Origin of the sequence: Winogradskyella sp. UBA3174 (assembly GCF_002364335.1) — a bacterium.
Lineage (GTDB): Bacteria > Bacteroidota > Bacteroidia > Flavobacteriales > Flavobacteriaceae > Winogradskyella.
In genome coordinates this window covers 118,030-222,809 of record NZ_DEXW01000025.1, presented here as the reverse complement: position 1 = coordinate 222,809, position 104,780 = coordinate 118,030, and the positions used below count along the sequence as shown (strand labels likewise).

The 104,780-nt window shown below is 32.1% G+C and carries 113 protein-coding genes, 1 tRNA gene and 1 pseudogene; 68 read left to right on the top strand and 47 right to left on the bottom strand.

The annotated features are described in order from the left end of the window. The 5 genes from B2U95_RS03535 to B2U95_RS03515 form a co-directional block, all read right to left on the bottom strand. The coding region (locus tag B2U95_RS03535; protein WP_296312901.1) for an extracellular solute-binding protein at positions 1-756 on the bottom strand (756 nt) is incomplete at its 3' end. 67 nt (positions 757-823) lie between these two features. Beyond that, positions 824-3,304, bottom strand: coding sequence for a TonB-dependent receptor domain-containing protein (locus tag B2U95_RS03530; RefSeq protein ID WP_296312900.1), 2,481 nt, complete (start codon positions 3,302-3,304; stop codon positions 824-826). Continuing rightward, entirely contained in the window at positions 3,294-4,655 is a 1,362-nt protein-coding gene (locus B2U95_RS03525; protein ID WP_296312897.1) for an HTTM domain-containing protein, read from the bottom strand. The genes B2U95_RS03530 and B2U95_RS03525 overlap by 11 nt, the downstream gene beginning before the upstream one ends. 3 nt (positions 4,656-4,658) lie before the next feature. Beyond that, entirely contained in the window at positions 4,659-5,786 is a 1,128-nt protein-coding gene (locus tag B2U95_RS03520; RefSeq protein ID WP_296312895.1) for an imelysin family protein, read from the bottom strand. Positions 5,787-5,857: 71 nt separating this feature from the next. Further along, the gene (locus B2U95_RS03515) at positions 5,858-7,021 is read right to left on the bottom strand and encodes a hypothetical protein (RefSeq protein WP_296312892.1); all 1,164 of its coding nucleotides are present in this window, start codon (positions 7,019-7,021) and stop codon (positions 5,858-5,860) included. Positions 7,022-7,473: 452 nt separating this feature from the next. Here B2U95_RS03515 and B2U95_RS03510 point away from each other — a divergent pair, with 452 nt between their 5' ends. The 3 genes from B2U95_RS03510 to B2U95_RS03500 all read left to right on the top strand — a co-directional run bounded on the left by B2U95_RS03510 (position 7,474) and on the right by B2U95_RS03500 (position 8,710). After that, complete coding sequence (locus tag B2U95_RS03510; RefSeq protein WP_296312889.1) at positions 7,474-7,824, top strand: T9SS type A sorting domain-containing protein; 351 nt, start codon at positions 7,474-7,476, stop codon at positions 7,822-7,824. A gap of 130 nt (positions 7,825-7,954) precedes the next feature. Further along, positions 7,955-8,332, top strand: a complete 378-nt coding sequence (locus tag B2U95_RS03505) for a hypothetical protein (RefSeq protein WP_296312887.1) — start codon at positions 7,955-7,957, stop codon at positions 8,330-8,332. 93 nt (positions 8,333-8,425) lie between these two features. Next, on the top strand, positions 8,426-8,710 hold the full coding sequence (locus B2U95_RS03500) for a T9SS type A sorting domain-containing protein (RefSeq protein ID WP_296312885.1): 285 nt from the start codon (positions 8,426-8,428) through the stop codon (positions 8,708-8,710). Between the two features lie 54 nt (positions 8,711-8,764). On the opposite strand, the gene B2U95_RS03495 is transcribed toward B2U95_RS03500, so the two are convergent. The 3 genes from B2U95_RS03495 to B2U95_RS03485 are packed head-to-tail and all read right to left on the bottom strand — an operon-like array spanning position 8,765 to position 11,320. After that, positions 8,765-9,628 (bottom strand): hydroxymethylglutaryl-CoA lyase, encoded by an 864-nt coding sequence (locus B2U95_RS03495; RefSeq protein WP_296312882.1) that lies wholly within the window; start codon positions 9,626-9,628, stop codon positions 8,765-8,767. Between the two features lie 38 nt (positions 9,629-9,666). Next, positions 9,667-10,284, bottom strand: coding sequence for a LysE family translocator (locus B2U95_RS03490; protein ID WP_296312881.1), 618 nt, complete (start codon positions 10,282-10,284; stop codon positions 9,667-9,669). Between the two features lies 1 nt (position 10,285). Beyond that, positions 10,286-11,320 (bottom strand): quinone-dependent dihydroorotate dehydrogenase, encoded by a 1,035-nt coding sequence (locus B2U95_RS03485; protein ID WP_296312878.1) that lies wholly within the window; start codon positions 11,318-11,320, stop codon positions 10,286-10,288. A gap of 91 nt (positions 11,321-11,411) precedes the next feature. Here B2U95_RS03485 and pepT point away from each other — a divergent pair, with 91 nt between their 5' ends. Then, positions 11,412-12,650: a peptidase T gene (pepT, locus tag B2U95_RS03480; RefSeq protein ID WP_296312876.1), complete on the top strand. Its 1,239-nt coding sequence runs from the start codon at positions 11,412-11,414 to the stop codon at positions 12,648-12,650. 134 nt (positions 12,651-12,784) lie between these two features. On the opposite strand, the gene yajC is transcribed toward pepT, so the two are convergent. The 4 genes from yajC to B2U95_RS03460 form a co-directional block, all read right to left on the bottom strand. Further along, positions 12,785-13,075, bottom strand: a complete 291-nt coding sequence (gene yajC, locus B2U95_RS03475) for a preprotein translocase subunit YajC (RefSeq protein ID WP_296312873.1) — start codon at positions 13,073-13,075, stop codon at positions 12,785-12,787. 10 nt (positions 13,076-13,085) lie between these two features. Then, on the bottom strand, positions 13,086-13,646 hold the full coding sequence (locus B2U95_RS03470) for a DUF1573 domain-containing protein (RefSeq protein ID WP_296312871.1): 561 nt from the start codon (positions 13,644-13,646) through the stop codon (positions 13,086-13,088). A gap of 124 nt (positions 13,647-13,770) precedes the next feature. Further along, on the bottom strand, positions 13,771-14,715 hold the full coding sequence (gene nusB, locus B2U95_RS03465) for a transcription antitermination factor NusB (protein ID WP_296312868.1): 945 nt from the start codon (positions 14,713-14,715) through the stop codon (positions 13,771-13,773). Between the two features lie 107 nt (positions 14,716-14,822). Next, a complete protein-coding gene (locus B2U95_RS03460; protein ID WP_296312866.1) occupies positions 14,823-15,926 on the bottom strand; it encodes a Glu/Leu/Phe/Val family dehydrogenase in 1,104 nt (367 codons plus the stop codon). Positions 15,927-16,059: 133 nt separating this feature from the next. Between B2U95_RS03460 and B2U95_RS03455 the strand changes: the two genes are divergently transcribed. The 3 genes from B2U95_RS03455 to B2U95_RS03445 all read left to right on the top strand — a co-directional run bounded on the left by B2U95_RS03455 (position 16,060) and on the right by B2U95_RS03445 (position 20,876). Further along, entirely contained in the window at positions 16,060-17,814 is a 1,755-nt protein-coding gene (locus tag B2U95_RS03455; protein WP_296312864.1) for an ABC transporter ATP-binding protein, read from the top strand. Between the two features lie 68 nt (positions 17,815-17,882). Further along, entirely contained in the window at positions 17,883-18,275 is a 393-nt protein-coding gene (locus tag B2U95_RS03450; protein ID WP_296312859.1) for a PUR family DNA/RNA-binding protein, read from the top strand. Between the two features lie 87 nt (positions 18,276-18,362). Next, positions 18,363-20,876, top strand: a complete 2,514-nt coding sequence (locus tag B2U95_RS03445) for a M14 family zinc carboxypeptidase (RefSeq protein ID WP_296312857.1) — start codon at positions 18,363-18,365, stop codon at positions 20,874-20,876. 128 nt (positions 20,877-21,004) lie between these two features. Here the strand turns inward: B2U95_RS03445 and B2U95_RS03440 are convergent, their stop codons facing one another. From B2U95_RS03440 to B2U95_RS03430, 3 genes are all read right to left on the bottom strand, one after another. Further along, positions 21,005-21,655: a hypothetical protein gene (locus B2U95_RS03440; protein ID WP_296312854.1), complete on the bottom strand. Its 651-nt coding sequence runs from the start codon at positions 21,653-21,655 to the stop codon at positions 21,005-21,007. Next, a complete protein-coding gene (locus B2U95_RS03435; protein WP_296312851.1) occupies positions 21,631-22,122 on the bottom strand; it encodes an RNA polymerase sigma factor in 492 nt (163 codons plus the stop codon). Before B2U95_RS03435 ends, B2U95_RS03440 begins: the two co-directional genes overlap by 25 nt. A gap of 122 nt (positions 22,123-22,244) precedes the next feature. Beyond that, on the bottom strand, positions 22,245-22,580 hold the full coding sequence (locus tag B2U95_RS03430; RefSeq protein WP_296312848.1) for a tRNA-binding protein: 336 nt from the start codon (positions 22,578-22,580) through the stop codon (positions 22,245-22,247). A 57-nt stretch (positions 22,581-22,637) separates the two neighbouring features. On the opposite strand from B2U95_RS03430, the gene B2U95_RS03425 reads away from it, so the two are divergent. Both B2U95_RS03425 and B2U95_RS03420 read left to right on the top strand, forming a co-directional pair. Beyond that, complete coding sequence (locus B2U95_RS03425; protein WP_296312844.1) at positions 22,638-23,192, top strand: thioredoxin family protein; 555 nt, start codon at positions 22,638-22,640, stop codon at positions 23,190-23,192. Between the two features lie 204 nt (positions 23,193-23,396). Next, entirely contained in the window at positions 23,397-23,918 is a 522-nt protein-coding gene (locus B2U95_RS03420; protein WP_296312842.1) for a GNAT family N-acetyltransferase, read from the top strand. 74 nt (positions 23,919-23,992) lie between these two features. Here B2U95_RS03420 and B2U95_RS03415 read toward each other — a convergent pair whose 3' ends face one another. After that, positions 23,993-24,235: a hypothetical protein gene (locus tag B2U95_RS03415; protein WP_296312840.1), complete on the bottom strand. Its 243-nt coding sequence runs from the start codon at positions 24,233-24,235 to the stop codon at positions 23,993-23,995. A gap of 89 nt (positions 24,236-24,324) precedes the next feature. Further along, positions 24,325-26,475 carry a TonB-dependent receptor gene (locus B2U95_RS03410; protein WP_296312838.1) on the bottom strand — a complete coding sequence of 717 codons (2,151 nt, stop codon included), beginning with the start codon at positions 26,473-26,475 and terminating at the stop codon, positions 24,325-24,327. A 137-nt stretch (positions 26,476-26,612) separates the two neighbouring features. Here B2U95_RS03410 and B2U95_RS03405 point away from each other — a divergent pair, with 137 nt between their 5' ends. Genes B2U95_RS03405 through B2U95_RS03395 form a run of 3 tightly spaced genes read left to right on the top strand, consistent with a single transcriptional unit; the run spans position 26,613 to position 28,463 of the window. Next, positions 26,613-27,290: a lysoplasmalogenase gene (locus tag B2U95_RS03405; RefSeq protein WP_296312833.1), complete on the top strand. Its 678-nt coding sequence runs from the start codon at positions 26,613-26,615 to the stop codon at positions 27,288-27,290. Between the two features lie 41 nt (positions 27,291-27,331). After that, positions 27,332-27,826: an RNA polymerase sigma factor gene (locus B2U95_RS03400; protein ID WP_296312831.1), complete on the top strand. Its 495-nt coding sequence runs from the start codon at positions 27,332-27,334 to the stop codon at positions 27,824-27,826. 4 nt (positions 27,827-27,830) lie between these two features. After that, positions 27,831-28,463, top strand: coding sequence for a hypothetical protein (locus B2U95_RS03395; RefSeq protein ID WP_296312828.1), 633 nt, complete (start codon positions 27,831-27,833; stop codon positions 28,461-28,463). Between the two features lie 464 nt (positions 28,464-28,927). Here B2U95_RS03395 and B2U95_RS03390 read toward each other — a convergent pair whose 3' ends face one another. Next, positions 28,928-29,728: a lysophospholipid acyltransferase family protein gene (locus B2U95_RS03390; RefSeq protein ID WP_296312824.1), complete on the bottom strand. Its 801-nt coding sequence runs from the start codon at positions 29,726-29,728 to the stop codon at positions 28,928-28,930. A gap of 49 nt (positions 29,729-29,777) precedes the next feature. After that, on the bottom strand, positions 29,778-30,419 hold the full coding sequence (locus B2U95_RS03385) for an NUDIX hydrolase (RefSeq protein ID WP_296312821.1): 642 nt from the start codon (positions 30,417-30,419) through the stop codon (positions 29,778-29,780). Positions 30,420-30,421: 2 nt separating this feature from the next. On the opposite strand from B2U95_RS03385, the gene B2U95_RS03380 reads away from it, so the two are divergent. After that, entirely contained in the window at positions 30,422-31,126 is a 705-nt protein-coding gene (locus tag B2U95_RS03380; RefSeq protein WP_296312817.1) for a peptidylprolyl isomerase, read from the top strand. 481 nt (positions 31,127-31,607) lie between these two features. On the opposite strand, the gene B2U95_RS03375 is transcribed toward B2U95_RS03380, so the two are convergent. Continuing rightward, the gene (locus B2U95_RS03375; protein ID WP_296312814.1) at positions 31,608-32,036 is read right to left on the bottom strand and encodes an FKBP-type peptidyl-prolyl cis-trans isomerase; all 429 of its coding nucleotides are present in this window, start codon (positions 32,034-32,036) and stop codon (positions 31,608-31,610) included. Positions 32,037-32,503: 467 nt separating this feature from the next. Between B2U95_RS03375 and B2U95_RS03370 the strand changes: the two genes are divergently transcribed. From B2U95_RS03370 to B2U95_RS03330, 9 genes and pseudogenes are all read left to right on the top strand, one after another. Next, positions 32,504-32,986, top strand: a complete 483-nt coding sequence (locus tag B2U95_RS03370) for a MarR family winged helix-turn-helix transcriptional regulator (protein ID WP_296312811.1) — start codon at positions 32,504-32,506, stop codon at positions 32,984-32,986. A 206-nt stretch (positions 32,987-33,192) separates the two neighbouring features. After that, complete coding sequence (locus B2U95_RS03365; RefSeq protein WP_296312806.1) at positions 33,193-33,549, top strand: hypothetical protein; 357 nt, start codon at positions 33,193-33,195, stop codon at positions 33,547-33,549. A 217-nt stretch (positions 33,550-33,766) separates the two neighbouring features. Next, complete coding sequence (locus B2U95_RS03360; RefSeq protein ID WP_296312803.1) at positions 33,767-33,952, top strand: hypothetical protein; 186 nt, start codon at positions 33,767-33,769, stop codon at positions 33,950-33,952. Between the two features lie 46 nt (positions 33,953-33,998). After that, positions 33,999-34,814, top strand: a complete 816-nt coding sequence (gene proC / locus B2U95_RS03355; protein WP_296312799.1) for a pyrroline-5-carboxylate reductase — start codon at positions 33,999-34,001, stop codon at positions 34,812-34,814. Next, positions 34,807-34,950, top strand: a pseudogene (locus B2U95_RS03350) (glutamate 5-kinase); the annotation flags it as partial. The gene proC and the pseudogene B2U95_RS03350, both read left to right, overlap by 8 nt. Positions 34,951-35,327: 377 nt before the next feature. Next, on the top strand, positions 35,328-35,834 hold the full coding sequence (locus tag B2U95_RS03345) for an RNA polymerase sigma factor (RefSeq protein ID WP_296312794.1): 507 nt from the start codon (positions 35,328-35,330) through the stop codon (positions 35,832-35,834). Between the two features lies 1 nt (position 35,835). After that, positions 35,836-36,129 carry a hypothetical protein gene (locus B2U95_RS03340; protein WP_296312792.1) on the top strand — a complete coding sequence of 98 codons (294 nt, stop codon included), beginning with the start codon at positions 35,836-35,838 and terminating at the stop codon, positions 36,127-36,129. Between the two features lie 8 nt (positions 36,130-36,137). Then, on the top strand, positions 36,138-37,559 hold the full coding sequence (locus tag B2U95_RS03335) for a serine hydrolase (protein WP_296312789.1): 1,422 nt from the start codon (positions 36,138-36,140) through the stop codon (positions 37,557-37,559). 556 nt (positions 37,560-38,115) lie between these two features. Then, positions 38,116-38,628 carry a VOC family protein gene (locus B2U95_RS03330; RefSeq protein ID WP_296312785.1) on the top strand — a complete coding sequence of 171 codons (513 nt, stop codon included), beginning with the start codon at positions 38,116-38,118 and terminating at the stop codon, positions 38,626-38,628. A gap of 70 nt (positions 38,629-38,698) precedes the next feature. On the opposite strand, the gene B2U95_RS03325 is transcribed toward B2U95_RS03330, so the two are convergent. Both B2U95_RS03325 and B2U95_RS03320 read right to left on the bottom strand, forming a co-directional pair. After that, a complete protein-coding gene (locus B2U95_RS03325; RefSeq protein WP_296312780.1) occupies positions 38,699-39,316 on the bottom strand; it encodes a trimeric intracellular cation channel family protein in 618 nt (205 codons plus the stop codon). Between the two features lie 97 nt (positions 39,317-39,413). Continuing rightward, the gene (locus tag B2U95_RS03320) at positions 39,414-40,130 is read right to left on the bottom strand and encodes an RDD family protein (RefSeq protein WP_296312778.1); all 717 of its coding nucleotides are present in this window, start codon (positions 40,128-40,130) and stop codon (positions 39,414-39,416) included. 35 nt (positions 40,131-40,165) lie between these two features. Here B2U95_RS03320 and B2U95_RS03315 point away from each other — a divergent pair, with 35 nt between their 5' ends. The 7 genes from B2U95_RS03315 to B2U95_RS03285 all read left to right on the top strand — a co-directional run bounded on the left by B2U95_RS03315 (position 40,166) and on the right by B2U95_RS03285 (position 46,956). Next, positions 40,166-41,161, top strand: coding sequence for a stage II sporulation protein M (locus tag B2U95_RS03315; RefSeq protein WP_296312776.1), 996 nt, complete (start codon positions 40,166-40,168; stop codon positions 41,159-41,161). Positions 41,162-41,178: 17 nt separating this feature from the next. After that, on the top strand, positions 41,179-42,066 hold the full coding sequence (locus B2U95_RS03310) for a hypothetical protein (RefSeq protein ID WP_296312774.1): 888 nt from the start codon (positions 41,179-41,181) through the stop codon (positions 42,064-42,066). Beyond that, positions 42,067-42,801, top strand: coding sequence for a DUF4129 domain-containing protein (locus tag B2U95_RS03305; RefSeq protein ID WP_296312772.1), 735 nt, complete (start codon positions 42,067-42,069; stop codon positions 42,799-42,801). Next, positions 42,798-44,021: a DUF4350 domain-containing protein gene (locus B2U95_RS03300; RefSeq protein WP_296312770.1), complete on the top strand. Its 1,224-nt coding sequence runs from the start codon at positions 42,798-42,800 to the stop codon at positions 44,019-44,021. The genes B2U95_RS03305 and B2U95_RS03300 overlap by 4 nt, the downstream gene beginning before the upstream one ends. Continuing rightward, positions 44,003-44,998, top strand: a complete 996-nt coding sequence (locus B2U95_RS03295; RefSeq protein ID WP_296312768.1) for an AAA family ATPase — start codon at positions 44,003-44,005, stop codon at positions 44,996-44,998. The genes B2U95_RS03300 and B2U95_RS03295 overlap by 19 nt, the downstream gene beginning before the upstream one ends. Before the next feature lie 16 nt (positions 44,999-45,014). Continuing rightward, positions 45,015-46,346 (top strand): DUF58 domain-containing protein, encoded by a 1,332-nt coding sequence (locus B2U95_RS03290; RefSeq protein WP_296312766.1) that lies wholly within the window; start codon positions 45,015-45,017, stop codon positions 46,344-46,346. A gap of 193 nt (positions 46,347-46,539) precedes the next feature. After that, positions 46,540-46,956, top strand: a complete 417-nt coding sequence (locus tag B2U95_RS03285) for a DUF2141 domain-containing protein (RefSeq protein WP_296312763.1) — start codon at positions 46,540-46,542, stop codon at positions 46,954-46,956. Positions 46,957-47,037: 81 nt separating this feature from the next. Here B2U95_RS03285 and B2U95_RS03280 read toward each other — a convergent pair whose 3' ends face one another. The 3 genes from B2U95_RS03280 to B2U95_RS03270 are packed head-to-tail and all read right to left on the bottom strand — an operon-like array spanning position 47,038 to position 50,830. After that, positions 47,038-49,311 (bottom strand): TonB-dependent receptor domain-containing protein, encoded by a 2,274-nt coding sequence (locus B2U95_RS03280; protein ID WP_296312760.1) that lies wholly within the window; start codon positions 49,309-49,311, stop codon positions 47,038-47,040. Positions 49,312-49,340: 29 nt separating this feature from the next. Beyond that, positions 49,341-50,261, bottom strand: coding sequence for a FecR family protein (locus tag B2U95_RS03275; RefSeq protein WP_296312758.1), 921 nt, complete (start codon positions 50,259-50,261; stop codon positions 49,341-49,343). Positions 50,262-50,317: 56 nt separating this feature from the next. Beyond that, positions 50,318-50,830 (bottom strand): RNA polymerase sigma factor, encoded by a 513-nt coding sequence (locus tag B2U95_RS03270; protein ID WP_296312757.1) that lies wholly within the window; start codon positions 50,828-50,830, stop codon positions 50,318-50,320. Between the two features lie 133 nt (positions 50,831-50,963). Here B2U95_RS03270 and B2U95_RS03265 point away from each other — a divergent pair, with 133 nt between their 5' ends. Then, positions 50,964-52,277, top strand: coding sequence for a hypothetical protein (locus tag B2U95_RS03265; protein ID WP_296312755.1), 1,314 nt, complete (start codon positions 50,964-50,966; stop codon positions 52,275-52,277). A 120-nt stretch (positions 52,278-52,397) separates the two neighbouring features. Here the strand turns inward: B2U95_RS03265 and B2U95_RS03260 are convergent, their stop codons facing one another. Continuing rightward, complete coding sequence (locus tag B2U95_RS03260) at positions 52,398-52,877, bottom strand: Dps family protein (protein ID WP_296312752.1); 480 nt, start codon at positions 52,875-52,877, stop codon at positions 52,398-52,400. A gap of 103 nt (positions 52,878-52,980) precedes the next feature. Here B2U95_RS03260 and B2U95_RS03255 point away from each other — a divergent pair, with 103 nt between their 5' ends. Further along, positions 52,981-53,919 carry a LysR substrate-binding domain-containing protein gene (locus B2U95_RS03255; RefSeq protein ID WP_296312750.1) on the top strand — a complete coding sequence of 313 codons (939 nt, stop codon included), beginning with the start codon at positions 52,981-52,983 and terminating at the stop codon, positions 53,917-53,919. A gap of 29 nt (positions 53,920-53,948) precedes the next feature. Here the strand turns inward: B2U95_RS03255 and B2U95_RS03250 are convergent, their stop codons facing one another. From B2U95_RS03250 to B2U95_RS03240, 3 genes are all read right to left on the bottom strand, one after another. After that, on the bottom strand, positions 53,949-54,146 hold the full coding sequence (locus B2U95_RS03250; RefSeq protein WP_296312748.1) for a hypothetical protein: 198 nt from the start codon (positions 54,144-54,146) through the stop codon (positions 53,949-53,951). 215 nt (positions 54,147-54,361) lie between these two features. Then, positions 54,362-55,186 carry a TIGR00266 family protein gene (locus tag B2U95_RS03245; protein ID WP_296312746.1) on the bottom strand — a complete coding sequence of 275 codons (825 nt, stop codon included), beginning with the start codon at positions 55,184-55,186 and terminating at the stop codon, positions 54,362-54,364. 182 nt (positions 55,187-55,368) lie between these two features. Then, the gene (locus B2U95_RS03240; RefSeq protein WP_296312744.1) at positions 55,369-55,824 is read right to left on the bottom strand and encodes a DUF4442 domain-containing protein; all 456 of its coding nucleotides are present in this window, start codon (positions 55,822-55,824) and stop codon (positions 55,369-55,371) included. 145 nt (positions 55,825-55,969) lie between these two features. Between B2U95_RS03240 and B2U95_RS03235 the strand changes: the two genes are divergently transcribed. From B2U95_RS03235 to B2U95_RS03215, 5 genes are all read left to right on the top strand, one after another. After that, complete coding sequence (locus tag B2U95_RS03235; protein ID WP_296312742.1) at positions 55,970-56,416, top strand: DUF4870 domain-containing protein; 447 nt, start codon at positions 55,970-55,972, stop codon at positions 56,414-56,416. A 68-nt stretch (positions 56,417-56,484) separates the two neighbouring features. Next, positions 56,485-56,826 carry a PadR family transcriptional regulator gene (locus tag B2U95_RS03230; protein WP_296312740.1) on the top strand — a complete coding sequence of 114 codons (342 nt, stop codon included), beginning with the start codon at positions 56,485-56,487 and terminating at the stop codon, positions 56,824-56,826. Then, positions 56,823-58,655: a PspC domain-containing protein gene (locus tag B2U95_RS03225; protein WP_296312738.1), complete on the top strand. Its 1,833-nt coding sequence runs from the start codon at positions 56,823-56,825 to the stop codon at positions 58,653-58,655. Before B2U95_RS03230 ends, B2U95_RS03225 begins: the two co-directional genes overlap by 4 nt. A gap of 136 nt (positions 58,656-58,791) precedes the next feature. Then, entirely contained in the window at positions 58,792-59,520 is a 729-nt protein-coding gene (locus B2U95_RS03220; protein WP_296312735.1) for a head GIN domain-containing protein, read from the top strand. 206 nt (positions 59,521-59,726) lie between these two features. Further along, positions 59,727-60,563: a GIN domain-containing protein gene (locus B2U95_RS03215; protein ID WP_296312733.1), complete on the top strand. Its 837-nt coding sequence runs from the start codon at positions 59,727-59,729 to the stop codon at positions 60,561-60,563. Between the two features lie 72 nt (positions 60,564-60,635). On the opposite strand, the gene trxB is transcribed toward B2U95_RS03215, so the two are convergent. Together trxB and B2U95_RS03205 are read right to left on the bottom strand one after the other, a co-directional pair. After that, positions 60,636-61,619: a thioredoxin-disulfide reductase gene (gene trxB, locus B2U95_RS03210; protein ID WP_296312730.1), complete on the bottom strand. Its 984-nt coding sequence runs from the start codon at positions 61,617-61,619 to the stop codon at positions 60,636-60,638. 145 nt (positions 61,620-61,764) lie between these two features. Further along, positions 61,765-61,842, bottom strand: a tRNA-Pro gene (locus tag B2U95_RS03205). Between the two features lie 104 nt (positions 61,843-61,946). Between B2U95_RS03205 and B2U95_RS03200 the strand changes: the two genes are divergently transcribed. From B2U95_RS03200 to B2U95_RS03130, 15 genes are all read left to right on the top strand, one after another. Beyond that, positions 61,947-63,047, top strand: a complete 1,101-nt coding sequence (locus B2U95_RS03200; protein WP_296312729.1) for a PQQ-dependent sugar dehydrogenase — start codon at positions 61,947-61,949, stop codon at positions 63,045-63,047. After that, positions 63,044-63,490: a c-type cytochrome gene (locus B2U95_RS03195; RefSeq protein WP_296312727.1), complete on the top strand. Its 447-nt coding sequence runs from the start codon at positions 63,044-63,046 to the stop codon at positions 63,488-63,490. The genes B2U95_RS03200 and B2U95_RS03195 overlap by 4 nt, the downstream gene beginning before the upstream one ends. A gap of 60 nt (positions 63,491-63,550) precedes the next feature. After that, positions 63,551-64,156, top strand: coding sequence for a uridine kinase (gene udk / locus B2U95_RS03190; protein WP_296312726.1), 606 nt, complete (start codon positions 63,551-63,553; stop codon positions 64,154-64,156). Beyond that, complete coding sequence (locus tag B2U95_RS03185) at positions 64,156-64,482, top strand: FtsB family cell division protein (RefSeq protein WP_296312725.1); 327 nt, start codon at positions 64,156-64,158, stop codon at positions 64,480-64,482. Before udk ends, B2U95_RS03185 begins: the two co-directional genes overlap by 1 nt. Further along, positions 64,475-65,857: a methylmalonyl-CoA mutase subunit beta gene (locus B2U95_RS03180; RefSeq protein WP_296312724.1), complete on the top strand. Its 1,383-nt coding sequence runs from the start codon at positions 64,475-64,477 to the stop codon at positions 65,855-65,857. The genes B2U95_RS03185 and B2U95_RS03180 overlap by 8 nt, the downstream gene beginning before the upstream one ends. A 3-nt stretch (positions 65,858-65,860) precedes the next feature. Further along, positions 65,861-66,505 carry a hypothetical protein gene (locus tag B2U95_RS03175; protein ID WP_296312723.1) on the top strand — a complete coding sequence of 215 codons (645 nt, stop codon included), beginning with the start codon at positions 65,861-65,863 and terminating at the stop codon, positions 66,503-66,505. Next, on the top strand, positions 66,505-68,628 hold the full coding sequence (gene scpA / locus B2U95_RS03170) for a methylmalonyl-CoA mutase (protein WP_296312722.1): 2,124 nt from the start codon (positions 66,505-66,507) through the stop codon (positions 68,626-68,628). Before B2U95_RS03175 ends, scpA begins: the two co-directional genes overlap by 1 nt. A 98-nt stretch (positions 68,629-68,726) precedes the next feature. After that, positions 68,727-69,608: an SDR family oxidoreductase gene (locus tag B2U95_RS03165; RefSeq protein ID WP_296312720.1), complete on the top strand. Its 882-nt coding sequence runs from the start codon at positions 68,727-68,729 to the stop codon at positions 69,606-69,608. 124 nt (positions 69,609-69,732) lie between these two features. Continuing rightward, positions 69,733-70,500, top strand: coding sequence for a ParA family protein (locus tag B2U95_RS03160; RefSeq protein ID WP_296312718.1), 768 nt, complete (start codon positions 69,733-69,735; stop codon positions 70,498-70,500). Further along, positions 70,500-71,405: a ParB/RepB/Spo0J family partition protein gene (locus tag B2U95_RS03155; protein ID WP_296312716.1), complete on the top strand. Its 906-nt coding sequence runs from the start codon at positions 70,500-70,502 to the stop codon at positions 71,403-71,405. The genes B2U95_RS03160 and B2U95_RS03155 overlap by 1 nt, the downstream gene beginning before the upstream one ends. Continuing rightward, complete coding sequence (locus B2U95_RS03150) at positions 71,395-71,997, top strand: DUF5683 domain-containing protein (protein ID WP_296312714.1); 603 nt, start codon at positions 71,395-71,397, stop codon at positions 71,995-71,997. The genes B2U95_RS03155 and B2U95_RS03150 overlap by 11 nt, the downstream gene beginning before the upstream one ends. A 1-nt stretch (position 71,998) precedes the next feature. Then, entirely contained in the window at positions 71,999-72,700 is a 702-nt protein-coding gene (dapB, locus tag B2U95_RS03145; RefSeq protein WP_296312712.1) for a 4-hydroxy-tetrahydrodipicolinate reductase, read from the top strand. Positions 72,701-72,760: 60 nt separating this feature from the next. After that, positions 72,761-74,386 (top strand): signal peptidase I, encoded by a 1,626-nt coding sequence (lepB, locus tag B2U95_RS03140; RefSeq protein WP_296312710.1) that lies wholly within the window; start codon positions 72,761-72,763, stop codon positions 74,384-74,386. 25 nt (positions 74,387-74,411) lie between these two features. Then, complete coding sequence (locus B2U95_RS03135) at positions 74,412-75,023, top strand: WbqC family protein (protein ID WP_296312708.1); 612 nt, start codon at positions 74,412-74,414, stop codon at positions 75,021-75,023. 2 nt (positions 75,024-75,025) lie between these two features. Further along, a complete protein-coding gene (locus B2U95_RS03130) occupies positions 75,026-75,334 on the top strand; it encodes a DUF6122 family protein (RefSeq protein WP_296312706.1) in 309 nt (102 codons plus the stop codon). Here the strand turns inward: B2U95_RS03130 and B2U95_RS03125 are convergent. The 8 genes from B2U95_RS03125 to B2U95_RS03090 form a co-directional block, all read right to left on the bottom strand. Continuing rightward, complete coding sequence (locus tag B2U95_RS03125; protein ID WP_339614141.1) at positions 75,326-76,180, bottom strand: endonuclease/exonuclease/phosphatase family protein; 855 nt, start codon at positions 76,178-76,180, stop codon at positions 75,326-75,328. The genes B2U95_RS03130 and B2U95_RS03125 overlap by 9 nt on opposite strands. 176 nt (positions 76,181-76,356) lie before the next feature. Next, a complete protein-coding gene (locus tag B2U95_RS03120; protein WP_296312700.1) occupies positions 76,357-77,232 on the bottom strand; it encodes a rhomboid family protein in 876 nt (291 codons plus the stop codon). Between the two features lie 2 nt (positions 77,233-77,234). Next, entirely contained in the window at positions 77,235-77,987 is a 753-nt protein-coding gene (locus tag B2U95_RS03115; protein WP_296312699.1) for a rhomboid family intramembrane serine protease, read from the bottom strand. A 3-nt stretch (positions 77,988-77,990) separates the two neighbouring features. Beyond that, positions 77,991-79,832: a DNA mismatch repair endonuclease MutL gene (mutL, locus tag B2U95_RS03110; protein ID WP_296312696.1), complete on the bottom strand. Its 1,842-nt coding sequence runs from the start codon at positions 79,830-79,832 to the stop codon at positions 77,991-77,993. Then, positions 79,832-80,107: a riboflavin synthase subunit beta gene (locus tag B2U95_RS03105; protein ID WP_296312693.1), complete on the bottom strand. Its 276-nt coding sequence runs from the start codon at positions 80,105-80,107 to the stop codon at positions 79,832-79,834. Before B2U95_RS03105 ends, mutL begins: the two co-directional genes overlap by 1 nt. 7 nt (positions 80,108-80,114) lie before the next feature. After that, on the bottom strand, positions 80,115-80,330 hold the full coding sequence (locus tag B2U95_RS03100; RefSeq protein ID WP_296312690.1) for a hypothetical protein: 216 nt from the start codon (positions 80,328-80,330) through the stop codon (positions 80,115-80,117). A gap of 157 nt (positions 80,331-80,487) precedes the next feature. Next, entirely contained in the window at positions 80,488-80,994 is a 507-nt protein-coding gene (gene ribH / locus B2U95_RS03095) for a 6,7-dimethyl-8-ribityllumazine synthase (protein ID WP_296312688.1), read from the bottom strand. Positions 80,995-80,997: 3 nt separating this feature from the next. Then, positions 80,998-81,762, bottom strand: a complete 765-nt coding sequence (locus B2U95_RS03090; RefSeq protein WP_296312684.1) for a tetratricopeptide repeat protein — start codon at positions 81,760-81,762, stop codon at positions 80,998-81,000. 139 nt (positions 81,763-81,901) lie between these two features. Between B2U95_RS03090 and recF the strand changes: the two genes are divergently transcribed. The 8 genes from recF (at position 81,902) to B2U95_RS03050 (ending at position 89,965) form a co-directional block, all read left to right on the top strand. After that, positions 81,902-82,981, top strand: a complete 1,080-nt coding sequence (recF, locus tag B2U95_RS03085) for a DNA replication/repair protein RecF (RefSeq protein WP_296312680.1) — start codon at positions 81,902-81,904, stop codon at positions 82,979-82,981. Continuing rightward, positions 82,978-83,397 (top strand): lipocalin family protein, encoded by a 420-nt coding sequence (locus tag B2U95_RS03080; RefSeq protein ID WP_296312678.1) that lies wholly within the window; start codon positions 82,978-82,980, stop codon positions 83,395-83,397. The genes recF and B2U95_RS03080 overlap by 4 nt, the downstream gene beginning before the upstream one ends. 88 nt (positions 83,398-83,485) lie before the next feature. Further along, positions 83,486-83,782 carry a DUF721 domain-containing protein gene (locus B2U95_RS03075; protein WP_296312676.1) on the top strand — a complete coding sequence of 99 codons (297 nt, stop codon included), beginning with the start codon at positions 83,486-83,488 and terminating at the stop codon, positions 83,780-83,782. Positions 83,783-83,885: 103 nt separating this feature from the next. Further along, the gene (locus tag B2U95_RS03070; RefSeq protein ID WP_296312674.1) at positions 83,886-84,368 is read left to right on the top strand and encodes a CIA30 family protein; all 483 of its coding nucleotides are present in this window, start codon (positions 83,886-83,888) and stop codon (positions 84,366-84,368) included. 223 nt (positions 84,369-84,591) lie between these two features. After that, positions 84,592-87,003, top strand: coding sequence for a penicillin acylase family protein (locus B2U95_RS03065; protein ID WP_296312670.1), 2,412 nt, complete (start codon positions 84,592-84,594; stop codon positions 87,001-87,003). Continuing rightward, positions 87,003-87,356 carry a hypothetical protein gene (locus tag B2U95_RS03060; RefSeq protein ID WP_296312669.1) on the top strand — a complete coding sequence of 118 codons (354 nt, stop codon included), beginning with the start codon at positions 87,003-87,005 and terminating at the stop codon, positions 87,354-87,356. Before B2U95_RS03065 ends, B2U95_RS03060 begins: the two co-directional genes overlap by 1 nt. 935 nt (positions 87,357-88,291) lie before the next feature. Further along, on the top strand, positions 88,292-89,467 hold the full coding sequence (locus B2U95_RS03055) for an LETM1-related biofilm-associated protein (protein ID WP_296312667.1): 1,176 nt from the start codon (positions 88,292-88,294) through the stop codon (positions 89,465-89,467). A gap of 54 nt (positions 89,468-89,521) precedes the next feature. Next, positions 89,522-89,965 carry a J domain-containing protein gene (locus B2U95_RS03050; protein WP_296312665.1) on the top strand — a complete coding sequence of 148 codons (444 nt, stop codon included), beginning with the start codon at positions 89,522-89,524 and terminating at the stop codon, positions 89,963-89,965. Here B2U95_RS03050 and B2U95_RS03045 read toward each other — a convergent pair whose 3' ends face one another. From B2U95_RS03045 to B2U95_RS03015, 7 genes are all read right to left on the bottom strand, one after another. Continuing rightward, complete coding sequence (locus B2U95_RS03045; protein ID WP_296312663.1) at positions 89,966-90,721, bottom strand: LytR/AlgR family response regulator transcription factor; 756 nt, start codon at positions 90,719-90,721, stop codon at positions 89,966-89,968. Between the two features lie 87 nt (positions 90,722-90,808). After that, positions 90,809-91,945, bottom strand: coding sequence for an amidohydrolase family protein (locus B2U95_RS03040; RefSeq protein WP_296312661.1), 1,137 nt, complete (start codon positions 91,943-91,945; stop codon positions 90,809-90,811). A 35-nt stretch (positions 91,946-91,980) separates the two neighbouring features. Further along, a complete protein-coding gene (locus B2U95_RS03035) occupies positions 91,981-92,325 on the bottom strand; it encodes a 2TM domain-containing protein (RefSeq protein ID WP_296312658.1) in 345 nt (114 codons plus the stop codon). A 4-nt stretch (positions 92,326-92,329) separates the two neighbouring features. Then, on the bottom strand, positions 92,330-92,644 hold the full coding sequence (locus B2U95_RS03030) for a 2TM domain-containing protein (protein WP_296312656.1): 315 nt from the start codon (positions 92,642-92,644) through the stop codon (positions 92,330-92,332). An 11-nt stretch (positions 92,645-92,655) separates the two neighbouring features. After that, the gene (locus B2U95_RS03025; RefSeq protein ID WP_296312653.1) at positions 92,656-94,014 is read right to left on the bottom strand and encodes a histidine kinase; all 1,359 of its coding nucleotides are present in this window, start codon (positions 94,012-94,014) and stop codon (positions 92,656-92,658) included. A 44-nt stretch (positions 94,015-94,058) separates the two neighbouring features. Continuing rightward, the gene (locus tag B2U95_RS03020; RefSeq protein WP_296312651.1) at positions 94,059-94,682 is read right to left on the bottom strand and encodes a hypothetical protein; all 624 of its coding nucleotides are present in this window, start codon (positions 94,680-94,682) and stop codon (positions 94,059-94,061) included. A 25-nt stretch (positions 94,683-94,707) separates the two neighbouring features. After that, positions 94,708-95,130, bottom strand: a complete 423-nt coding sequence (locus B2U95_RS03015) for a DUF2141 domain-containing protein (protein ID WP_296312648.1) — start codon at positions 95,128-95,130, stop codon at positions 94,708-94,710. 504 nt (positions 95,131-95,634) lie between these two features. Between B2U95_RS03015 and B2U95_RS03010 the strand changes: the two genes are divergently transcribed. From B2U95_RS03010 to B2U95_RS02985, 6 genes are all read left to right on the top strand, one after another. After that, positions 95,635-96,483, top strand: coding sequence for a hypothetical protein (locus B2U95_RS03010; protein WP_296312647.1), 849 nt, complete (start codon positions 95,635-95,637; stop codon positions 96,481-96,483). A 144-nt stretch (positions 96,484-96,627) separates the two neighbouring features. Further along, entirely contained in the window at positions 96,628-97,095 is a 468-nt protein-coding gene (locus tag B2U95_RS03005; RefSeq protein ID WP_296312645.1) for a hypothetical protein, read from the top strand. A 164-nt stretch (positions 97,096-97,259) separates the two neighbouring features. Continuing rightward, complete coding sequence (locus B2U95_RS03000) at positions 97,260-98,171, top strand: ABC transporter substrate-binding protein (protein ID WP_296312643.1); 912 nt, start codon at positions 97,260-97,262, stop codon at positions 98,169-98,171. Positions 98,172-98,380: 209 nt separating this feature from the next. Continuing rightward, complete coding sequence (locus B2U95_RS02995) at positions 98,381-99,256, top strand: glycoside hydrolase family 16 protein (protein WP_296312640.1); 876 nt, start codon at positions 98,381-98,383, stop codon at positions 99,254-99,256. A 216-nt stretch (positions 99,257-99,472) separates the two neighbouring features. Next, positions 99,473-99,940 (top strand): hypothetical protein, encoded by a 468-nt coding sequence (locus B2U95_RS02990; RefSeq protein ID WP_296312635.1) that lies wholly within the window; start codon positions 99,473-99,475, stop codon positions 99,938-99,940. Positions 99,941-100,100: 160 nt separating this feature from the next. Beyond that, positions 100,101-100,700: a GNAT family N-acetyltransferase gene (locus B2U95_RS02985; RefSeq protein ID WP_296312632.1), complete on the top strand. Its 600-nt coding sequence runs from the start codon at positions 100,101-100,103 to the stop codon at positions 100,698-100,700. A gap of 813 nt (positions 100,701-101,513) precedes the next feature. Here B2U95_RS02985 and B2U95_RS02975 read toward each other — a convergent pair. Then, the gene (locus tag B2U95_RS02975; RefSeq protein ID WP_296312626.1) at positions 101,514-101,933 is read right to left on the bottom strand and encodes a nucleoside-diphosphate kinase; all 420 of its coding nucleotides are present in this window, start codon (positions 101,931-101,933) and stop codon (positions 101,514-101,516) included. An 88-nt stretch (positions 101,934-102,021) separates the two neighbouring features. On the opposite strand from B2U95_RS02975, the gene B2U95_RS02970 reads away from it, so the two are divergent. Genes B2U95_RS02970 through B2U95_RS02960 form a run of 3 tightly spaced genes read left to right on the top strand, consistent with a single transcriptional unit; the run spans position 102,022 to position 104,753 of the window. Next, positions 102,022-103,044, top strand: a complete 1,023-nt coding sequence (locus tag B2U95_RS02970; protein WP_296312624.1) for a DHH family phosphoesterase — start codon at positions 102,022-102,024, stop codon at positions 103,042-103,044. A 22-nt stretch (positions 103,045-103,066) separates the two neighbouring features. Next, a complete protein-coding gene (gene gldI, locus B2U95_RS02965; protein ID WP_296312623.1) occupies positions 103,067-103,600 on the top strand; it encodes a gliding motility-associated peptidyl-prolyl isomerase GldI in 534 nt (177 codons plus the stop codon). After that, positions 103,593-104,753: a peptidylprolyl isomerase gene (locus B2U95_RS02960; RefSeq protein ID WP_296312622.1), complete on the top strand. Its 1,161-nt coding sequence runs from the start codon at positions 103,593-103,595 to the stop codon at positions 104,751-104,753. The genes gldI and B2U95_RS02960 overlap by 8 nt, the downstream gene beginning before the upstream one ends. Positions 104,754-104,780: the final 27 nt, after the last annotated feature.

Genomic DNA, 104,780 nt, shown 5'->3' with positions numbered 1-104,780 from the left:
ACCTTCACCAGCTTTTATCTCCTCTGGATTTTTTGAGTTTAACAATTTACCAATATAATACGTATTTACAATGGCAATATCGCCTTCACCAGCAACTACTGCTTTTATTTGGTCTCTATCGTTTCCTTTTGGTTCGCGTGCCATATTGTCTACCACTCTTTCTGCCCAACTTTTTGCTTTCCCTTCACCATCGTTAGCAATAATCGAAGCCATTAACGATTGGTTGTAAATGTTTTGAGATGAACGTACTAAGATTTTATTTTTCCATTTATCGGTTGCTAAATCTTCGTAAGTTGAGAGTTGTTCTGGTTTAATTCTGTCCTTTGCATAGGCAATAACACGGGCTCTTTTTGTCAATGCAAACCATTGGTTATCCTTATCCTTTAAATTTGAAGGAATGATTTCATTCAAAATTTTAGAGTCTATAGATTGTAATAAACCTTTGTCTTTTGCTCTCACTAAACGACCAGCGTCAACTGTAATTAAAACATCTGCTGGGGATTGTGCGCCTTCTTGGGTCATTTTTTGCATCAATTCATCAGCACTTGCATTTACCACATTCACTTTTATACCTGTTTGCTTTTCGAATTGCGTAAATAAGTCTTGGTCCGCCGGATAATGTCTGTGTGTGTAAACATTCACTTCGGTTGTTTCATTTGTAGATACTTCATCCGAGGCTGCTTCTGTTGATTTTTCGTTTTTACAGCCAACAAAAATTAAGGCTAATACGAGAAGTTTTAAAATATTATGCTTCATAGTTTTCAATTTTTAATGTTTAGGTTTATGTTTATGTTTATGTTTATGTTTATGTTTATGTTTATGTTTAAATTTTGAATTCTAAGGTCACAAACAAACTGCGCGGTGCAGCAGGAATAATGCCTGGCCCTGGATAACCTGTTGCTCTTTGGGTAAAGAACATCTCGTTAGTGAAATTATTTACTCCTGTTTCTAGGGTGAATTTTTTGAATCGATATCTTAAGGATAAATCAAAAACTCCATAAGCGGGAATGGCTCCAATAATACCGCTCACATTATCATTTCTATCTTGTGGTGCATTAGAGGCATCTGAAAACTGACTTGACAAGTAAGAATATTGAAGGTTTAAGAGTACATTTTTGTAGCCCATATTCAATCCTGTTCTCAGATTAATATTTGGTACAAAAGGGAGTTCTTTACCTTCAACACCAGGGATTTCAGAGGCGGTAAATTCAGATTGTGTAAAAGCAAAATTGACATAATAATTAAGCTTAAACTCATTACTATTTGGAAAAATGGTTTCTCTAACATTCCAGTCCACTAAACTTTCAAAACCATAAATTATTGCTGAACCAATATTTCCACGAAACCTAACAATACGTCCATTTTCCACGGTTTCTCCAAAGGCATTTACGCGTGTTGCTGTACGAATAACTTCATCGATTCTATCATCATAAAATAAGCCAAATACGTTGGCATCGTATGATAGTAAACGTTTGTAGCGTCCGCGAATTCCCAGACCTGTTGTAAAGCCTTTTTCATCGGCAATATTAGGATCGACCTGAAATGAAGGATTTACAATCCTAATATCGCTAAAAGTGACAGAACGGTAATTTTGTGAAAAATTAGCATAGCTTTCAAACGACTCATTTGGCTTAAAACTAAGCCCTAAACCCATTAGTAAAAAAGAACGGTCTCGGGTTCGGTTATCCTCAAAAGTATTGTCTAGCAACGGATTACCAGCTAGATCCCTATTAACGGCACGATAGGTACCTTCACTTTCTGTTTTTATATATTCAAAACGAATGCCAGGTGTAATAGATAGCTCGTCAGAGACATAAAAAATATTTTCTGCAAATAAGGCCATATTGAGGTTAGGAAAGTTAAAATCGGACTGCCTTAATTCTGTTGGAAGATCTTCAACTTCATAATCTATAAAGTTAAAATTGGCATCATTTCCGGCTGTTCCTGGCCCCTGACGTTCCTCATTAAAGGCTTGGTAATACTTAGCCCCTACTAATATGGTCGATTTTTTACGACCAAGGCTATAGTTTTTTAAGTAACGTAACTCTGCTCCCCAATTTCTAAATTCCCCAACTTGTAAATCTCGCGGTTCGTCTAGATCATCAATTTGGGATACGCGATTAGTTCTAAAACCAATAGCACTACGAGAAGAATTCATTCCCCATATTATGGCATTAAAACGTTCATCCTCAGAAAATTTGTGAGTAAATTTCGCGGTTAATAAATTCCAATTCACCTCAAACCAATTTCGAGTTCTGTTACTAAAAAAAGGATCCCTTTCAAACTGAACATCTGTTAAACCACCTGCCTGTTGTGCTGTATAACTCAGATGCGTATATTCAAGTCCAATAGACGTTTTATCTGATATTTTATAATTAAGATCTGTAAAGGCATTAAAAGCCTCTAGGTTCATATTAGCTCGTGGTGCCGCATTCAAATTATTCTTATAAGACACAAATGTATAATGGCTAAATTTACCATTGGTGCCACTAACACTATTAAAGGTAGAATAACCACAATTGGTATCATAGCTTTGGCGCGTCACTATTTCTAAAGGCTTTGCTGATGGTGATTTGAGCTTAAAATTAATAAGACCGCCAAATTGGGTGCCATATTGTAATGACGCTGCACCACGAATAATTTGAATTTCTTCCATAGCCTCTACAGGCGGTGTATAGTAACTCTCTGGGTACCCCAAAACATCGGCACTAATATCATAAGAATTTTGACGCACATTGAAATTGGCAGTTCGATTCGGGTCTAGACCTCTGCCGCCAATAGAAAGCTGTAAGCCACAATTGGTACTTTCAAAAATATTTAAACCAGCGACTTGCGCGTAAATTTGCCGTGCATTACTGTTCGATTTATTACCTACAATTTGATCTACCAAAATAAATTCGTTCTTCTTACCAGCGTATATCGTCATCCCTTCCACATCGTTTGCCCGTTTTAAATCAAAGACTTCTCTTCGTTTCGCCTGAATAATAACTTCAGAGAGTTTATTCATTCCGTTAATAGATACACTTACGTCCTTATTGTCAGTTAAAACAAATGTTTGTTCATGCCAGAGACCATTTTCATTATAGAAGATAATGGTATGCACTCCAAGTAGTAAATTTGTGAGTACAAACTCACCATAAGCATCACTAACCGCTTCTTTACCAGACGTTTTATCATATAATTTAATAAAGGGCAATGGTGTTTGAGTTTCTGAGTCTATAATAGTACCAGATAGCTTGTACTGCGCCATCAACGCGCCACTAAAGGAACACAATATAAATAGTATAAGTTTATTAAAATCCATGTATGGTATCTTTAAAAGGTAATAACCAGTCTTTATGACTAAAGGACTCAGTCACTTTGGTTAAATCAACGGTAGGATCTACAAATTGCTGGCTTAAGCGTCCGTTTAATGCAATGTAGCTCTCTGCATAAACTTCAGGGTTTTTTATGCCTTTTTCTTTGTAATGCTTCTCCAAAAAATGAGCAAATTCTAGAATAAAATCTGCCTGTGTTCTCAATTGCTTCTGTTGATATTCAGTCAAAAATTTATTGTGTTCGACATAAAACCAGTTGCCTGTTTTAGGATTTACAATTTTATACTGTACATACCCCCCTTTTTCTATGAGCATAACGCGCCAAGAGTAGCGATACCCTTCTTCTGTCCAAAATAATTCGTTAGGATATAGCATATACCGAAATGGAACAACGAGTTGAAACGCAAAAAAAGCAACAAATATGGTAGCTAACAGCCTGTTTTTAACATTAGGAGTCCAGTACAAAGTCTGAGTCTCATTTAAAAAATTGATTTTGAAGAATCTTCTAAAAAAATTGATAATTTTTTCATGAACGCCCCCACCAAAGAAGATAAGCGTCGAACAAATCATGACGTACGGAAAAATCCCTATTGGAAAAAGTACGCGCGTGAGCACATGAAAAATCACAACTAAAACAAATCCAAAAATGCGTGTTCTTTTAAACAAAAGAAGAAAAGGAATTGATAAATCGTATAGCATTCCAAACCAACTCATTGCATAATGCACCCATTCTTTTTGAAAAAGATCACCAATAAGTGGCAAATAGTAACGCGACGGTAACCAGATTTGTAAAGGCATCGCTCTAAGTAACCAATCTGTATTTATTTTTGCTAAACCAGCATAAAAGTAAACAACACATAACATGAGTTGAATCACAAGAATATTGTATCTCGGGATTTTACTAAACGCCATTTTAGAATTCCGGTAGGCATCTATCGAGAAATAGCAATTTGCAGGTAAAAAAATGAGTAAAAACCCAATGATACTAACAAAATAGTAATGATTAAGATAATATGTTTTATCAATAAGTTCACAATAAGTAAAGCTTAGAAAAAATAAAACAGTTGCGATTTTATACTTATAGCCTAGAGCGATTCCTAGTGCCGATAAAACTATTACTGCGTAAAGGATATAGGTATATTGACCAAATGCTGTGACAAATTCAAAACCGTAATACTTAAAGTGAAAATTAGGCTCTATATAATATTTGTTGACCCAACCTTGTGATACAAATCGCAAGGTCGAAAAAATCATTAAACAACCAAATAAAATCCGAAAGACCGCAAGTGGTGCGGCCTTTACAGGATTTTGTAAATATGTAGTGTATTTTTTTAACATAATTTAATCACCATCACCACTTTCAAATTCAAGGTCTATGCTCAAGGCTGAAAACATATCTGATTTTAACAAAACGACATTTGCCTGTAATTCTTCAAAAGCAACTAACATCAAATTATTATTTGTATTAATTTGATTGATAAAATTAGCATCTAAATTTGATATGGCTATTCTTGACACCTCAAACTGATTGTTAATCATGAGTGATAAATCCTCTCCATTTTTCATGGTATTCAAAAAGTTTAAATAGCTTGATAGACTTTCGCCATTTGTTGTGCCGTCAAAATGTGCTCCATTAAAAAAATCTTGAAAGGCATTTAAAGCTTCTAAACATAAGGTCCTAGACAAATCTTTTTTATAAAATGCTTCTACATTTTGTGGTAAACGTGACCCCTCAGAATACACTCCCGAAGGAATACCAACTTTTCCATTTCTCAAAGTGACCTCATAATAGAACATCCAGTTATTTAATAATTTATTCGTTGAACTGTTTGAAGCCGCACCACTATTGTTTACAAACGTGTCTCTATAATCTCCTTCCCATGATGCAACAACCTGATCTGTAATTGTATTTATACGATCTACAAGGTCTGTGAGATAATTTACATAGTTGCTAGAATTTACATTGCTAGTGTAAAACTCAAGAATTTGGGCATCACTCTCTGCAAGGCCAAATAACAAGTAATCTAAAGCAGGTAAACCTTGCTCGTTATTAGCATTAACGGACTGCAAAGCATAATTACCGGTGCTAATGTTCGTGTCAATTTCACTAACGTTTGCGGGATAGGTATTAAGAAAACTCCTCATAAAGGTAGTTTCAGCTGGTCCGATATTAAACATTGATATATTCTGCCAAGCGATATAAGCCTGTTCCCATTCTTGGCGCACGCTATTTAAATTAGTTTCGTTTGGCTGCGACTCAAAAGCATCTACTGCTGCTTTTAAAGCGTCAACGTCCGAACTAAAAGCTTGATAAGATGGAATTATAATATCGTCTGCCCAATTAATAAGCATTGCTTGTCTATCAAAATCGTCCGTGCGTTCAGAAACAGAGTCGTCATCACTACAACTCCAAACAATAGCGGATAAGCACACTATTATAAAAGGGAAAATCAATCTAAAATTTTTCATAGCTCCGTTTATTTTATAAAATGGAAACCTACTATTTGAGCAAGTTTCCATTTTTTTGTGTTAATATATTTTTATGGGTTATTATTTACAAAGAAACTTGTAACCTCAGCATCAGTGAAATTATAAATCGCTTGTAAATCGGCTATGACCGCATCAAGATTTGCAAATAAGTCTATTTCATTTAAAAACCTAAAGCTCTCAGGTGTTTGTCCTTCAACTGCTAAGAAATCTGATAAGATAGCATCGATTTCAGTATCGGTAATCATTTTCTCAGAAATTCCTTTAAACCCATGAGCAAATGCAACACCTTCGGCATAAGCATGAAGGGCATTACCTAGAGCAACATCTTTAGCGGGACCATCTGCTAAAGCAAATGCAGCAGTTAATTGAACTTTTGTCGCATGGCAATAATAAATTACCGTAGCATAATTCGATAATTCCCAATTCATTAAGAAATCGTCAAGTTCTAGATCTCTTTCAATAGTAAAATCGCTACCAGCTTCAATAGCCGCTTTTGCTGTGATTAGATTACGCTTAATATCAAAGAAAAAACCTGTTTCAGCGGTAAGATTAGAACGTCTTCTTGAATAGATTGCCGCGGCAGTCGTGTTTGATACATCAAAAGCCGTATCTGCACCATGAATCTCTACTAATCGATCAATAGCTCCACTATCTTCAAAACCTGCACTACCGTTTTTGATACCGTTAACCACAGTAATTGCATGATTGTATAAAGCAGCACCAAAAGATCCTTTCTGTAACATTTGCTCTAACTCTAGACCATTTTCATCCAATAAGCGCGTTCCTAGAAGACCACCTTCTTGTCCTATCGCAGGTGAACCGCCAAAACCAGGGTTTTGAAATCCGTCTGAAGAGTTTGCAGAGGCTACTAACTCTACTAGCCAATCATTCATTAAAGCACGATAGCTCGGCAAGGTTACTGATGAAAGTGTTGCTGGATAAGGAATTTCAGCAACTGTTTCAATTTGAGCATTAGATTCTGCTGCATTGAAAGCCGAAGTCATTGTAGATAATTCATCTACAACCATATTTTCTGCTACGACGTTAGCATTAAAATTAGTTGACACATACTCGTCTGGTATCTCTAAAGTTGATGTTGATGGACCGTTATCGTCATCATCGGAACACGATGTAAATAAGCCACCTACTACCAATAGACTTAGCGCTATTTTTTTACTCGTACAGATTGTGTTTTTCATTTTGTTTTGTTTCATAATTACTACTATTTTAATCTTTTTTCTATTCTTATTAAGACTTGTTAAAAATAATTTCTGCAAAAATAAATGCCAAAAGACAGAACTCAAAACAAAGACTATTTGTATTATATATGATATTTATAAATAAAAGTTATGTAAAAATTTTATTGAGCTAAATTTAAATAAACTTTTAAACAGAGGTTAACCCCCTGATAATAGTGTTGAAATTTAAATGGAATAATGTCACCTTAATTAGGTCTTTAAGCGCTTTTAATTCTCGAAATGTTAAGTGTAGATCTTTATCTTCTTTTATCACTGGTGCAGATACTAACACAGTTGCTTAGGTTAAGTTCTATAAAAATACAAATGGAGTATTTACAGAAGATACAGACGGAGAAACTGGAATTAGCGGAACATATTTAAGTTCTACTGATTGGAGTGACTATGATAATGATGGCTATTTAGACTTTGTGTTAAGTGGACTTAACAGTAATGGAGATGCTAACACCAAAGTGTATATTAAAGAACAAGAAATTTTGGGTGTTAACGGTTTTGCAGAAAAGATAGAGCTTAGCATTCATCCAAGCCCAATAACTGATAAACAGCTAAATTTAGTCTATGACGTTACAACGCTAACTCATTCTGTAAGTAAAATCACTATCTACTCTACTTTAGGACAAAAGGTTTATCAGACTCAACTAAAAAATGACTCCGGTTTTTCTAACAAAAGTTTAAATCTTTCGTCTTTATCAATTGGGGTTTATGTGTTACAATTTACTTCTGGGAATCAAAGTACAACTAAGAAATTAATTTTAAAATAACCTAATAAATTATTCTAAATAAGAAGATTCTACTTCAATTACAATATAAGTTATAAACGAAAATATTAGTTAAAACTGATTTTAAAACTTAAATACTATAAAAGTAATAACAAAAATATTGATCGTATCAATGTTGATCTGTAATATCACTTATGCACAAAATTTCACGCAATTAAGTACAAATCTTAATGATTATTGGTATCCTTCGTCCGATAGGGCAGATATTGATAATGATGGCGATTTAGATCTTGTCATTTCGGGGGCTTTAGATACAAATGCTGATGAATTTGCTGATACAAGCAAAATTGATTTTTACGAAAACATAAATGGGACTCTAACACTAATGGAACAAGCAGATGTAAACGACTTACATTTAGGAAGTGTTATATTTATTGACATCGATAATGATGGCGACAAAGATTCAGATGGACTCTTCTACTATTTAACTGTAGTAACAACTGAGAATGGTTCTGAAATTGCCTCATATAAAGTTTATGGTAATTCTTGAACAATTAAAAACCTTGGCGACACGAGTTACTTTTGGGCTGTAAATGCTGTAGGTACTGGTTTTGTGTTTTCTGACAAAGCAACAAGTAACACTTTGAGTATTGAAAACATATCTAAGAGTGAAGCTTTTAATATCTATCCAAATCCATCAACAGATAAGCAAATCAAGTTAGTTTATGACGTGAATACTTTAAGTTTAGATAACAATGACGTATCAATCTATTCTACAACTGGTCAAAAAGTATTTCAAAATACGCTGAGTTCAAATCTAGGGTTTCAGAGCAAATTACTTGACTTGTCATCACTTTCTAGTGGTATTTATTTATTGAGGTTTACATCTGGTGAATTCACAACAAACATAAAAATTAATCTAAAATAAGCTCAACTAAAAACTATTGAAAGAGAGACTGTCTGACATGATAGTCATTTTTTATTAATGATATTCACTAAATATCTTTGTCGCTTCGTTATAAGAACTCTCAAAGGGCATCGCATTAAGGTGATGCGCTTTTTTCTGAGTAAAATAGGACAGCATTTTTTCGGTTGGCATATTACCAGTGAGTTCGTCTTTTGCCATTGGGCAGCCACCAAAACCTTGAATGGCACCATCAAAACGTCGGCAACCTGCTTTATAAGCTGCATCAATTTTCTCGAACCAAGATGTTGGCGTTGTATGCAAATGTGCACCGAATTCTATATTTGAATACGCCGGAATTAAATTTGAAAATAAATAATCAATATTTTCAGAATCCGAACTGCCAATAGTATCACTTAAGGATAAAATCCCAACTCCCATTTTAGATAGGCGTTCGGTCCACTCACCTACGATGTCCACATTCCAAGGATCACCATACGGATTACCGAAACCCATAGAGATGTAGACCACAACTTCTTTGTTCGTTTTATAAGCGATATCTAATATTTCTGAAAGCGTCACCACAGATTGCGCAATGGTTTTGTGAGTGTTACGCATTTGGAAGTTTTCTGATATTGAAAATGGAAAACCTAAATAATTAATTTCAGGATGTTTTGAAGCATCTGTTGCACCTCTCGTGTTTGCAATAATCGCAAGTAGTTTACTTACTGTTTTACTTAAATCTAATTGTGCTAAAACCTCAGACGTATCTACCATTTGTGGAATGGCTTTTGGAGACACAAAGCTACCAAAGTCAATGGTGTCAAAACCAACACGAAGTAACGACTGAATGTATTGTACCTTTTGTTCTGTTGGTATCCAATCCTTAATGCCTTGCATAGCATCTCGTGGACATTCTATTATTTTAACAGCTTTGTTCATTGGCTCAAATATACAGTTTACGAAATCGATTTCAAACTTTACAATAATATGAAAATGGCTATACCTAAAAAGACAACTATTTGTAGCCACTTTAAAAAAAGTCCAGATTTATTATGGTTGAGTGTGTAGCTCTTAATTTGTCCAGCCAATAAAGCAATAATTGAGAAAATGACAAATGATACCAGCATAAAAATGGCACCTAAAATATAAAACTGATAAAGCCTAGGTATTGTTTCACTAAATAAAAACCCTGGAAAAAAAGCTAAAAAGAAAATAGTGACTTTAGGGTTTAATACGTTCATAAAAAAACCTTGTACAAACAACCCTTTTAGACTTTTCTTTGGAACACTATCTGAATCCAAATTCAATTGGTCATCAGATTTAAAAACTTTGTATGCTAAATAGATTAGATATAATGCACCTAAAACCTTAATCCCTAAAAATAAATTCTCATTAGTTTTTATAAGTGCTGAAACTCCAAATGCTAATAAGGTTGTATGAATTATGCAACCAGTAATTAATCCGCAAACGGTTGCCAATCCATGAGATTTTCCGTTGGTAATACTTTGTACCAAAACATAAATATTATCTGGTCCTGGCGAAATGGCCAAGGCTGATGTTGCTCCTATAAATGCTATTAGTATGTCAACATTCAAATTATGTGTTTTTTAATAATGATGTATTGATGTCTTTAATCAATTGAGGGCCTTCATAAATAAAACCTGTATAAACCTGAACCAAATCTGCACCAGCCTCTAATTTTTCTAAAGCATCTTCTGCAGAATGTATACCTCCTACTCCAATAATAGGAAAAGCTTTACTACTTTTATCTGCTAAATATTGAATCACTTTGGTTGACTTCGCTTTAATAGGTTGTCCGCTTAAACCACCATTCCCAATCTCTTCAAGTCTTTGATTATTTGTTTTTAAGCCAGTTCTATCAATGGAGGTATTACTTGCTATTACACCATCAAGATTAGTTTCGGCAATTAATTCTATGATTTCATCTAATTGCACATCATTTAAATCTGGTGCAATTTTAAGTAGAATTGGTTTTTGTTTATTAAAAGTAGTATTCGCTTTTTGTACCGTAGAAATTAACTCTAATAAATAATCCTTATCATTTAATTTGGCATGACTTCCAACATTTGGACAACTTACATTCAATACAAAATAATCGACATAAGGATGTAAGGCGTTAAAACAGTCTAAGTAGTCTTTGGTATAATCTTCGGGTTTGGTTTGTGTGTTTTTACCAATATTTCCTCCAATAATTAGTTGTCCTTTATTTTTTTTGAGTTGAGTGATCGCAGCATCTAAACCTTCATTATTAAAACCCATTCGGTTAATAATACCTTTATCCTCTTTTAGTCTAAATAGACGTTGCTTAGGGTTTCCTTCTTGTGCTTTTGGTGTTACCGTTCCTATTTCAATAAAACCAAATCCGAAGTTTGCCAACTCATTATACAACACTGCATTTTTATCGAAACCTGCTGCTAAACCTACTGGGTTTTTAAATGTAATACCAAATAATTGGCGTTCTAATCGTTTGTCTTCAACAGCATATAAGCTTCTAAATAAGCCTTTAAAACCAGGGATTTTAGAAATTATTCTAATTAAAGAAAAGGTGAAATAATGAACTTTTTCTGGATCGAAACAGAATAAAATTGGACGAACAATTAATTTATACATGGCAACAATTTTGTATTGCAAAAATAAACAAAAGCATAGACTTGTGCCTTAAACATCTGTTGTCTATTTTTGAGTATAATCTCAATACAATATGATATCTAAACAACATATAATAGAACGCTTTCTTAGTTACGTTACTATAGATACAGAGTCTGATCCAAATTCTGACACCACTCCAAGCACAGTAAAACAATGGGACTTAGCGCATAAATTAACTGAAGAGTTAATTGCTATGGGAATGAAAGATGTCTCTATAGATGAGAATGCTTACGTTATGGCAACACTTCTCAGTAATGTTGACCACGACGTGCCAACAATTGGGTTTGTATCGCATTTTGATACGACTCCAGATTTTACAGGTAAAGATGTAAAGCCAAGAGTTCTTGAAAATTACGATGGTAAAGACATAGTGCTTAATGTTGAAGAAAACATCATCTTATCACCAGATTATTTTGAAGATTTATTACTCTACGTAGGCCAAACTTTAATTGTTACCGATGGTACTACGCTCTTAGGCGCAGATGATAAAGCCGGAATTACAGAGATTATGTCTGCTATGGAATATCTAATTCAGCATCCTGAAATTAAACATGGCAAAATTCGTGTTGGTTTTACACCAGATGAAGAAATTGGACGCGGAGCACATAAGTTTGATGTCGACAAATTTGGTGCAGATTGGGCTTACACGATGGATGGTAGCCAGATTGGAGAATTAGAATATGAAAATTTTAATGCAGCAGGAGCTGTTATAAAAGCGAAAGGTAAAATTGTACATCCTGGTTATGCTAAAGGTAAACTAGTAAATTCTATGTATTACGCTATAGAATTCATTAATACACTTCCAAGGCTTGAAACACCAGAACATACCGAAGGTTACGAAGGCTTTTTTCACTTATATAGTATTAAAGGTGAAGTTGAAGAAACAACGCTCGAATATATTATACGAGATCATGATAAAGCTAAGTTTGAGGCTCGTAAAGCATTGATGCATAAAATAGTTACTGACTTAAATACCAAATTTGAAGCTGAAGTCTTTTCTATAGAAATTAGAGACCAATACTTTAACATGAAGGAAAAAGTAGAACCAGTAATGCACATTGTAGATCTTGCAGAACAGGCGATGGAAGCCATTGGTATTACACCACTTATAAAACCCATACGTGGAGGAACTGACGGTTCTCAACTCTCATATATGGGATTACCTTGTCCAAATATTTTTGCAGGTGGACATAATTTTCATGGACGTTATGAATATGTACCAGTAGAAAGCATGCAAAAAGCTGTGGAAGTTATTTGTAAAATTGCTGAGTTGGCTGCTGAGAAGAAGTAAGCGGTTCTTGGTTCTTGGTTCTTGGTTCTTGGTTCTTGGTTCTTGGTTCTTGGTTAAATAAACTAATAAATAATTTAAAAAAAAAGGCTGTTCAAAATAATGAACAGCCTTTTTATATTATATAATACAACAACTTATTTTACAACAGCTGGTGTATTTAGTTTTCTACTCATTTCCATTGAGATTGCAGAACGGTCAAACTTTATTTTTCCGGCTAATGTCTCGATAACACAACTGCCATCCTTATCGTTTAACTCCATGACTTTACCATGCATACCACTTTTAGTAATAACACGATCGCCACGTTTTAATTCGCTTGCAAATTTCTTTTCTTGTTTACTACGTTTCATTTGTGGTGCAATCATAAAGAAATACATCACTGCAAAAATCGCAATAAAGGGTAAAATTGAACCTAATCCTTCCATTAAAGTCTAATTAATCGTGGTTATGTCCTTCGTGACCAGGTTGTGCAGATGACTTTACAACTGAGTTACCACCATTAGCAATAGGATTAACTATTGCTGTACCTGGTTGCTTAACTGCAGCATTAGGGTCTTTCTCTACAAAAGCAGAAATCTTTACAACCTCAGAACCTTTTTCTGAATTTGTTGTCATTGTAATAGATTTAGAAACTTTATTACCGTTTCCTTTTCCATTAAATTTTACTGCAAATTCACCAGTTTGTCCTGGGTCAACTTCTCTTGTCCAGTTAGATGGTACAGTACAACCACATGTACTTTTAATGTTACTAACAACTAACTTAGAATTACCAGTATTTGTATATTTAAATATTGTTTCAACAGGTGTTCCGTTTTCAATAGTGCCAAAATCGTGCTCTATTTTGTCAAATTTAACTACTGGAAAATCTCCTGCGTTAGCATCTCTTTCTGCTGCAATTGCAACATTATCAGATTTTACTTTACTAGCAGCATCTTCTTTACAAGATGTAAAGGCTACCATACATAATGCTCCAAGTCCTAAAATTACTTTTTTCATCACTGTTATTTTTAATTAATTATATTCTATTTATTGTATCAGCTAGCAAAGGTAACAATTATTTTAATGAATTAAAATTTTTAAACATTTCTTAACGTGTCTACCTTCATTGCTATACCTATTATTAAATCAAGCCTCGACCCGATTTTAAGTCCATATTATTAGCTTGATACTCTTTTACTATTTTATCTAATATCCCATTAATGAACATACTACTTTTTGGTGTAGAATACTCTTTGGCTATTTCGAGATACTCATTAATAGTTACTTTAAATGGAATAGAAGGAAATTTTTGAAACTCACAAATCGCCATTTTTAGTAGTACTCCGTCAAGGCTAGCTAAACGATCACCATCCCAGTTTTTAGCTTTATTAGTAATCTCTTCTTTAAACTTAGAGCTGTTTAATAACGTCTTAATCAATAAATCTGAAGCAAACTTTTTATCATCTTCGTCTTTATATAAGTCTGGTAATAATGTTGTGTCTGGAGATGTTAATTTTAGTTTCCTAAAAACTTTTAAAATTGCAGTATTCACAACTGGTAAATCATCTACCCAAGTTAATCTCTTATCTTCAAAATAGTCGTAGAGTTTTTCATTAGGCGCAATAATTTCTGTGTAAACAGCTATTATAAACTTCTTGTCTGTTGCAAAAGACACCTCTTCGTCAGCCATATAATCTTCATACAAGGCACTCTTGAGTATAGATTTAAAAACAATATCAACATATTCAAAATCTAAATCCCAAAAATTTAATTTACGCTTAGTAATATGCTCTTGCAGCATCTTATTTCCACTTATTAAATGTAAGAGTTGGTTGTCTTCAAACTTAACTCCACTAACATTGTGTGACGCTGTGGTCGAAAGTTTATTCCCAACTTTGGTATTATAGTCTTTACTCTTTTTATGAATCTCCGTTATTAGAGCTAATATTGACAGGTATAAATCGTACATGCTATCTAAGCTGTGAAGTAGAAATTTTTCATCTTTAGAAAAGTCATCACTCTCTGTTCCTTTAAAAGCATACATGGATTGCATTACTTTTATTCTGATGTGTCTTCTGTTTAGCATGGTGTAAAGAACTGGCTTTTTATTGTGGTTTAAAAAAAGGTGAACCGTTTTAGATTCACCTTGCAAACATACTATTATTTAATTCTGAAATAAAACTTAAATAGTGTCTATTTAGAATTTTCTCTCTTACGTGTTTCAATTCGTTCTCTAGCAATATTTAAAGCTGCGTTGTGCGTTGTTAAATTATTCACTTTTGCATTATCTAAAATCTCTAGAGTGGTATTGTAAATGTTTTCAGTCTTACGCATTATTTCTTGTCTATCATAATTCTCTAATTCTGCATAAACATTAATAATTCCGCCTGCATTGATTAAAAAATCTGGTGCATAAACGATGCCTATATCTTGCAAAATCTTGCCGTGTTTAACTTCATCTGCCAATTGGTTGTTAGCAGCACCTGCAACAATTTTAGCTCGTAATTTATATATAGTATCGTCATTTACGGTAGCTCCTAAGGCACAAGGTGCATAAATATCCATAGGTTCACTGTAAATATCATTACCACCATAAATAGTAGCTCCATACTTAGAACGCACTTCTTCTAATCGCTCTTGACTAATATCTGCAATAGTTACATTAGCACCTTCGTTAACTAAATGCTCTACTAAAGCTTCACCAACATTACCAATACCCTGAACAAACACACTTTTATCCTCTAAAACGTCAGATCCATACTGAAACTTAGCAGCAGCTTTCATTCCCATAAAAACTCCATAGGCTGTAATTGGGGAGGGATTACCTGCACCACCCTTGCTTTCAGAAATACCAGTTACATAAGGTGTTACTTCTCTAACAGTATCCATATCTTCGGTTGCCATACCAACATCTTCTGCCGTAATATATCTCCCGCTTAAAGAATGTACAAATTCACCAAAACGCCTCATTAATTCTGGTGTTTTTTGAGTTTTAGCATCTCCAATAATAACTGCTTTTCCTCCACCTAGGTTTAAACCAGTAATTGCAGATTTAAATGTCATACCACGCGATAGACGCAATACATCATTAAGTGCTTCCCACTCGTTGTTGTATTGCCACATTCTAGTACCTCCTAATGCAGGTCCTAAAACTGTATTATGAATACCAATAATAGCTTTTAAACCAGTATCTTTGTCATTGCAAAATACTATTTGCTCATGATCATCGAATGAATGTTGACCAAACACTGGGTCCATTTTTTTTAACTCCTTTGGAGTGATTATATTTGAAGTCATTTGAGTTAAGGTTTAAGGCTGTTTTATGAATCTTTAAAAAACAGAGAGCAAAAATAAATTATAATTAAAGGATTAGCAAAATATTAACCACAAAATAAGATTATCATAATACTTTTGCCAAACCAAATTCAATATGAAAGCATTAAAGCATCTAAATAAGTACTTTTTCAAATATAGATATCGTTTAATAACTGGCATAATAATTACCATTATAGCTAAAGTATTTATGCTGTTTACTCCAAGATTAGTTGGTGATTCAATTAATATAGTTGCAGAGCGACTTGCTGGTAAAATAACACAAGACGTTTTTGAGAGTGAATTATTATTGAATGTTCTATACATTATTGGAGCCGCAGTTGTTGCAGGTGTTTTTACTTTTTTAATGCGTCAAACCATTATAAATGTATCTCGTTACATTGAATATGATCTTAAAAATGAAATCTATCAACATTACCAAGTTTTATCTCTAAATTTCTATAAATCTAATAGAACAGGCGATTTAATGAATCGTATTAGTGAGGATGTTGGTAAAGTACGCATGTATGTTGGGCCAGCTATTATGTACACCATGAATACAATAACATTATTTGTTGTAGCCTTGATTTACATGACAAGCACAGCGCCAAAATTAACCTTGTATACACTATTACCACTCCCCTTATTATCTGTTGCTATTTACCAACTGAGTAGAATGATTAATAAACGCAGTACAATTGTTCAGAAGTCATTATCTACATTATCTACATATACACAAGAAACATTTAGTGGTGTTTCAGTCATAAAATCTTATGGTATTGAGCCAAGGACAAATACTGAATTTACAGGTCTTTCTAATGAAAACAGGCAAAAGCAAATCGATTTAACTAAAGTTCAAGCTTTATTTTTTCCGTTAATGATTCTTTTAATCGGTATTAGTAACCTCATTGTTATTTACGTAGGAGGTATGCAATATATTGATGGTGAGATAGAAAATATAGGAACTATAGCTGAGTTTATAATCTACGTAAATATGCTAACATGGCCAGTAGCTACTGTCGGTTGGGTAACGTCATTAGTACAACAAGCCGAAGCATCACAAGAACGTATTAATGAGTTTTTAAAAACACAACCAGATATAAAGAATACATCTATTGAATTAACACCTATTAAAGGTGATATTGAATTTAAGAATGTTTCTTTTATATATCCAGACACTAATATTGAAGCTTTAAAAGACGTTAGCTTTTCCCTTAAATCTGGTGAAACACTTGCTATATTAGGAAAAACAGGTTCTGGGAAATCTACCATATTAGACCTAATAGGTCGACTCTACGATATAAATAATGGTAGTGTTTTAGTCGATGATAAAATAATTTTAGACTTAAATCTTTATAGCCTTAGAAAAAGTATAGGTTACGTACCACAAGATGCGTTCTTATTCTCAGATAGTATTAAAAACAATATTAAATTCGGTAAAGAAGATGCAACCGATGACGAAGTTATTGAAGCTGCTAAAAATGCAAGAGTGCATAAAAACATAACAGGTTTTACCAAAGGTTACGATACCGTTTTAGGTGAGCGTGGAATTACACTTTCGGGTGGACAAAAACAACGTGTCTCTATTGCACGTGCTATTATTAAAAAACCAGACATTCTGTTGTTTGATGATTGTTTGTCTGCCGTTGATACAGAAACTGAAGAAAAAATTCTTAAAAATTTAGTAAAACTCACCAAAAATAAAACGACGATTATAGTAAGTCACCGTATATCATCTGCTAAAAATGCTGATAAAATAATAGTTTTAGATGATGGTAAGGTTATTCAGACCGGAAACCACGAAAGCTTAATAAGTATTAAAGGCTACTATAAAGAACTTTATGCCAAACAACTCTCTGAAAAAGAAATGTAATAATTAGTTGGTTACTTTACTTTTTTTTAAGATTTTTGAATTGAAAACATAAAATATAAGATTGAGCTATGAGTGATTATGAAATGATGGACAAAGAAGAAATATATTCTAAAGTACTTCGTGCTGGGAGAAGAACTTATTTTTTTGATGTTAGAGCGACTAAAGCAGGTGATTATTATTTAACGATTACAGAAAGTAAAAAGTTCACCAACGACGATGGTTCTTTTCATTACAAAAAGCATAAAATCTATCTTTACAAAGAAGACTTCACAGAGTTTAGAGAGATATTAGCCGAAATGACAGATTACATCATCAATGAAAAAGGTGAAGAAGTTATAAGTGAGCGTCACCAAAAAGATTTTAAGCGCGATGATGATTTTGTTGCGAACGAAGCTAAAACACCAGAAGACACAGAACCAAGTATAGATAGCTTTACTGATATCAGTTTTGATGATATTTAGTATAACTACTGTTAAATTATAATAAAAACCGTTACGCTTCGTAACGGTTTTTCTATTTTTAGAACTTAACTAATCATCCTTACATTTATGCAACGTATTGCTCTACTGCTATTTTTAGCAACCTCAACTTTATTTTCTCAATCTCAAACAGACTTATCGTACTACTTACCACAAGATGTAACTTACGACACAAGCATACCAACTCCAGAAAGCATCGTTGGTCATAAAGTTGGAGAATGGCATATAACACACGATAAGTTGGTACAATATATGTATGCATTAGCTGAAGCATCAAACCGCATTACGATTGAGGACAGAGGAACAACATTTGAAGACAGACCTTTATTACTAATGACCATAACTGCTCCTGAGAATCATAAAAATATAAGCGCGATCCAAACCGCACATATTAAAGCCACAGAATCAAACGATGCAAATACAGAGAATAGACCAATAGTTGTTTATCAAGGATTTTCAATTCATGGTAACGAGCCAAGTGGGTCTAATGCGTCTTTGTTAGCTGCTTATTATTTAGCTGCTGCACAAGGTTCTAAAATTAATGATCTACTCAGTAATACCGTTATTTTATTTGATCCGTCTTTAAATCCAGATGGTTTACAACGTTTTGCATATTGGGTCAATACGAATCGAAATAGTAGTAAGAATCTTAATCCAGATCCAAACGACAGAGAATACAGCGAAATTTGGCCTGGTGCACGTACTAACCACTATTGGTTTGATATGAACAGAGATTGGTTACCAGTTCAACTACCTGAATCTAGAGCACGTATAAAAACATTTCATAGTTGGATGCCAAATATTCTGACCGATCACCATGAAATGGGTACGAATGCTAGTTTCTTTTTTCAACCTGGTATTCCCTCGCGTACACATCCTTTAACTCCAAAATTAAACCAAGAATTAACTAAAGGTATTGCAACCTATCATGCAAAGGCATTAGACAAAATTGGTTCTCTGTATTATTCTGAAGAAAGCTTTGACGACTTTTATTATGGTAAGGGTTCTACCTTCCCAGATATTAATGGTGGTATTGGTATTTTGTTTGAACAAGCTAGTTCTCGTGGTCATATACAAGAAAGTGAAAATGGAATATTAACCTTCCCTTTCACCATAAAGAATCAGTTCACAGCTGCTTTATCGACACTTGAAGCTGCTAATGGTATGCGAAAAGACATACTAGACTATCAGCATAATTTCTTTAGTAATGCACGTAAAGAAGCGTCTAAAGAAGGAAACAAGGCCATTGTTTTTGGTGATGAAAAAGATGCTGCAAAAACCTATCATTTAGCAGAAATACTAAAACGACACAATATTAAATTTCATAATATAAAATCAGATTTTTCAGAAAACGGAAAAAACTATAAAAAAGGTTATAGTTACGTTGTACCAAAAAATCAGAAAAACACAAGACTAATTAATGCTATGTTTGAGAAGCGCACAACGTTTCAAGATAGTTTGTTTTACGATATTTCTGCTTGGACATTTCCATTAGCTTTTAACCTAGATTATACTGAGACAACAACAGCTAATGCTGGAAACGTTGTTGAAGATTTACAGCATTTAAGAGGAGGAGTCAATACAAAAAGCGACTATGCTTATTTACTAGAGTGGAATGAATATTACACTCCAAAATTTCTAAACCAAGTTCTAAAGAAAGGCCTTAGGGCTAAAGTGAGTATGAAGTCATTTAAAGCAAATGGTAAATCTTACGATTATGGTACGATAATGATTCCTGCTAAAAATCAGGATATGTCAACTTCAAAAATTTATACGTTTTTAAATAAGATGGCTCAAGAAAGCCATATTAATATTGACGCTGTATCTACTGGATTAAACGAAGGTATTGATCTAGGAAGCCGAAATTTCAGAGCTTTAGAATTACCTAAAATTGCCCTTTTAGTTGGTGATGGCATTACCTCTTACGACGCTGGCGAAATCTGGCATTTATTAGACACACGTTATGATATTATAGCAACAAAGCTAGACACTAAAAGTTTTGGGCGTACAGACCTCAGTAGGTACAATACAATTATAATGGTGAACTCGTCTTTTGGATTAAACGACGGCAATACAGAAAAGATGAAATCTTGGTTACAAGATGGTGGTACTTTAGTGGCTTATAAAAATGCATTACGTTGGTTAAATTCTAAAAAGCTAATGACTATTGACTTTAAGAAAAGTAAACTCGTTGCTAAAAACATCAGCTATGAGCAACGCGGAGACTTTAGAGGAGCCCAAGTTATTGGTGGTGCTATTTTTGAAACGCAACTCGATCGCTCTCATCCTATTAACTTTGGGTATAAAAATGCGACGTTACCCATGTTTAGAAATTCAACTTTATTTATAAAAGCTGATAAAAACAGTTATAACAATCCAATACAATACACTAAAAACCCTTTATTAAGTGGTTATATCTCAGAAGAAAGATTAGACAGTATAAGTAGTAGTGTGCCTTTAAAAATTAGTAATGTAGGTCGTGGCACTATTGTGGCATTTACAGATAACACTAATTTTAGAGCCTTTTGGTATGGTACTAATAGGTTGTTAATGAATGCTATTTTCTTTAGGGATGAGATGTAGCTGTTAGCGAGAATAATTAATTATGTTACTTTGAGTGATTTTCGATATTTATTTCTAAACATTACGACATCTATATTAAAAGAAAAACCAAATAGAAATCTATTGGGTTTTTCTTTTAATGACAAATCTTATAAGTCATTTTGATAGTTAGTTAAGATTTTTAATCCATCTTCACTTTCTTTTAATTTTTCATCTATATTTTTATAAATAAGCTTACTTCCAAAAAAAGTAAAAACAAACAATAGTAAACTACCGCCAACTATACCTATGCTACTGACTAAATCTAAAACAGCGTCTGCACCTCTAGTCCAGCGATAGAAACCTAAACCTGCTGTAACCATCCAAATACTAACAATAGTGAGATCGTAAATAGCAGTTTTTGCAGTATGCATTCTAAATTTATAGATTTCTTTTTGTAAGGCAATGATGCTCAAACTTCCTAAATCTAATTTCTTAAGTGGGCCATGTTGAAAATATGAAAAAATCATTGCGGCTGCCCCAAGTCCGACTATAAACACATAAAAATAAGTGCCCCAAGCTTTATACATTAAAAAGATAGAACCTAATGCATATACTAAAGCCATGTTTTTCCCAGCAAGTGAGATTTTTAAAAATTTATCAAACGTACTAGATGCTTTATTAAACTCTAGTTTTTTTATTTTTTCTTCATTGACGCGAACACGATCTTCGAGTGTATTCATGTCTTCTTTCCAAATATTTTTTATATCATCTATATTCATAAGTTCTAATTTGTTTAAGATGTTAGCTCTTGCTTCCATCGGTTTTTAATACGACTAATCTTAGTCGCCACATTGGTTTTTGAAATCCCCAAAACTTCAGCTATAACTTCGTAATCCTTATCTTCTAAATAAAGGAACATTAATGCTTTATCAAACTCATTTAGAGCCAATAATAACTTACGCAACACCTCTTGTTCGTAACTCCTTTCACTAGTCTCAGGCACTGGTGTAAACTCAAGCAAACCTGTATCTAATCTTACAGTTCTACCTTTTGTTTTAAACGTTTTACGATAATGCGAAATAGCAACATTCATAGAAATACGATACAGCCATGTAGTCATAGCATATTTATCGTTGTATGTCTCTAGAGATTTCCAGATCTGGATTAAAATTTCCTGCTCTAAATCCTTTTTATCATTTTCTTCAATACAGTACATTGTGATCACTTTATATAAAATGCCTCTGTACTTTTGAATGATTTCAATAAATGTTGCTTTCTTACTCAAGCTATTTTGTCCTTTGGGCTTACCTAATTATTCGCAGAAGATTTCAAAAAATCACAAAACGATGAAAAAAAATTAAAAATAAACGATCTAAATGTGAAGAACACAATTAGTAAATGGCGAAATTAATTTACAGTACTACCATTCTTAACCGTATTTTCAGGATGTAAAAGAAAAACATCGTCTTCTTTCACAGCACCTATGACTAAACATTCGCTTATAAAATTGGCAATTTGTTTTTTTGGAAAATTCACCACAGCGACAATTTGTTTATTAACTAAATCGGCTTTCTTATAAAGCATAGTGATCTGAGCAGAGGATTTTTTTATACCTAAATCTCCGAAATCTATAGTGAGTTGGTACGCAGGTTTGTGAGCATTTGTAAAGTCTATGACTTCTAAAATTGTACCAACACGTAAATCTACCTTTGTAAAGTCTTCAAATGTTATTATCTTTTCCATATATATTATCCATAAAAAAGGATATCTCATTAATTAAAAAATAAAGATAATAAATCTATGTCATTAACACCTTCTAACATGTTGCCTCTGGGAACCTCAGCACCTGACTTTACTTTAACAGACACTAAAGATGATAAACAAAAATCTTTAAGTGACTTAAAAGGCACCACAGGGACTTTAGTTATGTTTATCTGTAACCATTGCCCTTTTGTAATCCTCGTGAATGAACAATTAGTGGCATTGGCTAATGATTATAAATTAAAAGGTATTACTAGTATTGCTATATCTAGTAATGATGCAGAAAATTATCCGCAAGATGGGCCAGAATTAATGAAACAACATGCAAAAGAAAATAATTATCCATTTTCTTATTTGTATGACGACAACCAAGACGTTGCAAAAGCTTATGATGCGGCTTGCACGCCAGATTTCTTTTTATTTGATGGTGATTTATCTTTAGTATATGCAGGTCAGTTAGACGATTCTAGACCTGGTAATGGTAAACCTGTAACAGGAAAAGATCTAAGAGCAGCAATAAATGCTTTAATAAATAATGAGTCTGTGAATTCTGAACAAAAACCGAGTATGGGTTGTAATATTAAGTGGAAGTAATTGTGTAAAAACAAAAAGTTACTCATATCCTTTAAATAGTTAAGGATAAAACTATATTTATAATTATATAATACGTTGTACTTTATTACCACAGAACAATTAACAATGATAAAAAATGAATCATTGAGAAATAACTAAAGGCTAACATTTATATATAACAAATAAAAAAGTACTACTTCCACAACACAAACAACCTCAATAAATTTGAAACAAATAGAAACAAAACGTCTAATCTTAAGACCAATAACAGAAGATGATGCACAAGACTTCTTTGAGTTAGACGCTAACCCAAATGTTCATATCTATTTAGGTAATAATCCTGTAAAGACTATAGACCAATCTAAAGCTGCAATAGCTAATATCTTAGAGCAATATAAAACCAATGGTATTGGTCGTCTCGCAATTATAGATAAAGCTACAAATACTTTTTTAGGCTGGTCTGGTTTGAAATTTGAACAAAACCTACGCAAAGCATTCGATTATTATGATCTTGGTTACAGACTTAAAGAACAGCATTGGGGAAAAGGCTATGCTACAGAAGCTGCTATAGCATCATTGGATTATGGTTTTAAAGATTTAAAACTCAAAGAAATTTGTGCGGCTGCAGATATTGGCAATATAGCTTCTAATGTTATTCTAAAAAAAGTTGGTCTAAAACCTTCTGGTCAATTTACGTATGAAGGTGATGTGTGTAATTGGTATATCATTCAAAATCCTTATTACTAAAATTACAAAACCTCATTTCTGGGGCTTTATAATTAATTAAAAAGGCTTAAACCTTTTTATTAGGTATTTATTTACTATTGTTCTAGCTTAAAATTAATTGGTTTTGGTGGAGTTGGTGTTATATTCAAAACTATAATAGGAATATCATCCTCTATTTGATCTGCCAACATTAAGATATCAGTCTTAGTAGCATTTTTGTCGTAAGTCTTATGTTCTAAGACTAAATATGTTAAGATTAACATTACGTTTAAGCCAATAGCAAAATATAAACTACTGTTTCGACCGATATTGGCTTTTGAGTTTTTCTTGAGTTTCATGACTTTTAATTTTATAATCTAAAGCTAATCATCAGATATCACAAAAGATATGATAAAAGTCATAATTACTTAAAATTTAATACTTTAAATTATAAATTATCCAATTGGTTATCGGTTCCGTTTTCACTGATCGTCCAGAAGAAACCCACAAAAAAGAACTGATCTGCAGCAGGTGTTAGGGCTTGTCTGCTAAACTGTCCATTCATGTCTGTTGTATTAGCATATTGGTAACCATTAATGTTTGTAAACCCTAGAACGTTATTCACTGAGAAGTAAAGTATTTTCTGCTCATCTAATAAATACGCCCAATTTAGACTTAAACTGTTAAATGCTTTAGTGCGTTCACCCAAGAAATCTATAGTGTTTGGGTTTGTATATGGTCTACCAGATGAAAAGCCATAAGCCAAACCAATCTGGCTCTTCCAACTCTCAACCCAATACTTACCTACTAACGAAAAATTATGTTTAGTAGCAAAATTTGGCTGTGCTGCTTCTCGGAAATTTCTATGATCGCGCTCTGTATCTAAATACGAATAGCTCACCCAATAATCTAAATTTTTAATACTTGTATTATCTCGCCAAAACAGATCTAATCCTTGTGCATAGCCATCACCAGATGATGTGAAGTCACTGTCGAAACTTTCAAAATCAGTATCAAATTTCACCAAATTATCATAATCTTTTCTATACACTTCAGCTCTAAATATTTTTCCATCATTTACATACTGATAGTTAAAAATATAGTGTGATGTTTTCTGTGCTTTCAAATCCTGTTCAAATTTTAAAGCACTACTATTCGGATTCTGAAAGAAGTTACCATAAGCTAAAGAAAACTGCCCATTCTTTGATATCTTATAAGCCAATGCGATTCTTGGCGCAATATCAGTGTCATTGAAAATAGAGCTGTAGTCTGCACGTAAACCAACTTTTAAAGCTAAATCTTTAGAGAAAATAAGATCTGCTTCAGCAAAACCAGCGGTAATATTATTTTTAAAACCATAAGTTGCATCAATTGATCCATCCTTAAAATTCTCATCAAAATCTGTACTAAATTGCTCTACACCAAAGCTTAATTTAAACCGACTATTAAAACGTTTTTTAAGTTTCAATTTTATGTGTGCTGAATTTTCTGTATCGTCAATATCACTACTAAGAATTCCTGTTTTAGTATTGGCATAGGTATAACTCAAACCTGTAGTTAGCGTCCAGCTATTACCTAACACACCTTTATAGGATGTATTGAGGTAGAAATTGTTATTGTTCAATTTAAGATTTAAACCATCTTCTAAATTGATATCTTCTTGTGTTAACCTAAACTTAGAGGTATCAAAAGCAGCGTAGAATTTTAGTATACCACTATCTAACCGTTGCCTAAACACCAACTCACCCTGTGCACCTTGATAAGGAGTTTCCCAATCGTTTCTATCTTCAAAAACAGCTAAATAAGGTGATAAATTAATGTAAGACGCATTAAAACTAAGTGATGATTTCTCCCATTTTTGCGTATTTCCTAACGTTGCACCAACCGACATAATACCAATATCTGTTTTTTCTTGATCTGGTTCATCTATGGTATTTAAAAGCAATACACTCGATAAGGCTTGTCCATATTCAGACGAATAACCACCAGTCGAAAACGTAATACCATCGAATAAAAAAGGTGAATAACGCCCTCGTGTCGGAATATTATTAGTTGTTGGTGTGTAAGGTGTAAATACTCTAATACCATCAATAAAAATTTGCGTTTCGTCAGCATCTCCACCACGTACAAATAAACGACCATCTTCCGCGACGTTTGAGGTACCTGGTAATGTTTGAAGCGCTCCAACAAAATCACCTAAGGCACTTGCAGTGGTTACAACATCTAAAGGTTTTAAGACTGAAACTTTACTGTTATCGTTTGCTTCAAAAGTACCAGCACTTAAAACTACAGTGTCTAATGTTTCAACATCTTCTCTTAATTTAATTAGGAGGTTAGATAGTTTTGAAACATCCTCTACTATTGTTTTTGTTTCGTAAGACATAAATGAAACAACTAGAGATTGAATACCGTCTTGTTCTGTAGTAAATAAAAACTTACCTTCTTCGTTAGATGTTACACCATCGTAAGTACCATCTAAATATACATTTGCACCATATATTGGTTGGTTTTTGTTGTCTACTACTTTACCAGATATGGTGGTTTGTGCATGAGTAACTAATGCTAGAGTTAATACAAGGATTGTGATTAGATTTTTCATTTATTGATTGATGATTAAAAGTTCGTTTCTTGATTGTGAGACAAACTTCAATCATTTTTAACTATCTAAAAATTCTATTATACCGAACTGTGAAATTTCAATGACGAATTGAATATATTTGGCCAAACCAAACACATATGCTAACCAATATTGAAAAACAATTTTCAATTCTATTCTTTATTATTGTTTTAATAGAAATCTTAACAGGAAGCACAGAAACCCTTAAAACTGCTCATTATATAGCGAAGCCTGCTATAGTAATAAGTCTTATCTTTTTGTTTATAAACAGATCAAAATCATTATCTAAACCTATTAAAAACCTTACAATCTCAGCATTGGTATTTTCTTTAATAGGTGACGTTCTACTACTATTTGTAGATAAATCAGAACACTTTTTTACAATAGGTTTAATTGCTTTTTTACTCGCTCACGTTATGTATATTATATTATTTCTTAAACATAGAAATAAAGAGAACTCACCTTATGGTTTTATTATATTAATTTTAGTTTATGGAGCAAGTTTATTCTATTTTTTAAAGGATGGCTTAGGCACTATGCTAATACCTGTTGCTGTATATATGATTGTTATCTTAACTATGGCAACCACTGCTTATTTAAGAAAAAACAACGTTAACATTGTTAGTTATGGTCTTGTTTTCTTAGGTGCATTGCTTTTTATGGCTTCCGACAGTATTTTAGCACTAAATAAGTTTAATCATACAATACCCTGGTCTAATATTAGTATTATAGTAACCTATGCCTTAGCTCAATATTTAATTATTATAGGAATTTTAAAAATAAGTGTAACAAAATAAAACATATAACTACTAATTAGATAACTAACCAATCTCATCAATTGAACAAAGAACTCGAACATAGTTTTGTAGAACAACTGCGAACAAATCAAAACATTGTGCATAAGGTATGTCGTTTATATACCAACAATGCAGATGCGCATAACGATTTGTTTCAGGAAATAACAATTCAGTTATGGCGTGCGTATCCAAAATTTAGAGGAGACTCAAAGTTTAGTACATGGATGTATCGTGTAGGTTTAAATACAGCTATTACGTTGTACAGAAAATCGAAACGTAGAATTAACACACAAGAGTTTGATGCGGTTGAGTATAAGGTTAAAGCTGAAGAATATGATGATACTGAAGAGCAACAATTAAAGCTCTTGTATAAAGCAGTACATCAATTAAACGATATAGAAAAAGCCCTTGTGTTCTTGTATTTAGAAGACAAAGACTACAGAGAAATAAGCGCTACTTTAGGCATTAGCGAAGTTAATGCACGAGTAAAAATGAATCGCGTAAAAAAGAAATTAAGAACAATACTTAATCCGTAACATTATGGATGAATTAGATTTATTAAAGAAAGATTGGAATAAAGAAACTGATACGTTTAAAAACTATTCAGATTCTGAAATCAAACCAATGATACATAAAAAATCGTCTACAATTGTTAAGACTTTATTTTATATTAGTATTGCCGAATTAGGTTTTTGGCTTTTAGCTGGTATCCTTCCTTATTTTCTATCCTCAACTTTTAAGGAGAAGTTAGATACGAGCTATGAGAACCCTCTTTTTGTAGTGTTTAATACACTTAGCTACCTAGTGATTTTACTTTTCATTTACCTACTTTATAAGTCTTACAAAGCAATATCTAGTACTGATAGCTCTAAAAAGCTAATGGAAAGTATCCTAAAGACCAGAAAAATTATTAAATATTATGTAATTTTCACCTTATCACTCATTTTTCTTTCAATTCCACTTTCACTATATTTTGAGTATAATGAAAACCTAGAGTTTCATCAACAAATAGTTGAAGCAAATACGACTCAAATGATAATTCTCTATTTATTTGCGGTCTTTATTGCAGCCGTTTTTTTAATTCTAATTTGGTTATTTTATAGATTGATCTATGGTGTGCTTTTAAAGCGTCTCAATCAAAATTATGATGAATTAAAAAAACTCGAAATTTAGCTTAATTTAATTTCACACGAAGTGTAGGAAAAAGTATTTAAACTTGAAAATAACTTAATCATACTAGTAATGCCATTGCTCATCATTAGCGCAATGATCTTAATAACATAATTATCAATATTTGCTACGCATCCTAATAAATTGAGTTTAGCTATAACTATAGATTTGTTATTAATTACACCTTTTATTTACTTTTTACTTATTCGAAAAAAGTCTATCCCAAAAACTACAGTAGTTCCTTTTCTTATACTTTGTATTATTGTCTATTCATTTATTATTCCTGCAGAAAAACCATTACTATCTAAGCCTTTTAAAAACTTGGATACTTCCAATTGTAGAATTGTTTTTATTATCAGTAGTAACTTATAGCATTATAAAAGCGATACGATTATATAAGCAAAACAAGACAGATGCAGAATTTTATATAAAAACTGCTAACTGAAGACTGCTAAGAGTAGACTAAACTACCAATCCCTCAACTCTTTATTCAATCGTTCCTTTTCTTCTATTTCCTCTTGTGGAATTACTTTTAAAAACGAGGGGTGCTGCTCAATGGCATATTCAATCTTTTCAACGATATCTGCAATAGATTCGTTTTCGTAGTCTATTTTTAAAGGTTCTTTAATTTCAAAAGATTGATAGATATTCTTCTTTTTAATTCGAAGTCCTTTTTTATCAAATGAACGTCTAAAACCGTCAATAACAATAGGAACTACGATTGGCTGGTATGTTTTAATAATATGTGCTGTACCTTTTCTAATCGGCTTAAAAGGTGTTGTTGTACCTTGAGGGAACGTTACTACCCAACCATCATCTAAAGCTGTTTTTATGGCTGTGATATCACTCATTTTAACTTGGCGATTTACATCTTTACCTTGTGCTCTCCAAGTTCGCTCAATACTAATAGAACCTGTGTAAGCGAAAATTTTAGGTAACAAACCAGATTTCATAGTTTCTTTAGCTGCTACATAATACATATTCAGCTTAGGATTCCATAAATAACCTACATTTTTTATATTATCTAAACGACCACTTAAACTAGCGTTAAAGACATGAAACATAGCAATAACGTCTGCAAAATAGGTTTGGTGATTCGATATAAATAAAACGTTAGTGTCTGGTAAATTCTTTAATATTTCTGAACCTTCTACCTTCAACTCATTAAAACCTCTAAAACGTCTGTGCGTGGCGACACCTAGGATTCTAATCAACCATTTCTTAACGAAAAGTATATGTCCGAAAGGGTTTTTTTTAAATAATCCCATAGTTTAATTTTCAATTTTAGTCAATTACAAATGTAACAAACAGGATGGACTATAAAACTTGTTTTAACAAGTCTTTTACCTCACCAAGCATCATCGCTGTCGCACCCCAAACAATATATCCGTTCAATTTAAAAGCTGGGACATCTACTTCAACATTAAAAGACGTTGGTACTCTTGTAGTTATAATATTACTTTCATCTATAAAATCTATTAACTTCACTTCTATTATACCTTCAACTTCTTCATCTTGCTTTACAAAATTTGGAGTAGTCTCAGATACTGCTAAATAAGGATGAACCATAAAATTACTTGGAGGTATGTATAACGGAGACATCGTTTTTATAACCTCAACCATAGATTTTGGCACTCCAACTTCTTCTTCTGTTTCTCGTATTGCAGTAATCATTAAGTCGTTGTCTTTATCTTCATATTTTCCACCAGGAAAACCAACTTGACCAGAATGTACACCTTTATATGTCTTTCGTAATATTAAAATAAGGTAGGTTTCTCCTGCTTCATTCGGGTAAAATAAAGCCATAACACCTGCCTTTTTAACTGATTTTGCTTTCCCTTTCATTTTCTCTGCCAACTCTAATCGGTAAGGTGGAGACATTTTTGCATGCGAAGCTTCGCCAAAAAGATTGAGATGTTTTATTTTTACTACAGATTCTAAAAACGAATTAAAAAGCATTTATGAGATTTCTATTAGTTATTTGTATTGCGCTATTGGTATTGAATTGTGAAGATAAACAAACTTCAAAAAAAAGTGACGCTAGTGCTGTAAAAGATTCTATCGTAAAAACCGAATCACAAAAAAAACTAAAAGAAAAAACAAGACGAGAATACCCCAAGCTTACTGATAATAATGCTATGGAATTCTTTTTAGAATACGAAAAAGAACACAAAGAAAATAAGGTACGGATTGTCACAGATTTTGGAAATATAGACATTCTACTCTACGACAAAACCAAATTCCATCGTGCTAATTTTATTTTCTTAACCAAGCAGAATTATTTTAATTACACCCAATTTTACAGAGTCGTTAATAATTTTATAATTCAAGGTGGTAATAGCGATGGTTATGATGTTGCAAAACGTAGACAAAAAATAGGACGCTACCTTTTACCACTAGACACCAAGCGTGGTTACACACACAAAAGAGGTACTATTTCTATGCCAAGTGGAGACATAGAAAACGCCTATAAATTAGCCTCTCCATATCAGTTTTTTATCGTACAAAAAAAGGAAGGAGCTTATCATTTAGATGGTGAATACACTGTTTTTGGTGAAGTTATTAAAGGTATGGATGTTGTAGATGAAATTGCAGCTGTAGAAACTGACCAAGGTGAATGGCCACTTAAAAACGTTTTTATTAAAACCGTAGAAATTATAGACTAATTAAGATTCTTAATTTCTATTTTTAGGAGCTTGTTTTACCGTTTTTTAGAAACTGAATTTAATTTAGAAGTTGAATTTGGAAAACGATGAGCTTGAAACCAATGGTGATTTTTACATATCGGTTTAAGTCGCTTACTTTGTTTGTTATGAAAAAACTAAATTCATTAAAAGACTGAATAAAAAACGTAGACAACACTGTGTATAATTAATTGCTTTGGCAATTAATTATCTGGAAAATTCTGCTGGAATTTTCTCTAGCACCTATTTGTTTACTAATCTAGTTGCTTAACAACGCTGCCAACCATACAAATAAAGTTGGCAAACGTTGAAACTAAAACATAATATTTCAGAAAAGAGCAAGTTCATAATTCAAATTGCACAACGATTGTGAAGAAAATAATTAATTTATAAATAAATTGTTGAAATAAAAAAACCTATGTTGTTATCCTCAAAGAATTTCATATTTTTTAGTAAATTAATCTTATTTAATATCAACCAACTCTAGGTCAAACACTAATTCTTGACCAGCCAAAGGGTGATTTCCATCAACAATAACATGGTCATTATCAACCTCTATAATTCTAAATTGATGCTCATTCCCTTGTGCATCTTTGGAGACTAAACCTAATCCGACTTCTGGCTTTAATTCTTCCGGAAGTTGTTCATTTTCTACTTTATGGAATAATTCCTCACGAACATCACCGTAAGCCTCGGTCACTGAAATATCTACAGTTTTTTTATCATTCACTTTCATATCCATAACTGCTTTTTCAAAACCAGGAATCAACGTACCTTGTCCTAAAGTGAACTCTAATGGCTCACCATCTTTAGAGCTATCAAATATTTTTCCATCTTTTAATTTTCCTGTGTAATGTACTTTTACCGTGTCATTTTCTTTTACTTGACTCATAAAATTCTAGTTTTCATTTAATTAAAGTACAAAACTATCCTTTATCAAAGACAATAAAGAATGATGGATAAAGTTTTCCGAGTATTTAAGAAAAACTTAACATCATCACAAAATTTCCGCTTGTAAATCACAAAAAAAAAGAAAATTACTCTGTTAACTTAAACAGAGGCCATCAATTTTTCATTAGAGAAAATGGAAGAACAGATAAACGAGTTTAAAAAACAAACAACAAATGTAGTTCCCAATTAACACAAGAACAGTATCCAATGAATAGTCAGAAATGTAGAGAGTAAGCACACTCAAGACCTTACTATTATTTAACTATAAGAAAAGCTCCTAGAAGATGCTAAAAGATTATCACTATCTTTTATAGTTTCTATAAAAACTATATTAATTTTCTAAGTAAATAAAACTATTTATATCCCTAAAATAGTTTTATTTTCGGTTAACTTAAAAATATATACGCTGTGAAATACACTGAAATTCTTATAAAACTGCGCAAAATTATACGTTCTATCAATCTAGAAAGCAAAAAAATAGAGAAAGAATTAGGAATAAGCATACCCCAGCTTTTAGTGCTTCAATATCTATCTGACCAAAATGATTATAGAGCTTTTGCCAAAGATATTAAAGAATACATCAATCTAAATGCTAGTACCGTTTCTGGTATTATTTCCAGATTAGAGGGCAAAACCTTAGTTGCTAAGTCCCAAAAACCTAATGACAAGAGAGCTATATATGTTATTTTGACAGCTAAAGGTGCTGATTTACTTTATAAATACCCACCCACACTTCAAGAGAAACTATCAAAAAGATTAGAGAAATTAACCGCGGAGCAAATAGAAGAATTAGATAGAAATATAGAATTACTAACTATAATAATGGATGTAGAAGATATAGATGCAGCCCCATTACTTACAATAAAAGAAATAACAGATCATCCCGAATAATTTGTATTGGCTAAATTCTATAACACCTACATCATGGTTATATAGTAAAAAGGTGTTATTTTTACAAAACCTTAAATACCAGCTACTTAATGTTTTAATTCTTATATTAAAACTTTTAAATAGGTTCTATACGAACTATATTTTGTATTTTTAGATAAAGACCCTGTTAATAAAGAACTTTTATCATAGTTTCAATAAAAAAATATATGAAGAAAGATGCATATCTAGAAAAGGCTGTTGTGTGGGCAAACAATAAATCTACAATTTCTTTTAAGTCGATTTCAAAGGGATATGAAAGCCCTAGAATATTTACTAGCAAAACTACTCATGAAGAAATTCAGGCTGATTTATCCTTTGTTACTCATGGTGGAGTTAAACATTATTCAGTAATAGCTTTAAAAAATGAGAACCAAAAAAAAACAGTTGCTAAATGGAAAGTGCTAAGTTTCCTTGCTTCAATAAAGAGAGGAAGACTCCATTTACTGGCACCTCACGGTCACAAAGCATACGCTGAAAAATTAGTTGATACCCACAATATTGACGCAATAATCCATGCGCTTTAGCTTCGAAAAGCGATAGATTAATTTCAAAAAATCTACATAAATACAGTAATAAATAAAAAAACGCATTAAACAAAGCAACGCATTAAAGATTATAGGTTATAGGTTATAGGTTATAGGTTATAGGTTAATAATGTGATTTATTTGGCAGCGGCATTAAGCAAGCTCTTCAACGAACTCAAGAAATATTGAAATTATTATACAAAGCAAAAATTAGTTTATGAAAATTATTGATATTAAAAGAAAGACAAAAACTGAGAAAAGATATAGTAAAAAAATGGGAGAACTTTTAACCAAAGTTACCTATATAAAAAAACGCTTTTTAGGCTTGCCTATTAAAACACTACATAAATATCGAGAAACCTATTATGGTGAAGTGAAAAATTGTGATGATTGCGTAATCTAAATGACAGTCTGTTTTATTTAAATAATTAATAAACTCATAATATTTAATGAAAATACTAGTAATTGGAGCAGGTAATATGGGCCTCGCCTATGCCGAAGGAATATCTAAATCAAAACTACTCAAGAAGAAAAACATCATGGTATTGGACAATTCTGACGAAAAATTAGAAGAACTTTATAAAATTTCACACTTCGATACCTTTAAAAAACTGGAAGACTGTGTGCCAAAAGCGGATATAATTTTTGTTGCGGTCAAACCACATCACGCTGAAGAGCTATTCAAAAAAATCCACCCGATGGTCACATCAGATCAAATTATAATTTCAATTATGGCGGGAGTTACTTTAGACGCAATAAAGGAATTTTCTGCTGCAAAGAAAGTCATACGCGCGATGCCAAACTTACCTGCAAAAGTTGGGCTTGGATTAACATCTTATGTGGCTTCATCAGAAGTCTCACGAATAGAGTTATTAACTGTAGAAAATTTGTTGAACACTACAGGGAAGTCTATTTTGGTTAGTAATGAAAGTTTAATAGACGCTTCCACCGGAATTTCTGGTAGCGGACCTGCATACGTATTTTACTTCATGCATAGTATGTTGGAAGCTGGCTTGGAAATGGGATTTTCAAAGAATGAATCTAGGGTATTGGTTAGTCAAACCTTTAAAGGTGCTATAGAACTTTTTAATCAATCTGATTTATCTCCTAATTCCTGGATGGAGAAAGTAGCTTCCAAAGGCGGAACAACGCGAGCTGCACTAGATTCGATGGATGATAATAACGTAAATGAATTGATAAAGGAAGCCGCATTCGCTGCGTTTACGCGTGCTATTGAATTGGGCAAAGAAAACGAATATGCATAAAGAAATAATTATTATTAAAGTTGGAACGAATGTAATGACCAATAAAGACAATAGAATAGTGAAACCAGTCCTCAGAAGATTGGTCAAACAGATTGCAGAACTTTATAAGCGTGGTATTATTTCTGTATTGGTATCATTAAATCTGTAATTGATCCAACAAAACGATAATATATAACCTCTGAAATCAATTTTGTATTTGCTCTTATCTCAAGTATGGTAATTGGTGGAGGGTATTAAAAATAAAAACGATTTGCCAACACGGTGAATAATTAATTGCTTTGGTGAGTGCTCATCTGTAAAATTCCGTTGGAATTTTCTCTAGTCCGTATTTGTTTGCTAATTTAATTGCTTAACCACGCAACTAAACATACACATTACTTTGGTATTCATTAAACCCAGCATGAAAATCTCCACTAAAACTGACTAATTGAAAAATAATTGAATTTTCTTGTCATATTTCCACAACTCTTGTCACTAAAGTTAATAGAAAACAGGAAATAGAAAAAATATAATATGCAAAAACAAGAAGAACAACTATTTAATCAGATTCTGGAAGACAATAAGACCTGTATTTACAGAATATGTAGAATATATGCTGTTTCACCAATTGAACCACAAGATCTTTTCCAAGAAGTAATATTTCACATTTGGAAGTCATATTCAACATTTAAAGGAAAATCTAATATCAGTACTTGGATTTATAAAATTGCACTAAACGTATGCAATCGTTCTAAAATGCAGTTTGAAAGCTTGAACAACAAAACCAAGCGATTAGAATCCATCCAGTTCAAGCTTTCGGAAACTATTCCAGATGAAATTGAAGAGATAAAGTTCAAGGCACTACGTGAATGTATTTCACTTTTGGATGCAGTTGATGGATCAATTGTTATTATGCATTTAGACGAACTGCATTATAAAGAAATAGCAGCAATAACGGATTTGACTGAAAATCACATTGCTGTAAAAATGAAAAGAATAAAAAAAATATTATTGGATTGTATAACCCCTAAATTAAAATAAAATGGCAAAACAGGAACAAAGAGAAACTTGGCAAGACATAAAAGAAACCTGGGGAAATTCATCCGAAGGAGAAAAAATTAATTTTCTTTTTTCAACTTTAATTGAAGAATTAAAGGCTAATACAAGTCAATGGGAAAAAGATTCAATTAAATCTGATGTAACAAAAATCAAATCGGCTTGGAAACAATATAAAGGAAATGTGAGCCAATGGGAAAAGGACTCTATTGCTAGGGATTCATCAAAAATGTCTCAATTATTAAAAAAGTTTTTAAAAAAATTAAAAAGAAAAAAATAGTAACAATTATGAAAAAAATTATATCAATAAGCTTATTTGTTTTGATTACAAACATAACATTTGCACAAACTGAAAAACCTACTTACAAAGTCGTTGTAGAGGCCTTTGTAAAAAACTACAATACTAACAATTTTGAAGTTGTTTTCTCTATGTTTTCAAGCGATATGAAAGTAGCAGTGCCCTTAAATAAATTAGCACCCTATTTAACAAATTTGAAAAAACAAGCTGGAAACATAACCAAAAGAGAATTTGTAAGTTATAAAAACGAGAGTGTTGCGGTTTACAAAACAAATTTTGAAAACGCCATTTACGCCCTAAATATTTCTTTAGACAATAATTCTAAAATTAATGGTTTTGCTGTAACACCTTTTGCAGAAGAAAATACTTCAGAAACTGTGATAAATAATTTATCTATTAAAGCTAGTAGTATTTCAAAAAAGCAATCTCAATTAATATTTGAAAACGCTAAGACTTTTCCTAATCAAACACAAGTTTCGATAGCTTTTATCAATAATGGAAAAGTGAGTTATTACGGCACAAAAAAGAATAATGATACCATTTCGGCAATTGATAATCATAAAAGTGTCTTTGAAATAGGTTCTATTTCAAAAGTGTTTACATCCACGCTACTTGCTAATTTTGTTATAGACGGAAAAATTAAACTAAATAATAATATCAATGATTATTTAAAAACACCTTTTCATAATAATATAAAAATAGCGTTTATCAATTTAGCTAATCATACTTCTGGACTTCCTCGTTTGCCTTCAAACTTAGATTTAGCAAAAGTAAATCTTGAAAATCCGTATAAAGAATATAAGGAAAAAGAATTGGAGGAATATCTAACAAACCATCTTGAATTGTCAAATAAAGGCGACTATCAATATTCGAATCTAGGAGGAGGATTAATGGGTTACACGTTAAGTAAAATTGGAAATACTACTTATGAAAACCTATTACAGAATAAAATATTTTCCAAATACGAGATGCAAAACTCAACAGCAGATATTAATAAAGTAAAAGGACATTTAGTAAGAGGACTAAATAATGAAGGAAAAGAGATTCCAAATTGGGAATTTTCAATTTTGGCTGGTGCTGGTGGAATACTATCAACGCCAGAGGACTTATCGAAATTTGTTATTGCTCAATTTAAACCTTCAAACAAGGCATTAGAATTGACAAGGCAGAAAACCTTTGAAATAAACGACACTATGGATATTGGTTTAGGATGGCATTTATTAAAATCCCAATCTCAAAACATTTGGTACTGGCATAATGGTGGGACAGGTGGATATTCGTCATCAATGGTATTTGACGAAAAGACAAAAAACGGTATAATAATACTTTCAAATGTGTCAGCATTCAATCCGAATATGGGAAATATTGATAAACTATGTTTTGAGTTAATGAAAACATTGGAAAAAAAATAACGAAATGCCAACACAGTATATAATTTATTGCTAGTCCTCGCCTACTTACGAAAATCTTCGCGGATTTTTTATTCGTTTTTTATTTGCTAAATTATGCGCTTAACCATGCAACTAATCTTATACAATCACGTTGGCATGTAATTGCCTACGGCACTTAGAATCGCGTTTTGAAAACGCTTCCCGTCTACTAATTATATACCAACGTCTACTGTTAATTGCACCTCGCCAATTTATTGTATATTTAATGTAGTATACGAGGAGACTCCGAACAAAACTAAACACAAAAGTATGTATAGCGAATGAGGCGCAATTATAGCCTCATTCGCTATAAATAGTGGATGTTAGGGTTCATTACTAAACGGTTGGAAAGTAACACTTTCTCACCAACAGTATTTTTCTACAAAAATGGTAAATTACGAAGGAAAAGGAATTGAGCCCGATTTTAAAATATTAAACTATAAGAACGATAATTCTGATGCTGTTCTATTAAAAGCAATTGAGGTATTGAATAAAAACTATAGGTAACAACAGATAAAATTAAACAAATTTAAAAAGTATGAAAGATAAAACTAGTTACCCTAAATCATTTTCGCACATCGGAATTACCGTACCAGATATAAACAAAGCCGTTGGTTTTTACAAAAACGTCATGGGATGGTATGTTATTATGGCACCATCTAAGGTGCAAAAAGAAAGCGATACAGCAATTGGACAAATGTGTATTGATGTCTTTGGTGACGATTGGGAAACATTTGATATTGCACATATGTCTACCTCTGACGGTATTGGTATAGAATTATTCTCTTTTCCACACGGCAAAAAAGAAGCACCCGCTTTTAATCCGTTTAATACAGGCCTATTTCATTTTTGCGTTCAAGATCCAGATATAGAAAACTTGACTAAAAAAATAGTTGAACATGGTGGTAAACAACGCATGCCAATACGAGAATATTACCCTGACGATAAGCCTTATAAAATGGTTTATGTACAAGATCCTTTCGGAATTGTATTTGAAATATACACGCATAGCTATGAACTCACCTATTCTTCTGGCGCTTATCAGAAATAAAATTTTAAACTTAAAAGGGATCAATAAATATTGACAAGAATAAAGGTCTTAGCAATTAATAAATTTCCATCTATTTATTGCCTTCATCACCGTATAAAGTTGGTAAACTAATTTTAAAAATCACAGCCAATAACCTAACCGTTATAACCACACTTAGTGAAATAACAAAAATTAAGTTTTGATCTGTAATAAACTCGCGTAAAATAAAATAAGTACTCCCACCAAATATACAAGCTGTTGCGTATACTTCTTTTCTGAAAATCACAGGGATTTCATTACATAAAATGTCCCGTATTACACCTCCAAAGCAGGCAGATATTGTACCTAAAGCAACACATATTATGGGATGTAAGTCTGCATTTAAACCTTTTTCAATTCCGATAACTGTATATAAACCAATTCCGATAGTATCGAATAAAAAGAGTGATTTCCTTAAGTGCTTTATTTGATTTCTAAAAACTACAGCCGCAAATGTAGCTGCAGCTATAACATATATAAATATCATATCTGCCATCCAAAACACAGGTGTAGAACCTATTAGCAGATCGCGTAATGTACCACCACCTACAGCAGTAACGAAAGCAATTATAAACACACCAAACGGATCCATACGTTTATTCATGGCGACCAACACACCAGAAATGGCAAAAGCGATGGTTCCTAAAATATCAATAGTTTGAATAAACATGGTTTTTTTATATAATTTATATTTATCATTCGGTACTAAATGCAGCATCTAATTTATATGCAAGATTTCTGCCTTCACAGTAATTGTGTCTATCTACTTACATATTCTGAGTATAGTAATTATAATCCTTTATGACCTTAGCTACAAAATCTAAAGGTTTTTCATTGGTCTCAATAGACATTACTTTTAAAAGACGATAATGTAAGTTTACAATAATATTATGGTTTCCATTTCTAACGGCATCATCGTATAAATTTTTAATGGTCTGCATATCACTATCTTTTAATACGGTGACTTGGCTGTAGGTTGGCAAATAGTTTAAAGGTAAATCTTTTACCAAAGTGTCATTAATCGTTAGTTTTTGTTTTTCGCTTATAACAGTAGTTCCTGCTGCGATATCGCCTATACGTTGGCCATTTCCTTTTAATAAGATAGTCAGCACAGCTCCACCTCCAGTTGTTAATGCAACATCAATAATTCTTAAAATCCATCTCACAAAATAATTTGCAAAACTTGGTGGCGAACCATCTAATTTCACCACTCGTGTTTTCATTAAAGTCTTTCCAATGGTCTTACCATTTAAAAAGGTTTCGAGCAAAACATAATACAAAAATGCTGGTAATGAGACTAATAGATAAATTGTCCAAGAATCACCTGGCTCTAAATTCAATTTAACTAGAAGTAATATGGCTAAGATTCCATATAGAAGAATAACAGCACTGTCAATAAGATAACCAAGCAAACGATCTCCAATACTAGCAACGTTTTGATTTATACCTACATTTTGAGCAGTTTCTATTTGAAATTCGTCCATATTTTCTTTTCTTTGAAAGCTAAAGGGATTAGTATATGCGCGAAGCGGCTTTTGTAAAGCAAAATAAAGACAAATGGTTAGAATTTGAAAGCGTTCTTGCAAATAAAATCAATATTGATCCCGATTTGTTGTCTGACCTGTATATTGAAGTCACAGATCATTTGAGCTATGCTAAAACGTTTTACAAAAATAGTAATACAGAACGTTATCTAAATCAATTAGCATCATCAGCACACCAGAATATTTACAAGACTAAAAAAGAACCAAAAAACCGCCTTATTTCTTTCTTTAAGACAGAGTTCCCTACTATGTTTTATCAACATCAGAGAGAACTTCTAATTACTTTTTTAACCTTTACCTTATTTGTTATTGTTGGCGCATTCTCTGCAGCTAACGAAGGTGACTTTGTACGCTCTTTTTTAGGGGATGGTTATGTAAACATGACTTTAGAAAACATAAAAAAAGGAGACCCAATGGCTGTATACAAACAGCAAGGTGAGTTTAATATGTTTTTAGGTATTACACTTAATAATATTAAAGTTGCACTTTTTGCATTTGGCTATGGTATTATGCTTGGTGTTGGCACATTATATATAATGATGCAAAACGGTATTATGTTAGGTAGTTTTCAATATTTTTTTTACGAACAAGGCTTACTTTGGGAATCTGCTCGCACAATTTGGATACACGGTACCATAGAAATATCGGTAATTGTAATAGCAGGTTGCGCAGGTCTTGTTATGGGTAACGGAATTCTTTTTACTGGGACATTACCTAGACTAGAATCTTTTAAGCGCGGAGTTATTAATGGCTTAAAAATATTAATGAGCACCATTCCGTTTTTTATTATTGCAGGCTTTTTAGAGGGCTTTGTAACCAGACATACCGAAATGCCAGATTGGCTGGCTATTTTAATTATTGGAGGTTCATTAGCACTCATCTTATTTTATTACGTTATTTACCCAATTCAGCTACATAGAAAATTAAAAAAACTCACTGAGTTTAAAAATACAATTGAACTAACCAACTAAATTTAACCAAACACAATATGAATAAACCCTACATAGAATTTAGAAAACAAAGTGATTTTAGTGCTATACTAACGGATACTTTTGGTTTTATTAGAAATGAATTTAAACCTTTAATGAAAGCTATATTTAATATTGCAGGTCCTGCAATATTAATTTTAATGGTGTCTCTTGGTGCTTATAATTACGTCGCTGGCGATATATTTGATTTTACGTCTTTAGGAGAACCATCGTTCAATTCAGGTAATATCTTAGCTACAGTAATTGCCGGAATATGTTATTTTATATCTGCAATCACTGCTTATATTTTAACTACCTCAGTTACTCTATATTATATAAAATCTTATGTAGACAATAAAGGAGATACTAATTTAAGTGAAATTAAAAAAAATGTTTATAATACGTTTTGGTCATTTTTTGGATTGAGTTTTCTTAAAGGCATAACGTTAATCATTGCGACAATGATTTGTATTTTACCTGTATTTTATGCTATGATACCAATGGCTGTTGTCTTTAGTATTTTTGTTTTTGAAACTAGACGCTCTACAACAGATGCGTACAGCCAAAGCTTTACGCTAGTAAACGCAGATTTCTGGACTGCATTTGGCTCTTTTATTGTTTTAGGTATCATATACTACATCGTTGGTTTAGCACTTTCTATTCCTTCAATTATTTATGCTTTAGTTGGTACTGGTGTTTTTTCTGGTGAAATTGACCCATCAAATATGGATAGTTTTTATGCTGACCCAGTTATCATCTTTTTAAATATCCTTAATACCTTTTTTCAATTTATACTAAATACAATTTTAGTTATTGGTGGTGCTGTTATTTATTTCCATCTTCATGAAAAAACAAACTTTACAGGTACTTACGATCGTATTAGTGAAATTGGGAAAATAGAAGAATAAATGTATATATACAGGTTGTTATTTTTTGTTTTTTTTATTGGTCAATACGCCTTTGGTCAACAAAAAGAGCAACCCGTAAATTACGATGATACCACTTTAGAAAAACAAACCATTACAGAAGACGACTTAGAAACCTACAAAGCAGACGAAGATTTTAACTATTTCGAAGTTGAGGCCGAAGACGGTTTTTTAGATAAAGCTTATCGTTGGCTCCAAAACTTCCTTCTCGAATTTTGGGAAACTATTTTTGGCGTAGGTACGGCAACTGGTTTTCTTTATTTTGTGTTTCGAATTCTACCTTATATTTTATTAGGTTTTCTGGTTTTTTTACTCATTCGTTTTTTCTTAAAAGTGAATTCAAATAACCTAAAAATTAAAGCACAACAAAACGGTTCCGTTATATTAACTGAAGAAGAGCAAATTATTCAGAATGAAGATATTCCTGCTCTAATAAAAGAAGCTATAAACCAACAAAATTACAGACTCGCTATTCGTTACTATTATCTATTATCACTAAAATATCTTAGCGATGGTGGTAACATTATTTGGCAACCTCAGAAAACTAATGATGATTACATAAATGAAATAGAAAAAAACGATTTAAAAGTAAGTTTTAAAAACATTACAAGAATTTACGATTATGTATGGTATGGAGAATTTGATGTAGACGTCTTAAAATTCGAAACCTTAAAATTACCTTTTGAAACTCTAAATAAAACCATTGAAACGCGATGAGTAAAAAAGGGAAACTATATATCGTATTAGTTGCATTGTCAATTATAATCATTGTGTTTTTGGAGATGACCAAACCGAAAGATGTAAATTGGTATCCATCTTATGCTACGCATCATAAAATTCCGTTTGGCTCGTATGTCTTTAATGAGCAGCTCAACCGTATTTCTAATAATATTACTCCAGTTGAGCGTCCTCCATTTGAGTTTCTAGAAGAAACTAATGTAGAAGGCACTTATTTGTTTTACAATGGCGGTATTAATTTTGGAAAAGAGGAACTGAATACACTTTTAGATTGGGTTGATAATGGAAACACACTAATTGTTTCTGCTGTAGATTTTGAAGATAAACTATTAGATACTTTAAATCTGAAGACAAAATCAGTGAAAACGTTTGAAAATTTTAACAACGAATATCAAGTCAACCTTGTAAACCCATTATTAGACAATAAGCAAAACTATAAATACGATAAAGCAAACACCTTTTTTTATTTTGATGAAATTGATACAACACAGACCACCATACTTGGTTTTATTGACACCTACAGAGGTGAAAACACAGTAATTAAAGATTCTTTAGTAAATACGATAAAGCAATCTTTTGGAGATGGAGAAATTATCCTCAATACATTTCCGCAGGCTTTTACAAATTACTTTATGCTAACATCCCCTAATCAAGATTATACAGCTGGCTTAATGTCTTACATAGATACAAGCAAACCTGTTTTTGTCGATACCTATTATAAAAACGGAAAGAAATTTTATACATCACCAATGTATTTATTTTTAAGTACTAAATCTTTAAAATGGGCGTATTACATAATGCTTATTGGTGTTTTAATTTATATCATTTTTGAAGGAAAGCGAAAGCAGCGTGCTATTCCGATAGTGAGACCTTTAAAAAATAAAACCGTAGATTTCACAAGGACTATTGCCAATATGTATTATGAAAACGGCAAGCATAAAGACATTTCTAATCATAAGATTACCCATTTCTTAGATTATATAAGAAACATAATGCATCTAAGTACTTCGGAAATTAATGACACATTCATTACCAATTTAGCTGCAAGAAGTAATAATACAGTTGAAGACACAAAAACACTATTCAATCATATTAATAGTTTGAATAGTAAAGCAACGATAAATAATTCAGAATTAGAACGGTTAAATACCTTAATAGAACAATTTAAATCCCATAACCAATGGAAAACGAAGCAGTAAACGACGATTTAAACTTTGATAATAGAATTCAACTAGAAGGCCTTAAAAATGCAGTAGAAAGCATTAAAGAAGAGCTTAGAAAAGTAATCATAGGACAGGACAATTTTGTAGAATTACTTATTGTGGCCTTATTAGCCGATGGACATGTTTTAATTGAAGGTGTTCCCGGAATTGCAAAAACGGTTACAGCAAAATTGTTTGCAAAGGTTTTAAAAACTGATTTTAGTCGAATTCAGTTTACGCCAGATTTAATGCCGAGTGATGTTTTGGGAACTTCGATCTTAAATATGAAGTCTTCGGAATTTGAATTTAAAAAAGGTCCTATTTTTTCTAACATCGTTTTAATTGATGAAATTAACAGAGCACCGGCTAAAACACAAGCTGCTTTATTCGAAACTATGGAAGAACGCCAAGCTACGGTAGATGGTACAACGTATAAGTTTAACAATCCGTTTATGGTCTTAGCAACACAAAACCCCATTGATCAAGAAGGTACGTATGCATTACCAGAAGCACAATTAGACCGTTTTTTATTTAAAATAAAAGTTGATTATCCTTCTTTAGAAGATGAAGTAAAGATTATTACTTCGCATCATAAAAGACAAGGTGAGCAACCACAAACCTTAATCAATGCGATACTAGACACAGCATCTTTAGAAGAGTACAAGTCTAAAACACAAGCTATTGTTGTAGAAGAAAAAATTATAACATATATCGCAGAAATTGTGTCTAAAACACGTAACCATCCGCATTTATATCTTGGAGGATCACCAAGAGCATCAATCGCTATATTAAATACTGCTAAAGCCTTTGCAGCGATTAATGGCCGTGACTTTGTAACACCAGAAGATATTAAGAAAGGTTTAAACCCTGTTCTTAACCATAGAATCATTTTAACACCAGAGCGCGAAATGGAAGGTATGACGACTGAGAATGTTATTGAGATGATAGTGCAATCAGTAGAGGTGCCTAGATAAAAAGCAGTAAGTAAATATGAAATTCTTAAAGTCTTTATACATTCACAAACAGCTCTATATTTATTTAGCTGTAGCTTCTGTATGCTTTTTATTATCGTTTTGGTTACCTGCTTTATTTTCTGTAGCATGGACATTGATGGTTTTAATTGTGGTTATTTTACTAATTGACTTGCTTCTACTTTATCAACCAAAAAACGCGATTAATGCTAGACGTATTTTACCAGATAAGTTTTCTAACAGTGATAGCAATCCTGTGCCAATAACAATCACTAATAAATATGGCTTTAAAACCTATTTAGATGTTATTGATGAATTGCCTGTTCAATTTCAGAAAAGAGATTTTTCATATAAAACGACATTGAACCCAAATCAGAATCATGATTTTGACTATTTAGTGAGACCAGTAGACAGAGGTGAATACTATTTTGGGCATCTCAACGTTTTTGTGTCTTCTATTTTAAAAATTATAAAACGCAGGTATCAGTTTCAGAATAAGCAAATGGTTATGGTTTATCCTTCTATAATTCAAATGCAGAAATATGACTTTTTAGCTATTAGTAATTCTTTGACTGAAATTGGACTCAAAAAAATTAGACGTATTGGTAATACTTCAGAGTTTGAACAAATTAAAGAATACGTAAACGGTGATGACTTTAGAACTGTAAATTGGAAAGCAACTGCCAAACGTGCGCAGTTAATGGTTAATCAATACCAAGATGAAAAATCCCAGCCTATCTACTCTATTATAGACACAGGTCGTGTAATGAAGATGCCTTTTAATGGTTTAAAACTTTTAGATTATGCCATTAACTCAACACTAGCTTTTAGTAACGTAGCATTAAAAAAACATGATAAGGTTGGTATGATTTCATTTTCAAAAAAGATTGAATCCTTTCTACCAGCTATACATAAACTCACCTATCTCAATCGTATTTTAGAAAACCTATACAATATAGACACCCAATTTAACGATAGTGATTTTGGTTTACTCTATGCCCAACTAAAACGTAAAGTAACCCATCGTAGTTTACTTTTATTATATACAAACTTTGAACATTTAAGTGCACTAAAACGTCAACTACCTTACTTGCAAGCCATATCTAAAAAGCACATGCTTGTTGTTGTACTCTTTGAAAACACAGAATTAGATACCATTATTAAAGAAAATGCTGAAGATTTACAATCTATATATCATAAAACAGTTGCAGAGAAATTTGCTTTTGAAAAACGATTGATGGTTAAGGAACTTCAGAAGTATGGTATCCAGGCCATATTAACTCCGCCTGAAAAATTGACGATTAATACTATTAACAAGTATTTAGAGATAAAAGCCCGAGGATTGCTTTAGTATTAAGTGCTCAGTAACTGAATAAAATATACTTTTTTGTTTATTAGCTTCTAAATTCTAACAACTAAAAGCTAACCAAACCACAACTCATCCTATTAAAATCACAGTTGGGTAACAACAATTATTTCTACACGGACATTTGTTAGATATTTGAATCATCAAACAAACACAAACCATTAAAACAAAAATCATTATGAAAAATTTAATCTTAACAATCGCACTAGTTTTCACTTCATTATTTGGCTTTTCTCAAGAGGACGGCATTACTATAACAGTAAGTATTGACAATGTAAAAAGTGACACAGGCAAAGTATCTTTCGCACTACATACAAAAGACACTTTTATGAAAGGTCAAGGTATTATGAATACTGAAACTAAGATTAAAGATGGTAAAGTTGAAATCACTTTTGAAAATGTACAACCAGGTGACTATGCGATAATGGCCTTACATGATGCAAATGAAAACAACCGTATGGATTTTAGAGAAAACGGAATGCCTTTAGAAGATTATGGAATATCTAACAATGTTATGGCTTTTGGACCACCACAATATGGTGATGCTAACTTTACAGTAGCTAAAGAAGATTTAAAATTTGAAATCCGTTTCTAAAACATAACTCATCAATCAATCAATCAATCGAATAAAAAAGCCATTAAGAAATTAATGGCTTTTATTAATTTAACACTCTTATTACCAATAGAGTCTAAACATTAGATTTGGTGTAATACCAATAGAAAAAGTCTCTATTTGCTCAATTGGATCGTCTAAGCTATTGTTACCTCTATATTCTCTACTAATTAGGTTTTTTCGGTTATAGATATTACGAATAGATAATCCGACCTTACCTCTTAAACTATTGGTATTTGAAAGTTTAAAATTATAAGTTGAAGAAAAGTCTAATCTATGATAAACAGGCAATTGCCCTGTGTTAATACCGTTATTAAACTCTAACCCGTCACTACCTTGCTCTGCGATAGTGTACGGTTTTCCCGTTTGCCATTTCCAACCTAATGCAAACTGAAAATCATCTAACTTATAACTTAAAGCCGTCGATACAGCATGTGTAATATTAGACTTTGATGTGAAATTTATATCATTATTTAAGTTTTCAAAATTACTTTTAGCTCTATTAAACGAATAACTAATCCAAGAATTAAAGCTGTTAAAACGTTTTTTAATAAAAATATCTGCGCCTAAAATATTCTGTTCACCAATATTAAAAGTACTATTGTTTGGGTTTAAAAAACCTAGAGATAAAGCCGTTATATTTCTCAATCTTTTATAATATGTATCAAAATCTATACTTAAATTATTCTTATTGTAGATAAACCCAGCTGAAACTTGCTGGCTATTTATAATCGGAAATTCATTACCATTAGCTAATCGCCAAACTCTATTTTCTAATGATAGACTGCTTAAAATTGTCTCATCGATTTCACTGATAATTTGATTTTTAATTTCACCTGTTACTTGAAGCTTTAAATGTTTAAAAACAGGAGCTAAAACAACTAATCTCGGCTCTACTCTCACTGCATCTAATTCTTTAAAGTAAGTACTACGTAATCCAAAAGAGACATCAAAAAGCTTAGCATTATTATAATTGTAATTCCCATATAAACTATGCGTTTGTACAGTATTATCTTCAGTATCTAATACAAAGGAAAGATCTGTAGTGTTTAAAAATGCATAAGCAACATCTTTAAGCGTGTATTGATAACCGAATGTGTAATTACTAGTATTAGATGTATTAATGTTTACTTCTGTTGCTATACCAGAATCAAAAATGGTGTTTCGCTTCTCAAAATCTGAAACTTGCTCATTGTTTTCTGTAGTAATAAAATTATAATTCAGTTTGTAATCCGAAAAAAAGGCTGTTGTGTTTTGAGATATTTTGTCAGTCCAATTAAGTACCCACCCGAACCCGTAACCTATATTACTTGTTTGTAACTTATCATTAAATTCGCTATTAGTTTCTATATCATTCTGAACATGGTCTAACTGATTATCTATAGAAATAATACTAGCATAAAGACTGTTGTTTTTGTTAGGCTTGAAATTGAGTTTTACGTTGTAGTCTAAAAATGAAAACGCATTACTTGCATTTTCAGAGTTATTAATCTTAGTACTTTCGAAAACTTTGTCTGACAATTGATTAAAAGCAAATGTTTCTAGAACATCTACGTAACTTCTTCGAAGAGATGCCTGAATATTCATCTTATTTTTTATAATAGGAATGTCTATTAGAGCATCTGCATTGACTCCGTTTACTCCTATTTCTGCTTTTATCTGATTAGAAATCTCTGAATTTGAAGACATGTCTATAACACTAGACAAGCGCTCGCCGTATCTAACATGCGCTCCTTTATTTATAAATTTAATTTCTGAGGTTACATTCGGGTTTAATGGTGAAATCATTCCAAACAAATGCCCTTTGTGGTATAAATTAATACCATCCCATATTAATCGGTTTTGGTCAGAAGCTCCACCTCTTACAAAAAAACCGGTTGCAGTTTCATTCGGGCTTATAACACCAGGCAATAATTGAATACTCTCTAAGACATCTGGTTCTGTTAGACCTGGTAATATTGCTAACTTAGAAGGATACAGTTTATAGGATCCGTCTCTATTTTTTTCAATACCTTTTGTTAGGTAACTTCTAACAATTACGGCTTCAAGCTTATATAAATCTGTTACTTTTTCTAAAGATTCATTAATAATGATATAACGATCGTTAAGGATTTTATAATCTAACTGTGTCAATAACTTAATAGCTTGTAAAACTTCTAAAAGTGTACGTTTGTCTCTAACTAAAGTGACACGTTTAGTATTAATATAGTCATCCTTATAAGAAAATAAAACATCGTAAGTATCTTCAATCTTTGAAAACACGTCAGACAAAGGTTCGTCTTTAAACGCAATGTAAAAAGCCTCTTCTTGCGAAAAGGCTGATAATGGAAGTAACATTAAAACAAAGATATAGATTAACCTCATCTTTAATACCTGAGCTTAATGTTACGTTTCTCTTCTTCAATATATCTTATCTCAAATGTTTCAAAAACAGTTTTTAATGCCATATTAAGGTTATTATGTGGAAAACTACCAGAAAACAATACAGAATCATCAATAGCTTCTGCATCGAAGTTTATATTATATTGATCTTGTAGAGAAGTTATTACGTAACGTATTGGCACGCTTTTAAAGGTGCTTTCACCCGCAATCCATGTTGGCTGTTTTTCTTGTATTTTAAATGACTCTGATGCATCACCATTTATTTTTCTTACAGCATCGTTGGGTAACAGCACATAATCTGATTCTAAGGTTTTTACACCAACTTTACCTTCATAACAAACAACATCAAAAAAATCATTAGTCGCGTTGACATTAAACTGCGTTCCTAAAACTCTAACTGAGCCATTATTAGTTTTCACTGTAAATGTTTCACCTTTTTTAACTTTAAAATAAGCTTCACCTTCTAAGGTTAACAGTCTATTATCTTGCCATTCGTCTTTACTATAAGAAATTTTAGATTTTGAATTTAATATTACTTCAGAGCCATCTAAAAGTGTAATAGTTTTTTGTTCTCCAAAACCAGTTTCTATAATAAGTTCATTAGTATCTAACATGGTAAAAAGGCCAAATAATAGGACAATAGACGCAGCAACACCAATAATCCAATTTGTGTTTAAAAATTTTACTTTCTGCTCTTTTTTAGCTAATCGTTGTTTAATTTTATCAAAGCTTATATCAATAGGTGCATTTAATTTGTTAGAGATGGCAATTCCTTTTTTCAACTTTAAATACCCTTCAAAATCATCTTTACTAACACGGCTTTTTAATTCCATATCAGTAATCTCCCCTTCTAACCATTTGGCTAAAAACGTATCTGAATTATTATTTGTATTATCTTCTTTCATCGTGTTCTATAATTAAGACAACTCATTATATAAAAACCCTACTTAAAATAGTAAAATTATACATTACCTATTTCTTTTCGCATTACAACTAAAGCCTGATGCATTCTTTTTTCTACTGCCTTTACTGATATATCGAGTAGTTCTGCTATCTCTTTATATTTTTTATTTTCAATTCTATTCAATAAAAATACTTCGCGTTGTTTCTCTGGCAGATTAGAAATAGTCCGTTCTAACTTTTCCATAAACTCTTTTTCTAGTAAAATAAATTCTGGTGATTCGTTAGTACTTTCTTTTTTATTTGAGTCACTATAGTTTTTTACAACTTTTTCGTGTTTCTTCTCATTTAAAAATAAATTATTAGCAACAGTATAGGTGTAACTTTTTATTTTATTATAATCTACCTTACTACAATTATCCCAAAGTTTAATAAACGTGTTCTGTAATAAATCTTCGGCTGCATCTATATCTTGAGTTTTAAAAAAAAGAAAACGCCTTATGTCTTTTGCATAGGTTTTATAAATAAACTCAAAGGTTTTTGAGTTACAAATATTACGGTTATCTTTTGACATTACGCTTTTATTAATTGAAGACTCAAAACTATGAAAAAAAAATCTTGTTAAAAAAGTAGGGTTTTTAAATTGTGAGTTGTCTTACTACTGATTAACCCAATAACTAGTTTTAACCACATAAAAAATTACAAAAATGAAGAATTTAAAATTTACACTCTTTAGTTTATTTATGGCTTTAATGGTATTTACATCTTGTACCAATGAAGAAGCTGTGATAGATGAGCAACAAACTACAGAAGAAAGCGCCTCAATCACAAAATCTTTAAATGAATTAAGTCAACAATTTAACCAAACTGGTAACTTTACTACAACTAATAACCCTGCTGGTAATATTGTCTTTGACTTTTGTTTTGACTTTGTTTATCCGTTAACATTGTCTTACAACAATGGTTCAACAGTAACTGTTGATGGTTTAGGAGGCTTAGTGAATATAATATTAGGTTCTAATGAAAATTTATTTATTAATGGTATTGCATTTCCTTTTGATGTAGAAACTTACAGTGAAAACAGCAATACAATTGAAATAGTTACAATAAACAATGAAGATGAATTTGTAAGCTTAGTAGAAAACTGTGGTTTTGATGATATTGAGGTTTGTGAATGTTTTGAAGTTTTTGATCCTGTTTGTGTAGAAATAACAGATCCTAATGGCGAAATTTTTACAGTAACTTATCCAAATGCTTGTTATGCAGAGTGCGATGGTTTTACTGAAAATGATTTTGTTGATACTTGTGAAGATGATTATTATTCTGGCAGTACAGAATGTTTCACGCTTAACTACCCATTATCAATTATTATTAATGGAGATACAGTATTAATTAATTCTCAGGAAGAATTAGGCAATTCATTATATGATGTATATGACTTTGATTTTGTTTATCCTTTTACTGTAACACTAGATAATGAAGAGGTAATTACAATAAATACACCAGAAGACATAGAAACAATACTAGAAGATTGTTATGGTGATATTGATGGTGGAGGTGAGTGCGAAGAGTGCGAAAACACACCAGTTGATTTAGTTTGTATTCAATACACAAATGAAGCAGGTGAAACTGTTATTGAAGTTTTTACAAATATGTGTTACGCAATTTGTGAAGGTTTTACTGAAAACAATGTCGTTAATTGTGAAGATGATAATAACCCTAGTGATTGTTCTGAAGACGCAGTTGCATCTGCATTAGTAGAATGCCAAATATGGTTTGCAACGGTAAATAATCAGGTATATACGTATGTGTTTTCATCTGATGGCACAGTAACAGTAAGTTTAAACAATAGCGCCGTTACTTCAGGAACTTGGAGTCTAACTAATGTGAACGGCACATTAACGGCTATCATAATTATGGACTCAGAAAACTTTAGTGATGAATGGTCATTTTATTGTGATACACCAATTTTGATCGTTGTAAGCTCTACATTCTGGAATATAGAATCTGGTTGCGATTAATATAAGTCTTAAAGATTTAAAAATTATTTTAGACACATATTAAAAGTTAAGTTTATTTATTAAAAAACCTTCAGATTAAATTCTGAAGGTTTTTTTTATCTATAAAATTAACTTCAAAAATTAAACTGTTTCTCCTAACCAAGCCTTCATCATCCAAACTGTTTTTTCTTGCTCAGTAATAAAATCGCTCATCATTGAGTTAGTCCCTTCATCATTAGCTTCATCAGAAGTATTTAGAATGGCTCTTTCAACTTTCAGTAATTCTGATAATGATTCTACAATAAGTTGCACAGCATTTTCATCTTTAGAGATATTTTTACCTACTGGTACTTTTGCTGCTTTAATATAATCATCAAAAGTATGCAGCGGTGTTTCGCCTAGCGTTAATATACGCTCAGCTATAGCATCTACTTTTGTATTAGCATCCGTATATAGTTCTTCAAACTTTACATGTAAGTCAAAAAAGCCACGTCCTTTAATATTCCAATGTATACCTCTTAAATTCTGATAGTAGAGTTGAAAATTAGCTAGTAACTGATTTAAATCATCAGCTAAGGCCTTTGTTTTTTTTGTATCTAATCCTATACTATTTAGTGTCATAATCTATTATTTTTATTTATTCAAAGTTACAGTTCAATTAACCCAAATTTACTATAGTTTTCATGAATAGTTTTAATACTTTTATAGCCTAAATGAATGCACTATGACAATCACACAATTGAAATACGCTTTAGCGATAGCTGAACATAAAAATTTCACCAAAGCAGCAGAAAAGTGTTTCGTAACACAACCTACACTTAGTACACAAATACAAAAGCTTGAAGATGAATTAGATATAATTATTTTTGACAGAGGTAAAAAACCTATTGAACTTACAGAAGTTGGTCGTAAGATTGTATACCAAGCGCGTAACATTGTTAACGAAGCAGACCGCATAAAAGATATTGTAGATCAGCAAAAAGGATTTATAGGTGGTGAATTTAGATTAGGTATCATCCCGACCGTTATGCCAACCCTATTACCAATGTTTCTAAAAAGCTTCATTAAAAAATATCCAAAAGTGAAGTTAAAAATTGAAGAGTTAACTACCCAAGAGATATTAACACGAATTAATGATGGTCATTTAGATGCAGCGATCGCAGCAACTCCCTTAGAAAGTGATAATATTAAAGAACGTGTATTGTACTATGAGCCATTTGTTGCATATATACCAGATAATCACAGATTAAAAGATTATAAGACTATTGAAGTCTCAGATTTAGATATTGAGGATATGCTTTTACTTGAGGATGGTCACTGTTTTAGAGATGGTGTTATAAATCTATGTAAGACTTTTAAAGATCAAGTAGATGAAACGTTTCAGCTAGAAAGTGGCAGTATAGAAACCTTAATAAAACTCTCTAACGAAGGCATGGGAATGACGCTTCTACCCTATTTACACACATTAGATATAAAGGAAAAATTAAGTCCTAATCTAAGACACTTTAAAGAACCTTCACCTGCCAGAGAAGTCAGTATCATTTATCATAAAAGTGAGCTAAAAATGCAAATTATAGACGCTATGCATAATGTTATTTCTGGAATTATACGCGGTGCAATAGCTTTTCAAAATGTAGAAATTGTGAGTCCTTTACCCAAATAAAAAAAAAGCGACAAATGAGTCGCTTTTTTTTATGCTTTTAAATATATTAAACATTGATTTAATTCTGGGTTTTGATTAATTAGGGACTGAATATAAATTCTTAAATCTTCAAGTTCGTGAGGCAGTAATCGTCTTACTGCTTTTTGCACTTCCTTGCAAAATAATGTCGTATCAAAACTAACTTTGCTTAGTACAGTCTTAGTGTACTCATACATTGCTCTTGCCATAGTAAAGTTTTAAATTTTAAGATTAAAAAAAGTAGATTTTCTATATAGGCTAATGTTTCAATTACTTCTCTAAATTAGACAAAAAACAAATGCCATAATGAAGTTTAACAGCTTTTTATGTTAAAAGTAAAATAACATGTTGAATTTCAAATAAACTAAATAGAGATCCTTAAAACGTAAGCTACTGATTAACAAAATATTAAATAAATTTAATTTTAAAACCTATTATCACCATCTAACAAATCACCTAAACCGCCAAGAATACTTCCTTCACCTTTAGATTTACCAGCTCTAGGAACTGACGCTAAAATACGACTAGCTAATCTGCTAAATGGTAAGGATTGTATGTAAACTTTTCCTGGACCTTGAAGCTTTGCAAAGAATAAACCTTCGCCACCGAAAATAGAATTCTTAATACCTCCTATAAATTCTATATCGTAATCGATGCCTTGTGTAAAACCAATGATACAACCTGTGTCTACACGTAATATTTCACCAGCAGCTAATGTCTTTACAGCTGTAGTTCCTCCTGCGTGTACAAATGCCATACCATCACCTTCTAACTTTTGCATAATAAAACCTTCACCTCCAAAAAGACCACGACCCAATTTCTTAGAAAACTCAACACCAATACTTACTCCTTTGGCAGCACATAAAAATGCGTCTTTCTGGCAAATAAACTTTCCGCCAAATTCATTTAAGTCAATAGGTATAATTTTACCTGGATAAGGAGATGCGAAAGACACATTTCGTTTTCCGGTGAGGTCGTTATAGAAAGCCGTCATAAATAAACTCTCACCTGTAAGGATACGTTTTCCTGCTCCTAATATTTTACCTAAGAAACCTGTGTCTTTTTGTGAGCCGTCACCAAAAATAGTATCCATTTTAATCCCATCATCCATCATCATAAAACTCCCAGATTCTGCAATAACTCCTTCTTGCGGATCTAACTCTATTTCTACGTATTGCATCTCCTCACCGTAAATACGGTAATCTATTTCATGTGCATTTCTGTCTGTAAAATCGGGTATTTTTTCCATAATATTAAAGTTGTTGTTTTAAGATTGATTCATTTATATGTTGAACAAAACTTGATTTTGTTACAACTTTTTAAAATTATCAATACTAAATTTGAAATTCCAACACTAAAAACTGTGACTGTGACTGAAAAATTCTATCGTCCATTAATGAGATTACCGCTTCCTTCGTCCTCGCAATGACGTTACACTTTAACTTTTAGCGTCCATTCAAAATTAAAAGAAGACACTTGTACTCCATCTGAATTTAACCCATTAGCATTTAACCAAACCGTTTGGCCTTCTCCGGTTTCAATAGCCTTGTTCATTGCTTCATCAATTTTTAAACCGTCTTCACATTTAAAAGTAATTCTTCCTGTTGCCTTTTTGGTAAAAGAAGCATTATTAGTTACGACCAACATCGATGTTTTTTTTCCGCTTTCTTTTATTTTTTTCATTACCAAAGCACCAGTAGCTAACTCAGCTGCCATGCCTTGTACTGCCCAGAACATAGAATTAAATGGATTCTGATTTATCCAACGGTGTTTTACAGATACAATACAAGATGTGTTATCTAAATGTTTTGTTCTTACACCTGTAAAGTATGCTGCAGGCAGCTTAAACATTAGAAATTTATTGAGTTTAGATGGAGTTATGTTCATGTATGTTGTATATAATTTCACTAAAATAATTCAAATATTCAAGGTGAACTAATGTTAATTAAATGTTAATATTTAGTACTATGCGTAACATAATACCTTTTTAAAGACATATATTTGTATAAACAACTATTATATACTTTTAAATATGTTAGATAATCATCATAAAAATTTAGCCACATTTATACACCTTTCGACCTTTTCGAGATTTGTAATTCCTTTTGGTAATTTCATTGGCCCAATAGTTTTATGGGCAGCAAATAAAGATAAATCAGAATTTATAGATCAGCATGGCAAACAAGCCATTAACTTTCAAATTAGTGTATTGCTTTATGCAATTATTATTGGAACTATAAGTGTACCATTTTTCATTTTTAAGTTACTTAGAAATATGGATGTTTTAAATTTTAATGGGTTTCATGACTTTCATATTAATGTAGGTCAACCTTCTCCTCTATTATACATTGGAGGTGGCTTAGGAGCCTTAGCTGTAATTGCATTTATAATAGAACTCGCACTCATAGTGCGCGCAAGTTTATCGGCAAGGGATGGAAAAGTTTATAAATACCCATTGACCATCAATTTTTTAAAGTAAAATCGAATTTTCATCAATAATCAAATCAATCAAAAAATGAACAGTTTAATCGAATTAAAGACGCACACATGAAAATAGAAAACACAAAAGCACAAATGCGTAAAGGTGTTCTGGAGTATTGCATTTTATCAGTCTTAAAAGATGAAGATGCTTATGTCGCAGAAATTCTTGGCACACTAAAAGACGCAAAAATGCTTGTTGTAGAAGGAACCATATACCCACTATTAACAAGGTTAAAAAATGCTGGATTACTCAATTACCGTTGGGAAGAATCTACATCTGGACCGCCAAGAAAATATTATGGTCTTACAGAGACAGGAAAGCTATTTCTAAAAGAATTAAACACGACTTGGAGTGAACTACAAAATGCCGTAAATCTAGTAACAAGTACAAAAACAACAAAGAAATGAATAAAACAGTCAATATAAATTTAGCAGGTATATTTTTTCATATCGATGAAAATGCATATCTAAAGTTACAGCGCTATCTTGAGGCTATAAAACGTTCATTTACAGACTCTCAAGGTCAATCTGAAATCATCTCAGATATAGAAGCACGTATCGCAGAACTATTTACAGAACGCATACAAAACGAAAAACAAGTTGTTGGCGTAAAGTTAGTTGACGAGGTAATCACCATAATGGGACAACCAGAAGATTACTTAGTAGATGATGAAATCTTTGAAGATGAACCGCAACCAAGACAGAGACAAAGACCGAGTTCTAATCCGTCTAAGAAATTATATAGAGATACAGACAACTCTTACATAGGAGGTGTTGCTGCTGGCTTAAGCCACTATTTAGGTATAGAATCTATCTGGACACGTTTAATCTGGCTATTACTTGGTATAGGCTCTGGTGGTACATTTATCTTAATATATCTTATTTTCTGGGCTTTAGTACCAGAAGCAAAGACTACAGCAGAAAAACTAACCATGACTGGCGACGCTGTAAATATCAGTAACATCGAAAAAAAAATTAAAGATGGGATTGATACTGTTTCAGAAAAAGTAAAAAATGTCGATTTAAAAAAACATGGAGATAAACTAAAAGAGAGTTTTGATCATGTATCAGATAACATATCCGACACGGTAAAAAGTGTAGATTTTCAAAAACAAAGCAGCCGACTAAAATCGAGTTCGCAAACCTTTTTTGATTCTATTGGAGGTCTATTAATGTTCTTTTTAAAAGTAATCGCTAAGTTTATTGGTATTATCCTAATAATTGTTGGCATTAGCACTTTGCTAAGCCTAATCGTAGCATTCTTTACCATAGGCATAACTGATGCTGTACATTTTCCACCAATCAATTTTATTGACGCGGCAAATGCAGCACATATACCAATGTGGTTAATGTCTATGTTATTATTTTTCGCCATTGGTATTCCTTTTTTCTTTGTCTTTTACTTAGGGCTTAAAATATTAGTAAATAACTTAAAGTCTATTGGTAACGTTGCTAAATTTACATTATTAGGAGTATGGCTAATGGCTATTATTGGTCTAATAATCATAGGAGTTAAACAAGCAACAGAACATGCATTTGATGCCGAAGTTATTTCAAAAAATGAACTAAATATAAAAGCCAACGACACTCTAAAAATCAGCATGGCAGGTTTTGACCGCTACAATAATTACTATTACAGCGATAATAATAATTTTAAATTATTTGAAGATGATAAAGGTCGTAGCATCGTATCATCAGACATAAAACTTATCGTTTATTCTACTACAGATTCCGTAGCTAAAATCACAATCGTTAAAGAAGCTAGTGGTAGTAATTATAATAGTGCTAAAGAACGTGCTGAGAATATAAATTATAACTACACTTTTTCTAATAATGAATTACAGCTTGAAGCTTATCATACCACAGATGCTAAAAATAAATATAGTGACCAAGAAGTAAGAGTGATTGTTTATTTACCAGAAGGTACCATACTGTATCCTAATAAAAACACAAATAAATACCAAAGAAGAAGTTATAACAATTACAATAGTATTTTATCAAATATTAAAGATGGAAATTATTTAAAAGTCATTAAAGATGATGTAGAATGTCTTAGTTGTATAGAAGAAATTGAAGAGGAAATTGAAGAGGAAATTGAAGAGGAAATTTACACCATTGAAGAAGAAATCGAGATTATTGAAACCTCTGATAACAATCCTACTTCTATTGAAGATAAACCAGATGTTAGTCTTAAAATTAACGAAGATGGAGTAGATATCGAAGTTAATGACAATTGAAACTAAAAATTTAACAGTTCGATAGTTTTAAATTTAAAACAGCTAAAATCTAACACATCTTTGTAAGATAATTCATCAATCAAAATTAAATCAACCTGTGCTGAACTAGTTTCAGTATCACTAAAAATCAAAAATCATGAGTACATTAATCAGAATTATTATTACTAGTATTATTAGCATACTAATGCTATCCTGTAATTTTTCAATGAATTTAGGAGAAGGCATCGATGGTAACAGAAATGTTGTCAGCGCAGAGCGTAATATCTCTAGCGACTTTAACTCTATAAAAATAAGTCAAGGTTTAGACCTTTACATAACTCAGTCTAACACTGTATCATTAAGTTTAGAAGCTGACGAAAACCTTCATGATATTATTATGACTGAAGTTAAAAATGGTGTTCTAAGCATATATACATCCGAGAATATTAGAAGAGCAACATCAAAGAAAATCATACTTAATATTACTGATCTTTCTTCAATAAAAGCAACAAGCGGAAGTGATGTCTACTCTACTAACACTATTAAAACTGAAGAACTAATACTAAGCTCCACGAGTGGTGCAGATATTGAATTAGACGTAGAAACTACAAAACTAGACTGTGATTCTACAAGCGGAAGTGATATAACTGTTAGAGGAACTACAAAAATTCTAATGGCTTCAGCAACTAGTGGTAGTGATATTGATGCGCGGAATTTGAGCGCAGAAAAATCTGATGTTAAAGCAACAAGTGGTGCAGACATTTATATAAATACGTCTAAAGAATTAACAGCTAGAGCAACAAGTGGAGGGGATATAAGATATTCTGGCAACCCTAAAAAGGTCATTAAATCCGATAATTCTGCTGGTAGTGTGCAAAAACAATAAATCAATCAATCTTTTATATAGATAGTTAAATTTTCATTTAATTATCAAAAACCAATCAATCAAATTGTACTGATTTATCTCAGTATTCAGAGCCATTTTAAATTCTATATAGAGTTTGGGATGGTTTTTGTATATATTTGTTTTATAGCTTTAAAGTGACCAAATCTAGTACTTGTGTCTTATTTAAAGTTTAATAGATATAACACATGAAAAGAATACTACTTATACTAATTTTTTTAATGGTTGCTATACCAACAGTATCTGCACAAGCCGTCGAGAAAATTAAAGGAGATAGAAATGTAACCATTAAACAGACTTATATAGATGATTTTGAAACTATTGTTGTTGCTGGTGATTTTTCTATAGAAATCGTTTACAACAGTAAACCATCAGTAAATATTGAAACTGATGACAACTTACATGATGTCATTAAATTTGAAGTCCTTGATGGCGTTTTAACGTTTATTGAAACCATGCGCATTACTTCAAAAAAGAAATTAACCATAACAGTAAATTATGGTGATGCTTTAAAAAATATTGAAACCAAAGGTGATGGAGAAATAAGATCATTAACCTCTATGGAACTTGGTGATGTCTTATTAACGACTTCAGACAATTCTAGAGCATACTTAAATATAAAAGCGCAAACATTTTTATATAAAAGTTCAGGGAAATCTAAAGCGCGATTAAATCTAACCGCAGATTCTACAAAAATTGAACTTAGCGACTATAGCAAACTAGATGGCTTAATAAATAGTAAAGTAACTAATTTTGATTTGTATCTGCGCTCAGATGCTTCTATTGAAGGTACTTCAACGAGCTCTACAATTAGATTAGACAATTCTGCAAACTTTAATGGTGGCAAATTTGATACAAAAACTGCAAACATTACATTAGAAGATAATAGTGATTGTACTATTTCTGTAAACGAAAGTATAAACATTAAAGCTTCAGGCAACAGCGAAATTTACCTTTTTGGAAGTCCAGCGATTACAATTGTAAAATTTGATGATACAGCAAAACTTCAAAAGAAGAAACGCTAGAGTCTTAACTATTATAAACAACAAAGCCGAAGTTTAAAACTTCGGCTTTGTTGTTTATATATAAATTACACTCTAATTATAAGTAGATGTTACCACCTCAAACGTTGAATCTTTAGCGGCTAAGTAACGTTCTGCATCTAGAGCCGCCATACAACCTGTACCAGCAGCAGTAATAGCTTGCCTGTAAACATGATCTGCAGCATCTCCACTAACAAATACGCCTTCGACATTTGTTTTACTCGTCCCTGGTACTGCATTAATTATATAGCCCGTTTCGTCTAAATTTAAATAACCTTTAAAAATATCTGTATTTGGTTTATGACCAATAGCTACGAAAAACCCTGTTGCGGCAATATCCTGCTTTTCATTAGTTTTATTATTAACAACTCTTACACCAGTTACAACTTGTCCGTCACCAAGAACCTCATCAGTTTCTGTATTAAACAAAATTTCGATATTCTCAGTATTCTTAACACGAGTAGACATAATTTTAGATGCTCTAAATTCATCACGTCGAACCAACATAGTTACTTTCTTACAAAGTTTAGACAAGTAGTGCGCTTCTTCACAAGCAGAATCACCAGCACCTACAATTACAACTTCCTGGTTTCTGTAAAAGAAACCATCACAAACCGCGCATGCAGACACTCCACCTCCTAATTTTAAATATTTCTGTTCAGATGGTAATCCTAAATATTTTGCTGATGCTCCAGTAGAAATGATAATAGTTGAAGCATGGATTTCTTTTTCATCATTTACCCAAACTTTATGAATATCTCCAGAAAAGTCAACTTTAGTAATCCAACCATGACGAACGTCAGTTCCAAAACGCTCCGCTTGCTTTTGTAATTGAATCATCATTTCTGGTCCAGTTACACCATCTGGATAGCCTGGGAAATTCTCAACATCATTTGTTGTTGTTAATTGTCCACCAGGTTGTGTCCCTTGGTATAACACAGGAAACATATTGGCCCTAGCAGCATAAACTGCAGCTGTATAACCAGCAGGTCCAGAACCTATTATTAAGCATTTTACTTTTTCAATTGTATCAGACATATCTTATGTTTTATTACCTCACAAAAGTAGGTTTTTTGAGCAAATCCTTACATAGAAGTTATTAACAGTAATTATTCAACTATTCACTTTATCAATAACCTGTAAAACATAAAAAAAGCTCAGCATATGCTGAGCTTTTTTATTGTGGTCGGGGTGGCAGGATTCGAACCTGCGGCCTCCACGTCCCAAACGTGGCGCGATAACCGGGCTACGCTACACCCCGAATTTTGGTTTACCGATTTCGGACTGCAAATATATAGTTTTTCTTCTTTATCTAATAACAATTCTATAACTTTAAAATCTAAACTTTTATTTATTAATTTAAGTATGAAATTACGTCTTACATTTCTATGTTTAATACTCATATGTATCCTAACATGCGCTCAAGATAAGAACCCTACAAATAAGGATAATAGCTATAAAATCGTAGTCTCTGATTTAAATATTCCTTGGGGATTTACTTTTCTTCCAGATGGCTCCATGCTAATAACTGAAAAATCTGGTGAACTTATTCATTTTAAAAATGGTAAGAAAACTAAGATTACAGGATTACCAGATATATATTTACGTGGCCAAGGTGGATTATTAGATATTATACTTCATCCAAACTATAAAGAAAATGGTTGGTTTTATTTCTCTTACGCATCCTCAGAAGGTGAAGGTGATGGAGGAAATACAGCTATTGCTAGAGCAAAATTAAAAGGAAGTCGTATTACTGATTTAGAAGTATTGTACAAAGCAACACCAAATACCAAAAAAGGACAGCATTTTGGCTCACGTTTAGTTTTTGATAGAGAAGGTTATTTGTTTTTTACAATTGGAGAGCGTGGAGAACGGGATATCAACCCTCAAGATATTACTAAAGATTGTGGTAAAGTTTATCGTCTCAATGCTGACGGCTCTATACCTTCAGATAATCCATTTGTTGATTCTCCAAAAGCAAAAAAAGCGATATACTCCTATGGACATAGGAATCCTCAAGGTATGACACTACATCCTAAAACAAAGGAAATCTGGACACATGAGCATGGTCCAAAAGGTGGAGATGAAATCAATATTATAAAAGCAGGTAAAAACTACGGTTGGCCAGTAATTAGTTATGGTGTAAATTATATTGGCACTAAATTTACAGATATCACAGAAAAAGAAGGCATGGAAGAACCACTTCACTATTGGAATCCATCAATTGCACCAAGTGGCATGGCATTTATTGACAGTAATAAATATGGAGATTGGAATGGTAATCTGTTAGTTGGTTCGTTAAAGTTCCAATATTTAGACATGTGCTCACTCAAAAACAATAAAGTAATTAAAGAAGAGCGTTTGCTAAATGGGTTAGGCAGGGTTAGATGCATAGAACAGGGTCCAGATGGTTATATTTACGTAGGAATTGAAAATCTAGGAATTATAAAATTGATAAGGAAATGATGAGACTAATAAAATGTATTGCCCTTTTACTTCTGATAACGTCTTGTAATTCTAACGAGACTAAAAATAAAGCGAATTATAGTTCGAAGAATGAGTCAGAGACTAAAACGGATCCAAAACTAAAAGCGAGTATTACTGAAGGAAAGTCTATTTACAATAACTTTTGTATCAGCTGCCATATGCCAAACGGAAAAGGAGTACCAAGAGCATTTCCACCTTTAGCAGATTCAGATTATTTAAGAAAAAATCAAGTAGAAAGTATTAAAGCTGTTAAAAATGGTATGTCTGGAAAAATAGTTGTTAACGACTTAACCTATAATAGTGTTATGGCTTCTTTAGGTCTATCGGATAAAGAGGTTGCAGATGTAATGAATTATATTAATAACAGTTGGGGAAATAAAATTGATAATTTTGTAACATCAGAGAAAGTTTCTAAACTGTAGACCGGCTTTACTACTTAAATAATTAAATTTGTAGATTCAGAACTAAATCAAAATCAAAAAATGCTTATTATAGGAATTGCAGGTGGCACAGGTTGCGGAAAAACAACCGTAGTTAATACCATTATTAATGAATTACCAGAAGGTGAAGTTGGTGTAATTTCTCAAGATTCTTACTACAAAGACACGTCTCATCTCAGCTACGAAGAACGCGTAAAAATTAACTTTGATCATCCGCGTTCTATTGATTTTGAATTATTAGAACAACACCTTAAAGACCTAAAAGAAAGCAAATCCATAAACCAACCCGTTTATTCATTTGTAAAACATAACCGAACTGGAGATATCATCATTACAAAACCAAGAAAAGTTATGATTGTTGAGGGGATTTTAATTCTGTCTCATGCAGAAATCAGAGATTTGTTTGATATTAAAATATTTGTCCATGCAGATTCCGACGAACGCTTAATCCGTCGTTTAAAGCGAGATATTACAGAGCGTGGTCGCGATATAAATGAAGTATTAAGCAGATACCAAACAACACTAAAACCAATGCATCAACAATTTATCGAGCCTATGAAAGAATATGCCGATATTATAATTCCGAATAATAAATACAACACGGTTGCTGTAGATATCGTTAAGACTATAATCAACGAACGTTTATAATGATAAACTTAAAATCTAAATATCTAAAACCTTTTAAAAACATTTACCTGTTGGTTCTTGTTGTCTTTCTGGTTTGGATGCTTTTCTTTGATGCACATTCTTGGTTGTTTCATCACGAATTAAATTCGGATATTGATGAATTAGAATACCAAAAAGAGCATTACAGAAATGAAATGGCAAAAGATAATAAAGCCATAAAAGCATTAAGCACAGAAGAAGGTATTGAACGCACAGCAAGGGAAACCTACTATATGAAAAAACAAGACGAAGAGATATTTATTATAGAATACGAAGACAGTATCGCAAAACAAAAGCAAGATGAGTAAAACCTTATTTAACGAGTTCGAAGAGGTGTCTTCAAAAGCCTGGAAACAAAAGATTCAAGTAGATTTGAAAGGTGCAGATTACAATGAGACGCTTATTTGGAGAAACAATGAAGGTATTGATGTAAAACCTTTTTACCATGCTGATGAACTTAAAACTTTACCAGAAACTTCAAATAATAAAGCCACAGATTGGAAAATTTGCCAAGCCATTAATGTTTTAGGCGCTAAAGATGCTAATTTAAAAGCTTTAGACGCTATTAATCGTGGTGCTGAAAGTATTCTTTTTACTATTCATTCTGAAACTATTTCTATTGAAGATTTATTTCAAAATATTGATATAGAATTAATACCTATCGCAATTAAATGTAATTTCCTTTCGGAAGGTTTTGTTAAAAAAATAAATACAGTCATTGCAAGCAAACCCATGCAATCTCATAGCTGCTTTCAAACAGACATTATAGGAAACCTAGCCAGAACAGGTAATTGGTTTACAAACCTAAAAGAAGATCACCAGAAGTTTGAAGCTATTGTTAAATCTACAAATCAATTTAGTGTTGATCTGTCGTTATATCAAAATGCTGGTGCAACGATGATACAGCAGCTTGCCTACTCTTTAGCACATGCGAATGAGTATTTAAATAATTTTGACAACAGCATTGCAAGCGAAGCAAAGCAGGTACTAAAAATAACATTCAACGTGGCAATAGGCTCAAACTACTTTTTTGAAATCGCCAAATTAAAAGCATTACAGAATTTATGGACAACGCTAGCTTCAGAATACGGAGTTAATAAAGAATGTCGAATAATCGCAATACCTAGCAAACGCAATAAAACCATTTACGATTATAATGTAAATATGTTACGTACAACCACAGAATGTATGAGTGCAGTTCTTGGTGGCGCAAACACAATTTGCAATTTACCTTATGATGTTTTGTATCATAATCAGAATGAATTTGGAGATCGTATATCAAGAAATCAACTACTCGTATTAAAACATGAAAGCTATTTTGATAAAGTAAATAATCCTGCAAATGGATCTTATTATATTGAAAATATAACAGAGCAACTCTCAGTAAAAGCCTTAGAATTATTCAAAGATATTGAAGCTAATGGAGGCTTTTTACAGCAGCTTAAAGAAGGAACAATTCAAAGAAAAATTAAAGAAAGTGCTGCCAAAGAACAAGCAGATTTTGATGCTGAAAAACTAATCTTATTAGGCACAAATAAACACCCAAATTTAGCAGATAGAATGAAAAATGACTTAGAAATAAGTCCTTTTATGAAAATTGAAAAGCGCAAAACCATAATTGAACCCATACTAGAGAAAAGATTAGCTGAAAATTTGGAAATCAATAGGTTAAATAAAGAATAATGCATGGTATTGAGAAAGCCTATAGTAGTTGTTTTGATTGTTTTTTTACTAAGTCTCATCTCTTGCCTAGATGTTGCCAATGAAATTACAGATTGGACACAAATAACGGACATTAATAAGGTTGATGGTGAAACACATTTTCTTGGCGATGATGGCATAAAATTATTTTTACCGACAACATTTAAAAGATATTCTATGATAGAATATTTAAGAGTTTTAGATTCTATAGTTGTTCACAATAAAGACATGAAAATTGAACGAACTCGTCTAAAGTACATGAGAGAATTAGAAGATAATCATTACATCTATTTCGATAAAACTACAAATGCGACTAACACACTTAATACAATTCCTTACCTACCCATAACGAGACAAGATGCTAAATTTATTTTGGGTATCGTTAGACAAAGCCAAGAACAATTAGCTCTACAAACGGATTTAGAATATAAAAAAATTACTGCTAAACATAACGATAATGGCAATACACAAATATTCAAAGCCATCTTCAAAATAACGGAAACCAAAAAGCAAAAGCAAGGTTTTAAACATCCCTATTATATTTCTTCAAATAATAAAACTGTCCTAATTAACCTTATGGCACCATTTGAAGCCAGTTTTGATCAATTTTTAGAAAAAATGATACTGTAATGAGTAGAAAAAAATTTCAACATATAACATTAAAGCACAAAGCGCGAAACGCGAAGTACCAAGGAGAAAAAGACTTCTTAACCGCTGAGGATATAAACGTAAAGTCAACATATTCTAAAGAGGATATTAAAGATTTAGAGCATCTCAACTTTGTTGCAGGTATTGCTCCTAACCTTCGTGGACCTTACTCTACAATGTATGTAAGACGACCTTGGACGATTAGACAATATGCAGGTTTTTCAACTGCGGAAGAAAGCAATGCATTTTACAGACGTAATTTAGATGCAGGTCAGAAAGGGTTATCTGTTGCATTCGATTTAGCTACACATAGAGGCTATGATTCAGATCACGAGCGTGTGGTTGGTGATGTTGGTAAAGCAGGTGTTGCTATTGACTCGGTTGAGGATATGAAAATACTTTTTGACCAGATTCCACTAGATAAGATGTCAGTATCAATGACTATGAATGGTGCCGTATTACCAATTATGGCATTCTATATTGTTGCTGCAGAAGAACAAGGAGTAAAACCAGAACAACTCGCTGGAACCATTCAAAATGATATCCTTAAAGAGTTTATGGTACGTAACACCTACATCTATCCACCCACACCTTCAATGAAAATTATATCTGATATTTTTCAATATACGAGTAAGCATATGCCTAAATTCAATAGTATTAGTATTTCTGGCTATCATATGCAAGAAGCAGGTGCAACTTGCGATATAGAATTGGCTTACACCTTAGCTGATGGTTTAGAATATATACGTAAAGGTTTAGATGCTGGCATGGATATAGACACCTTTGCTCCTCGCCTATCTTTCTTTTGGGCTATTGGAATGAATCACTTTATGGAAATTGCCAAAATGCGAGCAGCACGTATGCTTTGGGCAAAATTAGTAAAGCAATTTAATCCTAAAAATCAAAAATCATTGGCATTGAGAACCCACTGCCAAACCTCTGGTTGGAGTTTAACAGAGCAAGACCCTTTTAATAATGTTGCCAGAACATGCATAGAAGCGTCTGCTGCAGCTTTTGGTGGCACACAAAGTTTACACACCAATGCATTAGATGAAGCCATTGCTCTACCAACTGACTTTTCGGCTCGTATAGCAAGAAACACCCAAATCTATTTACAAGAAGAAACAAACATCACAAAAACTGTAGACCCTTGGGCAGGAAGTTATTATGTTGAGAAATTGACACATGATATTTCTCAAAAAGCATGGGGACTCATACAGGAAGTTGAGGAATTAGGCGGAATGACAAAAGCCATTGAAGCAGGAATCCCTAAATTAAGAATTGAAGAAGCTGCAGCCAGAAAGCAAGCACGTATAGACTCTAATCAAGATATTATCGTTGGTGTTAACAAATATGTTTTAGATGAAGAAGATCCTATCACTACACTCGAAGTTGACAATCAGACTGTACGAATCCAACAAATTGAACGCTTAGAACAAATTAAAGCAAGTCGAGATACTAATGCTGTTAATGCTTCCCTTTTAAAATTAACAGAAGCAGCTAAAACAAGTAAAGGAAATTTATTAGCTTTAGCATTAGATGCTGCAAGAAAACGAGCAACCTTAGGAGAGATAAGTGATGCGTTAGAAGTTGAATTTGGTAGACACAAAGCACAAATAAAATCATTTTCAGGAGTGTATAGTAAAGAAATTAAAGACGATAAGAGTTTTCAAAAAGCAAGAGAACTTGCAGACCAATTTGCAGAGCAAGATGGTCGCAGGCCGCGTATTATGATTGCCAAAATGGGACAAGATGGTCACGACAGAGGTGCTAAAGTAGTCGCTACAGGTTATGCAGATGTTGGTTTTGATGTAGATATTGGCCCATTATTTCAAACACCAAAAGAAGCTGCGAAACAAGCTGTTGAAAATGATGTGCATATTCTTGGAGTATCGTCATTGGCTGCAGGTCATAAGACCTTAGTACCACAAGTTATTGAAGAATTAAAAGCTTATGGCAGAGATGACATTATGGTAATTGTTGGTGGAGTGATCCCTAAACAAGATTATCAATATTTATTTGATGCTGGGGCAGTTGCTGTATTTGGACCTGGTACTAAAATTAGTGAGGCTGCTATAAAGATTTTGGAAATACTGATTGATTAAAATTTGATGCGGTAAACGCTATCAGTATTATATTTTAAAAGCGCTTCTTAAGCATCTAAGTTTCATAAAACATTATTAAACTACTTAAATAAATTACCATGAACCACACAAACAAAATGCTAAGAGACTGCGCCTTAAAAGGAAAAACAATTGTAGTAACAGGTGGAGGAAGTGGTTTAGGTAAAGCCATGACTAGATATTTCTTAGAACTTGGTGCTAATGTAGCTATTACATCTCGTGATTTAGAAAAACTAAAAGATACAGCTTTAGAATTAGAAGCTGAGACTGGTGGCATGTGCTTACCAATACAATGTGATGTGAGAGAATTTCATGAAGTAGAAGCTATGCATGAAGCTGTTATAAAGAAATTCGGTAAAGTTGATGTTTTATTAAATAACGCAGCTGGAAATTTTATTTCACCAACAGAACGTTTATCACCAAGAGCTTTTGATGTGATTATTGATATCGTCTTAAAAGGTACTAAAAACTGTATTCTAGCTTTCGGAAAACATTGGATAGACACCAAACAAACTAATACGAGCGTATTAAATATTGTAACCACCTATTCTTGGACAGGTTCTGGCTACGTTGTACCAAGTGCTGCAGCTAAAGCTGGTGTGTTAGCCATGACGCGAAGTTTAGCTGTAGAATGGGCAAAATACGGCATGCGTTTTAACGCTATTGCTCCAGGTCCATTTCCAACTAAAGGTGCTTGGGATCGATTAATGCCTGGTGACCTTCAAGAAAAATTTGATATGGCTAAAAAAGTGCCCTTAAACCGTGTTGGAGAACATCAAGAATTAGCAAATTTAGCAGCATATTTAGTTTCTGATTTTTCTGCTTATATGAATGGTGAAGTTGTAACCTTAGATGGTGGTGAATGGCTAAAAGGTGCAGGTGAATTTAATATGCTATCTGAAGTTACCGAAAATCAATGGGATGATTTAGAGAAAATGATTAGAGCTAAAAAGAATAAATAGTTTTTATTATTTGCTTTAGTTTTGTATCAATTAGGTATTTTTAGTTTAATCAATGTTAACAACTTCAGTTTTCTAAACTCACAAATAATCGTAAATTTAGACCTTAGAAAAACCAAATCATTTAATGGGTAAAATCATTGCAATTGCTAATCAAAAGGGAGGTGTTGGTAAAACGACAACCTCTATAAATTTAGCTGCTTCTTTAGGTGCCCTAGAGAAGAAAGTCCTACTTATAGACGCTGATCCTCAAGCCAATGCCAGCTCGGGTTTAGGTATTGATATTGATGCTGTTGAAATCGGCTCATACCAGGTATTAGAGCATACTAAGCCTGCTAAAGATGCCATAGTATCTTCTAATGCACCAAATGTAGATATAATACCTGCACACATAGATCTTGTTGCTATCGAAATAGAACTCGTAGACAAAGAAGATCGTGAGTACATGCTTAAGAAAGCCATAGCAGAACTTAAATCTGAATACGATTATATTATAATTGATTGTGCGCCTTCTTTAGGCCTATTAACTTTAAACGCTTTAACTGCAGCCAATTCGGTAATTATACCTATTCAATGCGAATATTTTGCACTTGAAGGTTTAGGAAAACTGTTAAATACTATTAAAAGTGTACAAAAAATACATAATTCAGCGTTAGACATTGAAGGCTTACTGCTAACGATGTTCGATTCGAGATTAAGACTATCTAACCAAGTGGTAGAAGAAGTGCAAAAACACTTTAGTGATATGGTTTTTGACACCATTATTCAACGAAACGTACGTTTAGGTGAAGCCCCTAGTTATGGGGAAAGTATTATAAACTATGATGTAAGTAGTAAAGGTGCTGTTAATTATTTGAGTTTAGCCAAAGAGCTCATAAAAAAGAATGAATTATAATGGCAAAGGCAACAAAAAAACAAGCGTTGGGACGTGGGCTTTCAGCTTTATTGAAAGATCCTGCTAACGATATTAATTCGGCAGAAGATAAAAACGCAGATAAAGTTGTTGGTAATATTGTTGAACTCGATTTAGAAAGTATTGAGGTTAACCCTTTTCAGCCAAGAACTAATTTTAACGAAGAATCGTTAAGAGAATTAGCATCATCTATAAGGGAACTTGGAGTTATACAACCTATTACAGTTAGAAAATTAGCATTTAATAAATACCAACTTGTCTCTGGTGAACGTCGTTTTAGGGCTTCAAAATTAATTGGACTAGAAGCGATACCAGCTTATATACGAATCGCTAACGACCAAGAATCGTTAGAAATGGCATTGGTTGAAAATATTCAACGTCAAGACTTAGATCCTATTGAGATTGCATTATCCTACCAACGTTTAATTGATGAAATTAACCTTACACAAGAGCAAATGAGCGAACGTGTTGGTAAAAAACGATCTACTATTGCCAATTATTTACGGCTTTTAAAACTCGATCCTATTATACAAACCGGAATGCGAGATGGCTTTATAAGCATGGGACACGGAAGAGCGATGGTTAATATTGAAAGTCAAATTAACCAATTGGGTGTTTATGAAGAGGTAATTAGCAACAAACTATCTGTAAGAGCTACGGAAGAACTTGTTAAGAATTTAGGTTCTAACACCAATTCAACTGACGAAAAAATCATAACACATGAAGTTCCTAAACATATCAAAAAAGGGATTAAAGAATTTTCAGATTATTTTGGACATAGAATAGATGTTAAAATCGCCAAGAATGGCAGTGGTAAGATTACAATTCCGTTTCATTCTGAAGAAGATTTTAATAGAATTAAAAAACTCGTACAACGTGCAAAATAAAAGTATTTATTTTCTTTTGCTGTGTCTATTTTCAGTCTCTTTATCGTTTTCTCAAAAAGATAAAGATTCAATCAGTTTAGGCGAAAATAAAGAACTACTACTCAACAACAAACTAATTAAAAGAGCTGATATTGATCCACTTAGACCATCTAAAGCTGCCTTTTATTCTGCCATTTTACCTGGTTTAGGACAGGCTTACAATAAAAAATACTGGAAAATACCTCTTGCTTTGGGCGCTGTTGGTACAGGTGTGTATTTCTATGTAAGAAATGATAAACAGTTTGACCGTTACAGAAGTGCTTATAAAAGACGTTTAGCAGGTTTTAAAGATGATGAGTTTTATGGACCTGGTGAGACACCATTAATTTCAGATGATGGGTTAATAAGAGCGCAGCAACAATTTAGACGTAATAAAGAAATTTCACTGCTGGTCACCATAGGTCTTTATGCCTTAAATATTATTGATGCCAATGTTGACGCCCACCTACTCCAATTTAATGTAGATGAAAACTTAAGTTTAAGTCCCCATTATCAATACAATCAAATGGAGAATACAGGCGACTTAGGATTAACGCTCAATTTTAAATTTTAATATGAGAATTGCATTACTCGGTTACGGAAAAATGGGTAAAAGTATTGAGATTATTGCTTTAGAACGTAAGCATACTATTTCTTTAAAAATAGAGAGTTCTACTTCAAATTTTGACTTCTCAAACACAGATGTAGCTATAGATTTTAGCCTACCATCTAAAGCTGTAGAAAATATAAAAAAGGCTTTAGACGCAAATATTGCTGTAATTTCAGGCACTACTGGTTGGCTAAATGATTATGATGAAATTATTGATTATTGTAAAACTAAAAATGGAACATTTCTTTATGCTTCCAACTTTAGCTTAGGAGTCAACATCTTTTTTGAAATCAATTTAAAGTTAAGTCAACTCATGGCTAATTTAGATGGCTATTCTACGGAAATAGAAGAAATTCATCACAAACAAAAATTAGATGCACCAAGTGGTACAGCTATCACTTTAGCAAATCAAATCATTGAGCATACAAATTATAAGGACTGGACATTAGATGAACCAAAAGCTAATGAAGTACAAATAGAGGCTAAACGTATTGAAAATTTTCCAGGCACTCATGAAGTTAGTTATAAGTCAGATATTGATACCATAAGTATTAAACACACAGCACATAGTCGAAAAGGATTTGCATTAGGAGCTGTTATTGCTGCAGAATGGATTAAAGACAAAAAAGGGGTCTTTACAATGAAGGATGTGTTAAACATTGGTTAATTTGCCAAAAATTGAAACAAAATAAAATAATTTTCAACCTACTAGATTAAACAACATATTATGAGCTGGACACAGTGGTTTATATTTTTATTGATTTTACAACTTATTCATGGCCTAGGCACATGGAAATTATATATAAAGGCAGGTAGAAAAGCTTGGGAAGCATTTGTACCAGTTTACAATGCTGTTATTTTAATGAAGATTATTTCGCGCCCTTGGTGGTGGGTTATCTTAATGTTTTTACCAATAGTAAATCTTATAATGACACCTGCAGTTTGGGTAGAAACGGCAAGAGCATTTGGAAAGGATACTAAAGTAGATGCACTACTATGCATTGTCACATTGGGCTTCTATCTTTATTATCTAAATTATGTTGCTGATGTCAACTATATACAAAATAGAGAACTAAAACCAAAAACGTCTAGTGGAGAATGGATTACGTCCATTCTGTTTGCTATTGTTGCAGCAACTATTGTGCATACTTATTTCTTTCAACCTTTTGTGATTCCGTCGTCGTCTTTAGAAAAATCACTTTTAGTTGGTGATTTTTTAATCGTAAGCAAGTTACATTATGGCCCTAGAGCACCGATGACGACTGTTGGAACACCAATGGTACATGATACGATTCCGAAACTAAATATAAAATCATATTTATATAATGACAACTTCGAAGAACGTAATACGTCTTGGAAAAACAAACTTCAACTTCCTTATTTAAGATTACCAGGTTTTGAATCTATTGAGCGTAATGATATTGTAGTTTTTAATCAGCCAGCAGATACCTTGTTGGATATGAATAATTTCAACCCAGATCGTAATTATTACAAACCTATTGATAAGAAAACAAATTTAGTTAAACGTTGTGTTGGTGTTGCAGGTGATACTTTAGAAGTACGAAATGGCCTTGTATTTATTAATGGTGTACAAAATAAATTACCTAGTAGAGCTAAGCTTCAATTTTCTTATGATATTGTTTTTAATAATATTCAAATTAATACGCAGCAAAATGTAGCTAGAATTCAGACTATCCTTAAAAAATACGACATAACTGACGGCATAGGTTTCAATAATGAAACAAATTCTTATGTTGTACAAACAACACCTGAAGCTGCAAAAAGAGCGGTACTTCATCCTAACATAGCCTCTATCACTTTTTCTGCAGATGAGAAAGGCATTAAAGATCCTAAAAACAGAATATTCCCGCATGATCAAAATTACGATTGGAATGCTAATTATTTCGGCCCACTTTACATTCCTAAAAAAGGAGCAACTGTTAACTTAACTCCGGAGAATATTTCTGTTTATAAACGCGCCATATCAGAATACGAAGGCCATAGTGTTATGACACGAGGTAATCAAATTTTTATTGATGATGAATTAGCTACAGACTATACATTTAAACAAGACTATTATTGGATGATGGGTGATAATCGCCATAATTCTATTGATAGTAGATATTGGGGATTTGTACCATTTAATCACACCTTTGGTAAACCTGTATTTATTTGGATGAGTATTGATGGTATAAATGATGGTATTAAAAATTGGAGTATTCGTTGGGATCGTGTGTTTACGACAGTTAGTGGTGATGGAACTCGTTCCTCTTATTTAATTCCTTTTATAATATTCATTTTAGGAATCACCTTCTTTAATAGATGGAGAAAGAAAAAGAAAGCTAAAGCTTAATCTGCTTACCTAAACCAAAGACATAATGAGTTGTCTTATACATCCCACCTATTTCCCTAACATAGCAAATTTTACAGCTATGATTAAGGCCAATGTGGTTTATTTGGAAGTTTGTGATAATTACCAAAAACAAACACTTAGAAATCGCACAGAAATTTATGGTGCAAATGGTAAGCTAGCTTTAACAGCACCTGTAAGTTATACACAGAAAAACAGGCAACTCTATAAAGATGTTAAGCTCGCCAATGAAAACGATTGGCAACTTCAGCATTTAAAGTCCTTAGAATCTGCATACCGCATGTCTCCATTTTTTGAGTACTACATTGATGATTTAATGCCTTTGTTTGAAAAACGATTTGACTACATTTTGGACTTTAATTTAAAAGCCTTCGAAATCTTATTAGACTGTCTTCAAACAAATTTAAAGACTTCTAAAACACAAATGTTTGAAAAAGAATCAAAAGATAAAATTAATTATAGACATTTAGTGAATCGAAATTTCGAAATCACTTCTTTAAAACCATACACGCAAGTTTTTACAGAAAAGCACGGTTTTATTCCTAATCTAAGCATCCTCGATCTTCTTTTTAATGAAGGTCCAAATACGGTCTTCTATCTAAAAATTCAAAACCTATAATTATGCTTCAATTCTGTATACATTATGGTTTACATTTTGGTTTACCATTACTAGTAGCCATCTTTTTTTTCAAGAACTATTGGGTTAAAGCTTATGTAATAATGCTACTGGCCTTTGTTATAGATTTAGATCACCTTTTAGCTAATCCTATTTTTCAACCTAACCGTTGTAGTATCAATTTTCATCCACTACATAGTTATTATGCTATTGGTATTTATCTACTAATGCTGTTTTTTAAAAAGACGCGGTTATTTGGAATGGGCTTAGTAGCGCATATAATTTCAGATACTGTAGACTGCTGGTTAATGTAATTTTAATGTCGCTTTTATGGGGTAATGATCAGATAATTTTACATTATAACTTTTAAACCCGTTTACAGTAAAACCTTTGTGAGATAGGACAAAATCAATTCGTAATGGAAAGAATTTAAAATCGAAAGTTCTTCCGAAGCCATTACCAGCTTCTATAAAAGTATCTTTCAAATCATCATCTTTTATTGTTTTGTATATATAGGAATAGGCTGTATTATTAAAGTCGCCTGTAACAATTGTTTTATAGGTGCATTTAGATTTGTGCTCTAAAAATAATTCGACTTGTGACTGTTGTGCTCTAAAAGTTGAACCTACTTGTTTAAATAAGTCACTAGATTTTTCTTCTTTAAGCTTTTCTACATCTGTATCGATACCTGAGGATTGCAAATGCAATGTATAAACCCTAATCGTATCTTTTTGTTTTACTATATCAACAAAAATTCCGTTGTTATAGGTATTAGGAAATTCTAAAGACCCAGAATTTACAATAGGAAATTTCGAAAAAATAGCTTGTCCCCATTTTATGGTATTATCTATTGGTAACGCATTAAAGTTATAATATCCTTCTAAATTAATTGGATCACCTGTACGGTATTCCTGTAAACACAATATATCTGGTTGCTCTGTCTTAATAAATGTGATTATATCCTCTTTTATAGTTTTATTAGGTATCCATTGATACCTATTAAACGATCTTACATTAAAGGACATAACTGAAAAATTCTCTTTGTCTTCTATGTTATTAGATGAAGAAAATTTATACATAGCATTAATGTGGTTAAAACCTAGAAGTAATACCACTAAAGACAATAACAATTGCTTCTTTACACGAAATAACCAGTACATAAAAAACAAAATGTTTAGTATTATAAGTAAGGGAACTCCAAGGCTCAACACAGATAATATAGAAAAACTCTTTGGCGGAACATAGGGCAGTAAATAAGAAACAAGTAATAAAAAGGCAACTAAAGAGTTGACTAAAAATATAATCTTATTACCAAATTTTAACCTTTTCATTTTGGTTAATTCTTTCCTGCTTTAAATAAAAATTCTTTTTCTTCTGAAGTTAAACTCTCATAACCACTTTTACTGATTTTATCGAGAATTAGATCTATCTTTTTTTGATTATTAAACGTATTAAACTCTTGTTTAGTCTTTCCTGCAAATTCCTCTTTAATTTTCTTACGGTAAACCGTCTTTAAGTTAGATTTTGGCTTAAACCAACCTGTAACGCTATCCATAGCACGCTCAAACCCTACTCCAATATCTTTTCCTTCTTTAAGTTTAGTGGCATAAAAGTAACCTAGAATATAACCACCAAGATGAGCAATATAACCACCTTGGTTAATACCCATAAATATTCTAATCACATCAAAACCAATAAAAAATAGGGCTATATACTTCCATTTAACGTTGAATACATTAAAAAGGCGAATTTCAGAATTTGGCATATATAATGCTACAAAAACTAATAACGCACTTATACCTGCAGATGCACCAACTAATATTCCATTTTCAACTTCTAGAAAACTCGGTGGTAATACGTTTGCTACTGCCAAATAAAATAATCCACCAACAATAATTCCTAAAAAATAAACATTCAAAATCATTTTAGTTCTAAATAAATTAGAAGCTATACGAGATAAATAATAAAGAAATAGCATGTTAAATAACAAGTGCCAAATACCACTATGAATAAAACCATAAGTAATTAAAGACCAGGGTTGGACAATAAAATCCATAAAACCAGATGGCAAAACAAAATACTTAATAAAATTGAGCCTCAGCAGACTCGACAGCACTAAATCTAGTATGAACACAACTGTCGTTATGGCTATTATTTTACCAAAAGCGTCTAACTTATAGAACTTATATTTAAAATCTTTTATTGAACTCATAATTAATTCCAACGGTGTTTATCAGATTCATTTTTCTTCCAAAAATACATGAGTAAAAAGCCAGTTAATGCACCACCAACATGTGCCATATATGCTGTATTACTTGGGCTAAATATAGATTGACCGGTTAAACCAGAAAACAAATCTAATGCAATTATAGCCGGAATAAAATATTTTGCCTTTATGGGTACTGGTAGAAAAATAAGCATCAATTTAGATTCTGGAAACAACATTCCAAAAGCAACTAAAACACCCATTATTGCACCAGATGCACCTACCATTGTGGAATTAAATGCACCTACAAATCCATCAAAATTGTCACCCAAAATTGACACCCAACCTGTATTATATTTACCCTCACTTAAAATATTTACTATATCGGATTGTAAAAATCCCGATTCTATTAAAGTAGATAAGCCTGTATTAAATTGAAAGTATAAAAATGCAACTTGAATTGTAGCTGCACCAAATCCTGATAATAAATAAAAAATCACAAATTTCTTCCAACCAAAAACCTGCTCAACGGCTGTACCAAACATCCAAAGTGCAAACATATTGAATAAAATATGAGCAAATCCACCATGCATAAACATATGAGTTACAACTTGCCACAGTTGAAACATATCATTTTTGGGAAAATATAACGCAAACCATTGATAAAAAGCATCCCCATTACCAATAGCCAATGTCCCAACGAACATAACTACATTAATTATCAATAAATGCTTTACTGCATCAGTTATACCTTGTCTCATAGATTACATAAATTTCTTTTCAATATCATCAACTCCTAACGTAATAAACGTAGGTCTATTAGTTGGTGATACATTGGGTTCTTTACAAGCAAATAAACTATTTACCATATGTTCTTGCTCATTGCTATTTAGTGATTGTCCGTTTTTAATGGCTAAACTCTTTGCCATAGATTTAGCCAATAAATCTGTAGAACTAAAGTTAGCATCTGGCACATCGTTTTCAACATCACTAATTAATTGCTCTAAGATAATAGACACCTCACTTTCTGGCACTCCGACAGGCACACCTGTTATCGTTACCTCACTATCGTTTAATTCAGAAAAAACAAAACCTGTATGTTCTAAATCGGACTTTAAATCTCTAATTATTTTGGTCTCACTTGGCGTAAAGTGTAATTGTAATGGGAATAACAATTGCTGACTTGTAGCTTCTTTAATCGTAATGTGCTTTAAGAATTTTTCATATAAAACACGTTGATGTGCTCTATTCTGATCAATGATTAACATACCAGATTTAATAGTGCTTACTATATATTTTTGTTGTAATTGAAATGTTGTTTTAGTCGTTTCAATAGATCCATCACCAAATATAGATTCAGATTTTGAATCACTTTCAAATGTAACTTCACCAAAATTAGGTTTTGTATTATTTCCTTTAGATTCTAAGCCAACATAAAGACTTTCCCAAGATGCAGTTGGTGTTTGTTTATATGAAAACGTGTTTTTGCCAGAACCTTCAGAAAACGGATTAAAATTTTTATCTACTTCTACACCAGGAGCAGAGGCTGTTTTATCCTTATAGTTATAGGGTGTGTTAAAATTACTTTGATGTTCAAAATCTAAAACCGGAGCAATATTAAATTGCCCTAAACTATGCTTTACAGATGAACGCAGAATAGCATAAAGTGTATGCTCGTCATCAAACTTAATTTCAGTTTTTGTTGGGTGAATATTAATATCAATAGTTTTAGGATCTACGGTTAAATTTAAAAAATAACTCGGATGATAACCGTCTTTTAGTAAGCCTTCAAATGCTGCATTAATAGCATGATTCAAATACGGACTTTTTATAAAGCGATTATTTACAAAAAAGAATTGTTCTGATTTTGTTTTTTTAGAGAATTCTGGTTTACCAACAAATCCCGAAATTTTCAAAACTTCAGTTTCCTCTTCTACAGGCACTAACTTTTCATTCGTTTTAGAGCCAAAAATATGAACGATACGTTGTCTATAGTTTTCTTGAGGAAGATTAAACAATTCACTCCCGTTATTATAATATGCAAAAGCAATAGATGGATGTGCTAAAGCGACACGATGAAACTCATCAGTAATATGTCGTAATTCTACAGTATCTGATTTTAAGAAATTTCGTCTTGCAGGAATATTAAAAAATAGATGCTTTACAGCAACAGAAGTTCCTGAAGGAGTCACCGAAACATCTTGAGATTTTACGATACTACCTTCAATCTCAATTGCGGTGCCTAATTCATCTTCTGGTCGTTTTGTTTTTAAATCTACGTGCGCAATAGCTGCGATACTCGCTAAAGCTTCACCTCTAAAACCTTTAGTATTTAATTGAAATAAATCTTCTGCAGATCTAATTTTAGACGTGGCATGTCGTTCAAAACTTAAGCGCGCGTCTGTTACACTCATACCTTTGCCATTGTCTATTATTTGCACTAACGTTTTTCCAGCATCTTTAACTATGAGTTTAATCTCTGTAGCGTCTGCATCTATGGCATTTTCTAATAGTTCTTTAACTACTGAAGCTGGTCGTTGCACTACCTCACCTGCTGCAATTTGATTGGCAACATGATCTGGTAAAAGTTGTATAATATCTATCATTAGCTTTTAGGAAGGAAAATAGACAAATCGAAACCAATAATAATTAAAAATAACAACACCAAAACACCCACAATAATAAGTACACGCTTATTTGCATTATCATTTCTATTGCCTTGATAATCGTCTAAAGCTGCATTCCATTTACCTTTTATCCCTTTTGGCAAATTAACAGTCTGTCTCTGATCATCAAACTTATGTTTAAGTTCATAAGGATTACCTTCACCTTTATAAAAACGTGGTGCATAACTAAATTTTCTATTCTTTTTTAATTTCATTAAAACCTTAATTAATATACCCTTCTAGAATATATATTAAAACAAAAAGCGCTACTAAAATCACTATTAAAGGAAGCAATCTCGTAAATTTATTTGCTTTACGCTTACTATTACCTTTAACATCATTCCATTTAGTCTCGTAATCGACTTTCGACTTTATTTCTTCAGAATCCTGAAAACGAGGCTTATAGCTGAAACGCTTATTTTTTTTTTGATTAAGCAAATTGACTTTTTTATTAAACCTAATGTATCTCAAATGTACTGAAAATACAAAGAAACTTAGCTTAAGGATTCCTTAAAATTATAAACAAAAAGAGTGCCATAATTAGAAAGCAAGGAATCGATAAAATAATTGCTTGTAATAAAATTGAAGTTTGAATCTATTTACTTTGAAGCCTAAGTTCTGCCATTTTTATAGCTGCAATTGCTGCTTCAGTACCCTTATTGCCATGTTTTCCGCCAGAACGGTCAATAGACTGTTGCCTAGTATTATCTGTTAACACACAAAAAATAACAGGAATATCTCCTTTGCAATTTAAATCTTTAATGCCTTGAGTAACACCATCACAAACAAAATCAAAATGCTTAGTTTCTCCTTGTATCACACAACCTATAACTATAATTGCATCTAACATACCTGAGTCTGCATAAATACTCTTAGACATTCTGGCAGCACCATAAGTGAGTTCAAAAGCACCTGGCACATTCCAACGAATAATATTTTCTTTAATAGCTCCACAATCTATAAGCGCATCAAACGCACCTTGCCAAAGGCCTTCTGTAACGGTATCATTCCATTCTGAAACAACAATCCCAAACCGAAAATTTTTCGCGTTTGGGATTGTAGATTTATCGTAATTAGATAAATTATGATTTGCAGTGGCCATAGGTTATAAGCTTGCTTCAGCTTTTCCTACCAATACATCTGCTTTAACAGCTTCTGCAGATTTAGAAAACTCTGATTTAATTCTGTTTAAATAATCTAATGCTTTTTGATTCTCATTTAAATCTATCGCCACACGAGCAGCTTTCAATAAATACATTGGAGTTGTAAATTCATTTACATTAGCCTTAAATGCTTTCTCGTAGTATCCTAATGCATCTTCAGGTTGCTCTAACTGAACAAAAGCATCACCAATAGCACCTTGTGAAACTGGATTTAGCATTTTATCATCACTAGAAAAATCACCAAGATAGGTAATAGCATTCTTGTAATCCTTCAAGTTTAAGTATGACATACCAGCATAATAATTGGCTAAATTTGCAGCAGGTGTTCCACTATATTCACTAATAATATCTAGCATACCGTATTTACCTTCACCACCATTTAAAGCCATAGTGTAAAGTGAATCTCTAGAAATACCACTAACGGCATCATCAAAGAACTTCTTTGCGGTGTACATTTCATTCATAGCATCTTTTGCCTTAGGCTCAGCTACAAATTTCTTATAACCTAAATATCCCAGAGCAGCAACAGCTACAACTAAAATTAATACTACTATATATTTTTGATTCTTAACGACCCACTCTTCCGCTTTAGAAGCTCCTTCGTCTAAGGTATTAAATACCTCAGCGGTCGTTGAGTTTTCCTCAACAACTTCTTCCTTCTCTTTTTTCGTTTTCGGTTTGTAGCCTCTTTTCTTATATGTTGCCATAACTTGTCATTTTGTGCGTGCGCAAAAATAAAATTTTTATTGGGATTTAAAAGCCTATTTATTTGTTATTTTTGAATAATATTTAACACTCAAAAATGCTTTGTCAGGTCAGTAAAACATGGTAAAACATTCTACTTTCATGAATCTAAACACACTATCTTTAGTTAATTACAAAAATTTTGAAAGCCAAGTTTTCGATTTTGACGCTAAAATAAACTGTTTTGTTGGAGCAAATGGTATTGGTAAAACAAATGCCTTAGATGCGATTTATCATCTCGCTTTCGGAAAAAGTTACTTTAATCCAATCGCACTTCAAAATATAAAACATGGAGAAGAATTCTTTGTTGTTGATGGCAATTTCACTAAAAATGAGCGTAATGAAAAGCTCATTGTCTCCTTAAAGCGAGGGCAGAAAAAAATCATAAAACGTAATGGTAAAGCTTATGAAAAATTTAGTGAGCATATAGGTTTTATTCCTTTAGTTATTATCTCACCTGCAGATCGCGATTTAATTACTGAAGGTAGCGACACTAGACGAAAATTTATGGATAGTGTTATCTCACAAAGTGACAAATCATATTTATCGCAACTTATAGCGTACAATAAGATATTATCGCAACGCAACGCATTATTAAAATATTTTGCTTTAAATAATACATTCAACACAGATACACTAGCTATTTATAACGAACAACTTACTAGCTATGGCACTGAAATCTTTAAGAAACGAGATCATTTTTTAAAAATTTTTATTCCCATTTTTAAAGAACGTTACAATTCTATTAGTCAAAGTAAAGAAACTATAGATCTAAGCTATAAAAGCGATTTATTTGATACTGATTTAAGCACACTATTAGATAACAACCTTAATAAAGACAAAGCTCTACAATACACAAGCGTTGGCACACATAAAGATGATTTAGTCTTTTTAATTGATGATTTCCCAATTAAAAAATTCGGAAGTCAAGGGCAACAAAAATCATACTTAATTGCACTAAAATTAGCGCAGTTCGATTTTCTTAAACAACAAAGTGGTGTCTCGCCAATACTCTTACTAGATGACATTTTTGATAAATTAGATGAAAATCGTGTATCTCAAATAATTAGTCTCGTAGACGACGAACATTTTGGTCAGATCTTTATAAGCGACACACATGCAGACCGCACCGAAGCTATTATAAAACAAATTCATCAGTCCTATAAAATCTTTAGATTATGAAAAAGCTATCTCTATTAATTTGTATTTTAATTTTTAGCTGTTCTGAAAATCCTGAAATATTTATAGAACATATCCATGGTTATTGGGAAATTGAAAGTGTAACCTTTTATGACGGAGACAAGAAAGACTATAAATACAGCGAGAGTATAGACTACATTTCTTTAAATGATAGTTTAAAAGGTTTTAGAAAAAAATTAAAACCTGGTATAAACAACACCTATTTTGTAACCAATGATGCTGAAGCTATAACCATTAAGATTGAAAACGATAGTTTAAATATTTACTACAGTACACCTTTTGCTAAGTGGAAAGAAACGGTTTTGAGCGCAACACCAGAGCAACTCGTTATTATAAATGCAACTAAAGCTATTTATACTTATAAAAGTTATACTCCAATAGTATTAGATGTCAATTAACCGATAATATTACTTATATTTAATATTGAGAGGTTCATTTCATTATCTAGTAAAACACAAGAATGATTACCTCCTAACGACAACTAAAATGGCAAAGCGCAATAACGATAATCAGCCCATACAAGACATTCTAAAAGAGTTTGTAAAGAAAAATAATTTACAATCTGGTTTAGATAAAGTTAATGTGCGCGATGCTTGGGTGAATCTTATGGGAAATGGTGTTAACAACTACACAACTGCTATAGAGTTGAAACATGAAATTCTTTATGTACAACTAAGCTCTAGCGTTTTGCGAGAAGAATTGAGTTATGGTAATGAAAAAATCGTTAGAATGCTGAATGAAGCCATTGGCAAGGATGTTGTTAAAAAATTAATACTACGTTAAGTTCCTAAAATTTTCAAAAAAATTTCCCTGTAAAAATGGGTCATCGTATCTTTAGGCTATGACAGTTTTAAAATCAATTCTTCTAATTTTTATAATTCAAACTATGACAGTTTTCGACTTTACAACAGAAAGTAATATTTCTAATTGGAGAATTCTTGATGATGTGGTTATGGGAGGACGGTCCGATGGGAGTTTCAAAATAAATGAAGAGGGTCATGGAGAATTTTCTGGTGATGTATCTCTAAGAAATAATGGAGGCTTCTCATCATTACGCTACTATTTTGAATCTTTTAATAGTAAGAACTATTCAAAATTTGTAATCCGACTTAAAGGAGATGGTAAAGCTTATCAATTTAGAGTTAAAGACAATCAGTATAATCGGTATTCATTTATTTCTGAATTTAAGACTACTAAAGAATGGCAAACTGTAGAAATTCCATTTTCAAAAATGTATGCATCTTTTAGAGGTTACAAATTAGATGTTCCTAATTATAATGGAAACCAAATGGAAGAAATTGCCTTTCTTATTGGTAATAAAAAAGAGGAAAGTTTCAAACTACTTATTGATTCGATTACATTAGAATAATATGTGCTATTTCAGAGGCTCATCAACAAACTTATAGTTAGAATTTTAAAACTTTATTAGACATCAGTTCTAATGATTTTGAAGTATAAAAACTAATATCGAAAACTAATTATTAGTAAGGATTCTTATTCTCAATACAAATTTTACTGATTTTCAGTCGTAAAATTCACTCGAATTGACGAATTTTATCACAACACTAATTCACTTTTTATAATTTCATTTTATGAAATACTTTAAGCTTATTCTTTCCTTTATACTAACCATTGGGATATTTTTTCTTTTAAACACAAAGCTTGGTTCTATTCCACCTATCGGAAAATTCTTAAATCCTTACACAGGTGTTTGGCAAAACGAGACGGACGAATCTATAACTGGTGAGATTGCTATTTCTGGACTTAAAGACAAAGTCACTGTCCATTACGATGCAGAATTAATTCCGCATGTTTTCGCACAAAATGAAGTTGATTTATATAAAGCCCAAGGCTACTTAACTGCAAAGCACAGACTGTGGCAAATGGAATTTCAAACCTATGCAGCAGCAGGTCGTTTATCTGAAATTCTTGGAGATAATACATTAGACTACGATAGACAAGAACGCAGACGAGGTATGGGTTATGGTGCTGAACAAGCTATTATAGCCATGAATAAAGATCCGGAAACGGCAAGTTTTGTTAAGGCTTATGCAGATGGTGTTAATGCTTATATTAAGCAACTTAGTCCTGAAGATTATCCTGTAGAATATAAACTATTAGATTACAAACCCGAAGCTTGGACACCTAAAAAAACAGCCTTGCTTTTAATGTACATGACTAAAATGTTAGCAGGTGGAGATGAGGATATAGAAAACACCAATGCCATACGTTTATTTGGTAAAGAACGTTTCGATTTATTGTTTCCAGATTTCTTTGATATTGTAGATCCTATAATACCGAAGGAAACCGATTGGAGTTTTATTGATGTGCCACAAACACCAAACCCAAATACCGAAATTGTTTTAGATTCTATAGCCGAAGTTATGGACAAACCCAACCCAGATAATGGGAGTAATAATTGGGCTGTTTCTGGTTCTAAATCCTATTCCGGAAACGCAATTCTTGCTAACGATCCGCATTTAGGACTCAAATTACCAGCCATTTGGTTTGTAATGCAATTAAGCACACCAAATCATAATACGTTTGGAGCAACCATTCCTGGTGCGCTTGGAGTTATTTCTGGTTTTAATGAGCATATTTCTTGGGGAGAAACCAATGCAACAAGAGATGTTATTGATTGGTATAAAGTTGAATTTAACGACGACGGTACAAAATACAAATATGATAGCAGCTGGAAAGATGTCACCTACAGAGTAGAAACTATTTCTATAAAAGGAAAAGAAGCATACACGGATTCTATTAGGTTTACACACCACGGACCTGTAGTTTTTGATAAAAATTTTAAGTCAGATAACGAGAAATTTGGTTATGCGATGAAGTGGATCGGACACTTAGGCGGTGATAATCAAAAAACTTTTTTAGAGCTTAATAAGAGTAAAAATTATGATGATTACGTAAAAGCCATAAGTCATTACACAGCACCAGCCCAAAACTTTGTATTTGCATCTACCGAAGGAGATATTGCACTATGGATACAAGGTCTTTTACCAAACAAATGGGAAGGTCAAGGTAAGTTTATTATGGACGGTAGCGATCCTAGAAACGACTGGCAGAGTTTTATTCCGCAACAGTTTAATGCACACACTAAAAATCCCGAACGTGGTTTTGTCAGTTCAGCCAATCAACATCCTGTAGATGAAAATTATCCGTATTATGTGTATAACGATGGTTATGAAACCTATAGAAATCGTGTAATTAACGATTTTTTTAGTGCTAAAGATAAATTTAGTATTCAAGATTTTAAGGATTTACAAAACAGCAACTATAATCTTAAGGCTGCTGAAATTGTACCTTATATGTTAGAGACTATGGATATTTCTACTCTAACGAAAGAAGAAAAAGCAATCTATGATGAAATGGCAGCTTGGCAATTTAATAACGATATTGACGAAGTTGGCCCAAGTATTTTTAGACAATGGTACGGTAGGGTTTACAATATGGTTTGGGATGAGTTTGATGTTGAAGACACAGCTCTCGACACACCATTCACCTATCAGACCATTTATTTATTAAAAAATAAAGGCGATGATAAATTTATGGATATCCTTGAAACTCCAGAAATCGAAACGGCAAAAGAGCTTTTTTTATTAGCCTTTAAAAAAGCAACCGAACAATTACAAAAACTTAAAGAAGAAGATGGTGACTACAAGTGGCTAACCTATAAAGCAACGTATGCTGGTCATTTATTACAAGCTTTACCAGCACTTTCGAGATTTGATATTCCTATTGGTGGAGATGGAAGTACAGTAAATGCCACCTCAGAAAATCATGGGCCATCATGGAGAATGATTGTAGAAATGACATCACCTCCAACAGCCTTGGGTATCTATCCTGGTGGACAATCTGGCAATCCTGGCAGTAAATATTACGATAATTTTATAGACGATTGGGCTGCTGGCAAATACCACAGCCTTAACTTCTTACAATCTAATACAGCAACAAATGCCATTATTGGCACACAAACTTTAACACCATCTAACTAATGCCTAAATCTATAATTAACTTTGGTCTTACCATTATTTTAGCCCTTGTATTATCCTTGTTTTTACCTTGGTGGTCTGTTATGACTGCTGCTTTAGCAACGTCTTTATTTATACCATTAAAACGTGCTTCCGTTTTCTTTATTCCGTTTTTTGCTATTCTTTTATTTTGGGCTGTTTACAGTTTTGTGTTAAGTAGTGGAAACGATTATACCTTAGCAAAACGTATTTCTATTTTATTATCGTTAGGTGGTAATCCTTATGTTTTAATACTAGTTACTGGTATAGTTGGTGGATTAGCAGCTGGAATTGCTGCTGTGTTTGGAAAGCAATTAAGTTTAATGCTGAAGAAATAAAACGATTATAAAGCTAGGAAACGGGAATAGAGGTTGCTATAATCGCGAAAATGATATGGGATAACGTTTATTTTTATATAATGAGTTAGCAAAACATTTGAGAAAAAAATAAAAATCATTCTAACAATTTTAAAACGAGAAGCAGATTATTACCTATCTAAAGTTAATAATATTGCTTTGTAAAAACCTATAGCAAGATATTTTAAGGAAATAAATACGAGTGGAGGAAAAAAAATACATTTACGAATTCACAAAATATTGATTAGAAAATAAACGCGAAACAAACATTAGCCACAAGCTGAAAAAACAATTAATATAAAGAATAATAACTATTTTTTATCTGAGAATAAAACAAAGGCTATAAGAATGAATAATATTAAAAGAAGATTATAAACTACTTGTATAAAACCTTCTGAAAAATAGTAAAAATTTTTAGGTTTTTTTTCTCTTATTAACTAAAGGCAATAAAATAATACAAAACGAATTGTCATTACAATAGCTGAAAAAGCAAAAAACAAAACAGGTTTCTTGGATGATTCATTAAATATAGAAAACATAACCATAAAAAAGTGGTAGCTAACTATGTGAGTTGTGGTTTGAGTTTTTGGAATAACAATACAATCACAGAAAGCGAACTTCTTCTAGTATTAGAAAAAGTAATGAAACTGAAAAACAACTAACTTTAAACCTAATACATACTGCTTTAAAAGCAAAAGGAAATTCAATAAATAGAATTATACAAAACATCATAAATCTAATAGATATTAATATTATTTAACTTCTCTTCCCATAATTCTGACTTTGTCAATTGCTACAAATTAAAATCTATTGGTTTTTATTATACCGCATTTAAAACAAGTTAAATAGCAAATAATAGATGATTATATTGAGTTAATACTAGATAAAAAGTATCTTTATACTATAATTTATTAACTATGAATCCATCAGCTAACGGCTGGATAAAAAAACTACTAAATGAAGTTTCTGAAACGATGTATTCGCAGACAGAAACTTCTGAATTTTATAGTAAACTAAAGCATGCAGGATTCATTTACGGAAGCAATATTAAGGTTGTACTTGATATTGTAAAACCTTTTGACTTTTCTGAGGAAGAACGTTGTAAAATCAATCTACTACTCACTTATTATTTTATTTATAAAAAGAATAAACCCAAAGAAGATTTCATTGATAACCTCATTAGATATTATGAATCTATAAGCGATCAGAAACGTTCATTTTTTGAAGAATTATTTGGTAACAAAAAATCGGATAATTTATTAGAAAACATAATTCATAGACGTATTCATATCGATGATAATTTTATTTCTAAAAGCTTTAACTATTTTTTAATTAATGCACTTTTATTTGTTGATGTTTTAGGCTATAGCCGCTTTTTAAATAATGAAAAGAATATAAAACCATATGTAAATAATCTTGAATCTGCCTTAGAAACTATTGTATTCTCAGTAATTGATACCAAATCTAAAAAAACAGAATACGACCAAAACCTTATTAAACTTTTTGAAAGTTCTATTAGACACAAAAACTCGGTATTACCTTCTTATGAAGAGGCTGTTGCATTTATAACACACCCTTTAGAAAAACTATATATTATTGATTTAGTTTGTATGGCATCTTGGTCTGATAAAGTTATAGATAAAGAAGAACGTGATTTCTTAAATCGTTTAAAAACAGATTTAGCTTTAAACAACATAGATGTTACAAAGTCTGTAGATGACATTAATAGTTTCTATGATGAACATAAAGAGGATGTAGCCTTTCTTAGCTCTAAAAATTTAGCCCAAAGTTTTTATGATAATAGTAGTAAAGTGGTTTCTAAACTCATTAAAAGAAATAGCAAACGTCTCATCAAAGAATTATCTGAAAGTAAAGAAGCAATGACACTTTTAGCGCAATCTACACAACGTAATCTGACCGATGATGAGCAAAAGAAGATTCAATCGCAACTATTAGATATTTTTAAATCTATTCCAAGTTTAGCTATTTTTATGTTACCAGGAGGCATGTTGCTTTTGCCTTTATTTGTGAAGTTTATTCCCAAACTATTACCTTCTGCATTTGATGATAATAGAATAGAGGATAAAGATTAGATTGTAACATATTTACTAAAATACGGACTCATAGGTAACATAACTCACTTAACTATGATGACCAACTACTACACCTTAGTTAAGATTGAAGAAACGGCAGATCTTGATACAATTAAAAAAGCCTTTAGGAAAGAAATAACTATTTATCATCCAGATAACAATACGTCTTCTGAAGCAAAAACACAATTTAAATTGTTGGTAGAGGCTTTCGAAGTTTTATCTAAGCCTGAAAAGCGCACTAGCTACAACAGTCTTTTAAAATCTGAAACTACAAATAAGCCTATTGTTATTCAACAAAAAGAAGACTATCAAAAATGGAAAAAAGAAGCTAAAACAAAATCTAAAACCTACAGGGAATCTAGTTTAACTGAATTATTTCTCCTAAATATTTTTGCAAAAGCCGGATTTGAAGCTTTATTCTTTGGGTCTGAAAAACTTATAGAAGGTATTGGTGATACAATAGGAGATGTGGTTGGAGGTATATTTGATGGCTTATAATTATTCTAACCAGTTTTTAAAATCCTTTACACGTTCTCTTGCAACAATAATCTGTTGTTCTTTATAGTTATTCAGCTTTATCTGTAATCTAGAATTGGTAAAACTCACCATATCCTTAATTGCATTTATATTGATATAGAATTTTCTACTTATTCTAAAGAACACATGTGGTTCTAACTCATCTTCTAACTGATCTAAAGTCATATCTAAAAGATAATTTCTACCCTCGTTTGTATACGCATAAGTTCCTTTATTTTCGCTGTAAATACACTCTATATCATCAATAACAATAAGCTTTAAATGTTGACCAACTTTTACTGAAAATCGCTTTTTGTATTCGCGCTCAATAGGATTAACTAATAGTTTTTTAATATCATTAAAGTCTAAAGTCACAGATTTTTTTTGAGGAGCAAGACCTTTAAACTTTTCTACAGCTGTTTTTAAATCATCTTCGTCTATAGGTTTTAGCAAGTAGTCAATACTATTTAATTTAAAGGCTTGAAGCGCATATTCATCGTAAGCAGTAGTAAAAATGACTGCCGATTTAATATCAATAGCTTCAAAAATCTCAAATGAAAGTCCATCACTAAGTTGTATGTCTAAAAAAATTAAATCAGGATGTTCATTATTTGTAAACCATTCAATAGATTCTTCAACAGAATGCAACATGGTTTCAGCCTCGAAATCAAGCACTTTTAACATACGTTGCAAACGTCTTGCGGATGGCTTCTCGTCTTCAATTATAAATACATTCATTTGTTTGTTTTATTGTTTTTATAGTTCAAGTTTAATTAAGTGTTAAATAGATCTGTTAGTATTAAAAAATAATATGGATTGATTATGCTATAACTTTACTTGCTTTCCATTTTTCCAAATCACTTTAGAGTTATTTAATACTTTTAAGTCTTGGGTAACATCTCCGTCTATCAAAATAAAATCCGCATTATAACCTGGCTTTATATAGCCTGATTTTTCTAAGCTAAATGCTTTCGAAATATTACTTGTTCCAGCTTTAAGCACTTCAAGTAAAGGTAGACCAGATTCATAAAGTAAGTCTAACTCTTTATATAAATCTGTCCCTTGGTTTATACCAAAATTTGGTGGATCTGTACCAGCCAAAATGGGAACACCTGCATTATACATTTTTTTAACCTCAGCGAATAGTTGCACTTTAGTTAAAAATTTATCTGCACCAGATCCCATATTTTCAAATGCTTTAAGGGTAGTTAACAAAGTTGGGATTACAAAAAATGATTTTGATTCTGAAAGTTCCTTTAATTTGGAAGATTTTATTTCCTTATCCCACCAAATATGAACTAATCCATCCGCATTATTAGAAATAACGGCAATAGCATCTTCTAATCGACTTACGTGTACTACAGCTATTTTTCTGGCTTTATGTGCTTCTTTTATTAATGCTTCAACAGTGGTTGAATCTAATGTCGTTTTCCAAGGTTCTACAATAATTTTAATATGATCTACATTAGCTTTAACCCTATCTGAGATGAATTTCGCAGCCTCTTCTGGTTTGTTTAATGTTGGTACTGGGAATCCAAACTGTGTTCCATGCCCTTCAGGCGCAGTTGCTGCGTAACCTGCTATATAATATCTAGCATAATTTGTTGAATCTTTTAATTGCTGCATCATACCTTGGTAAGGTTCCATACCGTGCATATCCATAACGTTTAGTACACCAGCTTTTGCAGCTTCCATTAAAGATTGTGGTGACCAAGCATGTACATGCGCATTAGATAATGCTGGCATAAGTGTTTTTCCTTTTCCTTTGATAATTAGGGTTTCAGCAGAACCTTTAATTTTCTTTGCAACTTCAACAATAACACCATTTTCTACTTTAACTGAAGTCGATGTTATAATAGCCTCTCCATCAAAAACTTTTATATTTTCAATTATAAAATTGTTTTGACCATAGCCAGCACAAGAGATTAATACGAATAGAACTAATGCATTTAAACGTTTCATAAATCTTGAATTTAAAATATTAAATTTTGAATAATCTACTCCCAATTTTTACGTTCCTTGTCCATATATTCATCAATCTTGCGTTTTTCCCAATTATTGCCAAAGAAGAAATTAGGTCCAAAAACACCTATAAAATGAAAAAATAAACCTATTCCCCAAAATACAGCTGTGGCATAAGGTCCAAATCCTGAAAAACCTTCGCTATCATTAACTCCAATTAATATAATAAGGAAGATGTTTATCACTAAATACACTGCGAAATGCCAGTAAAATCCAATAAGGGCATCTACCTTTTTCTTTGCTATTAAGTACGCTTCTTCTTTTCTAAAATCAGATACGTTATCTTCATTTTCATAGGGTTCTATACTAAACTTTTCCATGATTTTAATCTTTATGGTTATTTGATAATTCTTTGTTCATTAATTCTTCAATCTTACGCTCTTCCCAACCTTGTCCAAAAACCAAAGATATAAAGTGTATCAATAACACCAGTCCCCAAATGGTCCAGACACTCAAAACATCTATACTTAATAGTTCATTTATAAAATTAGCCCAACTATCTAAATTGTTAGAAACTTTAAAACCTGTAATAATTATATTGACTATGATATAAATTGCTAAATGGTTATAGAACTTCTTCAATTTTTCAACTCTATTTTTAGCCTTTATATATTTTAAATCTGATGCTTCTGTTTTCATGATTCTTAGAATTAATTCCAACGATTATTTTTATCGTCTTTTTGCATATATTCTTCAATTTTACGCTGTTCCCAGTTAATACCTAAAGCCCCTTGATCTACAAATACGCGATAGGCTTGAAAAACCAGACTCAATCCCCAACCAAACATTGGAAACCAGAACCATTGTATGGTGTTTCTCGAATAGGTGTACCAAATAAAAATTAAAAATGGTATTACAAAAACATAAGATAGTAAACTATAATAAAATCCTTTTAATTCTTCTACGCGTTTACGAGCTCTAACATAATCATCGTTAAGACGCGCTTTTGATTTTTGTGTAGTTCTCATAATTGATACTTGTTTTGTGAGCATAGGTATTGCTACTGCAAAATCCTTATCTCTTTGGTTGATGTGTACTTTTCGTTCTGAAAGCAACTGGTAACGTTGTTTAATATTCTCTAAACCTACACCACTACTTTTCTTTACAATTTGCTTGGGCTGAAGATTATTCATCACCACTAAGTGATCTCCATCTTCGTATATTTTTATATGTAATGGCTTACTAGAAGTAACCATATTATGCTTTACAGCATTCTCTAAAAGCAATTGTAATGATAATGGCACAACCTTACTTTCAGGATTTGTTGCCTTATCCGGAATTTCGAAAATAATACTGTCTTCAAATCTCATTTTTAAAAGCGACATGTAGGTTCTTGCGAAATTTAACTCTTCGTCTACCGTCACTAGTTCTTTACTTTTCTGTTCTAAAACATAACGATAAACCTTAGATAAAGATGTGGTAAAACTCTGAGCATTCTTGGGATTTTCTTCAATTAAACTCGTTAATACATTTAAGCTATTAAACAAAAAATGAGGATCTAATTGATTCTTTAAAGCATCAAACTTTGCGCTCGCCGTACCTGCTATTACTTTTTGCTCTTTTACTTTAGTTTTTTGTAGTTCTTTGTAAAAATAAACCACATGAAAGAATAGTGAAATAACCAATGTAATAAGGAGCGAATTAAAATAAAACTCAAATTTTTCAGCATTAACAAACTCAAACCATGTTCGACCTTCAATTGCAATTTTAATAAAAGCCCTAACAAAGAATATAGAGATTAAAGTTAGGGTTACCGAACCAAAGAAACCAATGGCTAATCGATATTTTCTGTACCGATCCCAGACGACTTGATCATTGAGATAACCGAAGAAATATGAGTTGACTAAAGTTAATGGTATAGAATATATAATATAATAAGAAAACGAGCGAAAGAAATTCTCATTAAAGGCAATTTTAACACCCGAAAAATAGCGTATCACCTGATCGATAAGCATTATAATAATACCTACTAGGATTCCTGATACAATATTTTTTAAAAAATTCTTCATATTTTATTTCCTTAAAATTGACCTTGTTACCACCAGAACTGTAATTACGCTTTGCAAGATTCCATAACCTGCTCAGCACGTTTTTGTCCCCAATTTGGGTGAAATTCGGTCTCTGCCTTAAAGGTATCAAAAAGTTCAATTGATGCTTCAATTTCTTGACAATAAGGAGCAGTATCTTTTCCAAAGTATTTTGCACTTCCCATCGCCCATTCTGCTTTACCAAAAGCAACTCTAGGGTTTGTAGGTACTAACGCATAAGCTTTTGAATACAGTTGTGTGATTTTTCCGCTATATTTCATACCATAAGTCATCCCATCAAAAGCAACCCAGTTTGTGAAAATTTGTGCTTGCATCACTAAAAGTTCTGCATTATTCTCACTTTGAGTCATTGCTAAGTCTAAATGACTTTGCGCTTTATCTAATTGTGTTTTTAAAACGGCTGCGTCTTTAATATTCCAGCTCTTTAAGCTATTAATTTGTGCAATATAATAATTGGGCAACCACTGATTTGGCTCTGCTTTAGCAATACGCTCAAACATATTTTCTGCTTCGTCCATTTTATCTTTGGTCCATAAATCAAAAGCTTTGGTCATTCCTTTTTCAAAATTGGTCTGTGCTTCTGTAAGTCCTGTAACTATTAGTAAAGCGATGATGATTAAATTTCTCATAGTCTTATGTGTTTTTAGATTGGTGTTATAATGTAATTTTTAGTATTTTATCTGAGTTAAGTTCAAACTTAGCATCTTTCCATTTTGGTGGTCCCACAAACCCTTTAGCGTCATTAGAAAAACCGTAGTCTTCTTTAGGAATTCCTATAAAATTAGTATCCATTTTACCATTATCATTCTCATCATGAAAGATTGAAATCGCATAACTACCCTTAGGGATATCGTTAAATATAATAGTGCAACTGTTATTTGCTAGTTCACTTTTTGTACCCTTATACATTTCACCTAAAAAATTAGATTCAGAATCATACAATGCTAAAAGTATTTTACCATTGTCACTTTCAGCCTCTTCTACTGTAACTGTTATCGTAAAGGTATCCCTAGGCTGTATCATTGTACTTGCAATACTTAATATTAACAACACTACTATTTTTGTTAAGACATTCATAACGTTCTATTTTGTTTGATGCAAATATCTAACACATCTAGAGATTTTAAAAACTAGACTTACCGAATTGTATTTTTTTTATGACGAATTGTACTATTTTCACATTAATATGAAAAATCAGTAACTTTATACTGTATTATCTACTAATTACTGCGCAGCCGTACTTAAGTTTAATTTAAAAATTACTGAAGGTTATAAAATAGAATTCATAGAAACTAATAGAGCTATTTCAGAACTAAAATTTGTATAGCCTAACGGTATTTTAAAGCGAAGCGGAGAGTAGAATACTTAAAACACACGTAAAGTCACTTATAAAAAAGTGATGTAGTTTTATTAGATCACAGCTCACTAAAACAACCGAGATTTACAACCACGGTAATGACTACCTATAAGAAAATTACGAACCCCTTAAATGATTAAGGATATATATAACATATGTTATATATATCCTATATTTGGGTGTATAAAGAACATATGTACCTTATACCATTGTTAGCATTTATTATGAAAAAGAACATTACTGTTTTATTAATATTACTGCTTTCAGCAAGTTTCAGTTTCTCTCAAATTCCAATTGAAGAATATCGTGCGGAAATTGAGAAGTTGGAAACAGAAACTCAAATAAATGAATATTGGAATAACCTTCATAAAATTGACCAAGAAATTTTGGTTAGAACAACTAATTTAAAAATTGCCGACAGTATTTCGATATCGAATATGATTAAAACTTCTTTGATTTTTGATATTCACGGAACTAAGGGGTATAATCCTAATGGTTTTAGTGGTTTTTTGACGATTATCAATCTTTCTCATAATTATATAGGGCAATGTCAATTAGCTTATTGGCCAATAATTGAAAAATGTGCAGAAATTGGAGGTACTATTGATAGTTTTGGAGGAAAATATCCTGCGTATGAACTTGAAAGCGTATCATCAACATTTTACAATTACTCATTATTTAATCAAGAAATCAAATATCCTAAACTAATTGAAAAACTAAGAAAAATAAAGACTCAAAATATAATTGATGAGCTTTCAAAGTCATTAGAATATCAAAACAAACTGCGTGAATTAAATGAGGTTAAAGTTTTACACAGTTGGAGTAAACAGCGATTTGAAAACAGAATAGATGAAGGGAAATTTTCGTTTGTAAAAATGTCTAATAATGGTATATATATAAAAATTTACAGACGAATTAAAAAACTTGAACTAATGAAAACAAATCTTAAATCAAAAGTATATCGAATAGAAAACGAACCTTTTGGCTGGAAATATGTTTACGGAAACGATGGAAGTTTAATTTTAATTGACGACGAGGAAAATGAGTTAATTAAATATACTCTCGCGAAATAACAAATGCTAACACGATGTATAATTAATTGCTTTGGCAAGTGCTTATCTGGAATATTCCTCTGGAATTTTCTCTAGTCCTCATTTGTTTACTAATTTAATTGCAATAATCTCGAAAAGAAACTAACGATTGAAATTGAAAAAGGAATGGTTGGAATGGTTGGAATGGTTGGATATGGTTCATTAATTTCTGTTCAAAGTACAGAGCGAACGTTAGGAAGAAAATATATAGACTCAATTTATTTAGTACACCTTGAAGGTTTTCAAAGAGAATGGAATTATGTAGGGTCTAATAATGATTCACTACTACCTAAAGAATCTTTGAAATACGATGGTTTTTATATTAAAGATACAATTCCTTTTGACAAGAGAATCTTCCTAAATATAATGGCTAAAAAGAAAAGTACAATGAGTTGCGTATTGTCCTTTATAACACCAGAAGAGTTAGAAGGATTTGATCGGAGAGAAATAGGATACGAAAGAATTGATATTACCAATATAATAAAAGAATACAATTTTAAAGGAGGTAAAGTTTATGTTTACAAGGCTCTTCCAAATTATATCTATGATTTAGATTTGCTAGCAGAAAAAATAATATGGAAAAAAGTAACGTAAACGTATGCTAACACCTAAGATAGCAAAAGTGGCGAAATGCGTAATTGGTGGGATTTCAGCCCGTTTCAATTTCATATCGGTTTGATAGTGAATTGGTCGTAATCCGCATCATGGCATATTGCCAACGTTAGCTCTAATTAAAAAATAAAAACCTAAGTTTAAAGATGAAGACATTAAGAATAGCATTAGATTGGACCCCTAACATTAATCATATCGGGATATTTATTGCGAAAGAATTAGGATATTATCAAGAAAAAGGAATTGAAATTGAAATTTTAAATCCGCTTGAGGATAATTATAAAATAACCCCAGGAAAAAAGCTAGAGTTGGGTTTAACGGATTTTACGATTGCACCCTTTGAGACCGTAATTAGTCTGAATAACAAAAAAAATATTGTGGATGCAATTGCTGTTTTCGCGATTTTACAGGAGGATATTAGCAGTATTGCTTCACTAAAATCATCTAATTTAGACTCACCAAAACTTTTAGACGGAAAAACATATGCCTCATACAAAGCTCGCTATGAAGACCATATTGTTAAAGAAATGGTTAAAAATGATGGAGGAACAGGAAATATGGAAATAGTCTATCCTGACAAGTTAGGAATATGGAATACATTATTAGAGGGTAAGGCAGATGCAACTTGGATATTTGACAATTGGGAAGGTGTTGAAGCGAAGACTAAGCATATAGAATTAAACAAATTCTCAATGTCTGAGTTTGGTATTCCTTACTGTTATTCGCCTGTTATAATTGCTAGAAACACCCTAATAATTAGTAATAAAAATGATTATTCTAATTTTATCAAGGCAACTCAAAAAGGTTATTTATATGCAGCAGAAAATAAATCTAGAGCTATAACCATACTAAAAGGATATCTCACAGATTATGACAAAGCAAATATTGATATTAGTCAATCAATTGATCTCACAGCTCCGTATTTTGGTAACGACCAAGAATGTGGATTTATGAAACCTGAAAGAATTAATATTTTTTTAAAATGGCTCGTTGAACACAATTTAGAAAATAAAAAAATTATTGAACAGAACTTATTTACAAATGACTTATTAAAATAGTAATTACTGCTAAAAAAAAATATAATTCATTACTAATGATCCGTTATTAGGCACATCTTGCGAATTTTCCTAATGGTTAATTCTCTTTTACTAATTTAGTTGCTTAACCACGTAACACCAGAGCGCAGATAACTGGCGAAGCAAACCCTATACCAAAAATTGCAATTCATTTTAGAGAACACTCAAAAACTTAAAGTCTGATTTTATTAATGACGAAAAAAACTATAACTTTTATTACCATAATTACAGCATTAATTCTCTTTTTATATCTAATTTTTAAAGGAACTAAAACCGTTCAAAATGATTCCCAAAATAACGGAATAGCTGTTCTAGATTCTAGATTTAACACTTTAGTGTGGTCTGATGAATTTAATGGTAATGGAGTAATTAATTCAGAAAACTGGTTCCATCAGACACAACTTCCGCCAGGAGGAAATTGGTACGGTGGATTGATTCAACATTACACTAACCGAGAAGCTAATTCATATTTAAAGAATGGATTTTTAAACCTTATTGCAAAAAAAGAAATATTTGATGACCAAGGTGAAATAAAGCAATACACTTCTGCCCGATTAAATTCAAAATTTGCTTTCACTTATGGACGCATAGAAATTAGGGCAAAACTACCAAATGGGATTGGTACTTGGCCAGCTATTTGGATGTTAAATAAGACAATAAATGAAGATGGTGCTTATTGGGATAATCAAGGATTTGGGACTTCCAAATGGCCAATATGTGGTGAGATAGATATTCTAGAACATTGGGGAAAGAATCAAAACTATGTGTCAAGTGCTGTACATAATGGCTCAAGTTATGGTTATAACGTTAAAAATCTTGGAGGACAATATGTGTCGAATGCATCAACTCAATTTCATCTTTATGCAATTGAATGGACTAAGGACAAAATGATATTTAGTATTGATGGAGTCGATCATTTTACTTATGAACCATCCATTAAGAATTCTGACACATGGCCTTATGATTCTGACTACTATATAATTTTAAATATAGCAATTGAACCTGACATTAGCCATGAATTCACAGAAAGTGCTATGGAGCTAGATTATATAAGGGTTTATCAATAATAAAGATTAATTGAGTGCGTTTTTAAAATTAGAGAGAAATACAAGAGAAATAATATTAGGTATGGAATCTATGCAAAGTTGGAAAAACCATTCAGAATTAACTACTATAAAAGATTTAGAGGTTTTAATCAAGCAGATGGAGATTACAGAAGAGCTAATAAACCAGAAAATTGAAAACTGTCGAAACAAAAAAACAAATTCAACGACTAATAAAGTATGATGAACATAAACAAGACTTCTGAATTATTAAACACGTTACTATCTCAAACAGATAAAAAATCTGAAAAAAAAATTTATAACTGTTTTATTAGAACATTATCATCTTTGAATAATAAAGATTTAACTGAAGTCAAGTTAAATTTAATACAAGAAAAACTCTCTTCATTGAATCTAAATACAGTAACGGAAAACAGAAAAAAAATCTACAGACAAAAACTATCTGAATTTAAAGTATTTCTTAAAAATGAATTTTCTTTCACATCAGCAAAATACTATACTGAAATCTGGATTATTTATGGGATGATATTTGGAACAGGAATTGGTATATCGATAGGTACAGCGATTGTTGCTGGTCTTGGAACAAGTATTGGATTATCTATTGGAACTGGTGTTGGAATGGTAATTGGAATGGTATATGGAGCAAGAAAAGATGCTGAAGCCAAAAGATTAGGAAGAGTTATTTAAAATAATAGTCCGAATCAAAACTGATCACAACAACGTTCATAGTTTATTGCTTCAAAATTTCCTGTCGGAATTTCCTAGTTGCTGCACAATAGGCTCGCTACTATTTGCTACCTTAGTGCCAACGAAACTATACACCAAAAGTTTACAACAAGCTTAAAAAATGAAAATAAAAATTCTAAAATCAAACATTCAACTTGAAAACGACAGAGTTTTACTTCTCCCCTTTGAGAATAAGAGGAATGAAGAGCTCAAAGAAATAATCTTCGATAAAGAAATTTGGAAGTTTATGGGAATGAAAATAAATAACGAACAGGGTCTTAAAAACTATATAGCAAAAACGATTAAGGACAAAAACAATCGTCTTTGTTATCCCTTTTTAATTATCGACAAGCAAAATAATAAAGTTGCAGGTTGTACAAGATATGGAAATGTTAATACCGCAAATAAAAAATGCGAAATTGGCTGGACCTGGTATGGAACGGATTTTCAAGGCACAGGATTAAACAAAGCTTGTAAGCACGAATTATTGCAGTTTGGTTTTGAAAATATTGGATTTAAAAGAATACAGTTTAGTACCGATAAAGAAAACTTAAGGTCTCAAAAAGCAATAGAAAATTTAGGTGCTCAGAAAGAGGGCGTTTTTAGAAATAACTACGTCGCTTCAAATGGAGAAAGCAGAACTGATGTTTATTATAGCATCATAAAAGAAGAATGGAATTCGATCAAAACTGAACGTTTTTCAGAATTTTTAGTCTATTGATAACCAAGTAAAGTGAACTGGCGAAGCAAACCATATAACAACGTTGAGTGACGTATGACAAAAAATTGATGATTTGAACTAAATAAATTGATGAGATATATAAAATATTTGATTTCTTTCCTTCTGATTTTTGGTCTGATGGTTAACGAATATTCTTTATATTCTCCAATAAATTCTGCAAACTATCATCAAGTCTCATACGTCAATACTAGAAGAGAATTTAGCCATAAATATTCGGGATTATGGACTTACGGAAGAAGAATTCTATCAAGAAAAGTATTCGTTGCTTTAATTTCATATACCAATCTACTAGATGTTTATAGCACTCAAATTCTAACTATTTTAAAATTACGAATTGAGCTTTATCAAAAAATAAACGCAATGATAGTTCAATACGTTTTTTTGAATAAAATAATCACATCAAGTAAACAATATCCAAGTTTATACATCGCATAGAGCAGATTTAATTTTCTATGCATTTGTGCACTTAGCTGCATAAAATGATAAAACAAATGTCTAATCATTTATCATTCCTAAAATGTATAAACAAAAGAATAAAACCCATTTGGAGAAATCCAAACGGGTTGTTCATTGGGTAAAGAGAAAGCTTACTTTAATCATTACCGCAGTTATGCTTGGAATGTCCAATGCAATATATGACGAACATAAAATGATTAATGGAAACCAAAATCATACCGAACAAAAACATAAAAAAGATTAAATACTGACTACAAGGAACTTCTTTGATGAAAAAGCAAAAAAAAAGACCATCCTTACAGATGGTCTTTTTTTAATAATTATAAAACTAAATGCCTAAAACATATCTCTTCCTGAGAAATGGAAAGCACCTTCAATAGCTGCATTGTCATCACTATCACTTCCGTGAACAGCATTTTCTCCAATAGAAGCTGCATATAATTTACGGATAGTTCCTTCTGCTGCATCAGCAGGATTCGTTGCTCCGATTAATGTTCTAAAATCTTCAACAGCGTTGTCTTTTTCTAAAACTGCTGCTACGACAGGTCCACGTGTCATGTATTCTACCAATTCTCCATAAAATGGACGTTCACTATGAACTGCATAAAATGCCTTAGCATCTTGAGTTGTCATGTGAGTTAATTTCATTGCTACGATTCTAAATCCTGAAGCTGAAATTTTTTCTAATATTGCGCCAATGTGTCCTTTTTCAACAGCATCAGGCTTTAACATTGTAAATGTTCTGTTAGTTGCCATGTGATTTTTTTTAATTTGGTGCAAAAGTAATGCATTTCTTTAATTAATCAAGTACTCAAAATACTAAAAAATTGTATCTTCGCAAACTATGATTAAAGCACAAATTTCAGAAGTAAAGACATTATTAAGTACACCTAAGAACATTGTTATTGTTCCGCATAAAAACCCAGATGGTGACGCTATGGGTTCTACTTTAGGCTTGTATCATTATTTAAAAATGTTTGATCATAACGTAGTGGTTATCGCTCCTAATGATTATCCTGATTTTTTAAAATGGCTACCAGGTAACGATACCGTTTTGAAATTTGAAAATCAACAAGAAGAAAGCAACGCTTTAATCACCAATGCTGATGTTATTTTTACGCTAGATTTTAATGCGTTTCATCGTGCCGGTGAACTAATGGCGAGTCCATTAGAAGCTTCAACTGCTATTAAGATAATGATAGACCACCACCAACAACCAGATGATTATGCCAAGTACACCTATTCTGACGTAACGATGTCGTCTACATGCGAAATGGTCTATAATTTTATTGAAATGCTAGGTGACGCAGATAAAGTTAATCCAACTATAGCAACATGTTTGTATGTTGGTATAATGACAGACACAGGTTCTTTTAGGTTCGCAGCAACCACAAGCAGAACACATTTTGTTATTGGTAATCTCATAGAAAAAGGAGCTAATAATTCTGAAATACACAATAATATTTTTGATACTAATAGTTACAGTCGTCTGCAATTATTAGGTAGAGCGATGTCTAACTTAAAAGTAATACCAGAATTAAGAACAGCTTACATTAACTTGTCTCAAGCTGAGTTAGATGAATTTAAATTTAAGAAAGGAGATACGGAAGGTTTTGTTAACTATGCATTATCACTAAAAGGCATCATATTTGCAGCTATTTTTATTGAAAGCGCAAAAGATAATATTATTAAGATTTCGTTACGTAGTAAAGGTGAATTCTCTGTTAACGAATTTTCGAGAGCACATTTTCATGGAGGTGGACACACCAATGCCGCTGGCGGACGCAGTGAAACTAATATGAAATCTACAATTGATAATTTTATTAGTATATTACCAAAGTATAAAAAAGAGTTATCCCAAACCTAGAACAAGAATTAAAGTATTAAAAATGAAACACCTGCTCATAATTTTCTCTCTAGCACTTCTATGTTTTAGCTGTAAATCACCAGAAGCACGACTACCAGAATCTGTGCAATCTGGGTCATTCTTGAAAAAATCTGCTGAACGAAATAAAAAACTCAACGAATTAGAAAGAACACAGATTGAGGACATCATAAAAAATAATCCAGATAAAAACTATATCGCTTCAGAAAGTGGCTTTTGGTATTACTACAATAACAAAGTCGTAACTGATACATTTCAGCCCCAATTTGGGAATTTAGTAGATTTTGACTACAATGTCTCTACAGTAGAAAGTGTGGAAATTTATCCCAAACAGAATAGAACATATATTATGGATAAAGAAGAGCTGTTTACAGGTTTACGTGAAGGTTTAAAACTTCTTAAACCAACAGAAACGGCAACCTTTATTTTTCCATCTCAAAAAGCATTCGGCTATTATGGAGATGATAATAAAATAGGAACAAATGTTCCTTTAATTTGCGAAGTAACACTAAACACAATAATTAAGAAAAATGATTAAAAGAGCACTTACAACATTTGTTGTTTTATTAGTATTATTAAATATTTCTTGCCAAGAACGTTATCCTGACTTAGAAGATGGGATTTATGCAGAATTTATAACCACCAAAGGGACAATGGTTGCCGTATTGCATTACGACAAAGTACCAGCAACTATTGCTAATTTTGTTGCACTTGCAGAAGGAAATCACCCTTTAGTAAGTGAAGAATTTATAGGCAAGCGTTTTTATGATAGCATTACGTTTCACCGCGTTATTAATAATTTTATGATTCAAGGTGGTGATCCAACTGCTACAGGTACAGGGTCAGCTGGTTTTAGATTTGATGATGAATTTCATCCAGAACTTAAACACGATAAGCCAGGGATTTTATCTATGGCAAATGGTGGACCTGGATCAAATGGCACCCAATTCTTTATTATGGAAAAGCCATGGCCAAGTTTAGATAATAAGCATGCCGTTTTTGGTCAAGTTGTTGAAGGTATGGACGTACATGATTCTATATCTAATGTAAAAACGATAGACCCAAAAGCTAGAAACAACAAACCTATTGAAGATGTTGTTATTACTAAATTAAATATAATTAGAAAAGGCGCTGAGGCTAAAGCCTTTGATGCACCTAAGGTGGTTACAGAAGAATTTCCTTTAATAAAAGAAAAACAAGCTTCTGTAAAAGAAGAAGCTCAAAAAGCAGCTAAAGCTAAAGCAGATCTTGCAAAAACAGAATTCTTAAAAAAGAATGAAACTTTAAATGGTCGTCGTATAGAATCACCAACAGGAATGGCAATGATTTTTACAGAAGAAAATGATGGTATTAAACCAAAACCTACTGATAAAGTGAATATAGATTGTGCTGGTTATTTTGAAGATGGCACCTTATTCTGGACCACTTGGAAATCTATTGCTGAAAAGAATGGCAAATATGATGAAAGACAAGATAAAGGTGGTGGATATGCGCCATTTGCTATGCCGTATAATAAAACTGCTACGTTAGTTGCAGGTTTTAGAGAGGCTATGTTAAACATGAAAGTTGGAGATAAAGCGCGTGTATTTATACCTTATTATTTGGGCTATGGAGAAAGTGGACAACCACCAGTAATTCCTGGAAGTACAAACCTTGTCTTTGATATTGAAATTCCTAGTATTGTAGAATAAATTAAACAATATATAAACAAAAAAAAG

Coding starts and splice junctions, on each gene's coding strand:
- B2U95_RS03530 (WP_296312900.1), bottom strand. CDS start 3,304: ATGGATTTTAATAAACTTATACTATTTATATTGTGTTCCTTTAGTGGC.
- B2U95_RS03525 (WP_296312897.1), bottom strand. CDS start 4,655: ATGTTAAAAAAATACACTACATATTTACAAAATCCTGTAAAGGCCGCA.
- B2U95_RS03520 (WP_296312895.1), bottom strand. CDS start 5,786: ATGAAAAATTTTAGATTGATTTTCCCTTTTATAATAGTGTGCTTATCC.
- B2U95_RS03515 (WP_296312892.1), bottom strand. CDS start 7,021: ATGAAACAAAACAAAATGAAAAACACAATCTGTACGAGTAAAAAAATA.
- B2U95_RS03505 (WP_296312887.1), top strand. CDS start 7,955: ATGTTGATCTGTAATATCACTTATGCACAAAATTTCACGCAATTAAGT.
- B2U95_RS03495 (WP_296312882.1), bottom strand. CDS start 9,628: ATGAACAAAGCTGTTAAAATAATAGAATGTCCACGAGATGCTATGCAA.
- B2U95_RS03485 (WP_296312878.1), bottom strand. CDS start 11,320: ATGTATAAATTAATTGTTCGTCCAATTTTATTCTGTTTCGATCCAGAA.
- pepT (WP_296312876.1), top strand. CDS start 11,412: ATGATATCTAAACAACATATAATAGAACGCTTTCTTAGTTACGTTACT.
- yajC (WP_296312873.1), bottom strand. CDS start 13,075: ATGGAAGGATTAGGTTCAATTTTACCCTTTATTGCGATTTTTGCAGTG.
- B2U95_RS03470 (WP_296312871.1), bottom strand. CDS start 13,646: ATGAAAAAAGTAATTTTAGGACTTGGAGCATTATGTATGGTAGCCTTT.
- nusB (WP_296312868.1), bottom strand. CDS start 14,715: ATGCTAAACAGAAGACACATCAGAATAAAAGTAATGCAATCCATGTAT.
- B2U95_RS03460 (WP_296312866.1), bottom strand. CDS start 15,926: ATGACTTCAAATATAATCACTCCAAAGGAGTTAAAAAAAATGGACCCA.
- B2U95_RS03455 (WP_296312864.1), top strand. CDS start 16,060: ATGAAAGCATTAAAGCATCTAAATAAGTACTTTTTCAAATATAGATAT.
- B2U95_RS03450 (WP_296312859.1), top strand. CDS start 17,883: ATGAGTGATTATGAAATGATGGACAAAGAAGAAATATATTCTAAAGTA.
- B2U95_RS03445 (WP_296312857.1), top strand. CDS start 18,363: ATGCAACGTATTGCTCTACTGCTATTTTTAGCAACCTCAACTTTATTT.
- B2U95_RS03440 (WP_296312854.1), bottom strand. CDS start 21,655: ATGGAAGCAAGAGCTAACATCTTAAACAAATTAGAACTTATGAATATA.
- B2U95_RS03430 (WP_296312848.1), bottom strand. CDS start 22,580: ATGGAAAAGATAATAACATTTGAAGACTTTACAAAGGTAGATTTACGT.
- B2U95_RS03425 (WP_296312844.1), top strand. CDS start 22,638: ATGTCATTAACACCTTCTAACATGTTGCCTCTGGGAACCTCAGCACCT.
- B2U95_RS03415 (WP_296312840.1), bottom strand. CDS start 24,235: ATGAAACTCAAGAAAAACTCAAAAGCCAATATCGGTCGAAACAGTAGT.
- B2U95_RS03410 (WP_296312838.1), bottom strand. CDS start 26,475: ATGAAAAATCTAATCACAATCCTTGTATTAACTCTAGCATTAGTTACT.
- B2U95_RS03405 (WP_296312833.1), top strand. CDS start 26,613: ATGCTAACCAATATTGAAAAACAATTTTCAATTCTATTCTTTATTATT.
- B2U95_RS03395 (WP_296312828.1), top strand. CDS start 27,831: ATGGATGAATTAGATTTATTAAAGAAAGATTGGAATAAAGAAACTGAT.
- B2U95_RS03390 (WP_296312824.1), bottom strand. CDS start 29,728: ATGGGATTATTTAAAAAAAACCCTTTCGGACATATACTTTTCGTTAAG.
- B2U95_RS03385 (WP_296312821.1), bottom strand. CDS start 30,419: ATGCTTTTTAATTCGTTTTTAGAATCTGTAGTAAAAATAAAACATCTC.
- B2U95_RS03380 (WP_296312817.1), top strand. CDS start 30,422: ATGAGATTTCTATTAGTTATTTGTATTGCGCTATTGGTATTGAATTGT.
- B2U95_RS03375 (WP_296312814.1), bottom strand. CDS start 32,036: ATGAGTCAAGTAAAAGAAAATGACACGGTAAAAGTACATTACACAGGA.
- B2U95_RS03365 (WP_296312806.1), top strand. CDS start 33,193: ATGAAGAAAGATGCATATCTAGAAAAGGCTGTTGTGTGGGCAAACAAT.
- B2U95_RS03360 (WP_296312803.1), top strand. CDS start 33,767: ATGAAAATTATTGATATTAAAAGAAAGACAAAAACTGAGAAAAGATAT.
- proC (WP_296312799.1), top strand. CDS start 33,999: ATGAAAATACTAGTAATTGGAGCAGGTAATATGGGCCTCGCCTATGCC.
- B2U95_RS03345 (WP_296312794.1), top strand. CDS start 35,328: ATGCAAAAACAAGAAGAACAACTATTTAATCAGATTCTGGAAGACAAT.
- B2U95_RS03340 (WP_296312792.1), top strand. CDS start 35,836: ATGGCAAAACAGGAACAAAGAGAAACTTGGCAAGACATAAAAGAAACC.
- B2U95_RS03335 (WP_296312789.1), top strand. CDS start 36,138: ATGAAAAAAATTATATCAATAAGCTTATTTGTTTTGATTACAAACATA.
- B2U95_RS03330 (WP_296312785.1), top strand. CDS start 38,116: ATGAAAGATAAAACTAGTTACCCTAAATCATTTTCGCACATCGGAATT.
- B2U95_RS03325 (WP_296312780.1), bottom strand. CDS start 39,316: ATGTTTATTCAAACTATTGATATTTTAGGAACCATCGCTTTTGCCATT.
- B2U95_RS03320 (WP_296312778.1), bottom strand. CDS start 40,130: ATGGACGAATTTCAAATAGAAACTGCTCAAAATGTAGGTATAAATCAA.
- B2U95_RS03315 (WP_296312776.1), top strand. CDS start 40,166: ATGCGCGAAGCGGCTTTTGTAAAGCAAAATAAAGACAAATGGTTAGAA.
- B2U95_RS03310 (WP_296312774.1), top strand. CDS start 41,179: ATGAATAAACCCTACATAGAATTTAGAAAACAAAGTGATTTTAGTGCT.
- B2U95_RS03305 (WP_296312772.1), top strand. CDS start 42,067: ATGTATATATACAGGTTGTTATTTTTTGTTTTTTTTATTGGTCAATAC.
- B2U95_RS03300 (WP_296312770.1), top strand. CDS start 42,798: ATGAGTAAAAAAGGGAAACTATATATCGTATTAGTTGCATTGTCAATT.
- B2U95_RS03295 (WP_296312768.1), top strand. CDS start 44,003: ATGGAAAACGAAGCAGTAAACGACGATTTAAACTTTGATAATAGAATT.
- B2U95_RS03290 (WP_296312766.1), top strand. CDS start 45,015: ATGAAATTCTTAAAGTCTTTATACATTCACAAACAGCTCTATATTTAT.
- B2U95_RS03285 (WP_296312763.1), top strand. CDS start 46,540: ATGAAAAATTTAATCTTAACAATCGCACTAGTTTTCACTTCATTATTT.
- B2U95_RS03280 (WP_296312760.1), bottom strand. CDS start 49,311: ATGTTACTTCCATTATCAGCCTTTTCGCAAGAAGAGGCTTTTTACATT.
- B2U95_RS03275 (WP_296312758.1), bottom strand. CDS start 50,261: ATGAAAGAAGATAATACAAATAATAATTCAGATACGTTTTTAGCCAAA.
- B2U95_RS03270 (WP_296312757.1), bottom strand. CDS start 50,830: ATGTCAAAAGATAACCGTAATATTTGTAACTCAAAAACCTTTGAGTTT.
- B2U95_RS03265 (WP_296312755.1), top strand. CDS start 50,964: ATGAAGAATTTAAAATTTACACTCTTTAGTTTATTTATGGCTTTAATG.
- B2U95_RS03260 (WP_296312752.1), bottom strand. CDS start 52,877: ATGACACTAAATAGTATAGGATTAGATACAAAAAAAACAAAGGCCTTA.
- B2U95_RS03255 (WP_296312750.1), top strand. CDS start 52,981: ATGACAATCACACAATTGAAATACGCTTTAGCGATAGCTGAACATAAA.
- B2U95_RS03250 (WP_296312748.1), bottom strand. CDS start 54,146: ATGGCAAGAGCAATGTATGAGTACACTAAGACTGTACTAAGCAAAGTT.
- B2U95_RS03245 (WP_296312746.1), bottom strand. CDS start 55,186: ATGGAAAAAATACCCGATTTTACAGACAGAAATGCACATGAAATAGAT.
- B2U95_RS03240 (WP_296312744.1), bottom strand. CDS start 55,824: ATGAACATAACTCCATCTAAACTCAATAAATTTCTAATGTTTAAGCTG.
- B2U95_RS03235 (WP_296312742.1), top strand. CDS start 55,970: ATGTTAGATAATCATCATAAAAATTTAGCCACATTTATACACCTTTCG.
- B2U95_RS03230 (WP_296312740.1), top strand. CDS start 56,485: ATGAAAATAGAAAACACAAAAGCACAAATGCGTAAAGGTGTTCTGGAG.
- B2U95_RS03225 (WP_296312738.1), top strand. CDS start 56,823: ATGAATAAAACAGTCAATATAAATTTAGCAGGTATATTTTTTCATATC.
- B2U95_RS03220 (WP_296312735.1), top strand. CDS start 58,792: ATGAGTACATTAATCAGAATTATTATTACTAGTATTATTAGCATACTA.
- B2U95_RS03215 (WP_296312733.1), top strand. CDS start 59,727: ATGAAAAGAATACTACTTATACTAATTTTTTTAATGGTTGCTATACCA.
- trxB (WP_296312730.1), bottom strand. CDS start 61,619: ATGTCTGATACAATTGAAAAAGTAAAATGCTTAATAATAGGTTCTGGA.
- B2U95_RS03200 (WP_296312729.1), top strand. CDS start 61,947: ATGAAATTACGTCTTACATTTCTATGTTTAATACTCATATGTATCCTA.
- B2U95_RS03195 (WP_296312727.1), top strand. CDS start 63,044: ATGATGAGACTAATAAAATGTATTGCCCTTTTACTTCTGATAACGTCT.
- udk (WP_296312726.1), top strand. CDS start 63,551: ATGCTTATTATAGGAATTGCAGGTGGCACAGGTTGCGGAAAAACAACC.
- B2U95_RS03185 (WP_296312725.1), top strand. CDS start 64,156: ATGATAAACTTAAAATCTAAATATCTAAAACCTTTTAAAAACATTTAC.
- B2U95_RS03180 (WP_296312724.1), top strand. CDS start 64,475: ATGAGTAAAACCTTATTTAACGAGTTCGAAGAGGTGTCTTCAAAAGCC.
- B2U95_RS03175 (WP_296312723.1), top strand. CDS start 65,861: ATGGTATTGAGAAAGCCTATAGTAGTTGTTTTGATTGTTTTTTTACTA.
- scpA (WP_296312722.1), top strand. CDS start 66,505: ATGAGTAGAAAAAAATTTCAACATATAACATTAAAGCACAAAGCGCGA.
- B2U95_RS03165 (WP_296312720.1), top strand. CDS start 68,727: ATGAACCACACAAACAAAATGCTAAGAGACTGCGCCTTAAAAGGAAAA.
- B2U95_RS03160 (WP_296312718.1), top strand. CDS start 69,733: ATGGGTAAAATCATTGCAATTGCTAATCAAAAGGGAGGTGTTGGTAAA.
- B2U95_RS03155 (WP_296312716.1), top strand. CDS start 70,500: ATGGCAAAGGCAACAAAAAAACAAGCGTTGGGACGTGGGCTTTCAGCT.
- dapB (WP_296312712.1), top strand. CDS start 71,999: ATGAGAATTGCATTACTCGGTTACGGAAAAATGGGTAAAAGTATTGAG.
- lepB (WP_296312710.1), top strand. CDS start 72,761: ATGAGCTGGACACAGTGGTTTATATTTTTATTGATTTTACAACTTATT.
- B2U95_RS03135 (WP_296312708.1), top strand. CDS start 74,412: ATGAGTTGTCTTATACATCCCACCTATTTCCCTAACATAGCAAATTTT.
- B2U95_RS03130 (WP_296312706.1), top strand. CDS start 75,026: ATGCTTCAATTCTGTATACATTATGGTTTACATTTTGGTTTACCATTA.
- B2U95_RS03125 (WP_339614141.1), bottom strand. CDS start 76,180: ATGTACTGGTTATTTCGTGTAAAGAAGCAATTGTTATTGTCTTTAGTG.
- B2U95_RS03120 (WP_296312700.1), bottom strand. CDS start 77,232: ATGAGTTCAATAAAAGATTTTAAATATAAGTTCTATAAGTTAGACGCT.
- B2U95_RS03115 (WP_296312699.1), bottom strand. CDS start 77,987: ATGAGACAAGGTATAACTGATGCAGTAAAGCATTTATTGATAATTAAT.
- mutL (WP_296312696.1), bottom strand. CDS start 79,832: ATGATAGATATTATACAACTTTTACCAGATCATGTTGCCAATCAAATT.
- B2U95_RS03105 (WP_296312693.1), bottom strand. CDS start 80,107: ATGAAATTAAAAAAGAATAGAAAATTTAGTTATGCACCACGTTTTTAT.
- ribH (WP_296312688.1), bottom strand. CDS start 80,994: ATGGCCACTGCAAATCATAATTTATCTAATTACGATAAATCTACAATC.
- B2U95_RS03090 (WP_296312684.1), bottom strand. CDS start 81,762: ATGGCAACATATAAGAAAAGAGGCTACAAACCGAAAACGAAAAAAGAG.
- recF (WP_296312680.1), top strand. CDS start 81,902: ATGAATCTAAACACACTATCTTTAGTTAATTACAAAAATTTTGAAAGC.
- B2U95_RS03080 (WP_296312678.1), top strand. CDS start 82,978: ATGAAAAAGCTATCTCTATTAATTTGTATTTTAATTTTTAGCTGTTCT.
- B2U95_RS03075 (WP_296312676.1), top strand. CDS start 83,486: ATGGCAAAGCGCAATAACGATAATCAGCCCATACAAGACATTCTAAAA.
- B2U95_RS03070 (WP_296312674.1), top strand. CDS start 83,886: ATGACAGTTTTCGACTTTACAACAGAAAGTAATATTTCTAATTGGAGA.
- B2U95_RS03065 (WP_296312670.1), top strand. CDS start 84,592: ATGAAATACTTTAAGCTTATTCTTTCCTTTATACTAACCATTGGGATA.
- B2U95_RS03060 (WP_296312669.1), top strand. CDS start 87,003: ATGCCTAAATCTATAATTAACTTTGGTCTTACCATTATTTTAGCCCTT.
- B2U95_RS03055 (WP_296312667.1), top strand. CDS start 88,292: ATGAATCCATCAGCTAACGGCTGGATAAAAAAACTACTAAATGAAGTT.
- B2U95_RS03050 (WP_296312665.1), top strand. CDS start 89,522: ATGATGACCAACTACTACACCTTAGTTAAGATTGAAGAAACGGCAGAT.
- B2U95_RS03045 (WP_296312663.1), bottom strand. CDS start 90,721: ATGAATGTATTTATAATTGAAGACGAGAAGCCATCCGCAAGACGTTTG.
- B2U95_RS03040 (WP_296312661.1), bottom strand. CDS start 91,945: ATGAAACGTTTAAATGCATTAGTTCTATTCGTATTAATCTCTTGTGCT.
- B2U95_RS03035 (WP_296312658.1), bottom strand. CDS start 92,325: ATGGAAAAGTTTAGTATAGAACCCTATGAAAATGAAGATAACGTATCT.
- B2U95_RS03030 (WP_296312656.1), bottom strand. CDS start 92,644: ATGAAAACAGAAGCATCAGATTTAAAATATATAAAGGCTAAAAATAGA.
- B2U95_RS03025 (WP_296312653.1), bottom strand. CDS start 94,014: ATGAAGAATTTTTTAAAAAATATTGTATCAGGAATCCTAGTAGGTATT.
- B2U95_RS03020 (WP_296312651.1), bottom strand. CDS start 94,682: ATGAGAAATTTAATCATCATCGCTTTACTAATAGTTACAGGACTTACA.
- B2U95_RS03015 (WP_296312648.1), bottom strand. CDS start 95,130: ATGAATGTCTTAACAAAAATAGTAGTGTTGTTAATATTAAGTATTGCA.
- B2U95_RS03010 (WP_296312647.1), top strand. CDS start 95,635: ATGAAAAAGAACATTACTGTTTTATTAATATTACTGCTTTCAGCAAGT.
- B2U95_RS03005 (WP_296312645.1), top strand. CDS start 96,628: ATGGTTGGAATGGTTGGAATGGTTGGATATGGTTCATTAATTTCTGTT.
- B2U95_RS03000 (WP_296312643.1), top strand. CDS start 97,260: ATGAAGACATTAAGAATAGCATTAGATTGGACCCCTAACATTAATCAT.
- B2U95_RS02995 (WP_296312640.1), top strand. CDS start 98,381: ATGACGAAAAAAACTATAACTTTTATTACCATAATTACAGCATTAATT.
- B2U95_RS02990 (WP_296312635.1), top strand. CDS start 99,473: ATGATGAACATAAACAAGACTTCTGAATTATTAAACACGTTACTATCT.
- B2U95_RS02985 (WP_296312632.1), top strand. CDS start 100,101: ATGAAAATAAAAATTCTAAAATCAAACATTCAACTTGAAAACGACAGA.
- B2U95_RS02975 (WP_296312626.1), bottom strand. CDS start 101,933: ATGGCAACTAACAGAACATTTACAATGTTAAAGCCTGATGCTGTTGAA.
- B2U95_RS02970 (WP_296312624.1), top strand. CDS start 102,022: ATGATTAAAGCACAAATTTCAGAAGTAAAGACATTATTAAGTACACCT.
- gldI (WP_296312623.1), top strand. CDS start 103,067: ATGAAACACCTGCTCATAATTTTCTCTCTAGCACTTCTATGTTTTAGC.
- B2U95_RS02960 (WP_296312622.1), top strand. CDS start 103,593: ATGATTAAAAGAGCACTTACAACATTTGTTGTTTTATTAGTATTATTA.